This window comes from Paraburkholderia diazotrophica (assembly GCF_038900755.1).
GTDB lineage: Bacteria > Pseudomonadota > Gammaproteobacteria > Burkholderiales > Burkholderiaceae > Paraburkholderia > Paraburkholderia diazotrophica_A.
On record NZ_JBBPEN010000006.1, the window covers coordinates 345287 to 427166 of the forward strand.

The window sequence follows — 81880 nt, forward strand, 5'->3', positions numbered from 1 at the left end:
GCACGACCTGTTCCGCCGATGAGCACGCGCAGCTCGTCGAAGCGCTCGACAGCGGCGATCTGCCCGCCGCGCTCGAAGCGATGCGCATGCATCTCGCGGAACTGGAGGAACGCGTCGTGACGCGCATGCAGACGAGCGCGAGCGACGATGTGAGCGCCGTATTCGGCGCGTGAGGCGGGGATAGGTTGCGCGCGATGCGTCGCCTGTATTGCCGGCGCGTGCCGGCACATCGTCAGCGCGTTGACGGCAGATTGTGAGCGCGTGCCAGCGCATGGCCAGCGCATCGCCGGCGCACCATGCGCATGCATCGTGCGCCAAAGAGTTGTCAGCGTCCGGCCGTATCAGGCGCGACGCGCATGAAGAGGAAACGGTGAGAGGGAACGTCAGCGACGGCGCATGGGTGCGCTACGCGGTGCGCTGCTGCGCTCGTCCTTGTGACGGAAGTTGATGCGCCCTTTGGTCAGGTCGTAGACCGACAGTTCGAGCGTTACGCGATCGCCCGCGAGGATGCGGATGTGATTCTTGCGCATGCGTCCCGACGCATATGCGCCCACGACGACGCCGTTATCCAGCGTCACGCGATAGCGGCTGTCGGGCAGCACTTCGTCGACAATGCCGTCCAGTTCAATGAGGTCTTCTTTCGCCATGCAAACTCCTGGTCGATGAGGGAAGGGTGCCGCGCGTGGCGCGCAGCGTGTCTTGCGCGGCAGCCCATACGCTGTCGCGGTGATGCGTGTGAAGCAGGCGGAACGCGCCTTGGGCGGCGCGTGTGCGTCAGAGGTCGGAAACGGTTTGACCGTCGACCTGACCGTCGATCACCTGCGCCGCATGTTCCATGCAGGCCATGCGTGCCTTGCCCGCGCCTTCGAACGGCCGGAACTGCGCGATGCGGAACACGCGACCTTCGTCCGCGGCACTCGCGCCGACGCGGCAGATGCGCACCGACGCGTCGTAGCCGCCGTCGATCGAATTGCGATTGGTCACGCCGCTCGCCGTGCGGCGCGGATAGACGAGCGGATGAATTTCATAGCCTTTGTAGGTCTTGACCATATGCGTACTCCTGTCGTGCGGGTTGCCCGCGCGCGCAATGAATGAGCGATGCGCGGCGAGCGGAGCAACCGGCGGCGCGGCAATATGAGCGCGCCGCAATGGAAAAATGTTGGCGTGAGCCGTAAGCGCTGGCTCGGACGCAGCCGCGATACACGCGGAACGATGGAGAACACTACGTTGATGCCGCGAAGGCACCCGACGCATGACGAATGTCACTCTGTTTGGTATTGGCACGTAGCGCGATGCCGGAGTGACGGGGACCGCCGACGCCTGCCGCCTGCTTTTATTGCGGTGGCTGAACGGCTGTGATGTAACGCGATTAGTTCAACGATTCCTGCAACCTGGCGCAACGCGATAAAGACGTTGAACAACATTGAAGCGTTGCGATCATGCAGAGCGCCAGATCATGCCGGCGAATGACTGCAATACGTATATTATGCCCTAAAAACAGGCCTCTGTGTAGCGCAGGCTTCGTTATATCGGCATCTGCCGGGCGAAACGGATCGAGCGGCGCCCACAGCGCACGCAATGAATGGGATCATTCAGCAGTCTGCGTCGTGCGCTTTTGCAGCTCGCGCGTCGCGGCGAGGGGAATGCGCGCGTCATCCCATTTCGCCAGCCATTCGACTTCGTTCGACGTGAAGATCTGGCCGTGATTGCGCAGCGCATATTGCAGCGAGTCGATGATGTGGTTGCGGATGATCTCGGGCGTGCGTGCATCGTCGAGTACGGTACGAAACGCTTCGAGCGTAGCCATCAGGTTTGCCTCTTGTCGGTGAACGCTTGTGAAAGACCTGATCGTTATCGCACGTCAAAAAGCGCGGTGCCACGCGGTCAAAATTCGCGCGCGTGTTCATGACGCGATTCGCACGCGCGACGATGCGTGCATGAGATGTTGGGTACGACCCTTGCAAAGGCGTGGCGCTCGATCGCCGATCAAATGCCCGGAACGAAGTCAGGCACTTCAAGCTCGAAATGTGCGGTCCCAGGACTCATACTCGAGCCACATAAACCCGATGCCCCAAGCGACACGAGGCACCTCATGACATTCAGAACGATTGCGCCCCTTGCGCTATGGACGGTCGCTCAACTGTCGGTCGCGGCGACGGGCGATGCGTCCTGCGGCGTGCTGTCGGGCGCGAGCGGCGGGGCGGGCGCATCGAGCGCGTCGAGCGCTTCAAGCGTCTCGGCGGCGAACGGCTTTGCGCTGCGCGACGGCGAGCCCGTCGATTTCATCGCGGGCGGCAAGACGGTGCGCGGCACGCTGCACGTGATGTCGGATGGCGGCGTCTATCGCGCGTACTGGCAGCCACAAGGCCGCCCCGAGCGCTACGTGCTCGCAAACGCGGGCACGGATGCCGTGCGCCTGATCGCGATGCCGGTGCAAGGCACGCCCGCCACGAACGGCATGCCCGGCACGACCGTCAATGCGCAGCAGGTGTTGTCGTGCCCGGCCTTATGATCATTACGGTCCTATGAGCTTAGGGTGCCGATGAGCTTAGGGTGCCGATGCGCGATGAGCGGGCCACCACGTCCAGCCGCGCTCGCCGCGCTGCAATTCGACGATCGAAAGCGGCGCGATCTCCATCCGCGCAAACGCATCGGATGGCGCGCGCAGCACGTGCAACAGCGCCGCGCGTATCACGGGCGCGTGCGTGATCGCGAGCGTGGTGCCGTCACGTTCACGTTCGAATGCATCGAGCCAGCGGCCCACGCGCAGCATCAGCGCGTCGAACGATTCGCCGCCATGCGGTGCCGCCGACGGATTGCGCGTCCATGCCTCGAGCGCTTCGGGCTCTTCGTTCGCAAGCTCGCTCAGACGTTTGCCGCGCCAGCGTCCATAGTCGATATCGACCAGATCCGGCGCGATGGCGGCGTCGAGTCCGAGCGCCCGAGCGGTGTCGAGCGCGCACGCAGCGGGGCTGCTCAGCGTGGAATCGACGGCGTTCAGCAGAGTCTCGTTCGACGCACGAAATCGCCCCGTTTCGGCGATGCCGCGCGCGTCGAGCGGTTCGTCAGCGGGGAATGCGCCTTTGCGCTGTGCGGCCGTCGCCGGGTGGCTGATCAACAACAGGCGTGCGCGCATGACGGGCTCTTATTAGGGAACGGGAAGAAAGTAGCAAGCGTGCGCGAGTTTAGCGCGTAGAATAGACGCCACTCGAAGCGCGGAAGCCGGTGCAAGCCCGGCGCGGTCGCGCCACTGTAATCGGTAGTGAATGCGTAAGCAGTCATGCAGTACACAAGCCGGAAGCCAGACCCAAGCTTCGACTTCATCCTGAATCGACTATCGGGGCGCGCAACCCCAAGGAGATGTCCGTCATGAACGACGCCTTTCTCGACCACACCGGTCAATCCATCCAGCCCGCTCAACCCACGCCGATCCCGCTGCGCGAACTGCTGCCGTGGGTGATCTTCGGCGGGCTGCTGATGCTGCTCGCGCTGTATTTCATCGGCGCCGAACAGGGCGCGACTTCGCTGATTCCCGGCATGTACGTGCACGAGTTCGTGCACGACGGCCGCCATTTGCTCGGCTTTCCTTGCCACTGACCGCATAGGGGAGTCATCGCCATGGTTGGGAAGCTGTTGATGCGAGGGATGCTCGCAGGCATCGTCGCGGGCCTGCTCGTGTTCGCGTTCGCGCGCGTCGCGGGGGAGCCGCTGGTCGACACGGCGATCTCGTTCGAAGAAAAGATGCATGCGGCGCACGATCACGGCGACGCGCACGAAGAAGAGCTCGTCAGCCGCGGCACGCAGGCGGGCCTCGGCTTGCTGACGGGCGTCGTCGCATATGGGATGGCGTTCGGCGGGCTGTTCGCGCTGACCTTCGCGTATCTGCATGGCCGCGCCGGCGAACTCGGCGCCCGTGCGTTGTCGGCCTGGCTCGCGCTCGGCGCGTTCGTCGCCGTCGTGCTCGTTCCGACCATCAAGTATCCGGCGAATCCGCCTTCCGTCGGCGACCCGGACACGATCGGCATGCGCACCGGGCTCTTCTTTCTGATGATCGTCACGTCGATCGTCGTGATGGTGTTCGCGATGAAAGTCCGCAAGCATCTGCTGCCGCGGCTCGGGCAGTGGAACGCGTCGATCGTGGGCGGCATCGTGTTCGTCGCCATCGTCGCCGCGATCCAGATCGCGCTGCCGGCCGTCAACGAAGTGCCCGAAGCATTCCCGGCTGTCGTGCTGTGGAAGTTCCGCATGACGGCGCTCGGCATGCAGGCGCTCATGTGGGCGACCATCGGCCTGCTGTTCGGCGCGATGGTCGAGCGCAGCGAACGCATTGCGCGCGCGTCGGGCGCGGCGGCGCGCAAGTCGGCTTATCAGTAACGCGTCATCGACGCGTCCGCGCACCAACGCGCGGGCGCGTGCGGCTATCTTTTCCACTTGCTTTCCGCTCGACCGCCATCTCCAGAAACCGCGCGAGACACGGATTGCGGTTCGACGGCGACCACACGAGCAGCTGCGAAATCGTCGGCGCATCGGCGAGCGGTTTGAATACGACGCCCGGCAGTTGCGCCTTGCGCATCGACTCGGGCACGAGCGCAATGCCCACGCCTTCGTCGACGAGACTCAGCACCGTCTGCTGCAATTGGACCTCGAAGCGCACATCGGGCGTGAAGCCGCCTTGCAGGCAATGATCGACGATGGTCGCGCGCAGGCTCGGCGCAACGGCTTCCGACGCCATCACGAACGGCTCTCGCGCGAGCTGCGCGATCTTCAGATGCCGTGCCCGAGCGAGTGCATGATCGCGCGATAACGCAGCGCACAGCGGCTCGGTGAAGATCGTGCGCGTGTCGAGCCCTTTGTCGGGCGCGCCCGGAAACATGATCGCCGCGTCGATCTGCGCGTTGAGCACCTGCGACGCGAGATCGTTCGACACCACTTCGCGCAGATTCAGCGTCACGTCGGGATGCGCGCTGCCATAAGCGCGCGCATAGGCGGGCAGCACGCTATACGCCGCGCACATCGTGAAGCCGATGGTCAACTGGCCCATATCGCCGACGGACGCCGCGCGCGCATTTTTCGCGGCCTGTTCGATCGACGCGAGGATCGCTTTAGCATCGGCATAAAAGCGTTCGCCCGCGGCCGTCAGCGTGACGCTGCGCGGCGTGCGCTCGATCAGCGTCACGCCGAGCGACGCTTCCAGCGACGCCAGTTGCCGGCTCAGCGGCGGTTGCGACAGGTGGAGGCGGGCAGCCGCGCGGCCAAAGTGCAGCGTTTGCGCGAGCGTGACGAAATAGCGAAGCGGCTTGACGTCGAGCATGATGCAGAAAGGGTATCGTCGAGGGTTTGAATCAGTATTGGATTGTATCGGGGTAAACGGCTTACGCTTGCACGTCTCCGCTTTCTCGCGTTTGCGCGCCGTCACTCTTCATGCTGTCCACGCTCGAAATCCTGCTGCCCGTCTTCGCGCTGATCTTCGCGGGCTTCTTTTGCCGTCGTCGCAATCTGCTGGGCCCGGCGGCCGCGTCCGAACTGAACCGCTTCGTCGTGTGGCTTGCGCTGCCCGCGCTGCTGTTCGACACGATGGCGCATTCGACGTGGCGGCAGCTCGATCAGCCCGCGTTCATCGCGACGTTTTCGATTGCATGCGCGGGCGTGTTCGTCGTCGTGCTGATCGCGCGCCTCGCGAGCGGGCGGCATCTCGCGGATGCGAGCGTCGATGCGATTGCGGCGTCGTATCCGAATACGGGCTATATCGGCTTTCCGCTCGGCCTGCTCGCGTTCGGCAAGGCGAGCCTCACGCCGACGACGATCGCCACGATCCTCGTCGCGTGCGTGCTGTTCGCGCTCGCGATCGTGCTGATCGAAGCCGGCCTGCAGACGGAGCGCACGCCGCACAAGCTCGGCGCGAAGGTGCTGTGGCGGCTTGTGAAGAATCCGCTGATCGCGTCGCCGATCGTCGGCGTGCTCGTCGCGAGCGCGGGCGTGAGCTTGCCGCAAAGCGCCGAGACGTTCCTCAAGCTGTTGAGCGGCGCCGCGAGTCCTTGCGCGCTGGTGAGCCTCGGGCTCTTCCTCGCGGAGAAGCGTCCCAAGGCGGAGGGCTCGTCCGGGTCCGTCACGTCGCTCGTGCTGACGGCCATCAAGCTGATTGCGCAGCCCGCGCTCGCATGGTGGATCGCCGCGCGTGTCTTTTCGCTGCCGGCGCCCATCGTCGATATGGCCGTGCTGCTCGCTGCGCTGCCGACGGGCACGGGCCCCTACATGCTCGCCGAGTTCTACCGGCGCGAGGCAGACATCACGTCGCAGACCATTCTGCTGTCGACGCTGGGCTCGCTGGTTTCGTTGTCGCTGCTGCTGCTCTATCTGCGCGTGCCGGGTTGACGTGGCACGCGAAGCCTAGCCGAAGCGTTCCGCGCGATAAGGCTTCGGATCGGTAAAGGGCGTCGCGCCCGTCATCATTTCCGCGAGCAGGCGGCCCGTGACGGGCCCGAGCGTCAGCCCATGATGGTTGTGCCCGAAAGCGAACCACAGGCCGCGATGGCGCCGCGCAGGGCCGATCACGGGACGCATGTCCGGCGTGCAAGGGCGCATGCCGAGCCACGGCTTGTCGTCGACGCGCTCGCCGAGGCCGAATGTCGTGCGCGCGAGCGGCTCGATGCGTTCGAGCTGAATGCCCGTCGGCGGCGCGCCGCGCTGCGCGATCTCGACGCCCGTCGTCAGGCGCAGACGGTTGCCTTCCATCGGCGCGACCACGTAGCCGCGTTCCGTATCGACGATGGGCACCGACAGCATCTGACGCGCGGGACGATAGTGCATGTGATAGCCGCGCTTCGCGCGCAGCGGAATGCGATAGCCGAGCGGCCCGAACACGGTATCGGACCACGGCCCGAGCGCGAGCACGACTTCCTTCGCACTGATCGTGCCGTGTTGCGTGTCGACGGTCCACGCATCGCCCGATGAACGCAGGCTCGTCGCGTCGCCGGCGATGAATGCGCCGCCTTCCGTTTCGAATAGCCGTGCATACGCTTTGACGAGCGCGCCGGGATTCTTCACGCTCTTCGGGTCTTTCCAGTGCAGCGCGCCGCAAATCCCTTCGCCCACGCCCGGCTCCTGCGCGCGCAGCGCGGCCGCGTCGAGCACGCTCACGCGCAGGCCATGCTCGCGGATCGCGTCTTGCGACGCTCTCGCTTCGTTGTCGAATTCGGCGCGCGTGCGGAACGCCTCGATCCAGCCGCCGTCGTGCACCAGCTCGCCGACGCCCGCGCGCGCGATCAGCCGGTCATGTTCTTCGACGCATGCGCCGATCAGCGGCAGCATGTCGCGCGCGGCGGCCGCGAGCCGCTGCGGCGCCGATTCCCACCAGAAGCGCGCGAGCCACGTCGCGTAGGAGGGCAGCGCCTTGTAGTCCCAGTAGAGATCCGTCGACTGATTGCGCGCGTAGCGCAGCAGTGTGCCGAGCTTGCGCGGAAAGCCGTACGGCACGATTGACGAGCGCTCGATCAGCCCCGCGTTGCCGAAGCTCGTTTCTTCGCCGGGCGCGCGCCGGTCGACGAGCGCGACGCGCCGTCCGCGATCCTGCAGATGCAGCGCCGACGATACGCCGACAATTCCCGCTCCCAGCACGATGACGTCGAAATCCATAGCAATCAGAGTGGTCTTTGATGTGACGTGTGATGAAGCCCAAAGCGCAGCGAGCGCGTGTCGCCACGCGCCCGCCTGTCGAAGCCGAAGCATGCGGCTTCGGCTCGAAAGCGTATCACTTCGCGATGATGTCGCGCTTGAAGTATTTCTGCGAGAGCGCCGTCAGCGTGCCGTCCTTTTTCAGCGCATCGAGCGCGGCATCGACTTTCGCCTGCAACGCCTTGTCGTTCTTGCGCAGGCCGAAGCCCGTGCCTTCGCCGAGCGTCGACGGGTCTTTCAGCGGCTCGCCGACCATCTCGAAGCCCGCGCCCGCCGGCTTGCCCAGAAAGCCGTCCTGGGCCGTCTGCGCTTCCTGCACGGCGGCATCCAGCCGACCGGCGACGAGGTCCGCATACACCTGGTCCTGATCCTGATACGACACCACCTGCACGCCCGCATTCGCCCAGTGCGCCTTGAGGAAGTCCTCCTGCGACGAGCCTTGCAGCACGCCGACGCGCTTGCCTTGCAGGCTCTTCACGTCGGGATGCAGGCTGGAACCGTGCTTCGCGATCATCACGATGGGCACGACATAGATGGGCGGCGTGAACGCGATGCTTTCCTTGCGCTTGGCCGTGATGTTCATCGCCGAATTGATCACGTCGAACTTGCGCGCCTGCAGCGCGGGAATCAGGCCGTCGAATGCATTCTCGACCCACACGCATTTCATTTTCAGCTTCGCGCAGACGGCGTTGCCGACATCGACATCGAAGCCTTCGAGCTGGCCCGATGCCGTCTTGCTTTCGAACGGGGGGTAGGCGGCTTCAATGCCGAAGCGCAGCGTATCGGATTGCGCGTGGACGGCGCCTGCCGTCATCGCAAGGACGGCGGCGGCGAGGGAGAGCTTCAGGTTCATGACGGTTCCTGTCGTTGATGATCGGTGCGGACGCGGCAGGCGGCGCAGATGAAATATAGACGGAAAGTCCAGTATGGACTATAGGGAATACGATAGTCCAGTGATCAAAAATGCGCGTTCGAATCGCGCAGCGCCTTGCCAGAAGCGTGAAACAGCCGCACAAAGGCACGTCGAGCGGCCCGAAGGCGCTCGCGAAACCGGCGTCCCGGCGTAGATTTTTCGTCCAGACTTGGAAAGTCTCAAGTAGACTTAAAATCTACAATTGACCCATCACACTCGCCGCTAAAGGAGAAAGACCCGATGACGACCGCCTTGCCACTTGCCATCGACGAACAGGCCGTCCGCGAAGCGTTGCCCGCACTCGACGTGCGCGGCGCGCTGACCGCAATGTTCCGCGCGCTGGCCACCGCCGAGGCCGTGCAGCCGCCGCAGACGCTGACGCTGTTTCCGAACGGCGCCGGCGACTTCATCACCTATCTGGGCGCGCTCGCCGGTGCAAAGGTGTTCGGCGCGAAGCTCTCGCCGTATATCGTCACGGGCGGCAAGCCGGTCATCACCGCGTGGACGGCGCTGATGTCGATGGAAACGGGCCAGCCGTTGATGTGGTGCGACGCGGGCCTGCTGACGACGGAGCGCACGGCGGGCACGACGGCGCTCGCCGTCGACCGGCTCGCGCGCGCCGATGCGACGCGGCTGGCGGTCGTCGGCGCTGGCGCCGTCGCGCTCGCGCATCTGCGGCATGCCGCGCCGCTGCGCGCGTGGGAGTCGATTCGCGTCTGGTCGCCCGGTCTCGCGAACGAAGGCGCGAAGCGCGCCGCGCTCATGGCCGCCGACGCGCGCGCGGTCGTAAGCACGAGCATCGAAGACTGCGTGAAGGATGCGGATGTCGTGATGCTGTGCACGTCGTCGGGCACGCCTGTTCTGCCGCGCGACGCATTGACGAAGCCCGCGCTGATCACGTCGATCAGCACGAACGCCGCGAACGCGCACGAGATCGACCCGGCGTGGCTGCCCGAGATGGACGTGTATTGCGACTATCGCGCGACGACGCCCGGCAGTGCGGGCGAAATGAAACTCGCCGCGCAGCACGGCTGGTCGGCGGACAGACTGAAGGGCGATCTGCCGTCGCTCGTTGCGGGCACATGCGCCACGCCGGGCTACGAGCGGCACGTGTTCTTCCGCTCGATCGGCCTGGGCCTCGAAGACGTCGCGATCGCCAGCGAGCTCTATCGGCATCTGACGCGCGATCGGGCGCACGCACAATAGCTACAATGTCGATCAGCCGCCGCTGCGCGCCGCTGTTCCGTCAGGCGCGCGCGGCATCACGAGGAATATCGCAGAGAGACACTGCGAACACTGCCACTGCCCGCCGATGCGCAAGAAGAAAACGTCTCCCGTCAAGGATCTGCTGCTGACCCGCTATGCGCCGATTGCGGACGGCATCGCCGCGCTGTTTTTCCCGTATGCGGAAGTGGTGATCCACGATCTGCACGACCAGACGGTGCTGTATCTCGCGAACAATCTGTCGAAGCGGGAGATCGGCGACGATTCCGCGCTCGAAGAGATCGACCATTCGGCGCGCGAGCGGGTGATCGGCCCGTATGAAAAGCTCAACTGGGACGGCCGCCGCATGCGCTGCGTGAGCAATATCCTGTTCGACGACAACGGGCAGCCGGCGGGCATGATGTGCATCAACTTCAACATTGCCGTGTTCGAGGACGTGCGCTCGACGCTCGATCTGTTCATCAAGGGCGCGGGCGTCGTCGCGCAGCCGGAAGAACTGTTCCGCGACGACTGGCAGGAGCGCATCAACACGTTCCTGCACGGATGGCTGCGCGAGCGGCAGATCGGCCTGAACGGCCTCACGCGCGAGCACCGGCGCGAGCTGGTCGAAGCGCTGTATGCGGAAGGCGCGTTTCGCGGCAAGAGTTCGGCGAACTATGTCGCGAACGTGCTTGGCATGGGGCGTGCAACGGTTTATAAGCATCTGAAGCAGATGAAAGAGGGCGCGAGCTGACGGCCGTTGCGGCGCGCGGCCCGCGCTGCCTGATCCGTTCCAGACATCCTTCGAGGACACGACCGTGACCGTGCGTTATCGACACTACAAAGGCGGTATTTACGAATTCATCTGCGAGGCGACGCTCGAATCGGACCCGAGCGTTACGATGATCGTCTATCGCGCCGAAAACGGCACGATCTGGACGCGGCCGTCGTCGGTGTTCTTCGAGATGATCGAGCACGAAGGCGACAAGGTTCCGCGGTTTTCGCCGATTAATTAGGGGCGTTGGCCGGGGCGCGGCGCTTGCGCGCGATTCAGGGCCATTCGCACCTGTCACCGCGTCACACGCGTCGGCAATTCGACAGCATCGGGCGCTTCGATCACGAGATCGCTCTGCGCGACAGCCACGCACGGCAGGATATAACCCTCCGCCTTTTCTTCGATGCTCACGCCCGGCCACTCGACCGTGTAGCGCACGCGGCCCGACGTCATCTTGCACAGGCAGGTCCGGCACGTGCCGTTGCGGCACATGCGCGGCAGATAAAGATTCGCGAAGCCCGCCGCTTCGAGCACGGTCAGCGACTCGGGCGCATCGAAGGTGCGGCCGAGCGGCTCGACGCGCACTTCGAACGTCTGTTCGTGTTCTTGCCTTCCGCTGCGGGACAGTTCTTCGCTCGTCATCGTGCTCACGAAACCGACACGCCCAGGAGCCGCCCGACGCCGAACGTGAAGGCCGCCGCGATGAGCCCTATCACGATCTGACGGAATGCCGAGAACGCGGCGCTCCGCCCGTTGAACAGCGACGTGAAGACGCCGACGGCCGCGAGCCCGAACGCGCTCAGCGCAACGCACTGCAAGATGGCCGGCGTGCCGCGCGCCCACAGGAACGGCATCGCCGGAAAAATCGCGCCGAGCGAGAACAGGCAGAACGACACGCCCGCCGCCGTCCACGGATTGCCGCCCAGTTCCGCCGGATCGAGGCCCAGTTCTTCGCGCGCCAGCGTATCGAGCGCCTTGTTCCGGTCGCGCATCACCTGCTCTGCGACGCGTTTGGCCTCGCTCGCGTCGATCCCTTTCGACTGGAAGATCAGCGCCAGCTCGCGCTGTTCGGCTTCCGGCGTGTGCTCGATTTCGTCCGCTTCCTTCGCGATCTGCGTGCGCGCGAGCTCACGTGCGTTCGTCACCGACAGCCACTCGCCGAGCGCCATCGAGCACGCGCCCGCGATCAGCCCGGCGAGCCCTGTCAGCAGAATCGCCTTGTTGCCCGTTCCCGCGCCCGCGACGCCCATGATCAGGCAGAAGTTCGACACGAGGCCGTCGTTCGCGCCGAGCACGGCCGCGCGCAGGTCGTTGCCCGAGGTTACGTTCTTGTGCCACGACTCGGCGGCGGCAATCTGCTCGCCTATGGAGCGCGGCCGCTCGTTCCGCTCATTCCCTCTGACGTCCGCGACCATCTGCTGCATCACGGCCGCGTGATGCTGTTCGTCTTTCGACAGCTGTACGGCATCGGGCTGGTTCGCGTACTTGTCGCGATCCGCATATTCGGCGGCGGCGAGCGACGGCAGCACGTACTTCGGTCCGAGCGTGTGGATCAGGCCACGCATCAGATGCGTCTTGACGCTGTGCCGGTGCGGCGGCACGCGCACGCCGTTCGCACGCAGCTTGTCGGCCCACACATTCGCGTGCACGCGCTCGGCGCTCGCGAGCTGGCTGAACAGCGTGCGGCGCCGCGGATCTTTTTCGACGCGCGACAGCGTCTCGTACAGCGCGGCGCTGTCGAGTTCGTCGGCGAGGTTCGTGCGGTAGCGTTTGAGTTCGTGCCGGGAGGCCATCGATCGAGGCGCGGTCTGGGCCGGGCATTCGTGGGGTCAGGATGAAGCTTAACGCAGCGCGGGCCGTTGCGCTGTTTCAGGAGGCGAGCGGCGAGCGGCAAACGGCAAACGGCAAACGGCAAACGGCAAACGGCAAACGGCAAACGGCAAACGGCAAACGGCAAACGGCAAACGGCAAAAAGCGTCGATGCGTCCCATTGCCCATCCGCAGAGAACGGGATCGCGATGCCACCGCGCGTGTCAATGCGTCGTGCGCATCCGCATGTAGCGATAGATCGTGTTGCGTGCGAGCCCCAGTTCGCGCGCTGCCGCCGAGATGTTGCCGTCGTTGCGCGCGAGCGTCTGCTCGATCAGCGTCGCTTGCCATTCTTCCATGCGCGCGGGGCGCAGCGGATCAGGCGAATTAGCGACGGGTTCGGCATCCGCATGTGCAGGCTCGCCGCGCTCGGGCCGATCGTGTCGCGCCGGCTCGCAATCGTGCAGGAAGTCGTCGGGCAGATGCTCGAAGCCAATCTCGTCCGCGCCCTCGGCCATGATGACGGCTGTGCGCAGCACGTTCGCGAGCTGCCGCAGATTGCCCGGCCAGCGGCAGCGCGTGAAGATCGCGAGCACGTCGGCCGACACGCATGCGGGCATCCGCGCGCTGTCGGGCTCTTCGCTGCGCAGCCGCGCGAGAATCCGCTCGACGAGCACGGGCAGATCGCTGCGCGCGGCGAGCGCGGGCAACGTGACGACGAGACCGTTGATCCGGTAGTACAGGTCTTCGCGGAAGGTGCCTTCTTCGATCATCGCGCGCAGGTTGCGGTGCGTCGCGCTGACGATGCGCACGTCGACGGGGATCGCGCGCGTACCGCCCAACGGCACGACGGAGCGCTCCTGAAGCACGCGCATCAGGCGCACCTGTTGCGCGAGCGGCATGTCGCCGATTTCGTCGAGGAAGAGGGTGCCGCCGTCGGCCTGCACGATCTTGCCGACGCTGCCGCGCTTTTTCGCGCCCGTGAACGCGCCGTCCTCATAGCCGAACAACTCCGCCTCGATCAGCGTGTCGGGAAGCGATGCGCAGTTGACGGCGATGAATGGCGCATCGCGGCGCGGCGACTCCTCGTGCATCGCGCGCGCGAGCCACTCCTTGCCCGTCCCCGTCTTGCCGAGCACGAGCAGCGGAATGTCGCGGCCGCGCACCTTCGCGACGCGCTGGAGCACGGCGGCCATCTGCGCGTCGCCCGTATTCAGTGTGGCGAACGTGACGGCGGCGGCGCGCGCTCTGGCCGCCTGCGATGCAGCCGATGACTGCGCGGCCGTCCGTTGGCTTCCCACATCGGCGGAAAAGACGGGGCGCGCCGCGTATTCGGCCCGCGCCACCACGCGCACGCCGCTCGGCAGCACGAGCGTCAGGCACTCGCCCGGCGCGCGCGACGCCTGCTGGAGCGCAGCCGGAAAGGCCGTGCCGAACAGCGCCTCGAAAGGCTGCGCGAGCAGCGCATCGAGCGGCCGCCCGAACTGGAACAGCGCGCTGCGGTTCGCGGACAGCAGCGTGCCGTCGGCGCCGAACGCGGCGAGCCCTTCGAACAGCGTGCCGATGAATTCGCTGCGCGCATGAAAGCGCACGCGCACGGCTTCGGCGAACTGGTTCGCGAACAGGTGGTTTTCGATGATCTGCGCCGACATCCGCACGAGCGCGAGCGTGTGCTTGTGAAAGCCGCGCGTGTCGCCGCTCACGTCGAGCGCGCCGATCGTGCGGCCATACGGATCGGCGATGGGCGCGCACGAGCACGTCAGGATGCGGTTCGCCTGCAGAAAATGCTCGCCTCCGTGGACGACGGTCGGCTGGGCATCGGCGAGCGCCGTGCCGATTGCGTTCGTGCCGCGATCCGCTTCCGCCCACGACACGCCGGGACACAGCGCGACGCGCTTCGCCTTCTCGACGAAATCGCTGTCGCCGAGACTGTGCAGGATCACGCCGTTGCTGTCGGTGAGCAGCACCATGCTCTGCGTATCGACGATCTGCGCGTGCAGCGTTTCCATCACGGGCAGCGCGTGCGCATACAGCGAGCGGTTGCAATCGACGAGATCGCGCAGCGCGAGCCGCTCCAGCGGATGAAAGTCGGGTGCCTCGGAAGCGCGCAGGCCGAAATCGCGCGAGCGCGCGTGAGCTTGCGCGATCACGTCGGCGCGACCCGCGGCGGGCGGCGTGACGGAACGTTGGGTCACTGCTTGTCTCCGTTGTTGTGCGCGTCTTTGACGCATGTGCTTTCATGCCGACGGGCTCGGCGCTTGCGCGCGCCTGTTATGTGCGACTGACTGAGCACGCGGGCGATGTGGCGCGATGCAGCACGGCGTATGCACTATCGGCGCATCGGCTGCAGGTGATGCAACTGCGCGTGCGTGCCGATGCATGTCGACCCATCTTACAGGAGGACGCACGGCGCGTGTTTCGCTTGCCTTCCTGTGCAGAAGTGCAATTATCGTAAGTGGCATGCGTTCGCGCCGCGTGCCGCACTGGGGCCCTCAACGATCGCCCCGGCCAGCGCCAGTTCGAGGAGAACGTCATGGTGCGCATGGAGTTGAGAGTCGTCCTCGCCACGCTTGCGATCTTCATCGCGCTAGGGGGCATCGGGTTGTCGATTCATGGTTCGCTCTACTACCTGGATCGAGAGGTCTGGACGGGTGTGATCGCGATTGCGATCGGCATCGTCGGCTGCGTCACGATGCTCACGCTGTGGCCGCGCGATCTGCCGGGCAAGACGCCGCCCGATGATCCCGCCGACGACAGCGGGGCGCACGAACACCATCATCATCTGCCGAGCCAGTTCTAACGCGTCTTAACGCTGCAGTGCCGCATAGCATAGGGTTTTTGCGCAGGGACTTTCCCTCGGTTAGCCGGGCCTGTCGAGCGCAACGTCGAGCTGATCGAATGCCGGGTCGCGGTGCATGGCGGCACCATGCTGGCGTGTGGCGTAACAAAACTTGCGGGCGGCCGCAGGTCGTCTACAGTGTTGAAATCAACTGAGGCGCGCGCGATGACGGCGCGCGTTTCTGATTGACAGCCCGCGCTGCGATCCATACGGAGGCTTGAACAGGGGCACGCGCGGCCCTCGGCGGTGTCGTCCAACCAAGGTGTTCCCATGCAGATCATTTTCCCGAAAGAAGCCCCTGAGTACTCGGGGCGCGAGCTGACACTGGCGTTTCCGGCTATGGTCGATGGGCAAAGGGTGGAATGCATGATTACCGCCGAGGCGCTCGAAGATCATTTCGGCGCGGCCTCGCCGCGTATCGAAGACATGATCGGCGCGTTCTCGACGCACCGCGAGCGCATCGAAGCGGCCACGCGGCGTTTGTTGTCGGAGACGGGCGCGCAGTGCGTCGTGTTGCGGAGTGGGTATGTTCGCTTTTATGAAGCGAATTGGAGGAACTAGGTTTTTCGTCTGCGACGGCTTTTTGGTTTTTGGTTTTTGTGCCTCTGCGCTGGTATCCGCGATTGCGCCTCGCGGCGCAGGCGTTGCACCTGTGCGGGGCGGTGCTTGCTCTTGTTTGCATCGGCTTTTGTTTTTGGTTCTTGTGCCTTTGCGCGGGCATCCGCATTAGCGCCTCGCGGCGCGGGCGTTGCCCCTGTGCGGGGCGGCACTTGCTTTTGTTTGCAACGGCTTTTGTTTTTTGGTTTTTGTGGCCTTTGCGCGGGCATCCGCGATTGCGCCTCGCGGCGCAGGCGTTGCCCCTGTGCGGGGCGGCACCTACTTTTCTTTGCCGGCCGCAAAGAAAAGTAGGCAAAAGAAAGCGGGCTAACACCACCCGTTCTTGTCGTTTGCCCACGGGCTCTCAACGTCCCCCATCATTCAGGCGGCAGTGTGCTGGCATGTGTTCGTTGCCAACGTGTTGATCAAACGCCTCATCGCTTCATACACCCGCGTTGCGGCCCGCGACATCGAACGTTCCCGCGCCCCTTTGCGGCAAACTGTGTGTAGGCATTCGCGCCGCACAGGACACCCGCGCCGCGCGATATGGCTGCGAGGGAGGACGTTGCCCTGTAAGACCCAGCAACCGATATTCACTACCGACATGCGGCACCGGAACATCCGATGTCTTTAGCCATGCCACACGTGCATGAAGCGGGTGAGGCATTAGCTAGTGCGTTGGCAACCAACACAAGCCAGAACGCTGCCGTTCGAAATATGGGGACGTTGAGAGCCCGTGGGTAAACGACAAGCACGGGCGGTGTTAGCCCGCTTTCTTTTGCCTACTTTTCTTTGCGGCCGGCAAAGAAAAGTAGGTGCCGCCCCGCACAGGGGCAACGCCCGCGCCGCGAGGCGCATCGCGGATGCCAGCGCAAAGGCCACAAAAACCAAAAAACAAAAGCCGTTGCAAACAAAAGCAAGTGCCGCCCCACACAGGGGCAACGCCCGCGCCGCGAGGCGCTAACGCGGACGCCGGCGGCAGGCTAAAACAACCACAACAGAAAAGCCGTCGCAGACAAAAACCGCATACGCGGAGGCCCGCGACGAGGGCGAAAAACCAAAGCGTCGCAGACAAAACCCGCTGCAAGCCCCTACTCAGATCCGAGATAAAAAAACCGGAACAAAAACACAGCCGCGATAATCCACACGACGAGCTTCACCTGACGCGCCTGGCCCGTCAGCAGCTTGAGCCCCGCATACGAAACGAAGCCGAACGCGACGCCGTTCGCAATCGAGTACGTGAACGGCATCAGCAGCGCGGTGAGCACGGCCGGCACGACTTCCGTCGCGTCGTCCCAGGGCAGGTGGATCATTTCGCGCAGCATCAGACACGACACATAGAGCAGCGCCGGCGCCGTCGCGTAACCCGGCACGACGCCCGCGATCGGCGCGAAGAAGAGCGCCAGCAGGAACAGCACGGCGACCGTGATCGCCGTCACGCCCGTGCGCCCGCCCGCCTGCACGCCCGATGCGCTTTCGATGTAAGCCGTCGTCGACGACGTGCCGAGCATCGAGCCCGCCAGGATGGCCGCGCTGTCCGCCATCAGCGCGCGGTTCAGGCGGTGCATCTTGCCGTGCACGAGCAGCCCCGCGCGATTCGCGACGCCCATCAGCGTGCCCGTCGCATCGAACAGCTCGACGAGGAAGAACACAAGTATCACGTTGAGCACGCCCGTCGACAGCGCGGCCTTGATGTCGAGCTGGAAGAGCGTCGGCGAAATCGACGGCGGCGTCGAGACGATGCCGTGAAACTCGTTGCCGCCGAAGAAGAAGCTCAGGATCGTCACGCCGACGATGCCGATCAGAATCGCGCCGCGCACGCGCAAATGGTCGAGCGTGACGATCGCGAAGAAGCCGATGATCGCGAGCACCACGTGCGGATCGTGCAGGTTGCCGAGCGTGACGAGCGTCGCCGGATTGCCCGTCACGATGCCCGCCGTCTTCAGCGAAATGATCGCGAGAAAGAGACCGATGCCGCCCGTGATCGCGATGCGGATCGAATTCGGAATGCCCGTGACGATCACTTCGCGCACGCGAAAGAGCGTGACGATCAGGAACAGGCACCCCGAGATGAACACTGCGCCGAGCGCCGCCTGCCACGAGAAGCCCATGCCCTTCACGACCGTATACGCGAAGTACGCGTTGAGGCCCATGCCGGGCGCGCAGGCAATCGGGTAGTTCGCATAGAGGCCCATGATCAGCGACGCGAGCGCCGCGACGAGGCAGGTCGCGACGAACACGGCGTCTTTCGGCATGCCCGCGTCGCCGAGGATCGCCGGATTGACGAAGATGATGTAGGCCATTGTGAGGAACGTGGTGATGCCTGCCAGCACTTCCACCCGCAGGTTCGTGCCTGCTTCGTCAAAGCCGAAATACCGTTTTACGGAGTCCATGAGCCGAGTCTCTCGCCGTGTGAAATGTCGTTCGTAACTGCTTGTCGTACCGCTTCGATTTCCGCTTCCGATTTCCGCTTCTTTTGCCCGCTCTTTTCAGCCGACCGACGGCGTCGTGCACAGACACGATCGCGGCTCCAGACGGAGCCGGCGTATCCGGGCCGTCGGGCAGCCACGGGCGGATTTAATCACGATTGGTGCGCCATTGCCGCATTGGCGGCATGCGCGCGTTGAACGCATGCAACACTCGCGGCTTGAGCGTGCCGCGTGCCAGCCCCCGTCCGGTTCGCGGGCTGCGGCGCTCAAACGTGATTTTCTGTAGCGAAGGGGCGTGATGATACCTGACGCGGCACATCAGCCTGGATTAGGAGGGGAGTCACAACAGGGAAGGATGGGAAATGGGCGTCGACGGCATGCCGCGTCGGGCGTTGCGCATCGTGACATCGGTAAAGGCGATGTCGCTGGTGCAATGCGTGGGGTGCGCCGTCGTCACGCGCCACGCATCACATTCGCTTGTTGTGTATTAACACTGTGGCTACCGCTGTATTTACTGCTGCACGCCCTGTGCCTGCGCACGGCGTTGCGCGACGATGCGGCCCGCCGCGATCGCATTCGACGGATAGTCGATCCAGTCGAGCGGATCGTAGCCGGCATTGCGCCATTCGATCAGATCGGCTTTGACTTCGGCGCGCGTCTTGGGCTTGTTCTGGTCATAGACACGCGACGTCTGCGCAAACGCAGACGACACGCATACCGCGCCGACGAGCGCACCCAGAACCATACGAGGAATCAGCTTCATGGCAGGGACCTGAAAGTTAGGATGACCTGTTTATTTTAGGTTCTGCATCTCCGATAGGTAAGTTTCGCAAGTGAAATGAACCGTTGCATGCTTTGAGTCAATGAGATGGCTTGCCCATCCGGTCGATCACAGCCGTCAACAGATCGACGGGCAGCGGAAACACGATGGTCGAATTCTTGTCGGCGGCGATGGTCGTCAGCGTCTGCAAGTAGCGCAGCTGCATCGCTTGCGGTTGTTGCGCGAGCATCTGTGCGGCCTGTAGCAATTTCTCCGATGCCTGAAGCTCGCCTTCGGCATGGATGACCTTCGCGCGCCGCTCGCGTTCGGCTTCCGCCTGGCGCGCGATCGCGCGGATCATCGTCTCGTTGATGTCCACGTGCTTGATCTCGACGTTCGATACCTTGATGCCCCACGCATCCGTCTGCGCGTCGAGCACGCGCTGGATGTCGGTGTTCAACTGCTCGCGCTCGGACAGCAGTTCATCGAGGTCATGCTTGCCGAGCACGGCGCGCAGCGTCGTCTGCGATAGCTGGCTGGTCGCCTCGAAGTAACGCGCGACCTGAATCACCGCGCGCTCAGGATCGACGACGCGAAAGTACACGACGGCATTCACCTTGACCGACACGTTGTCGCGCGTGATCACGTCCTGCGGCGGCACGTCGAACACGACGGTGCGCAGATCCATGCGAACGACCTGCTGCACGACAGGAATGATCAGCACGAGGCCCGGACCCTTGACCTTCCAGAAGCGTCCGAGCATGAACACGACGCCGCGTTCGTACTCGCGAAAGATGCGCACGGAAGAGGCAATCAGCACGATTGCCAGCAGGATCAGGATGCTGCCGAAGCCGAAGGTGAAACCGATCATGTGCATTCTCCTTTTTGTCGTTGGGAATGGGTGCCTGCGCCGTCGGCTGGAGTCAGCGCTTTGGCACTGACCTCAGCCCTCATGCAGAGCACTCACCCGGGTCGCATGCGAGACGATTGCTGTTGAGGGATATCGCCAGCGGGGACGACCGTGAGCGTGAGGCCGCGCCGCCCGGTGACGCGCACGGCGTTGCCCGCCGCAAGCGGCGCGGTGCTGCTCACGCGCCAGCGCTCGCCATGCACGCGCGCCCAGCCGACGCGTTCGGGCTCGCCGTGCAACAGGCTGTCCTTTGACGACTCCGTTCTCGCGTCTGCTTCGCTGACGGCGACGAGGCCATCGTCGAGCACGATACCGACGCTGCCGATAATCGCCTCGGCGCCCGTCACGACGGGCCGCCGTCGCGCGCGCAGCACCATCCCCGAGACGCCGAAGATGAAGAGCACGCTGAACACGACGACGGCGGCGATCATCGGCAGCGGAATGCCGTAGCCGGGAAGGTCGGTGTCGATCAGCATCAGCGCGCCGATCACGAACGCGATGATGCCGCCGAACCCGAGCGTGCCGAAGGTCGGCAGAAACGCTTCGGCGATCAGGAACGCGAGGCCGAGGAAAATCAGGCTCAATCCGACGTAGTTGACGGGCAGCAGTTGCAGCGCGAAGAGGCCCAGCAGCAGGCTGATGGCGCCCGCGACGCCGGGCAGCACGAAGCCCGGATTCGAGAACTCGAAGAAAAGGCCATACATGCCGATCATCAGCAAGATCAACGCCACGTTCGGATCGGTGATGACGGCGAGAAAGCGGCTGCGCCAGTCCGGCTGCAGCGTAACGACGGGCGCATGGGCCGTCGACAGGCGCTTTGCGCCCGCGGACGTCTCGTAGGTGCGGCCGTCCACCTGCTTCATCAGATCGGGGATGTCGCGCGCAATGAAGTCGACCACTTTCTGGTCGAGCGCGTCGTGCGCCGAGAGGCTGACCGCTTCGCGCACCGCGCGTTCCGCCCATTCGACGTTGCGGCCGCGCAGTTGCGCGAGCCCGCGGATATACGCTTCGGCGTCGTGAAGCTGCTTGCGCAGTTCCGTCGACTGGCTGTCGAGCGCGAGCGCGCCCGACGCGCCGCTGTCGCTCGCGGCGCTCGCGCCGGAAGCGGGCTTTTCGCCCGGCATGGCGGGCGCCTGTCCCGGCTTCGGCGCTTCCTGTCCGCCGATCCCCAACTGCACCGGCGACGCCGCGCCGAGATTGGTGCCCGGCGCCATCGCCGCGATGTGGCTCGCATACGTGATGTAGGTGCCCGCGCTCGCGGCGCGCGCGCCGCCCGGCGCAATGTACGTCGCGACGGGCACGGGCGAGGCCAGAATCGCCTTGATGATCTGCCGCATCGACGTATCGAGGCCGCCTGGCGTGTCGAGTTGGAGGATCGCGAGTTGCGCGTGGTCGTCGGCGGCGCGGGAAAGGCCGCGCACGATAAAGTCCGCGGTCGCGGGGCCGATCGCGCCCGCGACGGGAATCACGAACACGCTGCCGGGCGCGACGGCCGTTTGCGCGGCGTCAGCCGGCCGGACGAGCGATGCGGCGGCGCAGAACACGAGCATGAGCAGCGCGGTCCGGCACGCCAGCGTGCTGCGCATGCGATACACAGCGCGACGGCCGATGCAATGTGCAACGTCTGTAACGCGGTGTGCAATGCGGTCTGTAATGCGGTCTGTAATGCGGCGCCGGCCAGCGGAACAGGCAGAACGCGATGCGACGCGCGGGCCGCAAGCCAACGCCGGGCATGCGCCGGCCGCCATCGAGGCGCCGCACGCCGTGCGTTGCGCGAGGCGCGCGCGGATCGGCGCGCGCCATGAACCCGCTTGCCGGGACGGGAGAAGCCGGTACGTTCTCATTGTCGGCGGCCGGCGCGCCGCGACCTATGTCGTGCGGCGCCCCAGCCTGAAAGGGCTGGCCTGTCTTAAGCTTAGTCGGATTCCGCACGTTCCGCCCGACGGGACATACCCGCGTTCGCGGCTTGCGCGAGCGCGTTCGCCGCGCGGTAATCGGCGGGCCGCATGCCCGTCCACTTGCGAAACGCGCGATGAAACGCGCTCGGCTCCGCAAAGCCGAGCGTCGCGGCGATCTCGGCGATCGGCTGCCCGCCGCGCTGCAACGCCGCAATCGCGATGTCGCGCCGCAAGTCGTCCTTGATCGACTGATACGTATAGCCTTCGTGATTCAGATGCCGCCGCATCGTCGCCTCGGCGACATTCAGGCGCTGCGCCATTTCGCCCGAGCCCGGCCACGCGGACATCGGCAGCGCGCGCAGCGTTTTGCGTACGCGCGCCGCGAGCGAGCCGGGATTGCGGTACTTGATGATGAAGTTCGCGGGCGCGTCGCGCAGGAACGGCTTGACCGACTTCGCCGTCTGCACGACGGGCAGTTCCAGGAAGTCCGGCGCGAGATCGACATACGACTCGCCCTGTCCGAACGCGAGGTCGTCGCAGAACATCAGACGGTACTCGTGCGCGGCGGGCGGCTCCGCGCAGCGAAAGCGCGCTTCGATCAGCGGGATGCGCCGCCCGACCAGCCAGCACACGAGGCCGTAGACGAGGATGAAGTACGTTGCATATGCAAACATGGCGGGCTGCGGCGCGCCGTCGCGGTGGACGAACGCGAGGCGCACGCGGTCGTCGTGCCGGCTGATCTGCGCGGACAGGTCGTCGAGCACCAGCCGCATGAAGCCGACGGCCCGCGTGAGCGCCTGGCCGCCGTTGCGGGCCGTCAGCGCGGTTTGCGTCATCGCGATGAAGCTGCCGCTTTTCATCGCGTACGTGTCCTGGCCGAAGAACTCGTCGTCCAGCGCGCGGGCAATGTTGGCCCACAGCGCGCCATACTGCGCCGGCGTCACGCGGCTTTTCGCGCTCGCGAGCATCTGCGGCGCAATGCCCGCCACCTCGACGATCGGCAGCACATCGAGTCCGCGCGCGCGAGCGAGCGCCAGCGTCTCTTCGACGAGGCTCACGGAGATCGTGCCTCTTTCTGCTTTCATCCCGTCATGGTCCTCGCGTAGTGTGGGCGGCGTGCTGTTCGTGGCCGCTGCGGTAGCACATCTGGCAAATCCGCTCACTTCGACTACACGGGGCGGCCGCCGGCACCGTCATTTTGCCGCATCAGGGGCGCAGCCGATGTCCCGATATGGCAAATGCGCTCACGCAGATTGATCGGACGCGGCATCGAATCGCGCTCGAGCCACGCCTACACTGGGTCCCGACGACTGCACCGCAAGTGCCACGCAAGTGCCATGAAGCAGGCGCAAGAAAGGACACAGAGAAGGACACGGAGACGCAAGGCGGCACACATGGACGAGTTCTACACCGACGAACAACGGATGATCCGCGACGCAGCGCGCGACTTTTCAGTTGAGCGCCTCGCGCCCAACGCGGCGCAATGGGACCGCGAAGGCCAGTTGCCCGCCGACGTCGTCGCGCAGATGGGCGAGCTCGGCTTTCTCGGCATGATCGTGCCGCCCGAATGGGGCGGCTCCTATACCGACTACATCGCCTACGCGCTCGCGCTCGAAGAGATCGCCGCCGGCTGCGCGGCCTGCGCGACGCTGATGAGCGTGCACAACTCGGTCGGCTGCGGCCCGATCCTCAACTTCGGCACCGACGCGCAGAAAGACCGCTATCTCGCCGATCTCGCGACGGGCAAGCGCATCGGCGCGTTCTGCCTGACCGAGCCGCACGCGGGCAGCGAAGCGAACAACCTCCGCACGCGCGCCGTGCTGCGTGAAGACCAAGGGATGGGCCAATGGGTGCTCAACGGCAGCAAGCAGTTCGTGACGAACGGCTCGCGCGCAGGCATCGCGATCGTGTTCGCGGTCACCGATCCCGATGCGGGCAAGCGCGGCATCTCGGCCTTCATCGTGCCAACGGATACGCCGGGCTTCAACGTCGGCCGTCCGGAGAGCAAGCTTGGCATTCGCGCGTCCGACACGTGCCCGATCTCGCTCGACGATTGCGCCGTGTCCGAAGCGAATTTGCTCGGCGTGCCGGGCGAGGGGCTGCGCATCGCGCTGTCGAATCTGGAGGGCGGGCGCATCGGCATCGCGGCGCAGGCGATCGGCATTGCGCGCGCGGCCTTCGATGCCGCGCGCGCGTATGCGAACGAGCGCGTCCAGTTCGGCAAGGCGCTGAAGGAGCATCAGACCATCGCCAACATGCTCGCCGACATGGCCACGCGCCTGAACGCCGCGCGCCTGCTCGTGCATCACGCGGCGCGGCTGCGCAGCGCGGGCCGGCCGTGTCTGTCGGAGGCGTCGCAGGCAAAGCTGTACGCATCGGAAGTGGCGGAAGAGGTTTGCTCGAAGGCGATCCAGATTCACGGCGGCTACGGCTATCTCGAAGACTACGCCGTCGAGCGGCATTATCGGGACGCCCGCATCACGCAGATCTACGAAGGCACGAGCGAAGTACAAAGAATGGTTATCGCGCGGCACGTTTGAGCGCAGAATAAACCGCCCATAGAGCGCATCCGCGCCGACAACTAGCTTTGCATGGGACCGGAGTACGCGCTAAAGCGCAAACTCCCGTCGACAGGAGACGAGCATGACGGCAGCCCAAGGCTTTTTCGACGCGCGCGACTTCTTGTTGCGCCACCGCACGGACTATCCGCGCGCGTACAACGAATTCCGATGGCCGGAACTCGAAGAGTTCAACTGGGCGCTCGATTATTTCGACGTCGTCGCCAAGGGCAACGACAATCCGGCGCTGTGGATCGTCGACGATCCGGCGCAGGAGGGCCTCAAACTTTCGTATGCGCAGATGTCGGAGCGCTCGTCGCGGATGGCGAATTTCCTGCGCGGCCTGGGCGTCACGCGCGGCGACCGTCTGCTGCTGATGTTGCCGAACCGCGCGGAGTTGTGGGACGTGATGCTCGCGTCGATGAAGCTCGGCGCGATCGTGCTGCCCGCCACCACGCAACTGTCTCCCGACGACGTGCGCGATCGCGTGCAGATCGGCGGCGCGAATTTCGTCGTGGTCGAAAGCGCGGAGACAAGCAAGTTCGATGGCCTCGACGCGAAGCTCACGCGCATCTCGGTCGGCGCGCCGCGCGAAGGCTGGACGGATATCGCCGGCGCGTACGACGCATCGCCTTCCTTCACGCCCGACGGCGTTTCGCGCGCGGCAGACCCGATGCTGCTGTACTTCACGTCGGGCACGACGTCGAAGCCGAAGCTCGTCGAGCACACGCATCAGAGCTATCCCGTCGGCCACCTGTCGACGATGTACTGGATCGGCCTGCAACCGGGCGACATCCACTGGAACATCAGTTCGCCGGGCTGGGCGAAGCATGCGTGGAGCTGCTTCTTCGCGCCGTGGAATGCGCAGGCGTGCGTGTTCGTCTACAACTTCGCGCGCTTCGTGCCGAAGGAAACGCTCGGCGTGCTCGTGCGCTGCAACGTCACGACGCTGTGCGCGCCGCCCACCGTATGGCGCATGCTCGTGCAGGAGCCGCTCGCGTCGTATCAGGTGAAGCTGCGCGAGATCGTCGGCGCGGGCGAGCCGTTGAATCCTGAGATCATCGAGCGCGTGCGCCACGCCTGGAACATCACGATCCGCGACGGCTACGGGCAGACGGAAACCACTTGCCAGATCGGCAATCCGCCAGGACAGCCTGTGGTGCCGGGATCGATGGGGCGGCCGTTGCCCGGCTATCGCGTCGAGCTCGTCGATGCCGACGATCATCCTGTGACGGAGGGCGAAATCGCGCTGCCTCTCGGTGGAAGCCAGGCCGAGCGTCCGCTCGGCCTGATGACAGGCTACGCGAACAACGCGAAGGCGACCGAGCACGCGATGCGCAACGGCTACTACCACACGTCGGACGTCGCGATGCGGCGTGACGATGGTTATCTCGTGTACGTGGGCCGCGCGGATGACGTGTTCAAGTCGTCCGATTACCGCCTGAGCCCGTTCGAGCTCGAAAGCGTGCTGATCGAACACGAGGCGATTGCCGAAGCGGCCGTCGTGCCGAGCAACGACGCATTGCGTCTTTCCGTGCCGAAGGCGTTCGTCACCGTGCGTCAGGGCTACGAGGCGGGGCCCGAGCTGGCGCGCGACGTGTTCCGTTTCTCGCGCGAAAAACTCGCGCCGTACAAGCGCATTCGCCGCCTGCAATTCAGCGATCTGCCGAAGACGATCTCCGGCAAGATTCGCCGCGTCGAACTGAGACGCCGCGAGCTGGAGCGCACGGCGGAGCCCGCGCGGCTGCCCGGCGAGTACTGGGAAGAAGATTTCCCCGAGTTGCGCAACGGTAACGGCAACTGAACCGTAACTGAGCGGCAACTGAAGCCGCGCCACCGATATTCATTTTCAGGAGACATTCAGCATGAGCGCAATTCCAACGACTGTCGCAGGCCAGAAGGTCGACACCGTGAAGCTGCTGATCGACGGCGAGTTCGTCGAATCGAACACGACCGAGTGGCGCGACATCGTGAACCCGGCGACGCAACAGGTGCTCGCGCGCGTGCCGTTCGCGAAGAAGGACGAAGTGGATGCCGCGATCCGCTCTGCGCACGCCGCGTTCGCGACGTGGAAGAACACGCCGATCGGCGCGCGGATGCGCATCATGTTGAAGTACCAGGCGCTGATCCGCGAGCACATGCCGCGCATCGCGAAGACGCTGACGGCCGAGCAGGGCAAGACGTTGCCCGATGCCGAGGGCGACATCTTCCGCGGGCTCGAAGTGGTCGAGCATGCGTGCTCGATCGGCACGCTGCAGCAGGGCGAGTTCGCGGAGAACGTCGCGGGCAGCGTTGACACGTACACGCTGCGCCAGCCGATCGGCGTATGCGCGGGCATCACGCCGTTCAACTTCCCCGCGATGATTCCGCTGTGGATGTTCCCGATGGCGATCGTCTGCGGCAACACGTTCGTGCTGAAGCCGTCCGAGCAGGACCCGCTGTCGACGATGCAGCTCGTCGAGCTTGCGATCGAAGCGGGCGTGCCGAAGGGTGTGCTCAACGTCGTGCATGGCGGCAAGGAAGTCGTCGATGCGCTGTGCACGCATGAGCTGGTGAAGGCGATTTCGTTCGTCGGGTCGACGGCCGTGGGCACGCATGTCTACAACCTCGGCAGCCAGCACGGCAAGCGCGTGCAGTCGATGATGGGCGCGAAAAACCACGCTGTCGTACTACCCGACGCGAATCGCGAGCAGACGCTGAATGCGCTCGCGGGCGCGGGCTTCGGCGCGGCGGGACAGCGTTGCATGGCGACGTCGGTGGTGGTGCTGGTGGGTTCTTCGAAGGACTGGCTGCCCGAACTCGTCGAGAAGGCGAAGACGCTGAAAGTGAATGCGGGTCACGAGCCGAAGACGGACGTCGGACCTGTCGTGTCACGCGCGGCGAAGCAGCGCATTCTCGGGTTGATCGACGCGGGCGTGAAGGAAGGCGCGAAGCTGATGCTCGACGGCCGCAACGTGAAGGTGTCCGGTTATGAGGACGGCAACTTCGTCGGCCCGACGATCTTCGGCGATGTCACGACGGAGATGGAAATCTACAAGACGGAAATCTTCGGGCCGGTGCTGTGCGTGATGACGGTGCCGACGCTCGACGATGCGATTGCGCTTGTGAACCGCAATCCAATGGGCAATGGCGTTGGCCTGTTCACGCAGAGCGGAGCGGCGGCGCGCAAGTTCCAGAGCGAGATCGACATTGGGCAGGTGGGCATCAACATTCCGATTCCGGTGCCCGTGCCGTTCTTCAGCTTCACGGGCTCGCGCGGCTCGAAGCTGGGCGATCTCGGACCATACGGCAAGCAGGTCGTACAGTTCTACACGCAGACAAAGACGGTGACAGCGCGATGGTTCGATGACGCGACCGTCAATGACGGCGTGAATACGACGATTAGCCTCCGATAGATCGGCACTGATAGTTTCGATCCGGTTTGCGACGCAGAAGCGCTTATTCGCTGAGCGATAGGACGGCGAGATATTCGAAGCCGCCTGACTTGGTGCACGAGAGTGAAGTGGGTGAGGCATTGACCGGTGCGATGGCAACGAACGCGGGTCAAGGACGTTGCCGTGTGAAGTATGGGGACGTTGAGAGCCCGTGGGTAATAAATAGCACTGGCGGTGTTAGCCCGCTTTCTTTTGCCTACTTTTCTTTGCGGCGGCAAAGAAAAGTAGGTGCCGCCCCGCACAGGGGCAACGCCTGCGCCGCGAGGCGCTAACGCGGATGCCAGCGAAAGGCAAAGCGAACCACAAACAAAGCGCGCGTCGCAGACATCAGAGACAAGGACACACTGATATGAAAATCGCCTTCATAGGCTTGGGCAACATGGGCGCGCCGATGGCGCTGAACCTGCTAAAGGCGGGCCACGCATTGACTGTGTTTGATCTGAACGCACACGCAGTGCAATCACTCACTGACGCTGGCGCGCGAGCCGCAAAAACACCGAGAGCCGCAGCAACGGATGCCGAACTCATCATCACAATGCTCCCCGCAGCAGTCCACGTCAAAACCGTGCTGACAGGCGAAGAAGGCATCCTCGCGGGCATCGCGAAGAACGTAACGATCATCGATTCGAGCACGATCGACCCGGCCAGCGTGAAAGCCTTCGCTGAACTGGCGAAAGAAAACGGCAACACGTTCGTCGATGCTCCCGTTTCGGGCGGCACAGGCGGCGCAGCAGCAGGCACGTTGACGTTCATGGTCGGCGGCAGCGCGCAAGTCTACGAGCAGGTGAAACCCGTCCTCGCATCGATGGGCAAGAACATTGTCCATTGCGGCGACACGTCGACGGGCCAGGTCGCGAAGATCTGCAACAACCTCGTGCTCGGCATCACGATGGCGGGCGTCTCCGAAGCGATGGCGCTGGGCGAAGCGCTCGGCATCGATCCGAAGGTGCTCGGCGGCATCATCAACACGTCGACGGGCCGCTGCTGGAGTTCGGACACGTACAACCCGTTCCCGGGCGTAATCGAAACGGCGCCGTCGACGCGCGGCTACACGGGCGGCTTCGGCACCGACCTGATGCTCAAGGACCTCGGCCTCGCCACCGATGCCGCGAAGCTCGCGCGCCAACCCGTGTATATGGGCGCGCTCGCGCAGCAGCTCTATCAGACGATGAGCACGAAGGGCGCGGGCAAGCTCGACTTTTCCGCAGTCATCAAGCTGTATCGCAACGAGGGAGACGCGAGATGATCGAACTCGACTACGCGCATGAAGGCAGCGTCGCGCTGCTGACGTTGAAGCGCCCGCCCGCCAACGCGTTCACGCCCGAAGGCCTGTTGCAGTTGCAGCAAACCATCGAGCGCCTGAACGGCGAAGCGCAGGTGCGCGCCGTCGTCATCACCGGCGATGGCCCGAAGTTCTTCAGCGCGGGCGCCGATCTCAACACGTTCGCCGACGGTAACAAGGCAGTCGCGCGCATCGCAGCCGCGCGTTTCGGCGCGGCGTTCGAAGCAGTGCAGAACGCGCGGCCCGTCGTGATCGCGGCGATCAACGGCTATGCGATGGGCGGCGGGCTCGAATGCGCGCTCGCGTGCGATATACGCATCGCCGAACAGCATGCGGTGATGGCGCTGCCCGAAACGGCCGTCGGGCTGCTGCCGTGCGGCTGCGGCACGCAGACGCTGCCGTGGCTCGTCGGCGAAGGCTGGGCGAAGCGCATCGTGCTGACGGGCGAGCGCGTCGATGCGGCGACGGCGTTGCGCATCGGGCTCGTCGAAGAAGTCGTCGAGAAGGGCGCGGCGCGCGAGTTCGCGTTGAAGATGGCCGCGCGCGTCGCGGGCCTGAGTCCGCAGGCCGTCACGTTCAGCAAGGAACTGATCCAGCAGGCGCGCAACGGCGTGCCCCGCGCGGCGGCGCTGGCCGTCGAGCGCGAGCGTTTCGTCGATCTGTTCGATGGCGTGGATCAGCGCGAGGGCGTCAATGCGTTCCTCGAAAAGCGCGCGCCGCAATGGCAGTCGGCGCAAGTGAAGCGAACGCAGGAGTCGCAGCGATGAGCGCCGTTCTCGAGCAAGGACCGGCCGCAGGACCGGCCGCCGAACCGGACGTGCTGTTTCGCGTCGTCAATCGCGTCGCGATCGTCACGCTGAACCGGCCCGCCGCGCTGAACGCACTGTCGCACGAGATGGTGCGCGAACTGGCGGTGCTGATCGAGCGCTGCCGCATCGATAGCGAGATCGTCGCCGTCGTGCTGCGCGGCGCGGGCGCAAAGGGTTTCTGCGCGGGCGGCGACGTGCGCGCGCTGTATGCGATGCGCGAGCGCAACGAGAGCGGCTGGCAGCAATTCTTCATTGACGAATACCGGCTCGATTACGCGCTGCATCAGTTTCCGAAGCCCGTCGTCGCGCTGCTCGACGGCATCACGATGGGCGGCGGCATGGGGCTCGGCCAGGCGGCGCGGCTGCGCGTCGTCACCGAGCGCACGAAGATGGCGATGCCGGAGACGCGTATCGGCTTTCTTCCCGACGTCGGCGCGACGTGCTTTCTGAGCGTGATGCCCGCCGAGGTCGAGCTGTACATCGGGCTGACAGGTGCGACACTGACGGGCGCGGACGCGCTGCATGTCGGTCTCGCCGATCTATGCGTGCCGTCCGACTGGCTCGATACGTTCGAGGAGCGCCTGTTGCGGATCGCGACGGCCGACGCGAGCGCCGACGAGTTGCTGCGAGCGCTGCGTACCGTATTCGAGCCGCCGTGCAACATCGTGCCGCACGCGGGGCTCGCCGCCTTTGCGCAACTGATCCTGCGCCACTTCGACCGGCGCTCGGGCGTCGAGCGCATCGTCGCGACGCTGCGGCACGATCTGGAGCGCGAGCATTCGCCGCAAATGGGCCAGCGCGAGGTGCGTCAATGGTTACAGGCGGCGTATGACGCGATGACGTCGCATTCGCCGACCATGCTGTACGTCACGCGCGACGCGCTGCTGCGCGGCCGTCAGATGACGCTCGCCGAATGCTTCAGGATGGAACTTGGCATCGTCACGCGCGCGATCGAAGAGGGCGACTTCCGCGAGGGTGTGCGCGCGCATCTCGTCGACAAGGACCGCAAGCCGCGCTGGGCGCCCGCGACGCTCGCCGAAGTGCGGCCCGAACGCGTGCGGCATTTCCTTGCGTCGCCGTGGCGCACGGAAGCACATCCGCTCGCGGACCTCGGCGCGCAACAGGCGTGAGCTTCGCGGCATATCCGCTGTCCCACGCCCAGAAGCTCGAAACCGATAGCCGACGCCGCCCAGCAGCGCATCGGTATCGCGGCTATGGCGCGTCACGACGCGGTTCCACGTGACGCGCGCCGCGCAGTGCTTCGTGAACGGGTACGACGCCGACAGCGACACGTCTTCCGTGGCATGGGCGAGTCCCTCATCGGTCTCGACTATTCTATGAAGATGCCAGATGCCAGATGCCAGATGCCAGATGCCAGATGCCAGATGCCAGATGCCAGATGCCAGATGCCAGATGCCAGATGCCAGATGCCAGATGCCAGATGCCGGATGCCGGATGCCAGATGCCAGATGCCGGATGCCGGATGCCGGATGCCGGATGCCGGATGCCGGATGCCGGATGGCAGTGGCAGTGGCAGGCGTTTGCCGCCTGTCAGGCATCGAGCTTGCTTGCTCTTTCCGGTTGACGCTCGCCCCCCGGAGCGCAGCGTTCCGCATCGGCCACCGGCGAGTTTGCGGATCGACGCCTATACTTTTCGCTTGTCCATCGGTGCTTCACGGTTCCGCGCTACCGTCGAGGATCGTGACCTGCGCCATCAGGCATTCGACAGCTTCCTTCCGCTCGCTCCTTTCCGGTTGCCACATGGAGATGCCCCGATGCCCCACACTCTCGCCCGACCCGAAGTCACTCAGCAGGAAGCCGGCCAGGACGCTGGCCAGAAAGCCGACGCGCAGCCAGGCCAGCCTGTTTCACCCGTCGCGATTCCCGTCGAACTCAACGTGAACGGCACGCAGTACGCGCTGTCGCTCGATCCGCGCACGACGCTGCTCGATGCGTTGCGCGAGCATCTGCATCTGACGGGCACGAAGAAAGGCTGCGATCACGGCCAATGCGGCGCGTGCACCGTCCACGTGAACGGCCGCCGCGTGAATGCGTGCCTGTCGCTCGCCGCGACGCACGCCGAGGATGCGATCACGACGATCGAAGGCATCGGCGAGCCCGACGCGTTGCATCCGATGCAGGCCGCGTTCGTCGAATGCGACGGCTATCAGTGCGGGTATTGCACGTCAGGCCAGATCATGTCGGCCGTTGCGCTGCTCGACGAAGCCATCGGCCCCGACGACGCCGACGTGCGCGAAGCAATGAGCGGCAACCTGTGCCGCTGCGGCGCGTATCAGAACATTGTGACGGCCATTCAGACCGTGCGCGGCAAGCGCTGAGGAGGCGGCGATGGAACTCTTTCAGCTCTCGCGCGCGAACGACGTGCGCGACGCCGTCGCGGCGGGCGCCGCTTCGCAGACGGCGCAGCAGGGCGCGCACGTGCGCTTTCTCGCGGGCGGCACGACGCTGCTCGATCTGATGAAACTCGATGTCGAGCGGCCGGCACGCGTGGTCGACATCAGCCGGCTGCCGCTCGATCGCGTCCAGACCACGGACGACGGCGGCATCAGGATCGGCGCGATGGTGCGCAACGCCGATCTCGCGATGCATCCGCTCGTTCACGAGCCTTACGCGGTGCTGTCGCAGGCGCTGCTGGCGGGCGCATCGGCGCAACTGCGCAATATGGCGACGACGGGCGGCAATCTGCTGCAACGCACGCGCTGCGTCTATTTCCGCGATACCGCGATGCCGTGCAACAAGCGCGTGCCCGGCTCCGGCTGCTCCGCGATCACCGGCTTCAACCGGACGATGGCGATATTCGGCACGAGCGACGCGTGCATCGCCACCAATCCGTCCGATATGAACGTTGCGTTGACGGCGCTCGGCGCGACGATCGAAGTCGAAGGCGCAAAAGGCGCGCGCAGCATTCCCATCGACGACTTCTATCTGCTGCCCGGCGATACGCCCGAGCGCGAGACCGTCCTCGAACCGGGCGATCTCGTGACGCATGTCACGCTGCCGCCCATTCCGGGCAGCCGCTCGCTGTATCTGAAGCTGCGTGATCGCGCGTCGTATGAGTTTGCGCTGGCGTCGGCGGCCGTTGTCGTCAACGTGACGGACGGGCGCATCACGCGCGCGCATGTCGCGCTGGGCGGCGTCGGCACGAAGCCGTGGCACGCGACCGAGGCGGAGGCAGAGCTTGCGGGCGCCGTTCCGGATGCGGCGAACTTCGCGCGCGCCGCCGATGCTGCACTCGCCGATGCGAAGCCGCAGAGCCAGAACGGCTTCAAGATCGAGCTTGCACGGCGCTGCCTGATTCATGCGCTCACGCAAGTTACGCAGTCCGTCTGATCCATCTTCGAGGACCTTTTTCCATGTCCACTGTGTCCGAATCCTTGTTGTCCGTGCTCGGGCAGCCGCAGTCGCGCATCGACGGTCCGCTGAAAGTGAGCGGACGCGCGCAGTACACCTCCGATATCGACTTGCCCGACATGCTGTACGCGGTGCCCGTATGCGCGACGATTGCGAGCGGCCGCGTGACGTCGCTCGAATTTGCCGCCGCGCAGGCGATGCCCGGCGTGCGCATGATCCTGCATCGCGGCAACATCGGCCGCTTCTACCGCATTGCGGGCAATTCGATCGACAACGGCTTCGTCGACGAAGCGCGGCCGCCGTTCGACGACGACGTGGTCCGCTATTACGGTCAATATGTGGCCGCTGTCGTCGCCGATACGTTCGAGGCAGCGAGCGCAGCGGCGGCGGCCGTGAAGGTCGGCTACGAAAAGTCGGCGTATGACGTCAGCGACGAACTGGCGGCGAGCGGCGAAATGCACGCCGACAGCGAGCGCGGCGATGCCGCCGCCGCATACGAGCGAAGCGACGTGAAGCTCGATGAAACCTATGTGACGCCCGTTGAAACGCACAATCCGATCGAGCTGCATGCGAGCATCGCGCACTGGGACGGCGACAACTACACGTTCTACGAGACCACGCAGGCCGTCGCCAATCATCAGGGCACACTGACGCAGATGCTCGGGCTGCCGAAGGAAAAAGTGCGCGTGATTTCGCGCTATCTCGGCTCGGGCTTCGGCGGCAAGCTGTGGGTGTGGCCGCATACGCTGCTCGCCGCGGCCGCGTCGCGCCATACGGGGCAGCCGGTGAAGCTCGTCGTGAGCCGCAAGATGATGTTCCAGAACGTCGGCCATCGCCCGACGACGCAACAGCGCATGCGTCTTTCCGCCGACAAGACGGGCAAGCTCACGTCGATTCGCCACGACTACCTGAACCACACCGCGATCGCCGACGACTACCAGGAAAGTTGCGGCGAGATCACGCCGTTCCTGTACAGCGTGCCGAATCTGCGCGTGAGCTCGGGGCTCGCGCGGCGCAACGTCGGTTCGCCGACGTCGATGCGCGGGCCGGGTGCCGTGCCCGGACTGTACGCGCTCGAATCGGCGATGAACGAGCTGGCGCGCAAGCTCGACATCGATCCCGTCGAGTTTCGTTTGATGAACGAGCCGAAGGTCGACGAATCGACGGGGCTGCCGTTTTCGTCGCGGCATTACGTCGAGTGTCTGAAGACGGGCGCCGAGAAATTCGGTTGGGCGAAGCGCACGCCCGCAGTCGGTTCGATGACGCGCGACGGGCTGACGCTCGGCTGGGGCGTCGGCGGATGCGGCTGGCCGGGCCTGCGCTTTTCGGCCGAGGCGACCGTCGATCTGCGCGCCGATGGCACGGCGCGCGTCGTGTGCGGCACGCAGGACATCGGCACGGGCACGTACACGATTCTTGCGCAACTGGTCGCCGGCCATACGGGCGTTCCGCTCGACAAGATCGAAGTCGGGCTCGGCGATACGATGCTGCCGCTCGGGCCGGTGTCGGGTGGTTCGGCGGCGACGGCTTCCGTGATTCCCGCGGTCTTGCAGGCCGCACGCGCGGCCACCGACATGGTGCTGGCGCGCGCCGTGGCAGTCGGCGATTCGCCGTTTCACGGCGAAAAGGCGGACGCGCTCGCGTTCAGCGCGGGGCGCGTGCATCGCAAGACGGACGCAGCGGAAAAGGGCGTGCCGTTCGCGCAAATCCTGGAAGCAGCAAGAATGCATTCGGCAACCGGGCGCGGTAGCGCGAAAGGCGGCTTCGACGATCCGCTGAAGAAGGACTACTCGATCTATTCGTACGGCGCGCATTTCGCCGAGGTGACGTGGCAGCCGGAAATCGCGCGGCTGCGCGTGAGCCGCGTCGTCACGGTGATCGACGCGGGGCGCATTTTGAACCCGCGCGCCGGGCGCAATCAGATCGAAGGGGCCGTCGTGATGGGCGTCGGCATGGCGCTTTTCGAGCACACGATGTACGACACGCAAAACGGCGCGCCCATCAACAGCAATCTCGCCGATTACATCGTTGCGTCGCATGCGGACTCGCCCGAGATGGACGTGACGTTTCTCGATCATCCCGATCCCGTGTTCAACGAACTCGGCGCGCGCGGGATCGCGGAGATCGGGCTTGCGGGCATTGCGGCCGCCATCACGGACGCCGTGCATCACGCGACGGGTGTCAGAGTGCGCAAGCTGCCCGTGATGATCGAGGATTTGCTGGGCAGCGCGGCGTAACTGTCAGAGGTGAGAGGGGCGCGGGGCTCACGCCTCGCCAGCCACCTCCGCCCCCGCGGCGGGCGCTGCGGCCTCGACGCCCGCTGCATTCTTCTCGTCCCTCGCGCTCTTCACACGTCCGATCCACGCGCATGCGAACACGGCGCCCGCTGTCGCGAGCCAGCCCACCGTGCCGTAACCGGCGATATGTCCTTGCGCGTCCGTCGACAGCAACAGGCCGCCGAACCACGCGCCGCAGCCCGTGCCCATCGCCTGCACGGCGCTGTTCGCGCTCAGGAAAGCGCCGCGCGTCTGCGGCGCGGGCACGGTCGTGAGCAGTGCCTGCATCGGCACCATCCGCGACGACATCGCGACCATGAAGAACGGGAAGAACAGCACCATCGCGTAGAACGGCACATCGGGCAGATGCGTGACGAACAGCACGGGCAGCACCGACAGCAGCGCGGCAATGCGGAACACCTGCTTTTTCCCGTAGCGATCCGCGAGTTGCCCGACGCGGCGCGACGTGAAGAACGTCGCCGCGCCGCCCGCCATGTACAGCCACGACAGATTCGCGGGCGCGACGCCGTGATTCGCGACGAGCGTCGGCGCGATGAACGGGATCACCAGCATGTGCGAGATCATCACGACGAACGTCAGCGCGAACGCATCGAGGTGACGCGCGTTCGCGAAGAGACGCCACAGATCGGGCAGCGCCTGCGCGAGCGGCGTGCGCTGCTGCTGCAAATGCGCGGTCAGCGACGGCACGATGCGCAGACCGCCGAGCCAGATCGCGCACGACAGCGCGACCAGCAGCACGAACGGCGCGGCCCACCCGAAATGCGCGCCGAGCATTACGCCGGCGGGCACGCCCGCGATTGCCGCGAGCGAGAACGCCGTCATGATCGTGCCCGTCGCGGCGCCCCGGCGCGAGACGGGAATCACATCGCCGACGATCGCCATCACGACCGAGCCCAGCACGCCGCCCGTGATGCCCGCGAACGCGCGCGCCGCGAGCAGCAGCGGATAGTTCGGCGCGAGCGCGCAGCCGAGGTTCGACAACGCGAACAGCGCATAGATCGCGAGCAGCAGACGCCGCCGGTCAAAGCGGTCGATGTACGTCGCGGCGAAGAGGCCCGAAAGCCCCGAGCACCACGAGTACGCCGACACGGCCGTCGCGAAGCGCGCGGGCGATGGTCCGGGAACCATAAATCGTTATCTCGGGAAGCAATTAAGTGCCGATACTTCCTTTCTTGAGCCAAGTTTTCAGACCGAAGACGAAGTTCAGGAAGCATATAAGTCCGTATTCTTCCTGAAAGATACATTGCGCACTTCGGGTAGCAAAATGGCACGTGTTTACTAGCCGACCGCGTCGACGAAAGAGAGGGCGTTTTACTGACTGTTTAATATTTAAGATATGTCTAAGGATATATTTGCGATAGTCAAGCATCTGCAGCGATACTGCCGGGTATCGGCGCACACTGAAGTCTGCGGGCTCGCAGAAAGCGTCTTTCAGAAACAAGAAAGTCTGCGGGAATGGGCAAGTTCGGTGTGCACCGCACAACAGATCGAGGCGCGATAGAAGCGGCTAGCTAGACTTCCAACGGTCGCTACCGGCTTCCGGCTGCCCCGTAATCGCTAAAGTCGGTACCTAAGTGGGCCGGTGGGGGACTGGTCGCTCAGCTTCAGAGTCCGCTCGGCAAAGGAGTCGGCTGCCGGACATGGCGCGAAGCCGGGCAAAGAGAGGTGCCCAATTGAAGGGAGCGCCAGTGTGCGGAACTTTTTCGAAGGTAAGTTGGGTCGGGGCAAGAAGCACACAAGGCAACGTGTGCTTCCGAACACACCAATCTTTCCACACAAAATTATTTGCGCAGAAGTGCCTGTTCAGAGGCGCAACAATGATGCCGGCGGCGCCAGCACATGGAATTTTTCGGGATCGATGGCCCATTCGACACCCGCCGGAAAACGCGAAGCGGAAACGTCCACGGCTCAGAACAACGAGGAACGCTAGTCTCGCGCGAGATCGTATTTTTCAAGCCCGCTGACCTCAGAGCGAACTATTTGCCCCAGCTCACGAACTTCCTGTGGCGTCAGGCCGACTGCGTATGCGTAGTAGAGAACACTGAGAGGATGAACGCCTATCGCTCGTGCGATTTCGTCGAGCTTGTCTAGCGTAGGCGTCTGCTTTCCAAGCTCGAGCGCGCTTAGATAGGTCCTGCTGGAGACGCCAAGACCGTCCTGAGAAACGCCGCGCATTTTGCGTGCTGCTCTCAGTCCGCGCGCGAGGCCAAGCCGAAGCGACATCAGTCGTCATATAGGTGAATTTGAAGACGTAACTGTCGTAGGATGCACACGACTACGCTACAATTGATAATGTGCAATATGTAACATCCAAGCCCGAGCAAACCATGCTTTGGCTGGCCCGGAGTGCTGTATTACGCAGCCGATCGCGCTCACGACAGTAAGGCCGGTGACTTAAGTCCGTTGATTTTCTTGAAGACATGCTGCTCACAAAATCCCAGTGGGAGACGCCGTTCCGGACCAGGCATGATCCCTTCACTCGTTGGCGCCTCGCTGGCATCAACCATAGCGCGACAACGTTCCTGATACGCGCTGCAGGGACGAGACCCGATGATCCCGACGGTTATTCGTTTATCGTCGCGGACCCGTCGATCCTCGTTTCGGTCCTCGATGGATACGGCGCAACAAAGCCTCGCTTGCTGGCGATTGACTGGGAAACGATCATTCCTGTTTCGAGCCTGTGGTCGTACCTGTGCGCCGATCGTGGTTCGAATTTTCTCGCCTATGCAGATGTGCATGGTCGTCTCCGAGCATGCGAGCCTCAGCAACCTGATCCTCGTGAAGCGTACAGCAAGGTGCTTGTTTGGGCACATGCTGACGCAGAGACGGCCTGCACCGCATGACGCGCAGCTTGCACGTAAGCCGGGCGCAGAGACGCGCTGGCGTCTCTACGCGAGGGTCTGTCTGTGAGACATTGCGATGCGTAATTTTCTGAACGGCCGTTGCAGCATTCGCACGGGTAGGCGTGCCGCTGGGGTTTCTGCATAGACACGGCGATTCGATACATCATCCAGTCCAAGACGAATTGCGAGCATGGATATGGTATCGGCAAAGCATCCGAATTTACTGCGAGCTCCGATGGAGTGACGGTTTTGAGCTGGTGGGCGGGCGTAAAAAAGCGGGCAGCCAGAAGTTGGCCAGGCACCATTCAGTGCATTGCGAGCCGTCGTGGGTAACCAATAGGGGAGCTAGACGTTGAACGCGACAGAAATAGTGCAGTTCCTGATGGACTTCGCGCCGCGGTCACAGCCACTGGGGTTACGCTACTTCGCGGAGCTTGAAATTGACACGCGGCAGGTTGGGGAACTCGTAAAACAAGGATGGTTGCGGCAACTATCTGAGGATGCCTATCTGCTACGTGGAGATCAGCCAGCAATTGATGGAACGATTGCATACTTGCAGGCCTATACTTCGAATCTCCATGTGGGAGGAAGGACAGCACTGGAGTGGCACCGGATGATACATCATCTGCGCTTTCGCGACCGGGTTGATTTGTGGGGTCGCGGATATTGCAGCATTCCTTCGTGGGCCGTGGAGAGACTTGCCTGTTCCTACTATTCCCACGCTCTTTTCGATGCCCGGATGGACGAAGGCTACGGATTGAAGCCGCTTGCATGGCGCCATCCACAAGTGCTTGTTTCGGTTCCGGAACGCGCAATTCTCGAATACGTGAGTGTCTCGCTGGACCTCGTCTTGATAGAAGACGTGCGAGCCCTCATTGGGAGCCTGAGGAACATTCGGCTGGACATCCTGCAGGAACTGGTCGATTGCTGTTCACGAAGAGACGTAGTATGGGGGCTGAAATTTCTCGCGGAAGATGAAGGCATGAACTGGGCTCAGCAGTTGCGAGTGTGAGACCGTGGTGTGATGGCCTGGTGACCGTGTCATGAGCCAGGCTTGAAGATTTCCGCGACGGGTTCGTATGCTCGTTTGAGCGTCAACGCGACTTGCGGCCTTTGCACCACTGCCGGCAGTGGCGGGAGTGGTTCGATCGAACCTTCACCATAAAGTGAGCGTGTCTGTTCATGCCCTAACGGCATCCTCTATACGTCAACTGTTAGAGGTCAGGCGATGACGTTGCGATCGTTCCAGTTAATGTAGTCGGAGTTGCACTATGAACCATCTAAGTGAACTCCTCCTGAGGAACTCGCCGCGCCGGGCGAGATGAAGCCTGCTCTTGTTTGCGGGTATCGGTCAAGGCGATTTTAACGTCGTCGCGGAAAGGGTCGGAAAGATGTGGGGCAACCTAATTTTCCACAGCCGGGATGGCGGTACGATGTATCCCGGGTTACTTGATGTGCCGCCTGTCATGATCCCGTTCAACGAGGAACCGCGCGAAGTGCATATCTACGGGGGGAACGGAACGGCTAGGGAAGGGCGGTTTGTTGGACCTACATGGTCGTCTACCATTGTCATGAGTGGGAGACTGGCGTGCGCGCGAAGATTAGCCGAGATGGTGCGGAAGCAGGGCCGATACTTCTATCATGCGCCGCCGAGGCCTCGGTCGCCTCGTTTAGATCTGGAAACCAATATCCGCCGGAGTCGCTCCATGACAGACAATCTAGAGCATAAGATAACCACGACGGTGGCCGTCGGGTTCCGTGACGAGTTGCTTGAAAAAGGGTGGCCCGACGCTAATCATATCGCCGAATTGGCGGGCATTTTGGCCGAGCAGGAGGGTACTGCATACGCGATCCATGCGCGAGCGACAGGCGCTCTGCTTGGTGTCTGGTCTGCGCCGCAGCATCGGTTCATCTATCCGGACTTCCAGTTCAATCGCTTGGGCGCCCTCCGGAAGGACGTCGCTAGACTTCTCGCCGCCCTGCCAGCGAACGACGACGATCGCGGAGGCTGGCGCCGTGCTTTCTGGCTCTATTCGCCTCATCCATTGCTGGACGGGCAGACGCCGGCAGACGCGTTTGCGAACGCCCCGGTTCGGGTTATCGAGGTCGCAAGAGCGGAATTTCTGGGCGATCCCGGAACGGCCTGGTGAATCTGCGACCGGAATGGCCTTTTTTTGTGCGCGTCCGAGCTCTACGCGCGAGTGAGCCGCTTCCTCTGGCGCGCTGCCGGTCCAAACATCGTCGCTGCAAAGGCCGGCGCTCGCGGCGCGAGGGCTTGACGTCTGCGCCGTCAACAGTGAGTCGTGAGTGAACGATCACACGCCATACAACCCTTACCGCGGGGAAAAATAAGCCGGTGCAGTCCGAGTAAAATCACAGACATCAGATGCCAGCGAAGAGACATACCGCAAGAAGTCATCGGCGCGAGCCTTTTTGTACATCATCACGTAGGGTGCTCGAGGAAGTGGCGGCGTACTCCGTAACAGTCGCAACTGCCCAGCGGAGATCAGGTTATCGAAAATCCGCTTGGGCAGGTAACTGATCCCCAGCCCACCCAAGGTGAGAGAAGCAATGGCCGTGAGGCTGCTGCTCGACAACGTGTTTTCGATCTTGACCCGGTTGTCCTGCAGCCATCGTTCGATCATATCGCCAAGACCGGAGGCGTGCAGCTGAACGATGATCGTATGTCGGCACAGGTCGCGCAGAGGCAATTCGTCAGCGCTATCGAGATACCCGGGGCTGCACATCCAGGCGTACTCGACCGAATCAAGCGCCATCAACTCGAACTGTGTGTCCCGATAGGTGTCCGGCACGACAATCATATCGAGTTCCTCCTGAGCGAGTTTCTCCATGAGATGGGCGCTTGAATCTACAGTCGGCTCAAGCGCAATCTCGGGATAGCTGCCGCGAATACGGTGCACCAGAGCTGGGAGCCAGGTCATTGCCGTTAGTTCGGTCACACCGAGTCGCAATACCCTCAGTGTGGGCGCCATCACTGCACTCATGCCCATAATGCGGTCGCGCACCTCCAGTATTTCCCTTGCCATGACGAGCAGCCGCTCGCCCTGTGGGGTGATCATCGCCTTGCGGCGAGTGCGATCGAACAGGGCCACGCCCAGCAGCGATTCCAGTTCCTGCAGGCGTTTCGAAATCGCGGACTGAGTCGTGTTGAGGCGAGCAGCCGCTTGCTCGAGCCCGCCCAATTCCGCTGCCCAATAAAAACCTTCCAGTTGCTTGAGTGTGACCACGGTCGGCGCGCCAGTTGGAAATAAATTCCGGTTTCGGTAGCTAAAAAGTCGCTTGTGGAATGATTACTCCGGACTCTACCATGCCCCTAAGGTCTGTGCGAGCGCGGCTAGTTTTGTGCTTGGACACCGGCTTTCGGCACACACATGAGGTCACGAATGGATCTTGGAATTTTTGGAAAGACCGCTCTCGTCCTAGGCGGCGCGGGTGGACTAGGTTCGGCGATCGCCTTTGCGTTGGCGCGCGAGGGGACATCGGTTGTCATCGCTGACCGCGATAGCCAAGCGCTCGATGCGGTGAGAGAGCGTCTGGTGGAATTGCAGTTGGATTGTCATTCGATCGTTTGGGACCTGGCCGATCTAGACACGGTAGATGAAAAAATCGCGTCTATCGAGTCGCGCCTGGGGACCGTCGATATCCTCGTCAACAACACCGGTGGACCGCCTCCTTCGGCGGCGCATGGGCTTGGTGCGGCAGTTTGGCGGGAGCACTTCGAGAAGATGGTTCAGGCACCCATAGCGATCACCGATCGTGTTTTGCCAGGCATGCGCGCGAAACGCTGGGGACGCATCATCACGAGCGCATCGTCGGGCGTAATTGCGCCGATCCCGAACCTGGCCGTTTCCAACGCGTTGCGCTCGACCCTGGTCGGGTGGTCGAAATCGCTGGCTAGAGAGGTTGCGGCGGACGGCGTGACGGCCAACATTATCGTTCCTGGGCGCATCGCGACGGCCCGCATCGCTTTCCTCGACGATCAGAAAGCAAAGAAAGAAGGAAAGCCGGTAGACGCAATCGCGGCAGAAAGTACCGCTTCAATTCCAGCGGGGCGTTACGGGCGCCCGGATGAGTACGCGGATATGGTCACCTTTCTTGCCAGCGAGCGCGCGTCTTATGTCACCGGCACGACCATACGCGTTGACGGTGGTCTGATCGCCAGCATCTAGCCTAACGAGCAATTTGCACCGGGATGCGTCTGTTGAACAAAGCTGCATGTTTACGATTGGGAAATTTCAATGATTGACAAAGACATTGTTGAGACGTTGTCGAAGGTGACGACTGCAACGTTAACGACGATTCTCTTCAAGAAAGGCTTGCGAAACGTCTGGCTGCGTCGAACGGCGCCGCTTTTCGATGGTCAACGCCGGATCGTGGGCGAAGCGTTCACGATGCGATTTGTGCCTGCGCGGGAGGACATTGCGACGCCAGCGGCCTGGTCGTCGCCAAAATCAACTCGTGCGGCCGTCGAAGCGATGCCGGAAGGGTGCGTAGTCGTCGCGGATACGATGGGCGTTGCTGATGCGGGAATTTTCGGGGATATCCTCTGCGCCCGCATGCATCAAAAAGGCGTAGCAGGGCTGGTGACGGATGGTGCTTTGCGCGATCGCACCGGCATCGCGGATGCAGGATTACCCGTGTGGTGCAGCGCGGTCGCTGCCCCACCGGCCGTCGCACAACTCGCCTTTGTCGACTGGCAAGAAACGATCGGATGCGGAGGCGTGGCCGTTATCCCGGGCGATGTCATCGTTGCTGATGACGACGGCGCAGTCGTCATTCCCGCCCAGTTGTTGAACGACGTGCTCGACGTCGCGCTAGCTCAGGAGCAAAGCGAATCATGGATTCTTAGGCAGGTGAAATCAGGGGCGCCGCTCAGCGGCCTTTATCCCATGAGCACGGACAATCAGGCTCGGTATGAAGCCGATGTCAGGGCAGGGTTGGTCTAAGTGCCGTTGAAGTGCCGAGGTATCGCACGATGCCCCGGCACTGCTATAGATCTTTATATCTTGGATTCTTCGCGGAATCTAATGATAAGGTATGCTGGAGATTTAGAGAAAAAGTCATCGATTGTTGGAAAATTAATCCGATAAAAAGAAATCAAGAAAGCGCATAAGTAGACGTTACTCCTCCTATCGGCGCGGCCATCAAGGCTCACTTGAATCAGTAAAAAATCGATAAGGCAAAAAAGGAGGCGTAATGAAAACCCTGCGTGTAAAAATAGCATTTATCTGCTTGCTCACAATTTCAGTTGCATTGACCGCAGTGTGCGCGATCAATTACTGGGTGAGCTCGACCTATAACGACGAGACGATCGCTCGCGATCTTCAGACCATCACGAACGGATACGCCGGCTCCATCGGTGAGTGGATCAAAGCTCGCAAGAGCATGACGTCTGCGATAGGTTCGGGTCAACTCGGCGATTCGGCGCAGGACGCGGTGACGCAGTTGATGGCCTCTGGCGGTTTCTCTTCGGCATACGTTGGATTCCCGAACAAGGACGTAGTCCGTAATCGTGGGCATGCACCCGTCAAGGCGGGATACGATCCGACCGTCAGGCCCTGGTATCGATCGGCCATACAAGCAGGCAGTGTTGTCCTGACAGAACCATATCGGGACGCAAACACAGGTGGACTCGTCGTAACATTTGCCGCCCCCGTAGTGAAGGATGGCGCTCTACTGGGCGTCGTGGGAGCCGACATTCCCCTGGATAGTGTTATCGCCATTGCGAACAGCATTCATCCGACGCCATCCAGCTTCGCGTTCCTTGTCAGTTCCGACGGGAAGGTCATCGCTCATCCCGATCCCCAACTGATCTTGAAGGAGGCGTCCGTGATGGCGCCTCAACTGGACGCGGCAGGGCTCGCAAGATTGTCGGCTGCCAATAAGCCGCAGAGCGTTTCGATTGATGGACAGTCCGCACTTTTGAAGGCTAGCAAAATACCCGGGACGGACTGGACACTGGTCACGGCGCTCAATGCAGCGGAGGCCACGGCTGGAATGCGCGCGACGGCAAAGACGTCAATTTTATTGACGCTTGCGGTTAGCATCGGCGCCTTCATGTCGACGATGTCGCTGCTGAGCGTTCCGTTTCGGCGTTTGCGTTCGGCCGTGGAGGCGATGCAGTCCATTGCATCCGCGGAAGCGGACCTTTCGCGCCGATTGCCCGAGGGCGCTGGCGACGAGGTCACGTTAATCTGCCGTGCATTCAATGCTTTCGTCTGCAAGATCGAGGAGGTTCTTGTGCGGGTACACGAGAGCAGCATGAACGTGAAAGGCGCGGCATCGGAAATCGCGTCTGCAAACCAGAGCGTGGCCTCTCGAACGGAAAGCACTGCAAGTGCACTGCAGCGGACCGCCGGCACGATGGATCAACTGAACGATGCCATTCAGCAGTCGGCGCAAGCAGTGGGTGTGGCAAATAACCTGGCGGCTCGTGCATCGAGCCTTGCGGAAGAGGGTGGGAACGTCGTGGCGCAGATGGTCGCGACCATGGCCGAAATTGCCGATGCGTCAAAGCAGGTCTCTGATATTACCAGTGTCATCGACGGCATTGCTTTTCAAACGAATATCCTCGCGCTGAATGCAGCCGTAGAAGCAGCACGGGCCGGTGAAATGGGCCGGGGTTTTGCTGTCGTAGCTGCGGAAGTACGCGCGCTGGCGCAGCGCAGCGCGACCGCCGCCCGCGAAATCAAGCGGCTGCTGGAGCAATCCGGTGATGTCGTTGAATCAGGACATGGACACGCGTCACGCGTTGGGCATGCGATGTACGAAATGTCTGCAAGCATCAAGGCGCTGAGCTCGACAATGGCGGTGCTGGACGTCACTTTCACGGAACAGACAAGCGGTGTAAGCGAAGTTAGAAGGGCAGTCATGCAGCTTGACGATTCTGCGCAACGCAATGCCGCGATTGTCGAGCAGACCTCGGCGGCTACGGATGCCCTGCGTGACGAGGCACGACGTCTGTACGAGCAGGTGGACCAGTTCAAACTTGCTACTACGCCAGATTGTTGAAAAAGTCAGTAAATCCGATCGCTCACCAGCACTGTGTCATGGATTCCGCCGGCGCAGCGACTTGTTGATGCGTCGGCGGATTCCCCTTCCGGATCGTTGCCGGAATGCCGACGGCAGTTGCGTACGCCGGGACGTCGACGAGGACGACGCTACCTGCGCCGATCCTCGCATTGCGCCCGATGGTAATCGCGCCGAGCAAAATGGCGCCTGCCCCGAGCAATACGCCGTCACCCACCTTGGGATGTCGATCTCCGGCATCCTTACCCGTGCCGCCGAGCGTAACCGCCTGCATGATCGAGACGTTGTCTCCCACGGTCGCGGTCTCTCCAATCACGATCCCCGATGCGTGGTCAAGCATGACGCCGATGCCGATGCGACACGCTGGGTGGATGTCCACTGCAAGCTTGCGAGCGACCACGGATTGCAGACCTCGGGCGAGTTCGGTTCGTCCTGCGTTCCAAAGAGAGTGAATTGCCCGGTGACACAACAAGGAAGTGAACCCCTTGTGATCGAGCACAACGGCTAACGGGGAACGAGTGGCAGGGTCGCGTCGGAGAACGGCATCGATGTCAGCGATAGCGTATCGCTCGAGTTCGGAATGCTGACTGAAAAGCGTTCGAAACAAATGGAGCAAGACGCGATAGGGCATTTCGGTTTGCTCAAGTTCAGCGGCCAGCATTCTCGACAGGATGGCTGGCAGATCTTGGGTCTCACCGATGCGTCGGCGCAGCAGATTACGGAGCAGCGGCTCGCGCGCCGCGATTTCCGCCGATTCACGGATCAATCGGCCCGCAAGCTCGCCACCACCTGTTTCCTGCCTGTTCAAGCTATCGTTCATCACGCAGCACGGATGTCGGATATAAATCTTTGCGCGCGGGGATGCCCCGGAGCATTGAAGAATTCGTCAGGACTTCCGCGCTCGAGTACCTGCCCGTCCGCCATGAACCACACGCGATCCGATACCTCGCGAGCAAATCCCATTTCGTGCGTGACACATATCATAGTCATGCCATCCGCCGCCAGGTTCTTCATGACTTGTAGCACTTCTCCGACCATTTCCGGGTCGAGCGCGCTTGTGGGTTCGTCAAACAGCATCACGGGCGGATCCATCGCCAGTGCGCGTGCAATGGCTACGCGTTGTTGCTGGCCGCCGGATAGCTGTGCGGGATAGGCGTCAGCCTTGTTGCGTAAAGCCACCCTTTCCAGTAGCTCAAGCGCGCGTTCCGCTGCGGCCTTGCGCGATGTTCCGCGGACATTGACCGGAGCGAGTGCAATGTTCTCACTCACGGGCAGATGCGGGAAAAGATTGAACTGCTGAAACACGAAACCTATACGGCTACGCAACTGGTTGATCCTGGCGGACGGATCGTGGATGTCGTTACCGTCTACCAGTACATGGCCGTCCTGGATCGACTCGAGTCGGTTGACGGTGCGGATAAGCGTTGATTTTCCGGAGCCCGATGGCCCGCAGACGACTACGACTTCGCCTTTTTCGACGCGCTCCGTGACGTCGTTGAGCGCGTGATAAGCGCCGTACCATTTGTTCACGTTCCTGAATTCGATCATGACGATGCTTTCATCAAAGGGGAGTTAGGCGATTGACTGACATTGGCTCGTGCGGTCCGCCGGCGGAGAATCTTTCGCTCGAGAAGCCCGGACAGGCGGTTGAGGGAATAGCAGATCAAAAAATAGATCGCGGCCAGGATGACATACACTTGAAACGGCTGGGTCAGTAGTTGTGCATTAATGCCGTTCGCCTCGAACGTGGCCTCGTGCGCACCAATGATGTAGGCCAGCGAGGTGTTCTTCACGATGAGGATGAACTGGTTCATCATGCTCGGAAGGCAGTTGAACAACGCCTGTGGCAGCACGACAGTGCGAAGCGTCTGCCAATATCCCAATCCGAGAGATCGCGCCGCCTCGGTTTGACCTTTGGGAAGTGCAACGAGGGCCGCCCGTATTGCTTCGCCGAGGTAGGCGCCCTCATACACGATCAGCGCGCAGACGACGGTGACGGCAGGTGATGTGTCTATACCTGTGGCTAGCGGCAGGACAAAGTATGACCAGAAGATGATGAGTAGAACAGGGATTCCGCGCACGGCGTAAACATAGACGGTCGCACAGCGTCGCACAAAACTCAGCGGGCTCGTTCTCGCGATAGCGACCGACAATGCGACCGGAAACGCAAAACAGAGCGCGGTGAAAGACATGATCAACGTAAGTGCGATGCCGCCCAGTGGGCCGTTGGGATATCCACCGATCAACAAAGACGTTCCAAACTGCGACAAAATATCTACCATGACAACCTCTATCGCGCCATAGCGGCGGGCCGCTGGAACCTGTTTCCGATCGACATAATGCTCAGCGTGCAGGCCAGGTAAGCAACAGTGGGAACAAAGTATGCCGCGAACGTTGCATATGTTTCACCGTCTACCTGCCGTGCGACGTACATGATTTCGCTGACTCCGATTGCCATGGCAAGGCTTGTTGTTTTGAGGAGGCTGAGCGCCTGATTGACAAGTGCGGGAAGCGCATTGCGAATTGCCTGGGGAACCAGCACCAACTGCATCGCTCGCAGATAATTCATCCCGAGCGCGCGGGCCGCCTCCATCTGTCCGTATGACACTGCCCGGAAGCCGCTACGCAGATCTTCGGAGATATAGGCCGCTGAGTTGAGGGCCAGCGCGATGACTGCGTAGGCGAAGCCACCTACGTGGCCGTTAGCCCAGTTTTGCCAGGAAGCCGGGAAGATTTGAGGGACACCGAAGTACCAGACAAGGAATTGCACGATGCTGGGTACGTTGCGGTGATACTCGACAAAAGCGGCCACGATGGCGGACGGCGCCCGGCCGGACATGCGCAGCACCACCAGCAGACACCCGAGCAGATAGGCCAATATTGCGGAAGCGAAAAATAGCTCGATCGTCGTCACTAGCCCGTCGAAAAACGATCGCAGGATGTCGGGATCCGCCAGAATTGAAAATGTATGCGCGTTCATTGTTACCACCCCTGAAACTGCTGCCGGAGATTTCGGCAGCACGTGTTCACTGGAATTGCGATATCGGCGTGACCTTCTTCTCGCGCTTGAGCTTGTACTCGGTCGTGGGGCCGAACCAGCGGTCCCAGATTACCTGCAGGCGCCCGGAGGCTTCGAGCTTGTTCAGCGACGCATTGATCGCGGCGAGTAGCGCGGGCTCGCCTTTCTTGACGCCTATGCAGTCCGGCTCCCAGTGCAATGGCTGATCAAGAAATACGGTCTGACCGTTAGAGCGATTGCGAAACCCTACGGCGCCTCCTAACGACATGGCCATGCCTTGCACCTTGTTTTGCTGGAGCGCGAGGTACGCCGACGCGCCATCGTCGAAGGTGACAATGTTGCTGTCCGTCAGTACCTGTCGAGCAAAGAGCTCCGGCGTCGACGCCCGAATCGCGCTGATGCTTTTTCCTTTCAGGTCCGCGAGCGTTTTGAGGCCCGAATCCGACTTGACCAGTACCGGAATTGGCATCTGGTAGTAGGCCGAGGAAAAGTCGATCTGCTTGGCACGTACAGGTGTGTAGCCCATGGCCGCTGCGACGACGTTGACTCGGCCGGTCAGAAGGGCTGGAATGCGACCCTCCACCGATAGGGTCTTCACGTCGAGCTTGACGTTCAGGTCCTGCGCGATGGCAGCGCATACGTCGACGTCAAAACCGACTACGGAACGTGTCTTCGAATCCTGATAGCCGAGCGGCACGATGTCGCCGAACACGCCACATGTCAGCGTGCCGCTCGCTTTGATATCCGCGAGCTCGTCTGCATGAGCATTGAGGCTGAGCGCGCAGCAGACTGTCAGAAGGGTTGCGAGTGGTTTCACTATGTCTCCTTGGTTTTGGGGCTAGTTATCGAAGTTGCTCGCAGGCCTGCAGGATGCGGTCACACGCCTTGGTGATGACTTCCATCGAAGTGGCGAACGAAATCCGGAACGCTGGCGAGAGTCCGTACGCGGCTCCCTGCACGGTCGCGACCTTAAATTCATCGAGCAGATACATGACGAAGTCGCTATCATCTTTGATGATCTTGCCCGTACGCGTGGTCTTCCCGATATGCGCCGCACAGGACACGTAAACGTAGAACGCCCCTTCGGGTCGCGGGCAACTCAGCCCAGCTTTCCCGTCGAGAAGGGAAACGATCAAGTCGCGCCTGGTGCGATAGGTCTTTCGCCATTCCCCGAAGAAGTCAAATGGGCCCGATAGAGCAGCAAGTGCGGCTGCCTGGCTCACTGCGGCGGGATTGCTGGTGCTCTGGGACTGCAGTTTTTCCATTGCTTTGATAAGGTGAACCGGACCCGCGGCATAGCCGATTCGAAAGCCCGTCATGGAATACGCTTTGGACACACCGTTGATCGTCAGGGTGCGATCCGCGAGATCTGGGTTGACCGCCGCAAAAGTAGCAAACTGAGCGGCGTCATAGAGCAGGTGCTCGTAGATGTCGTCGGTCATGACATAAACGTGCGAGAAATCGCGCAGCACGTCACCGAAGCTCCGTAACTCACTCGCGGTATAGGTGGCGCCGGTCGGGTTATTTGGGGAGTTCAACACGAGCCACTTCGTACGCGGAGTGATCGCGGCTCGCAACTGAGAGGCCGTTACCTTGAACTGCTGCGTCGCGTCGGCCGTGATCACTACTGGAACGCCGCCATTGAGTCTGACAATGTCCGGATACGAAACCCAGTAAGGTGCGAGTACGACAACTTCGTCGCCGCTATCGATAGTGCAAGTCAGAGCGTTGTAGATGATCTGTTTCGCGCCGTTCGCGACGGAGACCTGCTCTTGCGTTATCCGTAAGCCGTTTTCGCGTTCGAACTTGGATACGATTGCCCTCTTGAGATCGGCTGTGCCGTCAGTCGCGGTGTATTTAGTTGCGCCCGCGCGCATAGCATTTGCTGCGGCTTCGACGATGTGCGGGGGGGTGGGAAAATCTGGCTCTCCCGCGGTCATGTTGCAGATGTCGACGCCTTCAGCGGCGAGTGCTTTGGCCCGCGTCATTGCCGTGAGACTCGGGGACGGCTGAATACGCGCGAGACGCGTTGCAAGGAAGATCATGAATGGGCACCGTCAGGTTAAATGTGCCCTAACTTTGCGACGGGTCCACATAGTCGTCAAGGGAATATTTGGACACTGTCATTGTCCTTTTTGGAACGCTTCGTTATCTCTGTCGTTGGGGTGCAATCGTTCAGCTGAGCAGCGCGATGTGCAGAGTCGCGGCCGAGAGCGATCGGGATCGCACGCCCTTATTACAGGCGTGCGATGCCGCGTGCAATCTGGAAGGCAAGTTCGTTCTCCAGCCGTGTGCGCCGTGATGAAGTCAGAAGCGGGGTCGTGTCCGCTCTGTCCGGTCAGGCCTGCACCGTCTACGTGAGCCGGTCGTTGTCCGCGTCGATTCCGGGTAGACCGATCCACTGCCTCGGTGACTGTGATCCGTTGGAATGCCGAAGGGTTGGCTGGGCTTCGATTGCTCGCGCAGTGACCGGGTTCTCCTCGATCCGGCTGCGCACCTTGCTCCGGAAGTCCGGTTGCCAATCCGGCGTTGGCTTCGAGCGTGGATTGACAATGCGCGGCAGCCATCGAAGCTGCTCAACGTCAAGCGGGCAAGCGCTCGTGCGTAGCGGAGCTGGTCACGCACGCGAGGGACAGAGGTTCCGCGCGCGACGTGCACTTCCGCCAGGGCATCCTCGCGAGCAGGACGTGGAGGAGTGGCAGCAACCTGCAGGACGCAAGGTGCAGGTTCGCGCGACTCTGGAGGCTGGCTTTGCGCCGCACCTGGCGGTGAATCGTACGCCGCAACTGCGCGACTGCACCAGCCCGAGCAACACTAGATTCCAGGGTTCTCGAGCCTTGCACGGCGCTCAAATGCGTGACCCGAGTCCGACCGGCAATGACGGGAGGCGTCGGCCGCACTGCGCCGACGCCGTGCCGGAGAGTAAGTCGGTTGCAGCATCGGCCAGAAGCCCTGGAAGAGAGAATCCCGCAGTAAAAATTGTTGCAATATCTAACCGTTGCCGATCATGCATGGGACATGCAACAGCCGCTGCCGACTGCTAGAAAGATCGAATCGCCCATAATCATTGACGGCCTCGTGAGACCGCTATATCCGCAGGCCGGTACATCAAGGACGCTACCGGCCGGAGCGACACCCTTCGACCGGCGTGTCGCGCAGTGCGCCGTCCTTACCGATGCGCACGTGCGTCCGCCGGTCGATCCAGCAGTTGAAGCGCACGGCGACCGGCGTGAAGCCGCGGCTGCTGGCGTAGTCGATATGAACGGCCATCGCGATAGCGTCGCCGCCAGTGTCCGTCGGACCAAAGCCGGTCGCGTTGATTGGCGCAGGGTCAGAACTTGTGACGCAAGCCGACCCGCACCACCTTGATGCTGTCGGAAGACGACGGCGCGAGCACATTGATCGCCGCAACCGCCGGCGTATTGGTCGAATCGGTGCCCGACGCATGCTGGTAGATCACGGACAGATACACGTCGGTCGTCTTCGACAGGAAGTAGTGCGTGCTGGCCTCAGCCTGGTGGTAGATCGCGCCTTCGTTCACGTTATTCGAGCCGCTCTTCGTGTAGTCGTACGCGATGCCGGCCATCCACGTCGGCGTGATCTGATAGCTGAAGTTCGCTTCGGCGTTGTTGAAGGTCTCTTTGCCGGTGTAATGCGCGGCGTTCGGCCCGGACGTGGTGTCGCCCATGCCGCGGAAGGTGATGTTCGAGTACGTCGCGCCGAACGTCGCGTTGCCGATCGTATACGACGCGCCGACGCCGATGTCCTGATACGAATGCGCGGACAGATAGCCCCGATACACCGGCGACGACGCATTGGCCGCGGCGGCGGTCGCGGTCGTCGACGAGTTGCCGCCAAACAGGCTGGTGTTCGGGTTGCGCGCGTTCAGGTAGCCGACGCCTATCGAGAACGGACCGTGCGTGTACGCGGTGCCGAGCGACCAGATCTGATTGCGGGTTTCGTCGCCCGCCGTGCCGCCAAAGCTGTATAACCCGCCGAACGACAGGCCGTTGTAGTTGACGCTGGTGAACTTGACCGAGTTGTTGCTGCGGAAGCTGTAGTTGAAATTGTCGAGATCGCCGGGGTGCGCGGAGATATAGCCGCCCCACTGATTGCTGACGGAGTACTGGCTGACGAAGTCGATCAGCGAATCGTACTGACGGCCGAAGGTCAGCGTGCCGTAGCGGCTGGACAAGCCCACGTACGCCTGGCGGCCGAATAGCAGGCCGCCCTGGCCGAGCTTGCCGTTGGTGATGTCGAAGCCGTTTTCGAGCCGGAAAACCGCTTTCAGGTCGCCGCCGAGATCTTCGGCACCGACGAAACCGAAGCGACTGCCCTGGTTGACGCCGCTCGTCATCGCGACAAGGCGGCCGCCAGATGCATTCGACTGATAGTTCAGACCGACGTCCACGATGCCGTACAGCGTGACGCTGCTCTGCGCGTGCGCGGAAGTGCAGGCGACGGTCGCGACCGCGAGTGCGCAAAGCGAGGGTGAGCGGTTTTTCATTGGTAGTCTCCGTTATTGAATGCTTCTCGTGCGGTTGCGCGTGGCTCTAGTCACGGCGCGACGCGACACGCGCTGACCGGCAGCATGCCGGCGCGAGCGTGGTCATCGTCGTGAGGGAAGCGAAGCGGTGCGCCGGCGTTCGTGCGAGTGGAAGCAATAAGCGCCGGCATTCTCGCGGATGCGTCAGTGCCGCGCGTCGGCTGAGTCGTGTCGGCCCATCGCGATTACGGTGACTGCGCCGACCAGCATCAACGCCGCGAGGTAGTACTGGCCGGCCGCGAGCGTACGCGTAGTCTCGTTGAGCCAGCCGACGATGCCGGGGCTCACGAGGCTGCCGAGTCCGGCCAGCGTGCTGATCAACGCGATGCCGCCGGCAGCCGCCTGCTTGCTCAGATACAGACTCGGCATCGCCCAGAACGGCCCCATCGCGGCGAACGTGCCGGCGGCCGTGACGATCAGCGCGACCACGGACAGCGCCGGGCTGGTCGACACCAGCGGCATCGCGGCCCAGCCGGCCGCTGCGGCGATCCCGGCCAGCGCCGCATGCCAACGGCGCTCCTTACGTGCATCCGAATGACGCGCGACGAGATACTGGCAGACGAAGCCGGCGATATACGGTAACGCCGACAGCAGACCGAGCGTCCACAGGTCGGTCACGCCGGTGCGGCGGATGATCGTCGGGAGCCAGAAGAATACGTTGGACGTGCCGGCCAGCAGTGCCACGCCCATGCCGGTCAGCAGGTAGAAGCGCGGCGAGCGCAGCGCGGTGGCAAACGACTTGTGCTCGCTGCGGCTGGTGCTCTCGCGATCGGCGCGCAGATCACCCTCGATGATCGCGAGTTCTTCCGGATTGAGCCAGGGCGCGGTGGCGGGCGTGTCCGGCAGCATGCGTGCCACAAAGAACATCAGCACGAGCGCCGGCAGGCCTTCGATCAGGAACAGCCAGCGCCAGCTCTGCAAACCGAGCACCCCGTGCATCGTGTGCAAGATGAGGCCGGAAACCGGACTGCCGATCACGCCGGCAATCGGAATCGACGCCATGAACAACGCCGTGAAGCGGGCGCGTCGCGAGATCGGCACCCAGTAAGTCAGATACAGCAGGATGCCGGGAAAGAGCCCGGCTTCAGATGCGCCGAGCAGAAAACGCCATAGATAATAGCTATCTTGGCCGCTCATTGCCGCGAGTCCAGCCGAGCATACGGCCCACAAAAGCATGATGCGCAAGAAGGTGCGCCGTGCACCGATGCGTTCGAGCAGCAGGTTGCTCGGCACCTCGAACAGCATGTAGCCCGCATAGAAAATGCCCGCGCCGATGCCGAACACCGATTCCGACAGCCCGAGGTCGTGGAGGAATCTGAGCTTGGCGAAGCCGACGTTCGAGCGGTCGATGAACGCGACGACGTATAGCAGCATCAGCATCGGCATCAGCCGCCACAGCAGCTTGCGATAGACCAGTTGTTCCGCCTGCGCGGTGTCGGGGAGCGTGCCGGTTTTAGGCGCGGTGGTTTGGACAGCCACGGAAGTCTCCTGGTTTCTGTTCGTGTTGGGCGGCGCACTCTGCGGTGGCCTCGACAAGCCGGATTAAAAAGCCGTCGCGTGTAAAAGTCAATAACATGACCTTTAGGGTTTTCACGAGACTATAAAGGTCAAAAACATGGTTTAATGATCGAGAGGCGCGCGCCGTTAAGCGGTCATGCCCGCATTTCCCGAATTCCAGCAGACGGACATATTCAATGAGCGGACCTCTCTCCCACATTCGCGTGCTCGATCTCAGCCGCATCATGGCCGGCCCGTGGAGCGGCCAGATTCTCGCGGATCTCGGCGCCGATGTGATCAAGGTCGAACGGCCAGGCAAAGGCGACGACACCCGCAGTTGGGGCCCGCCGTTCCTCAAGGATGCGCAGGGCAAACCGTCGCAGGAGTCGGGCTACTTCCTGTCCGTCAACCGCGGCAAACGCTCCGTGACGGTCGATCTCGCGACGTCAGAAGGCCAGGACACGGTGCGCGCGCTCGCCGCGCAATCCGACGTGGTGCTCGAAAACTTCAAGGCGGGCGCGCTCAAACGCTACGGGCTGGGCTACGACGACCTAAAGGCTGCGAAACCCGACATCATCTACTGCTCGATCACCGGCTTCGGCCAGGATGGTCCGAAAGCCGACAACGCCGCCTACGACTTTATGATCCAGGCGATGGGCGGGCTGATGAGCGTGACCGGCGCGCGTGACGGCGAACCTGGCGGTGGCCCCCAGAAGGTGGGCGTACCGATCGTCGATATCATGACCGGCATGTACGCGACCATCGGCATTCTCGCGGCGCTCGCGCATCGCGCGCAAACCGGCGAGGGCGAGCATATCGATCTCGCGATGCTCGACGTGCAAGTTGCGTTCCTTGCGAATCAGGCTATGAACTATCTCGTGTCTGGCAAGCCGCCAGCACGCAACGGCAACAAGCATCCGAACATCCAGCCGCAAGACGTATTCCGCTGCCGCGACGGCTATCTGGTGCTGGCGGTCGGCAACGACGGGCAGTTCCGCAAGTTTGCGGAGGTAATCGGCCATGCCGAACTGGCCGACGAAAAGCGTTTCGCCACTAATGCGCAGCGCGTGCGTAATCTGCCGACGCTGCATGCGTTGATCTCGTCGGCGCTGCTCGAAGACGACCTCGCAGTCTGGCTGGCGAAGCTGGACGCCGCCGCCGTGCCGTGTGGTCCGATCAATACGATTCCGATGGTGTTCGACGATGCGCAGGTAAGGCATCGCGAGATGCTGCGCCATCTGCCGCATCCGGTGTCGGGCACCGTGCCGCAGGTCGTGAGCCCGCTGCGTCTGCGCAATGCGCCGCTCGTCTTTGACCGCGCGCCGCCGACGCTCGGCCAGCACACGGACGAAGTGCTGCGCGAACTTGGCATCGAGGCGCGTTAACGCGCCGCACTTTCTCTCCACGAGGACTTATCTTGGCTCGCATTCCCCTGTTTTCTCCCGACTCAATGACGCCGGACCAGGAGCGTGTCTATCGCGCGGTGATCGACGGTCCGCGCGGTACGATCGTTGGCCCGTTGCGCGCCGCGCTGCATTCGCCAGAACTCGCGGACCGCTGGCAGCGTTTTGGCGAAATCCTGCGCTACGGCACTTCGCTGCCGGCGTGGGCCACTGAACTGGCGATCGTCGTGACCGCGCGTCGCTGGAACAGCCAGCTTGAATGGCATATTCACGCGCAGGCCGCGGCGGCGGCGGGCATCGACGAGGCGTCGCTCGACGCTATCCGTCGTGGCGACGACGTGCGTTTCGAGGATCCGCAGCAAGCCGACGTCTATGAATTCGCGCGCCAGTTGCAGCAGGGCGGCAATGTCGGCGATGCGGTCTATCAGCGTGTGATGGAACGATGGGGCACGGTGGGCGTGGTGGAACTGGGTGCGGTGATCGGCTATTACACGCTGGTGTCGATGACGCTCAATCTGCACGAGATTCCGCTGCCCGACAGCGTGCGCGCGCCGCTCGAACCGCTTGCGCACGCGAGCACAACGGACTCGGCTGACGAGCCGTCGTTGCCGGTGCTGAAGCCGGCTGGCGTGCCGCAGGCGCAGCACTAGAAACCCGCAACGACGCGGCGCGATCTCTATGTCCATAAAGCTAGACGATCGGCTTTTTGCTTTACACTGGCGAGGCTCATCCGCGCGCCTCGGCCCGTCGCCCCATGTGGCGGGTCTGGAAGCGCATTCGACCTTTTCCGGAGTTGCAATGGCGACAGAGGCTGCCGTCAAATCTTCCCCTCCACGCCCGATCGATTTCAGTCTGAGCGGCGTGGCCCGTTACATCCAGCTTGCCACGCTGTTCCGGCGGCGCATCGAGGCCGGCCAATGGGCCGTCGGCCAGCAGATTCCCACGGTCGACGAACTGGCGGACGAATGCGCGGTGGCGCGTGCGACGGTGCGCCAGGCGCTTGATATTCTCGAAGCCGATAGGCTGATCGAACGCTTTCGCGCAAAGGGCACGTTCGTGACCCAGAAACCGCAGAGCCAGCTGTGGTGCGCGGTGCCCACCGATCTTTCGGGTCTGCTGCTGGCCGCCGAAGGCGCCAGCATAGAGTTGCTCAAAAGCGAGAAGGGCGTGATACCCGCGCATATCCAGCACGGCATCGGCACGCTTGCGCCGTCGTATCAGCATTGGCGTCGGCGACATTCGCGCGAGGGTCAGCCCTACTACCTCGGCGATGCATATGTTGACGAGCGTTTGGCTCGACGCATCCCGAAGTCCGCGTTCCGCAAGCACACGACCATGCGCATCCTGCGTGACATGCCTGGCCTCGAACTGAAGGAGATCGACCAGACACTGACCGTCGGCACTGCCGACGTCGAGTTGTCGCGCATGCTCGAAATTCCGCTGAATGCGCCGGTCGCGCACGTCTATCGCACCGCTATCGATAGCGAAGGCACGGTGGTGTTCGTCGGCAATGGCGTGTATCGCGGCGACGTGGTGCGGCTCGATATCAAGGTGGAACTGTAGTCAGCGGAGAGCGACTATGCGCGGCCGATGAGCGTTCCGGTCGGACGTAACACGTCGTCGGTGTCTTTGCTCATGGGTGTTCCGTTCGTATGGGCTAAAAAGCTGAATTATCAGCTTTTACGGTTGTGTCATCGGGCAGCGGGCAAAGTCCGCTGCAAAAAACTTGAGGATCACTTGATGAAACTGCATTGGTCGCCACGTTCGCCGTTTGTGCGCAAGGTGATGGTATGCGCGTACGAGCGGGGTATCGCCGATCGCTTCGAATGCGTGCGCACGCCGGTTGCGATGGATACGCCGAACCCCGCTTTGCTGCACGATAACCCGCTCAGCAAGTTGCCGACGCTGGTGCTTGACGACGGTAGCGCGCTGTTCGATTCCTCAGTGATCTGCGAGTACCTCGACACGCTGCACCACGGCGCGCGTCTGTTTCCAGCAAGCGGCACCGAGCGATTCCGCGCGTTGCAGCAGCAGGCGTTCGCCGATGGTCTGCTTGACATCTATCTGCTGCTGCGTCAGGAGCGCAACAAACCGCCAGCGCAGCAGCGTCCGCAGTGGCTCGACGCGTTCAAGGTGAAGTCCGATGCGTCGCTCGACGCGCTAGAGAAGCTCGCGCCGTCGCTGCGGCAGGACGGAATACAAATCGGCGACATCGCAATCGCCTGCACGCTGGCATGGCTCGATTTCCGTTTGCCCGATCTGGAATGGCGCAAAGGGCGGCCCGCGTTGGGCGCGTGGCACGCGTGCTTTGCCGCGCGCGATGCGATGCGACGCACGGAGCCCGGCGATGGCGAATGACACGTTGAACTTGTTTCCCGCTTCCGCCAATCCGCTGCGTCCCACTGACGTGGTGCCCGCAAAGATGCCACATGCGCCTGCCGCGCCGCTGCCGCCCGATGCGTGCGACGCGCACTCGCATGTGTTCGGTCCGTACGCGCGTTTCCCGTTCTCCACGCCGTCCAGCTATCCGCCGCCGCTCGCGCCGTTCGACGCCTATCGGACGATGCTCGACACGATCGGCGCGCGGCGCGGCGTGCTGGTGCAGCCTGCGCCGTACGGCACCGACAACAGCGCGTTCGCCGACGCATTGGTGCGCGGCGACGGGCGGATTCGCGGCGTCGCCGTGCTCGACGCCGATGCCGACGACGCCACGCTGACCTCGCTCGATCAATGCGGCGTGCGGGCGTTGCGCTTCAATGAAATGCCGAGCCCGCTGACCGGCAAGCCATATGCGGGCAGCGTCGGACTCGCCGCCGCGCTTGCGCTGGCAAGCCGCATGCGCGATCTCCGCTGGCACGCGCAGGTGTGGGCACGTTGCGCCGACATTCCATCGCTCGCCGACAGACTCGCGAGTGTCGGCCTGCCGATCGTGTTCGAGCACATGGGGTGCTTCGATCCAGCGCTCGGCACAGCGCATCGCGACTTCCAGAATCTGCTTGCGTTGCTGCGCGAAGGGCGCATCGCCGTGAAGCTTGCCGTCTGCCGCGTGTCGAAACAGGCGCCGAATTACGCCGACCTGCGGCCATTCCACAACCAGATGATTGAAGCGAATCCGCGACAGCTCGTATGGGCGTCCGACTGGCCGTATGTGCGGATGGGGGACACAGCGCCCGATGTCGGCGCGCTGCTCGATACGTTCCGCGAATGGGTTGACGACGCGGCGATCCGCCAGGCGATCCTCGTTGACAACCCGGCGCGCCTGTACGGCTTCGACGGCTAAACACCGGCGTTCGACCTTCCAACACTGTTGCACAGATAGAAGCAGGAGACAGCATGTCATTGAATCTGGAAAAGCGCGCCGATGGCGTGGCCATCGTGATGCTCGATCGTCCGCCCGTGAATGCGCTGACGCTCTCGCTGTATGGCGAGATCGCCGACCTGTTCGAATCGCTCGGCAAGGACATGGACGTGCATTGCGCGGTATTCACCGGCGCGGGCCGGCGCGCATTCTGCGCGGGCCTCGATCTCGACGAATTTCTGCGCGCGACGCCCGAGGAAGATCCGGCGCGCGCTGCGATCGTGCGCCGCACGTTTTCCGCCGTGTATCGCTGTGCGATTCCGGTGATCGCGGCGATCAACGGTCCGGCGCTCGGCGCGGGTTCCGTGGTTGCCACAGTCTGCGACGTCCGGATCGCGTCGAGTGCGGCGCGCTTCGGTACGCCTGAGATCAACATCGGTCGTTGCGGCGGCGCCGCGCATCATGGCCGGCTGATTCCGCAAGGCGCGCTGCGCCGCATGTATTTCACCGGCGAGCCGATCAGTGCGCAGGAAGCGTTCCGCCTCGGTCTAGTCGACGAAGTCGTCGAGCCGGACGACGTGATGCAGACCGCGCTCGCGCTCGCGACGAAGATCGCCTCCAAGAGTCCGCTCGGGCTGCGCTACGCGAAGCAGGCGCTGAACGATATCGAAGCGATGCCGCTTGAGGCCGCCTATCAGCACGAGCAGGGCTTCAGCACGAAGCTGATGCATACGGAAGACGCACGCGAAGCGACGCGCGCGTCGATCGAAAAACGTGCGCCGGTGTTCAAGGGCCACTAATACCTTCTCTGTCGGCCGCTTCAGATTGCGCGCAGTTCCGCCGCTCTCAACACGTCTGGCGCGGCGGCGCCGACAGCGCGCATGCGACGAACATGCATCGCGCGTCGCCGTCACGTGCGGCCCGTCATTCGCCACAACGATGGAGACGAGTATGGACATCGAAATGCAACAGGCATTCAAGGACAGCGCGCGCGATCTGATCAGCCGCGGCGATCCCGGGAAGCGGCGCGCGGCCTCATGGGCCGGCGACGGACACATCGACCGCGCCGTATGGCGGCAGATGGCTGAGGCCGGCTGGACCGCGTTGCTGGTGCCGGAGGCGCAGGGCGGTCTGGGCCTCGGTCTCGCAGAGGTGGCGGCGGTGGCCGAAGAAGCGGGCCGCGCCGCGTTGCCCGAGCCGTTCGTCGCCGGTGCGGTGCAAGTGGCTTATGCGCTGGTCCACGCAGGGAGCGCGCCGCTCGTCGGCGAGTTGGTTGACCGGCTCGTTGCGGGCGATCTCATCACGGGACTCGCGTGGCAAAGCGCAACGGGCCAACTTGAACCGCTCGACGACGGCGCACTGCACTACCGGCGCGTCGGCGATGTGCTGCATTTGCAAGGCGCGCGTGAGTTCGTGATGCCGGTCATCGGTGCGGATGGCTGGCTCGCACTCGCGTCGGGCGACGAAGGACCGGCGCTACTGTGGATACCGGCTGCGACAGTGTCGTTGCACGTCGAGGCGCAAGCGGGCGTCGGAGGCGTGCCGTCTGGCCGTCTGGTGTGCGACGACTGCGCGCTGCCGGCCGATCATCTGTTGCTGCCAGGCCAGGCTGCGCTCGATGCGGTCGCGCTTGCGAACGACGCCGCGCGCATCGCCCAGGCCGCCGAACTAGTCGGCATCGCGCGCGCCACGCTGGCGACGACTATCGACTACATGAATACTCGCGTGCAGTTCGGCAAGCCAATCGGCTCGTTCCAGGCGTTGCAACATCGTCTGGTGGATGCGTATATCCAGATCGAGCTGGGCGCGATCGTCGTGTGCGACGTGACGGCCGGGCCGGTGTCGGCGGACCGGGCGTTCGCGGCGGCGGCGAGCCGGGCGAAGGCGCGGGCGGCGCATGGCGCGTTGCTCATGACGCGGCTGTCGGTGCAATTGCATGGCGCGATCGGATATACCGAGGAAGGACCGGTGGGCGCGTATCTGCAACGCGCGTTGTCGCTGGCGGCGTGGCTCGGTAACGCGAGCGCGCATCGTCGCCGGTATCACGACATCAACCGCCAGGCAAGCCATGCGCATCCGCTTGCGTCGCAGGAAACGCGCGAAGCGCGCCGAGAGTTTCCGCGCGACGCCGACTGGGACGCAATGCCCGAAGACGTGTTTCGTGCGATGCTGCGCGCGTTCTTCGCCGTTCATTACCCGCCCGCGTTGCGTCACCCGTCGCGCCGCCTGCATTGGCACGAGGTCGAGGGCTGGTACAAGACGCTGTCCGCGCAAGGCTGGGTCGCACCCGCCTGGCCGAAGCAGTATGGCGGCATGGCGCTCGCGCCGGACAAGCTGATCGCCTATATCGAGGAACAGGAACGGTATGGCGTCGGACGGCCGCCCGATCAGGGCCTCATCATGCTCGGGCCGATCCTGTTCCGCTTCGGCACGGACGAGCAGCGTAATCGCTTCCTGCCGAAGATTCTTTCTGGCGAACATGTGTGGGCGCAGGGCTACTCCGAGCCGAACGCCGGCTCCGATCTGGCGGCGTTGCGCACGCAGGCGACACTCGATGGCGACCACTTCGTTGTTAACGGACAGAAGACCTGGTCAACGCTCGCGCAGGACGCGACGCACATGTTCATGCTGGCGCGCACCGACAACAGCGGCAAGAAGCAGCACGGCATCAGCTTTCTGCTGGTCGATCTGAAAACGCCGGGCGTGACCGTGCGGCCGATCCGCACCGTCGCCGGCGACGAAGAATTCTGCGAGGTGTTTTTCGACGATGTGCGCGTGCCGCGCGAAAACCTCGTCGGCGAGCTGCACAAGGGCTGGGACATCGCCAAAAAGTTGCTCGGCTTCGAACGTCTTTTCTCCGGCAGTCCAAAACATTCACAGCACACGCTCGGCCTCGTGAATCAGCTGGCGCAATCGCGCGGGTTCTCGACGGATCCGACATGGGCCGACCGCTACGCCGACGCGCTGCTCGACGTGGCCGACCTGAGCACCGCTTACGCGAGTTTTGCGGCCATCGTCAAACGCGGCGCGGCGCTGCCGCCGGAAGTGTCGTTCCTGAAAATCTGGGCCACCGAGACGCACGAGCGCGTCGCGATGCTGCTCAACGACATGGCCGCTGAATCCGCGATGGTGCGCGCGCCGCACGATGCCACAGGTCACGCGATGCAGGTCCATCAGCCTCTGTACAACGCGCTCGCCGCCAAGATATTCAGCGGCAGCAACGAGATCCAGCGCAACATTCTGGCCCGACAGGTGCTCGGCCTGCCGGCCTGACAACACATGAAGGGGACACGATGAATCAGCTGATGTCGCATATCCGCGTGCTCGACCTGAGCCGCGTGTTCTCCGGCCCGTGGGTCGGCCAGATGCTGGCCGACTTCGGCGCCGACGTCATCAAGGTCGAACGCCCCGTGCATGGCGACGACACGCGTCATCAGGGCTTCCGCTTGCGCAACGGCGATGACGAGGAAACCAGCGAGACGTCGTCCTTCGTCGCGATGAATCGCGGCAAACGCTCGATTACGATCGACCTGTCGCAAGCCGCCGGCCAGCAGATCATCCGTCAACTTGCAGCGCAATGCGACGTTCTGGTAGAAAACTTCAAGGCCGGTGATCTGGATCGCCACGGCCTCGGCTTCGAGGACCTGCACGCGCTGAATCCGAGGCTCGTCTATTGTTCGATCAGCGGCTTCGGGCAGAGCGGACCGTACAGAGGCCGTCCCGGTTACGATCCGATCTTTCAATCGATGAGCGGGTTGATGGCGATGACCGGCGCCCCCGACGGCGCGCCGGGCGCCGGCCCGCAGAAAGTTGGCTACGCGGTGTCTGATCTGACGGCTGGCTTCTACGCGATGTCGGCGGTGCTCGCCGCGCTTTATCATCGTGATACGTTATCGGGCGAAGGGCAGTATATCGACGTCGCGTTGCTCGATGCGCAGATCGGCGCGATCTCGCACATGGCACAAAACTATTTCGCGTCCGGACGACAGCCGCCGCGCCTCGGCACCAGTTCCGAAATCACCTGCCCGTATCAGGCGTTCGCATGCAGCGACGGCGACGTGATGGTGTCGGTGGGCAACGATGGTCAGTTTCGCAAGTTCGCGGCCGCGATCGGTTTGCCCGCGCTCGCCGACGATGCTCGCTTCGTCACCAATCCAAAGCGTGCCGCAAATCGCGCCACGCTGATTCCGCTGATCGCCGAAGCACTCTCTGCGCAACCGGTCTTGCACTGGCTCGACGTGCTGGAGCAACAGGGCATTCCCTGCGGACCGATCAACGGCTTCGAGCAGACGTTCGCCGATCCGCAGGTCGTGCATCGGCAAATGCGGCGCACGCTCGTGCATCCGACCATCGGCGCGATGCCGTTTGTCGCCAATCCCGTGCGCTTCTCCGCGACACCGGTTCAATATCGCCGTCCACCCCCGCTGCTCGGCGAACATACCAACGACATCCTCTCGGAACTGATCGGCCTCGACGCCGAACAGATCGCGCAACTGCGCGAGCAACGCGTGGTGTGAGAGCCGCGTTGCCCGAGCGCCGCGGCGTTCAGGGCAACAAACCGAGCACCGACGCCCGCATGCGTGGCAACGCATACACGGCGTCGAGCAGCGGCGCCGGACGATCGAGGCGCCGCGCGATGCCGACCAGCGTGCCGAGAATCGCAACGATTTTGCCCGATCGACCCGCTTCCACATCTTGCAGCATCGACGTCTTCACTTCGCCGAGGCGGTGCCTCAATGCGAGACGCTCGCCCGTTTCGATGGCGACGCGCACGCCGAGCGACGCGCCGAGCGCAATCGTCCGGTCCACTACGCCTACCAAGAACTGGCGGCGCACAGCGGGATCGTCGATCAGTTTGTCGGTCGAACAGCCCGCCAGCAGACTGACCGAAGCAGGCGTTGCCAAGCAGTTTCAGCCAGACGTCGTGCCGCACGTCGATAGCCGTGGCCCCGAAATCCGGGAGCAGCCATGACAAAAGCCTCTATGAGCGACAGCACGAGAAAGTGTTACATCAGAGAACCTTCCCTCCGGCTATCTGACGCTGTGGACGACCAACGGGTCGCCCACTCTTCGTTGAATCTGAGCTCGATACTTGCCGGGACTTGTTCCAGTCCACTTGCGAAAGGCGCGGTGGAATGCGCTGGGTTCGGAGAATCCAAGCTGAACGGCAATCTCAGCAACGCTCAGCTTGCTTTCCCGAAGTAGTGACTGGGCCAACGTACTGCGCACTTCCTCTTTTATCGCAGCGTAGCTTTGCCCCTCGACCTGTAGACGGCGACGAAGCGTAGCTGGGCTAAGCCCCAGTTTTGTCGCCACAGCATCAAAAGAAGGCCAATCACCGGTCGGCACCGTTTTCAGCTCCTCACGCATCCTTGTGACGATGCCGGGGTCGTGTCGATAGCGGACAAGTAGATTGGCAGGTGCCTCCCGTAGGAACGCCTTGAGCGCTCGCTCCGAACGAATTGTGGGTAGCTCGAGAAGCGCCGCGTCGAATATGAGCCGAGTCTGCGGCTTGTCGAAGTGCACAGGCACGCCGAAAAAATCGAGGTAATCTGGGCGGCGTTTAGGACACGAGCAAGCGAATTCGATCACGCGTAATGGAATGCGTCGGCCAGTGAGCCAGCATGCGAGGCCAAGCAATAACAGCCAGAACGCCCGGTAAGCGAACGCTTCATAAACAGGAGTTCGACCGAGGAGAACAATCTCGGCGTGCCCGTCCACAACGGCCAGTTCGCCGCGCGGATAGTCAAGCACGGCGCGAAGGAAGCCCAGCGCTCGGCGCAGAGCACGGCCTAGCGTGCCAGCATGCAGAACTGCGTGGCACATCAACGAAAAGCTGCCCCGCCGCATCGGTCGAGCACCGAGCCCGAAAAATTCATCGTCTGTCGCGTTTGCAATCGCGAGCCAAGTCAGGCCGTATTGCTGCGTGGTCACATAGTCACCCGTCAGTTTCGACAGACCGGCTGCTTCCAGCGCAGTCTGGGCTTGGAAGCCCTGACGACGAAAACATCGCAGAGCGTCATCCAGAAACCCTACCGAGACATTTTGCTGGTTCAACTGTAGGCCTCCAAAACTGGCAAATTCAATCAAGATTCTAGATTCCTTATGTCATTGTTTGCAACGTCCGCTGTGCCTACCATGTGGAAAACACACCGTGCGACCGCGGAAAGCGGCGACTTTGAGAAAGGAGACAACTCATGGAAGCAGGAACTTCTGGGCCGCCGGTGCGCCCCTATTCGGAAGCCGTCGCGACGTTCTCGCTCGACGACGCAATGTCGCATCTGGACGGCGACCTCGAGCAAGGGCTGAACGCTTGCATCGAGTGTTGCGACCGCCACGCAAAAGGCGAAGCAATCGCAGTCGACTGCATTGATAGCAAAGGTCAACATCGGAGCCTGACGTTCACCGAGCTCCAGACGTACGCGAGTCGCGTCGCCAACATGCTCGTGGCCTCCGGTGTGAAGCCGGGCGACGTCGTCGCGGGACTGTTGCCGCGCACGCCCGAACTGATAGCAACAATTCTCGGGGTTTGGCGAGCGGGCGCGGTTTATCAGCCGCTGTTTACTGCTTTTGGTCCCAAAGCAATCGAGCACAGGTTGAGCATGAGTTCCGCGACCCTCGTGGTTACCAACTCAGCGCAACGAGGCAAACTTGATGAGGTGCTCGATTGCCCGCCCATTGCCACCGTACTGCCGCTCGGAGAGCAGCCGCGGCCGAGCGATATCGATTTCCTCGCAGCTCTCGAATCGCAGGCGGCGTCATTTGAGCCCGTCCTTCGCAAGGGCACTGACCTGTTCATGATGATGTCTACGTCAGGAACGACCGGTCTGCCGAAAGGCGTGCCCGTGCCGCTGCGAGCCTTATTGGCTTTTGGCGCATACATGCGCGAGGCCGTTGACCTTCGCGAAAACGACCGCTTCTGGAACGTAGCGGACCCCGGTTGGGCATACGGGCTGTACTACGCGATTACCGGGCCGCTCCTTCTCGGCCACGCCACCACTTTGTACGAGGGTAGCTTCACGGTCGATAGCACTTACGATGTCATCGAACGTCTGGGTATCAACAACCTTGCAGGATCGCCCACGGCATTTCGGATTCTGATGGCAGCCGGAGCCGACGCAGCGGCACGTGTCAAAGGAAAGCTGCGCGTAGTGAGTAGCGCTGGTGAACCGCTCAATCCGGAAGTAGTTCGTTGGTTTGATTCAGTGCTGGGTGCGCGGATTTACGACCACTATGGCCAAACCGAAACAGGGATGGTGGTCAACAATCATCATGCTTTAGCCCATCCCGTACGGCCGGGGTCTGCGGGTTTTGCGATGCCCGGATACAGAGTTGCGGTTCTCGACGAAGAGGGTGCAGAACTTCCGCCGAATCAGGCTGGCCGGCTTGCCGTTGATATCTCGAAGTCCCCCTTGCTTTGGTTCACAGGCTATCTGAAACATGATCCGTCGCTGTTTGCTGGAGGTTACTACCGCACAGGCGACAACGTCGAGCTTGAACCCGACGGCAGCATAAGCTTCATCGGCCGTTCCGACGACGTCATTACCTCATCCGGGTACCGAATTGGTCCGTTCGATGTGGAGAGCGCTCTCATCGAGCATCCGGCCGTGTACGAAGCAGCAGTAATAGGCGTGCCGGACGCTGAGCGAACGGAAATCGTGAAGGCGTTTGTTGTCCTCCGTTCCGGATATCACGGCGGCCCGGAGCTGGCTGAGGAGTTGACTCAGCACGTCAAACGACGGCTTTCCGCCCATGCCTATCCGCGCGCCATCGAGTTTTTGGACGAGTTGCCGAAGACTCCGAGCGGAAAGATTCAACGCTTCATTCTGCGCAAGATGGAGGCGGACAGGGCCAACAGCACGGCAGCGAGAAAAGCATGAACATCGGCGACAAAGTCTTCGTGGTCACGGGTGCTGCGTCCGGTTTGGGGGCCGCAGTTGCGCGCATGGTTACGGCCGAGTGCGGCAAGGTAATGCTTCTGGATATCAACCGCGAGGCTGCTTCGGCCTTGGCTTGTGAGCTCGGTCCTGCTGCAGACGCGTGCGCAGTTGACGTGTCGAACGTATCCGACGGCGAGAACGCAATCCAGGCTACGCTTGAAAAGTTCGGTCGGCTCGACGCGCTCGTGAACTGCGCGGGCGTCGCGCCGGTAGGAAAGGTCGTTGGCCGCGAGGGTCCTCACCCGCTGGACGCATTCGCACGTGCAGTCACCATCAACCTCATCGGCACGTTCAATATGATTCGCCTCGCGGCTGACGCGATGGCGAAGCAGGACCCTGCCGCTACCGGCGAACGTGGCGTAATTATCAATACATCCTCAATCGCCGCCTTCGATGGACAAGTTGGTCAGGCCGCGTACGCCGCATCGAAGAGCGGCGTCGTAGGGCTGACATTACCGGTTGCCCGAGAGCTCGCACACTTCGGAATCCGGGTCGTAACCATCGCGCCGGGAATCTTTGCGACGCCGATGATGTCTGCGATGCCCCAGGAGGTCCAGGACGGTCTGGGCAGGAACGTGCCATTCCCGTCTCGTCTTGGCCGACCTGACGAATTCGCAGCATTGGTCCGACATATTGCGGAGAACACCATGTTGAATGGAGAAGTGATTCGTCTGGATGGCGCTTTGCGCATGGCCCCACGTTGAGAGGGGAGCACACGATCACTACGTCTGATGCAGTAATAATAATGGGCGCCGCCCGCATCCCAATGGGTGGTTTCCAAGGCGACTTGGCCTCTCTTTCCGTTTCAGAATGGGCGCAGTTGTCATCGAAGCCGCCGTTGAGCATGCCGACTGTAAGCGGCCAGCGAACCCGCCTTGACGAACGGTGACCTAGGCGACAGATGTAGATGGCCGCCAGTTATGTGGCAGCAATGCCGCGATGTCGCTCGCCCTGTGGGTAGGCAAGCGCGACAGGATGTCTTTCAGATAGGCGTGAGGTTCGTGACCGTTGAGTTGCGCTGAGCGGATGAGGCTCATGATTGCAGCCGCACGTTGGCCAGCCCGCAGCGACCCGGCGAATAACCAGTTGGCCCTCCCGATGGCCCATGGGCGGATCTGATTTTCTACCCAGTTGTTGTCTATGGGCACGTGCCCGTCATCGAGATAGCGCGTCAGCGCCTCCCAGCGTTTGAGGCTATAGTCCAGCGCTTTCGCAATCGCCGAACCTGCCGACACCAGCTTGCGTTGCGCCACCATCCATTCGTAAAGGGCGTCGCACACCCGTTTGGCGTGGCTCTGCCGAAGCCGGTGTCGTGCTTCGATATCAAGCGTCGCGGCATCACGTTCGATGTTATATAGCTCGGTGAAGAACGGCAGCGCCTGCTCAGCGAGTTGACTGCTGTGATTGGCATGCAACTCGAAGAACTTGCGCCTCGCGTGAGCTGCGCAGCCGATTTCGGTGATGCCTTGAAGGAATGAGGCCTTGTAACCACCGTAGTCGTCACACACCAGCTTGCCGTGCCAGTCACTCAGGAACGCACGGGCATGCTCACCGGCGCGGCCTGCGGCGAAGTCGTAGACCACCGCACGCAGGTTACTGAATTGCGCAGGCGTATACGCCCACAGATAGGCGCGATGTGTCTTGCCCTTGCCGGGGCTGAGCATTTGTACCGGGGTTTCGTCCGCGTGCAAGACACCTTGCTGCAGGATCTCTCGATGAAGCGCGTCAACTAACGGCTGCAACTGCGCACCACACGTGCCCACCCAAGCGCCTAACGTGGACCTCGGTATTGGCAGTCCCGCGCGCGCATAGATCTGCTCCTGGCGATACAGAGGCAAATGATCTGCAAATTTGCTGACCAGTACCGATGCCAGAAGTCCGGTGGTCGGAATGCCCTTGTCGATGACGTGTGCAGGCACCGGTGCCTGAGTGAGCGTCTCGCAGTTGCGACACACCCATTTACCCCGAATGTGCCGCTCCACCGTGAAGACGCCCGGCGCGTAGTCCAGCTTCTCGCTGATGTCTTCGCCGATACGCACGCGTTCGCAGCCCCACTGGCAGACTGTGCTGTCCGGTTCGTGATGGATGTCGATACGCGGTAATTGTTGCGGCAAGGGCGCGCGCTTCGGCTGCTCGTGTTGCCGCTTCCGTGTGGGCTCGAGCTGCTCGAGTTCTATCTCGATGGCGGCCAGGTCGGCGTCAATCGCCTCGTCAAGCAGACTCATCTGCTCGTTGTTGAGCTGCTCGCTGCGCCTGCCAAACTGCTGACGCCTGAGGACGGAGACCTCGTGAGTCAGTTGCTCGATCCGGCTTTGCCGGTAATGCAGCTCCCGTTCCAGTTCACCGACTTCTCGCCGTTTCGCGGTAACCTCTGCATCCTTCGCGTTGACCTCAGCGATCAGTTGCGCCGCAAGGGCACGCAACTGCTCCGGACTGAGAGCATCAAGGTCGGTCGGCGGGTTCATGCGGACCAGTCTGCCAGAACCGGGTACCCCCGGAAAGCAGAACTGTTTACGTCCCGTCGATGCATCAGATGATGCGGATGACGCCGTCCTGACCGATGCGCTGCCACGGCAATCCCAACACCAGACCTGCCAGCTGTTCGTATGTGAGCGCGTGCTGCTTCGGTTCGCTGCCAGCGTGCGGCCAGACGAACTGCCCCTGATTCAGCCGCCGCGCCGCCAGCCAGATGCCGATGCCGTCGTGGACGAGAACCTTCAGGCGGTTGGCACGGCGGTTGGTAAAGAGATAGGCATGGTGTGGATGCGCGGCGCCGAACACCTTCACGACGCGCGCCAGCGCCGTGTCGAAGCCGGCTCGCATATCCAGCGGATCGACGGCCAGCCAGATCTCATCGACGCGGATCACCGCAGCCACTCGCGCAGCCACAGCGCGCACTGCGCGGCTTCGGCGACCGGCCAGCTTACCGTTATCAACTGATCTCCACGGCGCACTTCGATATGAATCGCGCTCGAATGTGCATCCTTCGCCTCGATGGCGACGGGGACGAACGCTGGCAGCGGCGCTGATTCAACATCTGCCGGACGCCCCGGCAACCGCTTGGGAAGTCTGCCTTCTGCCTGATCGAGCCAGCGGCGCAACAGATTCGCGTTAAGCCGATGTTCCAGCGCGACCGCGGCAACTGAGACGCCGGTTACCTGGCAAGCGGCAACAACCCGCGCCTTGAATTCCTCGCTGTAGCGCCGGCGACGCCGACGTGCAGGCAGCGCCTGTTCTTCGATAGTGTTCACGTGTCCGCTTATTCGTTAAGTGGACACGATACTCCCAAGTGCTTCAACGGAACTCAAGGTGAGTTGCCTGGCCGCTTACTGCCGACTTGCGAGAAGCGACGGTCGATGAGCTGATAATGGTTGCGTCTTGCCCGCCGGAGCCGGGCAGGGCACCGGCCAAAACATCTAGATCTGCCCAGTCAGATCTGCCCGGTCGTCCATCGCTTTGCTCTCGCTCTACAGGGCGATGTGCCGGTGACAGACCTTTGCCATGAAGTGAACAGCCAAAGGCTTGACGCTCAATTGGGGGGGGCGTCGGCAACGTATTCGAGCAAATCTCCAGGCTGGCAAGAGAGGGCCTCGCAGAGTGCTTCCATGGTAGAGAAGCGGATCGCGCGAGCCTTGCCCGTCTTAAGCACAGAGAGGTTCGGCAGGCTTATCTCGACAATCTCCGAAAGCTCGGTCAAGCTCATCTTACGTCGCGCCAGCATGACATCAAGGTTGACGATTATTGCCATGTTCAAATTGTCAGGTTGGCTTCTTCGTCCAAGGCTGCGCCTCTTCTCAACACTTCTGCGCTGCCAAGTGCCAAGCCCGCAAGTACCAGTTTGTCGGGCGGTGTCACGAGAGCTAAAAACAAAAAAACCGAGACCTCGAACTGTACTCTTGGATCCAGTAGTGCCAAAGACAGGTACGCCACGGGGAAGGTCAATAGGTCCAGTGCCGAAAATATGAGCAATAAACGCCCAATCCGTCGGAGCGCACTGGCGTTCCGAAGCGACAACAACTTGTTGCTCTGCCCAGCGTTGCCGAAGACCAGTCGCAGTGCCTTATAGACCACGATGATGACAGTCAGCTTGGCCAGGCATGAGCCGATCAGAATTGCCAACGTCAACGCAGGAAAGTGGAGGTATGGGATCCCTGGGCCGGCACCTATCTTCCATGTCGATTGGACAAGGCCGAGCGCTGCCTGTACCGGTTGAAAAGTTATCGAGTAGACCGCCCATGCGCCGAACATCCACGTGATCGGTCTGAAATTTGAGTGGTGCCAGACGCCACTGTCGGCTCCCCGCTCTTTCATCTTGCTTTCCACCTGCCCGCCTCCTTCAAAGATGCAATCATCACATGGAATCCCGTCAAGTAACCATCTGTCACACAATCCAGGCTTGAAAGTTAATGATACACGATATTATATTATCGTTTATCATTAACTCTGGCGGCCACTAGTGCCGCTTAACCCAGTGGAGAACACATGAAAAAAATGCTCATCGCCATGACTGTAGCGACATTGCTGGCAGGGTGCGTGGTTGATCCTCATACAGCTCGCTCGGGTGCCCGGGGAGCGCTTATCGGCGCAGCCGGTGGAGCGGTCCTCAGTGCCGTAACGGGAGGCGACGTGGCGCAAGGGGCCGCTCTAGGCGCGGCGGCAGGCGCCACCGTAGGAGTTGCGACTTCCGGTCACGACCGACACCATTACTGATCGCCCTGGTGCGTAACGATATGAGACAGCTAGCGGCCGAAAACACCGCCGCATCGCCGGCAGAACCTGTCAAGGCGGTTGGTAATACGGCGATTGGCATGGTCCGGAAGATTGCAACCTCCGCGTACGAGATCGAGCCTGACCGCAATGCGGTGTTCAGGTGGATCACCCACGCGCCGTTGGCCGCCTTCGGGAACAAAACTGCATTGGAATTGGCAGCAATTGGTGAGGGTGACCACGTGCTGCGGTTACTGCAGACATTTCTAAGTCAAGGGGAAGCGGGCGGCCTGGAGGGGGTGACGAAATACCCCTTGCAGGGGGCGAGAGTCAGGAAATAGGGCGGATCGGCATAAAGGTCCCGATGGAATAAATTCGCGATCTCAGTGCGCATCTTCGCCGGGGCTGTCAGATTCGTCGTGTCCAGCTTGTTTTCACCTGCGCGAGCTTTGTCTGTGCAGGCGATCGCTAGATGACAATGGCGCCGCCCAGAGTTGATTGTCACGGAAAGCCTATGGAGCCGCGGCTTGCGCCGACACAGGGGCGTGTAACCCGTCCATGACCCGACGGTATTCTGCTTCGTCGTAAGCAGTCACGTTCTATGTCCGTCGAGGCGCAAGCCTGCCCTTCACCTGAATTGACGACATGGAACATCACGCGGGCAATATGCGCGTCGCACAGAACATGAACCCTATCACCGACCTGTCGCCAGGAAAACGGATGAAACTTCTTATTTGCACCGCAGCCATCGTCGCGTTCTTTACGACCGCGTCTGCCGACGCGCAGACCAACACGGCGCAAGCAAAGATCGCTGCCTCGCGCTCCCAAGTGCAGAGGACAACCTATCTTTACGCCACCAAGAACGGACAAAAACTCCAACTAGACCGTCTCGTAGATAACTCCGTCAAAATGGCGGGCAAGCGCCCAGTCATAATCTTTTCTTTTGGCGGGGGGTGGGAAGGGGGCGCGCGGAACGACGAAGGCTTTACAACTGGTCTCGAACATTTTACGTCATTGGGCTATGACGTGATCGCATTGGATTACCGCCTGGGCATCAAGATCGCCAAGGAAAGGAAGGAGATTACTCCGGCCAACGGCACCGAGATGTACCTACGCGCTATCCAATGGAGCGTGGAAGATCTGTTCGACGCCACGTCGTTCGTGCTGAGGCATGCAGACGACTGGAATATCGACAAAGATCAAATTGTCCTCATGGGCGGTAGCTCCGGTGCCACGAATTCTCTGGTTGCTGAATACAACGTTGCGAACGAAACCGAACTGGCTAGGATGCATCTCCCTGCGGGTTTCAACTATGCCGGAGTAATCTCGATGGCAGGGGCATTTTGGCTGAAGGCGAACACGCCACTCACTTTCAGAAGCAAACCCGCCCCGATTATGTTCTTTCACGGCGCGAAGGATCAACTGGTCACGTATGACGAGGTCGAAGGACCGTTCTCCGGCTACGGTCCTGTTGCCTATTTTCGCAAGTTCCCGGGTCCTGACTATCCCAAGTGGTTCGTGGATTATCCCCAAGGTGACCACATTATCGCTGCCATGCCGATGATCGACAGCCTGAATGAAATGGATGCATTTCTCGAGAAGCTTGTCAAGAAACGACAGCAGATCTCAATCCATACCGTCGAGGAAGACGGGACGCCGAAGACTTTCGCAAACGCGGCGGCCATTTTGCCCAAGCCGTGATGTTGAGAGATCAGTTGCGCGACCGCATTCTCGCAGAGGATGAGAGTCATGCCGATAAGATTATCGTCGATTGCTTTCATTGTCTGACCGGACCTTCCGACGAACCGGTGCGGCTCGTGCTGCCGGGGCCGAAGCGGGACGGTTAGCTTCGAGCTGCATCAGCCGGATTCGGTGCCGTGGTACGCCGTCACGACTTGGACGGAGTCGGATATGTCGGACTTCTACTGCGTCGAGCCGTGGCTCGGACTGCCGGACGCCATGTACAACGGCTGCGGCTGCGCCCCGGTTCGCGCCGGGCAGGACTGAGACGGCGTCGCTTCGGCTCGTGGTGACGCCCTCGCACTAAGCGGCAGCGCGCACGCCCGCCGACGGCGCCGTTCGGTCCGGATAAATCCGGGACCATCCCGCCTTCCGATCCGCCGCGCCTCGACGCGCGGCAGCGCTTTACGAGGTCAGGTTTTGCAAAAAAGAATTCGACAGGCCGTCTGCGCATCGCTCATGGTCGTGCTCGCGGCGTGCGGCTCCGGCCCGGTCGCGCCGGGATACTATCGCGTGCAGCGCGGCGACACGCTCTCAAAGATTGCGCGCGAAAACCGCACGTCGGTCAGGAACATCACGCGCTGGAACGCGCTGACAAATCACGACGCCATCGACGTCGGTCAGGTGCTGCTCGTCGAGCCGCCTGCGGGCACCGCGACGGCTCCGGATGGGACGTCGGTTGGTGCATCGAACGCCACACGGAGCGAAGCGAGCGCTGAGGCGTCGTCGCGGACAAAGCTCGGTCCGGGCGTATCGCTCGTATGGCCGGCACAGGGCGCCGTGATTCGCAGCTTCGACGGCAAAAACTCGAAGGGCATCGACATCGCCAATTCGGCGGGCACGCCGGTCGTGGCGGCCGCGGCGGGTAGCGTCGTCTATGCCGGCAACGGCTTGCGCGGCTACGGCAACATGCTGATCGTCAAACATAACGACGACTACCTGACCGCTTACGCCCACAATCGCACGCTGCTGGTGAAGGAGGGACAGACCGTGCAGCAGGGACAGCCGATCGCGGAGATGGGCGACACCGACAGCGATCGCACGATGCTGCACTTCGAGGTGCGCTACATGGGGCGCTCGACGGACCCGTCGCGCTATTTGCCGCCGCGCTAAAAGGCGCGCGGCCGTTACGAGGAAGATGGATGAGAGCGAAGAAGACGATGCCCGCGGCCGCACTCGTTGTGACGGCGGCCCTGAGCGACGCGCCGGCCGGCTGCGCGCACACCGCCAGGATGACATACCTGCCTTCGGGCGGCACGGGCTTCGCGATCAACTTCATCGGCAGCGACGCGTGCACGAGCTGGGTGGCGTGCCATAAGCAGGCCGGCGAGTGTGCGGCCCGTACGGCTACGACGTAATCTCGAAAGACGCCGACAAGGGACGCCGTCGGGCGTATGGGTGGCGGGAATCTTCCGCGCGAACATCAAGAACCGTTGGATGGTGATCCAACCCCGCTGGAACTCATTGCCGCCGGCGACGGCGACCTCATGCTCCAACACTTGCAGGCGATTGCTCCAAACCGCTCAGTTGGCACGGACGCTGCTGCGAGGCAATTGCATCTCTACGTCGAATGGGATCGGCGCACAACTCGGAGCGCACAGACGCGTCGGTGCTTGAACCGCGTGCGGTGGTGCGGATCGGCGCGCCGCCGCCGCATGCGGTGAGCCGTGCGGTGAAGGTCGAACGCGTGTCGGCTTGCGCCGACCCTATCATGCACATCCTCCTGGTTTCCGCCGACGGCCGGCCGCTGCCGCGCTGGACGCCCGGCTCGCATATCAATGTGGTGTGCGGCGATACGGGCCTCTCGCGTCAATACTCGCTGTACGGCGATCCGAAAGACCGCGATGTGTTCGAAATCGCAGTGCTGCCGTGCTAAACGTACGAGCGGATCAGACGGTGCTCAACGCGCTCGAGCTCGCGAGCATCGACGTGCAGAGCGATTGCCGCGAAGGTTTGTGCGGCTCCTGCGAAGTCCGTGTGTTGAAAGGCAAAGTCGATCATCGCGACTTGGTGCTGACGCGCGGCGAGCGGGAAGCGAACGACCGCATGATGACCTGCTGTTCGCGCGCCTGCAGCGGCGAGCGGCTCCTGCTCGAACTCTGAAGGAAGTGTGGGCGCCCAGCACGATCACGCTGGCCTGAGGCTATCCTCGCCGGCCGTCGCTCGGCGCCGCAGTTGGTTTAGGATGAACTGTTGCTGTCAGCGCCGACTTGAAAGAAGGTGTCCTGATTCGTGCTGGCCGCACCATCGGACCTCCAAGTGTAAAGAATCACGGTAAGCTATCGATGCGTTTTGTCGTATCCCTTTGCACCAGTTGAATTGGCAGGATGTCGCGCGTAGAGGCCTTCAACCCCCCGCCCTGGATCCTCTCGACCAGCCTGCGGGCGGCCATTTTTGCCATGGCTTCCACGGGCTGTCGAATCGAGGTAAGTCCGACAAGAGGCGAGCCTGCCAGTGGTATATCGTCAAATCCAATTATGGATAACTTGCCCGGCACGTCCACGCCTTGACGCTTGGCGGCTTCGAGGACACCTAGCGCAATGGTGTCGTTGCCTGCAACGATTGCAGATACCGGCTCGTCCGTGCCGAGGAGCCGCACGGCATTTGAATAGCCGGATTCCGTCGTGTATTCCCCCCAAACGACAGAAATCATTTCTCTGGGCAGGCCTGCTCTGTCGCACCAGGCGAGCGCTCCGCGTGTTCTATCCCTGCTAGTGGATGTATTTTCCGGTCCCATAATGAAACCGATTCGTCGGTGTCCGAGGCTGTGCAAATGTTCTACAGCGACTGCCCCGGCATGCTCATTGTCGACCTCAACCACATCAACGTTCAGATGATCCACCGAGCGCACGACGAGAACAGTTGGAATCCCTCGACGCTGCATTTCCGCCACGGTCGGTGAGTCGAGCGTAGCGGTGGCAAATATGAGCCCGTCGAGATATCCATCAATCAGTGGACGAAAAGCCAAAATTTGTTGGTTATCGTTCATTGAGTCGATGAGCAACATGATCTGATAGCCGTACTCGCTCAGAGCATCGTGGAGGTGCGTGAGAAGAATGGTCATGAAGCGATTGTGAAGCGCTCCGACAACGACACCAATCAGCCGCGTCGGTTTTCGTTTGGATGGCCGGCCAAGCGCAGGGATGCGGTATCCGACTTCGGTTGCCGCCTTGTAGACCGCCTCGCTAGTTTCGGCGCTGATTTTTGGATTCCCCGCAAGTGCTCGCGACGCCGTTGCGACGGATACGCCCGCACGTTCAGCGACGTCACGAAGTCGTGCCTTGGAAGGGCGGTGAAGTTGAGTTGAGTTTGCACGCATTTGCACAACCTCATTCAGATCGCGGAAAAGCCTCATTTAAGCACCATTCCGCCGAGGCTCTGGATGACTACACAGAGACCAAGTCAATCTGGATCAGTGAAGGTAGCCGACAACAATTCGGCCGTCGTTAATCGTTTGGCCCGCAAGGAGCGAATATCATGGACAATCACAAAAAATTCTATATCGACGGTCTTTGGACAGATCCGGATAGCAAGCAATTGATCGATGTGGTCAATCCCGCGACCGGGAAAGCGTTCACTCAGATTACGGCTGGTTCGACGAGCGACGTTGATCGTGCGGTTGCGGCCGCGCGTCGTGCCTTCCCTCTTTATGCTACAACGAGCCGTGACGATCGTCTCCATCTGCTTAGCAGAATCGTTGCTGTCTATCAAAAGCGAAAAGACGAGATCGCCGACGCAATCTCGCGTGAAATGGGGGCGCCGCTGAATCTGGCGCGACAGGTCCAAGCACCGAGTGCACTCGGACATTTCGTCCAAGCCATGGAAGTCCTCCGCGGATATCCCTTCGAGGAGAAAATTGGCAAAACGCGGGTTGTTCGTGAACCGATCGGGGTTTGCGGCTTCATCACACCATGGAACTGGCCGCTGAACCAGATCGCGTGCAAGGTCGCACCTGCGCTCGCGGCTGGTTGCACTGTTGTGCTCAAGCCCAGTGAGATTTCCCCTATTTCCGCTCTCTTGTTTGCAGAGGTAATCGACGAAGCCGGAGTGCCCGCTGGTGTATTTAACATGATCAACGGCGACGGTCCCAGTGTTGGGCACGCGATCGCAGCGCATCCAGGGATCGATATGGTGTCCTTTACCGGTTCGACCCGTGCAGGCATCCAGGTTGCGAAGACCGCTGCGGATACCGTCAAACGGGTAAGTCAAGAACTCGGCGGGAAGTCACCCAATATCCTTGTCGACGATGCGTCCTTTGCTGGCGCAGTGAAACACGGTGCATCAACGTGCTTTATGAACTCCGGGCAATCCTGTAACGCACCTACCCGACTGCTTGTTCCGGCTCATCGACAGGAAGAGGCCATCAAAATCGCCCGCGGGGTTGCAGAAGAGACGCTTCTCGGAGACCCGGCAAACGCGACTACCGTGATCGGGCCTGTCGCGAACCACGCTCAGTTCAACAAGATTCGCGCGCTGATTGAACAGGGCGTCGCGGAAGGAGCGCGGCTGGTTATTGGTGGAACCGAGCTGCCTGCCGAACTGGAAGATGGTTACTTTATTCGTGCAACGGTATTTGCAGATGTCACCAATCGAATGACAATCGCACGCGAGGAAATCTTTGGCCCTGTGCTTTCTATCATGCCCTACAGGTCAGAAGAGGAAGCAATCTCAATTGCCAATGATACGCCGTACGGTCTGTCGTCGTACGTTACTGCATCAGATTTCGAAAAAGCACACGGTATCGCACGCCAACTTCGAGCCGGAATGGTTCATATTAACGGCGCACCATTGGACTACGCGGCACCATTTGGTGGCTACAAGCAATCAGGCAATGGTCGCGAATGGGGGCGATTCGGTTTCGAGGACTTTCTTGAAACAAAGGCGATGTTCGGTTATGAATCAACGGATCATGTGAGCGGTTTGTCAACGTAAGAACGCTATCGTTCGGCGTCGCCCTTCATAGCTCCGTCGTTGAGTTGGCCAGAAATATTTCCGGCCAACTCGAAGCGGGTTAATTACGAGAAAAGCAATTTGCGATATTTGTGAATATAAATAAGCACTACTTAATACTGTCAACCAATTAAAATTTGAACATTTGTCGCGGAATAGTTTGTTAATAAATATATAAGAACAGATTGAGAATGGGCGATCATTAAATGAAATCGCCAAGGTGGTTTCTACAAAAAGGAGACATAGGTGAAAGTTCGGAGATTTTGTATTCGCGCAACTGTTGGATTTGCGATGTCGGTTACGACAATTGCGGCATGTGCACAGAGCGCAGGTGATAATGTTATAAGTGCGGGGTGGTCGCACGCATTTATGCAGACTGGAAGCAATCCTGTCCGTATAACAAGCATTGGCGGTAAGCCCGTTGACATGCAAATTCCGGGTTCTGGTGTGGGAGCAATCAATGGCGATACCGTCGAGCTCGTCATGGAGCATTACTTTACTGATCACATCACCGTCGCATTCACAGGGGGATGGCCGGCCCGAGTCAAACTGGGAGGGCGAGGATCACTTGACGATTTCGGAACACTTGGTGATGCTCGTGCGTGGGCGCCACAGTTGGTCCTGCGTTATAGGTTCGGAAGCTCAGAAAATTCCATCAGGCCATTCATTGGTGTCGGCGTTAATTATACCTGGTTCACTGGTGCTCGCGTTACCAATCAGTCGTTCATTACCGAAAACTACGGACCCGGCGGATCAGTAACTTCAAAGGTTTCGAGTTCTTGGAATCCGGTTATTGAAGCTGGATTCAACTACAACATCAGCAGGAACTGGTCGGTGGGTGCATCGGTGACGTACATACCGATCGACGCCCGCGTCACCAATGAAGGGCATACTGCAAACGGATTGGAAATTGTCAGCGAGACTAAATTGAGGATACGTCCTATTATTACTTTACTTAGCGCTTCATATCGATTCTGAGGTGCGCGGCTGAGATGATTTTGCTTCTATTAAATCATTTCTCGCGGATCAGTTAGTGATAATCGGGTGAGTACTGGTATGTTATTTGTTCCGTTAAAATTCGCGAAATATTTTTAATATGCTTGAATATTTGAAGTATCACCCGGTTATTTTTGTGCTCGAAACAATTGACCTGAAAATATCGCCACCGTCAATAAAAGCGTGCATGTAGAGTGGGGCGATTAAATCCTAAATGACGACGATGGCTCGAGCATGCAATAGTCGTTATCGAAGGACGTAAGTCAAGGCAGGAAGTTCGCCATTACTTTAACAGAAGCCAATCCTTACGGATGTTTTTCTTTAGTCAACCTGTCCTACTGCCGCATACTCATTTTTCAATTAGTGTTGCTTTCGCTTAACAGCGTGGACATTCAATCAGCTAACAAGAAGGATACAAGGTGAGCAGTTTCGCACGAAGCATTAAATTTAAATTTGCAATCGCCTCCGCCGTATGTATGGCCTTCACGCTGTCAATCGGCCTGTTCGGCATATTCGGGATGTCAAGGTTGAACAAAAACATGCTAAATGTCTATTCAGGCAACACTGTGCCAATCATTCATCTTTCCGATGTTCGAGCTTTGCAATTGAGTATTCGAGCGAAACTGCGGCGTTTACAGGTAACCAGAAATACTGGCGATGTGGCTGCCTCTATTCCGCAGATCAAGGCGGATATCGACAAGGTCGAAAAGACCTGGGCGGCTTATTACCCTGCCGAGATTTCGGGAGAAGAGGATCACCGGATTGCTGACAGAATCAATGCCGCGCTGCCTCAACTGAAATCATTGAACGGCGATGCCCTCGACGCATTTTCTGCTGGAAATTTCGATGCCGCGTCGGATGCGATCGAACGATCGGCAAACGTGGCGGATGCCCTCTCCCATGACCTAGGTGCCGGTATGGCAAACAAATTGGAACAGACAAAGCAGTTTGCAGACGCGAGTGAGTCCGTCTTTCGAACGATACTCTGGATTGCAATCGCACTGGTGAGCATAGGTGCCATGGTCGCAGCGGGCGTGTCGATCGGTTTGGTGCGTGCCATTTCCAGCCCGCTGGCCAAGGCTGTAGGCGTAGCCAACCAGATTGCGAACGGCAAGTTGGACAATCATATCGTCGCGAGTTCGCGAGACGAGTTCGGCCAGTTGCTAGAAGCACTACATAAAATGGATGGACAGCTCAGCGCTACCGTGCGTGCTATCAAAGCAAGCGCCGAGTCGGTCACCGTGGCATCGCGGGAAATCGCAAGCGGCAACACTGACCTGTCGGCACGCACTGAGGAACAGGCCGCTTCGCTTGAGGAAACTGCGGCGAGCATGACACAACTCACTGAAACCGTGAAGCAGAATGCCGACAATGCGCGTCACGCGAATGGACTCGCCACACGTGCAACCGACCTGGCTGATGCCGGCGACGATGCAGTGCAGGCCATGGTGGGCACGATCGATAGAATCAATGGCAGCTCGACCAGGATTTCCGAGATTACAGGCGTCATCGAGGGCATCGCATTCCAGACGAACATCCTGGCTTTGAATGCTGCGGTGGAAGCGGCACGCGCCGGCGAACAAGGACGCGGATTTGCTGTCGTGGCCAGCGAAGTGCGCAGCCTTGCCCAACGTTCGGCTGCTGCAGCCAAAGAAATCAAGGAACTGATCGGTTCGTCCGTGGCAATTATCGAGGGTGGCGCGAAACAGGCCACTGAAGTTGGTGCGACGATGGGGGCGGTGAAACAGGCCATCAAGCAGGTATCGGACGTCGTTTGTGAGATCGCCGCCGCATCCGAAGAACAGAGTCGCGGGATCGAACAGGTTAGCCGGGCTGTGAGCCAGATGGATGAAGTGACGCAGCAGAACGCCGCGCTCGTCGAACAGGCGGCGGCAGCAGCGCATTCTCTCGAAGCGCAGGCACAGTCTCTGAGAACGGCAGTAGCCCTGTTTAAACTTGCCAGCCCTGGAACGTTGCCAGAGCAAGCCACTCGCTTAAAAGTCAGTCGCTGTTAAATGTCAAAAAATAGGCCCGTTGCCCCCTGCAACACGAAAATCAGGGCATATAACAGGCTCTATGACGAAAGCCCCTCTCGATTTTAAGCCTGTCGATAGTCCAAGAGGTGACTCCAAAGACACACGGAAGACATTCGGATGAAAACACAGGCAGCGAGTAACGCTGACAATCCGCTGAAGTCAGCGACTTTCCGTAAGCGGCAGTTTCTCCTCACATAGATCCTGAACTGAAAACAGCGCAGGATGTGTCCACGGTTTTTTAATGGACACACCCTTCATGGACGAGAACTGCGCAGATTTTTTGCCCTTGCGTGCGACCA

At 61.9% G+C, this 81880-nt stretch carries 77 protein-coding genes and 3 pseudogenes (1 of these 80 only partly in view); 45 read left to right on the forward strand and 35 right to left on the reverse strand.

Annotated features, from left to right (window positions below; translation table 11 throughout):
- Positions 1 to 173 carry the final stretch of a GntR family transcriptional regulator gene (locus AABE10_RS21110; RefSeq protein WP_342935276.1) on the forward strand. It extends 535 nt beyond the left edge of the window, so 173 of the gene's 708 nt are visible here — the last part of the coding sequence; its start codon lies off the left edge, out of view; the stop codon is at positions 171 to 173.
- A gap of 210 nt (positions 174 to 383) precedes the next feature.
- Here AABE10_RS21110 and infA read toward each other — a convergent pair whose 3' ends face one another.
- From infA to AABE10_RS21125, 3 genes are all read right to left on the reverse strand, one after another.
- Positions 384 to 647, reverse strand: coding sequence for a translation initiation factor IF-1 (gene infA, locus AABE10_RS21115; RefSeq protein WP_087739287.1), 264 nt, complete (start codon positions 645 to 647; stop codon positions 384 to 386).
- A 127-nt stretch (positions 648 to 774) separates the two neighbouring features.
- Positions 775 to 1050, reverse strand: coding sequence for a hypothetical protein (locus tag AABE10_RS21120; protein ID WP_342935189.1), 276 nt, complete (start codon positions 1048 to 1050; stop codon positions 775 to 777).
- A gap of 538 nt (positions 1051 to 1588) precedes the next feature.
- A complete protein-coding gene (locus AABE10_RS21125; RefSeq protein WP_342935190.1) occupies positions 1589 to 1807 on the reverse strand; it encodes a hypothetical protein in 219 nt (72 codons plus the stop codon).
- 285 nt (positions 1808 to 2092) lie between these two features.
- On the opposite strand from AABE10_RS21125, the gene AABE10_RS21130 reads away from it, so the two are divergent.
- Positions 2093 to 2512, forward strand: a complete 420-nt coding sequence (locus tag AABE10_RS21130) for a hypothetical protein (RefSeq protein ID WP_342935191.1) — start codon at positions 2093 to 2095, stop codon at positions 2510 to 2512.
- 36 nt (positions 2513 to 2548) lie between these two features.
- Here AABE10_RS21130 and AABE10_RS21135 read toward each other — a convergent pair whose 3' ends face one another.
- Complete coding sequence (locus AABE10_RS21135; protein WP_342935192.1) at positions 2549 to 3136, reverse strand: histidine phosphatase family protein; 588 nt, start codon at positions 3134 to 3136, stop codon at positions 2549 to 2551.
- A gap of 233 nt (positions 3137 to 3369) precedes the next feature.
- Here AABE10_RS21135 and AABE10_RS21140 point away from each other — a divergent pair, with 233 nt between their 5' ends.
- Both AABE10_RS21140 and AABE10_RS21145 read left to right on the forward strand, forming a co-directional pair.
- Entirely contained in the window at positions 3370 to 3597 is a 228-nt protein-coding gene (locus AABE10_RS21140; protein ID WP_342935193.1) for a CbtB domain-containing protein, read from the forward strand.
- 21 nt (positions 3598 to 3618) lie between these two features.
- A complete protein-coding gene (locus tag AABE10_RS21145; RefSeq protein ID WP_342935194.1) occupies positions 3619 to 4374 on the forward strand; it encodes a CbtA family protein in 756 nt (251 codons plus the stop codon).
- 4 nt (positions 4375 to 4378) lie between these two features.
- On the opposite strand, the gene AABE10_RS21150 is transcribed toward AABE10_RS21145, so the two are convergent.
- Positions 4379 to 5311, reverse strand: coding sequence for a LysR family transcriptional regulator (locus AABE10_RS21150; protein WP_342935195.1), 933 nt, complete (start codon positions 5309 to 5311; stop codon positions 4379 to 4381).
- 110 nt (positions 5312 to 5421) lie between these two features.
- Here AABE10_RS21150 and AABE10_RS21155 point away from each other — a divergent pair, with 110 nt between their 5' ends.
- Complete coding sequence (locus AABE10_RS21155; RefSeq protein ID WP_342935196.1) at positions 5422 to 6372, forward strand: AEC family transporter; 951 nt, start codon at positions 5422 to 5424, stop codon at positions 6370 to 6372.
- A 15-nt stretch (positions 6373 to 6387) separates the two neighbouring features.
- Here the strand turns inward: AABE10_RS21155 and AABE10_RS21160 are convergent, their stop codons facing one another.
- A complete protein-coding gene (locus AABE10_RS21160) occupies positions 6388 to 7632 on the reverse strand; it encodes an FAD-binding oxidoreductase (protein WP_342935197.1) in 1245 nt (414 codons plus the stop codon).
- 115 nt (positions 7633 to 7747) lie between these two features.
- Positions 7748 to 8524 carry an ABC transporter substrate-binding protein gene (locus AABE10_RS21165; protein ID WP_342935198.1) on the reverse strand — a complete coding sequence of 259 codons (777 nt, stop codon included), beginning with the start codon at positions 8522 to 8524 and terminating at the stop codon, positions 7748 to 7750.
- A 300-nt stretch (positions 8525 to 8824) separates the two neighbouring features.
- Here AABE10_RS21165 and AABE10_RS21170 point away from each other — a divergent pair, with 300 nt between their 5' ends.
- The 3 genes from AABE10_RS21170 (at position 8825) to AABE10_RS21180 (ending at position 10803) form a co-directional block, all read left to right on the forward strand.
- Positions 8825 to 9790 (forward strand): ornithine cyclodeaminase family protein, encoded by a 966-nt coding sequence (locus tag AABE10_RS21170; RefSeq protein WP_342935199.1) that lies wholly within the window; start codon positions 8825 to 8827, stop codon positions 9788 to 9790.
- Between the two features lie 106 nt (positions 9791 to 9896).
- On the forward strand, positions 9897 to 10541 hold the full coding sequence (locus AABE10_RS21175; RefSeq protein WP_090865048.1) for a helix-turn-helix transcriptional regulator: 645 nt from the start codon (positions 9897 to 9899) through the stop codon (positions 10539 to 10541).
- Positions 10542 to 10605: 64 nt separating this feature from the next.
- Entirely contained in the window at positions 10606 to 10803 is a 198-nt protein-coding gene (locus AABE10_RS21180) for a DUF1653 domain-containing protein (protein ID WP_321574797.1), read from the forward strand.
- 53 nt (positions 10804 to 10856) lie between these two features.
- On the opposite strand, the gene AABE10_RS21185 is transcribed toward AABE10_RS21180, so the two are convergent.
- The 3 genes from AABE10_RS21185 to AABE10_RS21195 form a co-directional block, all read right to left on the reverse strand.
- Positions 10857 to 11204, reverse strand: coding sequence for a 2Fe-2S iron-sulfur cluster-binding protein (locus AABE10_RS21185; protein ID WP_342935277.1), 348 nt, complete (start codon positions 11202 to 11204; stop codon positions 10857 to 10859).
- 5 nt (positions 11205 to 11209) lie between these two features.
- Positions 11210 to 12355: a VIT1/CCC1 transporter family protein gene (locus tag AABE10_RS21190; protein ID WP_342935200.1), complete on the reverse strand. Its 1146-nt coding sequence runs from the start codon at positions 12353 to 12355 to the stop codon at positions 11210 to 11212.
- Between the two features lie 240 nt (positions 12356 to 12595).
- On the reverse strand, positions 12596 to 14566 hold the full coding sequence (locus AABE10_RS21195; protein ID WP_342935201.1) for a sigma-54-dependent Fis family transcriptional regulator: 1971 nt from the start codon (positions 14564 to 14566) through the stop codon (positions 12596 to 12598).
- Positions 14567 to 14904: 338 nt separating this feature from the next.
- On the opposite strand from AABE10_RS21195, the gene AABE10_RS21200 reads away from it, so the two are divergent.
- Entirely contained in the window at positions 14905 to 15171 is a 267-nt protein-coding gene (locus AABE10_RS21200; RefSeq protein ID WP_342935202.1) for a DUF2964 domain-containing protein, read from the forward strand.
- 309 nt (positions 15172 to 15480) lie between these two features.
- On the forward strand, positions 15481 to 15771 hold the full coding sequence (locus AABE10_RS21205; RefSeq protein WP_087739302.1) for a DUF1488 domain-containing protein: 291 nt from the start codon (positions 15481 to 15483) through the stop codon (positions 15769 to 15771).
- Positions 15772 to 16898: 1127 nt separating this feature from the next.
- Here the strand turns inward: AABE10_RS21205 and AABE10_RS21210 are convergent.
- From AABE10_RS21210 to AABE10_RS21230, 5 genes are all read right to left on the reverse strand, one after another.
- A complete protein-coding gene (locus tag AABE10_RS21210) occupies positions 16899 to 18200 on the reverse strand; it encodes an NCS2 family permease (RefSeq protein ID WP_342935203.1) in 1302 nt (433 codons plus the stop codon).
- Positions 18201 to 18747: 547 nt separating this feature from the next.
- Positions 18748 to 18999: a DUF4148 domain-containing protein gene (locus AABE10_RS21215; RefSeq protein ID WP_342935204.1), complete on the reverse strand. Its 252-nt coding sequence runs from the start codon at positions 18997 to 18999 to the stop codon at positions 18748 to 18750.
- 97 nt (positions 19000 to 19096) lie between these two features.
- Entirely contained in the window at positions 19097 to 19867 is a 771-nt protein-coding gene (locus AABE10_RS21220; protein ID WP_342935205.1) for a slipin family protein, read from the reverse strand.
- 92 nt (positions 19868 to 19959) lie between these two features.
- Positions 19960 to 21492, reverse strand: a complete 1533-nt coding sequence (locus tag AABE10_RS21225) for an NfeD family protein (RefSeq protein WP_428983362.1) — start codon at positions 21490 to 21492, stop codon at positions 19960 to 19962.
- A gap of 329 nt (positions 21493 to 21821) precedes the next feature.
- A complete protein-coding gene (locus AABE10_RS21230; RefSeq protein ID WP_342935206.1) occupies positions 21822 to 22889 on the reverse strand; it encodes an AraC family transcriptional regulator in 1068 nt (355 codons plus the stop codon).
- Positions 22890 to 23198: 309 nt separating this feature from the next.
- On the opposite strand from AABE10_RS21230, the gene AABE10_RS21235 reads away from it, so the two are divergent.
- The 9 genes from AABE10_RS21235 to AABE10_RS21275 all read left to right on the forward strand — a co-directional run bounded on the left by AABE10_RS21235 (position 23199) and on the right by AABE10_RS21275 (position 35496).
- Positions 23199 to 24344 (forward strand): acyl-CoA dehydrogenase family protein, encoded by a 1146-nt coding sequence (locus AABE10_RS21235; protein ID WP_342935207.1) that lies wholly within the window; start codon positions 23199 to 23201, stop codon positions 24342 to 24344.
- Between the two features lie 103 nt (positions 24345 to 24447).
- Entirely contained in the window at positions 24448 to 26166 is a 1719-nt protein-coding gene (locus AABE10_RS21240; protein WP_342935208.1) for an AMP-binding protein, read from the forward strand.
- 61 nt (positions 26167 to 26227) lie between these two features.
- Entirely contained in the window at positions 26228 to 27757 is a 1530-nt protein-coding gene (locus AABE10_RS21245; RefSeq protein ID WP_342935209.1) for a CoA-acylating methylmalonate-semialdehyde dehydrogenase, read from the forward strand.
- A gap of 388 nt (positions 27758 to 28145) precedes the next feature.
- A complete protein-coding gene (gene mmsB, locus AABE10_RS21250; protein ID WP_342935210.1) occupies positions 28146 to 29042 on the forward strand; it encodes a 3-hydroxyisobutyrate dehydrogenase in 897 nt (298 codons plus the stop codon).
- Positions 29039 to 29845, forward strand: coding sequence for an enoyl-CoA hydratase (locus AABE10_RS21255; RefSeq protein WP_342935211.1), 807 nt, complete (start codon positions 29039 to 29041; stop codon positions 29843 to 29845). Before mmsB ends, AABE10_RS21255 begins: the two co-directional genes overlap by 4 nt.
- Positions 29842 to 31017: an enoyl-CoA hydratase/isomerase family protein gene (locus AABE10_RS21260; protein WP_342935212.1), complete on the forward strand. Its 1176-nt coding sequence runs from the start codon at positions 29842 to 29844 to the stop codon at positions 31015 to 31017. Before AABE10_RS21255 ends, AABE10_RS21260 begins: the two co-directional genes overlap by 4 nt.
- A gap of 645 nt (positions 31018 to 31662) precedes the next feature.
- Positions 31663 to 32226: a (2Fe-2S)-binding protein gene (locus tag AABE10_RS21265; RefSeq protein WP_342935213.1), complete on the forward strand. Its 564-nt coding sequence runs from the start codon at positions 31663 to 31665 to the stop codon at positions 32224 to 32226.
- Between the two features lie 10 nt (positions 32227 to 32236).
- Positions 32237 to 33238 carry a xanthine dehydrogenase family protein subunit M gene (locus AABE10_RS21270; protein WP_342935214.1) on the forward strand — a complete coding sequence of 334 codons (1002 nt, stop codon included), beginning with the start codon at positions 32237 to 32239 and terminating at the stop codon, positions 33236 to 33238.
- 23 nt (positions 33239 to 33261) lie between these two features.
- A complete protein-coding gene (locus tag AABE10_RS21275) occupies positions 33262 to 35496 on the forward strand; it encodes a xanthine dehydrogenase family protein molybdopterin-binding subunit (RefSeq protein ID WP_342935215.1) in 2235 nt (744 codons plus the stop codon).
- 27 nt (positions 35497 to 35523) lie between these two features.
- Here the strand turns inward: AABE10_RS21275 and AABE10_RS21280 are convergent, their stop codons facing one another.
- The gene (locus AABE10_RS21280) at positions 35524 to 36684 is read right to left on the reverse strand and encodes an MFS transporter (protein ID WP_342935216.1); all 1161 of its coding nucleotides are present in this window, start codon (positions 36682 to 36684) and stop codon (positions 35524 to 35526) included.
- Between the two features lie 798 nt (positions 36685 to 37482).
- A complete protein-coding gene (locus AABE10_RS21285; RefSeq protein WP_342935217.1) occupies positions 37483 to 37779 on the reverse strand; it encodes a helix-turn-helix transcriptional regulator in 297 nt (98 codons plus the stop codon).
- Between the two features lie 197 nt (positions 37780 to 37976).
- On the opposite strand from AABE10_RS21285, the gene AABE10_RS21290 reads away from it, so the two are divergent.
- From AABE10_RS21290 to AABE10_RS21300, 3 genes are all read left to right on the forward strand, one after another.
- The gene (locus tag AABE10_RS21290) at positions 37977 to 38399 is read left to right on the forward strand and encodes a hypothetical protein (RefSeq protein ID WP_342935218.1); all 423 of its coding nucleotides are present in this window, start codon (positions 37977 to 37979) and stop codon (positions 38397 to 38399) included.
- Between the two features lie 352 nt (positions 38400 to 38751).
- Positions 38752 to 39411: a type IV toxin-antitoxin system AbiEi family antitoxin domain-containing protein gene (locus AABE10_RS21295; RefSeq protein WP_342935219.1), complete on the forward strand. Its 660-nt coding sequence runs from the start codon at positions 38752 to 38754 to the stop codon at positions 39409 to 39411.
- A gap of 694 nt (positions 39412 to 40105) precedes the next feature.
- Positions 40106 to 40549 carry a hypothetical protein gene (locus tag AABE10_RS21300; protein WP_342935220.1) on the forward strand — a complete coding sequence of 148 codons (444 nt, stop codon included), beginning with the start codon at positions 40106 to 40108 and terminating at the stop codon, positions 40547 to 40549.
- A gap of 183 nt (positions 40550 to 40732) precedes the next feature.
- Here AABE10_RS21300 and AABE10_RS21305 read toward each other — a convergent pair whose 3' ends face one another.
- Positions 40733 to 41647 (reverse strand): LysR family transcriptional regulator, encoded by a 915-nt coding sequence (locus tag AABE10_RS21305; protein ID WP_342935221.1) that lies wholly within the window; start codon positions 41645 to 41647, stop codon positions 40733 to 40735.
- Between the two features lie 156 nt (positions 41648 to 41803).
- On the opposite strand from AABE10_RS21305, the gene AABE10_RS21310 reads away from it, so the two are divergent.
- The 3 genes from AABE10_RS21310 (at position 41804) to AABE10_RS21320 (ending at position 45431) form a co-directional block, all read left to right on the forward strand.
- The gene (locus AABE10_RS21310) at positions 41804 to 42589 is read left to right on the forward strand and encodes an SDR family oxidoreductase (protein ID WP_342935222.1); all 786 of its coding nucleotides are present in this window, start codon (positions 41804 to 41806) and stop codon (positions 42587 to 42589) included.
- Positions 42590 to 42658: 69 nt separating this feature from the next.
- A complete protein-coding gene (locus AABE10_RS21315; RefSeq protein WP_342935223.1) occupies positions 42659 to 43366 on the forward strand; it encodes a ribonuclease activity regulator RraA in 708 nt (235 codons plus the stop codon).
- A gap of 250 nt (positions 43367 to 43616) precedes the next feature.
- The gene (locus AABE10_RS21320; RefSeq protein WP_342935224.1) at positions 43617 to 45431 is read left to right on the forward strand and encodes a methyl-accepting chemotaxis protein; all 1815 of its coding nucleotides are present in this window, start codon (positions 43617 to 43619) and stop codon (positions 45429 to 45431) included.
- Positions 45432 to 45453: 22 nt separating this feature from the next.
- On the opposite strand, the gene epsC is transcribed toward AABE10_RS21320, so the two are convergent.
- From epsC to AABE10_RS21365, 9 genes are all read right to left on the reverse strand, one after another.
- Positions 45454 to 46269, reverse strand: coding sequence for a serine O-acetyltransferase EpsC (gene epsC / locus AABE10_RS21325; RefSeq protein ID WP_342935225.1), 816 nt, complete (start codon positions 46267 to 46269; stop codon positions 45454 to 45456).
- The gene (locus tag AABE10_RS21330) at positions 46269 to 46997 is read right to left on the reverse strand and encodes an amino acid ABC transporter ATP-binding protein (protein WP_342935226.1); all 729 of its coding nucleotides are present in this window, start codon (positions 46995 to 46997) and stop codon (positions 46269 to 46271) included. The genes epsC and AABE10_RS21330 overlap by 1 nt, the downstream gene beginning before the upstream one ends.
- Positions 46994 to 47731, reverse strand: coding sequence for an amino acid ABC transporter permease (locus AABE10_RS21335; protein WP_342935227.1), 738 nt, complete (start codon positions 47729 to 47731; stop codon positions 46994 to 46996). Before AABE10_RS21335 ends, AABE10_RS21330 begins: the two co-directional genes overlap by 4 nt.
- Positions 47732 to 47739: 8 nt before the next feature.
- Complete coding sequence (locus AABE10_RS21340) at positions 47740 to 48429, reverse strand: amino acid ABC transporter permease (RefSeq protein WP_342935228.1); 690 nt, start codon at positions 48427 to 48429, stop codon at positions 47740 to 47742.
- 46 nt (positions 48430 to 48475) lie between these two features.
- Positions 48476 to 49285, reverse strand: coding sequence for a transporter substrate-binding domain-containing protein (locus tag AABE10_RS21345; protein ID WP_342935229.1), 810 nt, complete (start codon positions 49283 to 49285; stop codon positions 48476 to 48478).
- Between the two features lie 25 nt (positions 49286 to 49310).
- A complete protein-coding gene (locus AABE10_RS21350) occupies positions 49311 to 50513 on the reverse strand; it encodes a pyridoxal phosphate-dependent aminotransferase (protein WP_342935230.1) in 1203 nt (400 codons plus the stop codon).
- A 1072-nt stretch (positions 50514 to 51585) separates the two neighbouring features.
- Positions 51586 to 51915: a fumarate hydratase gene (locus tag AABE10_RS21355; RefSeq protein ID WP_342935231.1), complete on the reverse strand. Its 330-nt coding sequence runs from the start codon at positions 51913 to 51915 to the stop codon at positions 51586 to 51588.
- Entirely contained in the window at positions 51800 to 52975 is a 1176-nt protein-coding gene (locus tag AABE10_RS21360) for a porin (RefSeq protein ID WP_342935232.1), read from the reverse strand. The genes AABE10_RS21355 and AABE10_RS21360 overlap by 116 nt, the downstream gene beginning before the upstream one ends.
- 183 nt (positions 52976 to 53158) lie before the next feature.
- Positions 53159 to 54493 (reverse strand): MFS transporter, encoded by a 1335-nt coding sequence (locus AABE10_RS21365; RefSeq protein ID WP_342935233.1) that lies wholly within the window; start codon positions 54491 to 54493, stop codon positions 53159 to 53161.
- Between the two features lie 215 nt (positions 54494 to 54708).
- Here AABE10_RS21365 and AABE10_RS21370 point away from each other — a divergent pair, with 215 nt between their 5' ends.
- The 8 genes from AABE10_RS21370 (at position 54709) to AABE10_RS21405 (ending at position 63729) form a co-directional block, all read left to right on the forward strand.
- Positions 54709 to 55896 (forward strand): CaiB/BaiF CoA-transferase family protein, encoded by a 1188-nt coding sequence (locus tag AABE10_RS21370; RefSeq protein ID WP_342935234.1) that lies wholly within the window; start codon positions 54709 to 54711, stop codon positions 55894 to 55896.
- Between the two features lie 32 nt (positions 55897 to 55928).
- Positions 55929 to 56564 carry a carboxymuconolactone decarboxylase family protein gene (locus tag AABE10_RS21375; protein ID WP_342935235.1) on the forward strand — a complete coding sequence of 212 codons (636 nt, stop codon included), beginning with the start codon at positions 55929 to 55931 and terminating at the stop codon, positions 56562 to 56564.
- A 148-nt stretch (positions 56565 to 56712) separates the two neighbouring features.
- Positions 56713 to 57477 (forward strand): GntR family transcriptional regulator, encoded by a 765-nt coding sequence (locus tag AABE10_RS21380; protein ID WP_342935236.1) that lies wholly within the window; start codon positions 56713 to 56715, stop codon positions 57475 to 57477.
- A gap of 177 nt (positions 57478 to 57654) precedes the next feature.
- A complete protein-coding gene (locus AABE10_RS21385; RefSeq protein WP_342935237.1) occupies positions 57655 to 58272 on the forward strand; it encodes a glutathione S-transferase N-terminal domain-containing protein in 618 nt (205 codons plus the stop codon).
- Complete coding sequence (locus AABE10_RS21390; protein WP_342935238.1) at positions 58262 to 59194, forward strand: amidohydrolase family protein; 933 nt, start codon at positions 58262 to 58264, stop codon at positions 59192 to 59194. Before AABE10_RS21385 ends, AABE10_RS21390 begins: the two co-directional genes overlap by 11 nt.
- 53 nt (positions 59195 to 59247) lie before the next feature.
- The gene (locus tag AABE10_RS21395) at positions 59248 to 60012 is read left to right on the forward strand and encodes an enoyl-CoA hydratase-related protein (protein ID WP_342935239.1); all 765 of its coding nucleotides are present in this window, start codon (positions 59248 to 59250) and stop codon (positions 60010 to 60012) included.
- Between the two features lie 151 nt (positions 60013 to 60163).
- Entirely contained in the window at positions 60164 to 62485 is a 2322-nt protein-coding gene (locus AABE10_RS21400) for an acyl-CoA dehydrogenase (RefSeq protein ID WP_342935240.1), read from the forward strand.
- Between the two features lie 20 nt (positions 62486 to 62505).
- Positions 62506 to 63729 carry a CaiB/BaiF CoA-transferase family protein gene (locus AABE10_RS21405; RefSeq protein ID WP_342935241.1) on the forward strand — a complete coding sequence of 408 codons (1224 nt, stop codon included), beginning with the start codon at positions 62506 to 62508 and terminating at the stop codon, positions 63727 to 63729.
- Positions 63730 to 63757: 28 nt separating this feature from the next.
- Here AABE10_RS21405 and AABE10_RS21410 read toward each other — a convergent pair whose 3' ends face one another.
- Together AABE10_RS21410 and AABE10_RS21415 are read right to left on the reverse strand one after the other, a co-directional pair.
- Positions 63758 to 64117 (reverse strand): ketopantoate reductase C-terminal domain-containing protein, encoded by a 360-nt coding sequence (locus AABE10_RS21410; RefSeq protein WP_342935242.1) that lies wholly within the window; start codon positions 64115 to 64117, stop codon positions 63758 to 63760.
- 126 nt (positions 64118 to 64243) lie between these two features.
- Positions 64244 to 65269, reverse strand: a complete 1026-nt coding sequence (locus AABE10_RS21415) for an AraC family transcriptional regulator (protein WP_342935279.1) — start codon at positions 65267 to 65269, stop codon at positions 64244 to 64246.
- Between the two features lie 140 nt (positions 65270 to 65409).
- Here AABE10_RS21415 and AABE10_RS21420 point away from each other — a divergent pair, with 140 nt between their 5' ends.
- The 3 genes and pseudogenes from AABE10_RS21420 to AABE10_RS36470 all read left to right on the forward strand — a co-directional run.
- A complete protein-coding gene (locus AABE10_RS21420; RefSeq protein ID WP_342935243.1) occupies positions 65410 to 67092 on the forward strand; it encodes an acyl-CoA synthetase in 1683 nt (560 codons plus the stop codon).
- The gene (locus tag AABE10_RS21425) at positions 67089 to 67856 is read left to right on the forward strand and encodes a 3-hydroxyacyl-CoA dehydrogenase (RefSeq protein ID WP_342935244.1); all 768 of its coding nucleotides are present in this window, start codon (positions 67089 to 67091) and stop codon (positions 67854 to 67856) included. Before AABE10_RS21420 ends, AABE10_RS21425 begins: the two co-directional genes overlap by 4 nt.
- Positions 67857 to 67870: 14 nt before the next feature.
- Positions 67871 to 68001: pseudogene (locus AABE10_RS36470) on the forward strand (acetyl-CoA C-acetyltransferase); the annotation flags it as partial.
- A gap of 41 nt (positions 68002 to 68042) precedes the next feature.
- Here the strand turns inward: AABE10_RS36470 and tnpC are convergent.
- The 5 genes from tnpC to AABE10_RS21450 all read right to left on the reverse strand — a co-directional run bounded on the left by tnpC (position 68043) and on the right by AABE10_RS21450 (position 71475).
- Positions 68043 to 69617 carry an IS66 family transposase gene (gene tnpC, locus AABE10_RS21430; protein WP_342935245.1) on the reverse strand — a complete coding sequence of 525 codons (1575 nt, stop codon included), beginning with the start codon at positions 69615 to 69617 and terminating at the stop codon, positions 68043 to 68045.
- A 64-nt stretch (positions 69618 to 69681) separates the two neighbouring features.
- Positions 69682 to 70029: an IS66 family insertion sequence element accessory protein TnpB gene (tnpB, locus tag AABE10_RS21435; protein ID WP_342935246.1), complete on the reverse strand. Its 348-nt coding sequence runs from the start codon at positions 70027 to 70029 to the stop codon at positions 69682 to 69684.
- A complete protein-coding gene (gene tnpA / locus AABE10_RS21440) occupies positions 70017 to 70403 on the reverse strand; it encodes an IS66-like element accessory protein TnpA (RefSeq protein ID WP_342935247.1) in 387 nt (128 codons plus the stop codon). Before tnpA ends, tnpB begins: the two co-directional genes overlap by 13 nt.
- Before the next feature lie 278 nt (positions 70404 to 70681).
- Positions 70682 to 70900, reverse strand: a complete 219-nt coding sequence (locus AABE10_RS21445; protein WP_342935248.1) for a helix-turn-helix transcriptional regulator — start codon at positions 70898 to 70900, stop codon at positions 70682 to 70684.
- A gap of 2 nt (positions 70901 to 70902) precedes the next feature.
- Positions 70903 to 71475: a DUF2975 domain-containing protein gene (locus AABE10_RS21450; RefSeq protein WP_342935249.1), complete on the reverse strand. Its 573-nt coding sequence runs from the start codon at positions 71473 to 71475 to the stop codon at positions 70903 to 70905.
- Positions 71476 to 71882: 407 nt separating this feature from the next.
- Between AABE10_RS21450 and AABE10_RS21455 the strand changes: the two genes are divergently transcribed.
- The 6 genes and pseudogenes from AABE10_RS21455 to AABE10_RS21480 all read left to right on the forward strand — a co-directional run.
- On the forward strand, positions 71883 to 72200 hold the full coding sequence (locus tag AABE10_RS21455; protein ID WP_342935250.1) for a hypothetical protein: 318 nt from the start codon (positions 71883 to 71885) through the stop codon (positions 72198 to 72200).
- Positions 72201 to 72504: 304 nt separating this feature from the next.
- The gene (locus AABE10_RS21460; RefSeq protein ID WP_342935251.1) at positions 72505 to 73560 is read left to right on the forward strand and encodes a hypothetical protein; all 1056 of its coding nucleotides are present in this window, start codon (positions 72505 to 72507) and stop codon (positions 73558 to 73560) included.
- Positions 73561 to 73613: 53 nt separating this feature from the next.
- Positions 73614 to 73906 (forward strand): annotated as a pseudogene (locus AABE10_RS21465) (aldose epimerase); the annotation flags it as partial.
- Positions 73907 to 74058: 152 nt separating this feature from the next.
- Entirely contained in the window at positions 74059 to 74712 is a 654-nt protein-coding gene (locus AABE10_RS21470) for a peptidoglycan DD-metalloendopeptidase family protein (RefSeq protein WP_428983368.1), read from the forward strand.
- Between the two features lie 29 nt (positions 74713 to 74741).
- The gene (locus tag AABE10_RS21475) at positions 74742 to 74957 is read left to right on the forward strand and encodes a hypothetical protein (protein ID WP_428983363.1); all 216 of its coding nucleotides are present in this window, start codon (positions 74742 to 74744) and stop codon (positions 74955 to 74957) included.
- Positions 74958 to 75155: 198 nt separating this feature from the next.
- Positions 75156 to 75702, forward strand: a pseudogene (locus tag AABE10_RS21480) (flavin reductase family protein); the annotation flags it as partial.
- Between the two features lie 166 nt (positions 75703 to 75868).
- Here the strand turns inward: AABE10_RS21480 and AABE10_RS21485 are convergent.
- Entirely contained in the window at positions 75869 to 76954 is a 1086-nt protein-coding gene (locus AABE10_RS21485) for a LacI family DNA-binding transcriptional regulator (protein ID WP_342935253.1), read from the reverse strand.
- A gap of 122 nt (positions 76955 to 77076) precedes the next feature.
- Between AABE10_RS21485 and AABE10_RS21490 the strand changes: the two genes are divergently transcribed.
- From AABE10_RS21490 to AABE10_RS21500, 3 genes are all read left to right on the forward strand, one after another.
- Positions 77077 to 78531: an aldehyde dehydrogenase family protein gene (locus tag AABE10_RS21490; protein ID WP_342935254.1), complete on the forward strand. Its 1455-nt coding sequence runs from the start codon at positions 77077 to 77079 to the stop codon at positions 78529 to 78531.
- 264 nt (positions 78532 to 78795) lie between these two features.
- Complete coding sequence (locus tag AABE10_RS21495) at positions 78796 to 79527, forward strand: OmpW/AlkL family protein (protein WP_342935255.1); 732 nt, start codon at positions 78796 to 78798, stop codon at positions 79525 to 79527.
- Between the two features lie 437 nt (positions 79528 to 79964).
- Positions 79965 to 81560, forward strand: coding sequence for a methyl-accepting chemotaxis protein (locus AABE10_RS21500; protein WP_342935256.1), 1596 nt, complete (start codon positions 79965 to 79967; stop codon positions 81558 to 81560).
- Positions 81561 to 81880: the final 320 nt, after the last annotated feature.

Bases quoted from the DNA above. Each gene is read 5' to 3' on its own strand.
- infA (WP_087739287.1), bottom strand. From the start codon at position 647: ATGGCGAAAGAAGACCTCATTGAACTGGACGGCATTGTCGACGAAGTG.
- AABE10_RS21120 (WP_342935189.1), bottom strand. From the start codon at position 1,050: ATGGTCAAGACCTACAAAGGCTATGAAATTCATCCGCTCGTCTATCCG.
- AABE10_RS21125 (WP_342935190.1), bottom strand. From the start codon at position 1,807: ATGGCTACGCTCGAAGCGTTTCGTACCGTACTCGACGATGCACGCACG.
- AABE10_RS21130 (WP_342935191.1), top strand. From the start codon at position 2,093: ATGACATTCAGAACGATTGCGCCCCTTGCGCTATGGACGGTCGCTCAA.
- AABE10_RS21135 (WP_342935192.1), bottom strand. From the start codon at position 3,136: ATGCGCGCACGCCTGTTGTTGATCAGCCACCCGGCGACGGCCGCACAG.
- AABE10_RS21140 (WP_342935193.1), top strand. From the start codon at position 3,370: ATGAACGACGCCTTTCTCGACCACACCGGTCAATCCATCCAGCCCGCT.
- AABE10_RS21145 (WP_342935194.1), top strand. From the start codon at position 3,619: ATGGTTGGGAAGCTGTTGATGCGAGGGATGCTCGCAGGCATCGTCGCG.
- AABE10_RS21150 (WP_342935195.1), bottom strand. From the start codon at position 5,311: ATGCTCGACGTCAAGCCGCTTCGCTATTTCGTCACGCTCGCGCAAACG.
- AABE10_RS21155 (WP_342935196.1), top strand. From the start codon at position 5,422: ATGCTGTCCACGCTCGAAATCCTGCTGCCCGTCTTCGCGCTGATCTTC.
- AABE10_RS21160 (WP_342935197.1), bottom strand. From the start codon at position 7,632: ATGGATTTCGACGTCATCGTGCTGGGAGCGGGAATTGTCGGCGTATCG.
- AABE10_RS21165 (WP_342935198.1), bottom strand. From the start codon at position 8,524: ATGAACCTGAAGCTCTCCCTCGCCGCCGCCGTCCTTGCGATGACGGCA.
- AABE10_RS21170 (WP_342935199.1), top strand. From the start codon at position 8,825: ATGACGACCGCCTTGCCACTTGCCATCGACGAACAGGCCGTCCGCGAA.
- AABE10_RS21175 (WP_090865048.1), top strand. From the start codon at position 9,897: ATGCGCAAGAAGAAAACGTCTCCCGTCAAGGATCTGCTGCTGACCCGC.
- AABE10_RS21185 (WP_342935277.1), bottom strand. From the start codon at position 11,204: ATGACGAGCGAAGAACTGTCCCGCAGCGGAAGGCAAGAACACGAACAG.
- AABE10_RS21190 (WP_342935200.1), bottom strand. From the start codon at position 12,355: ATGGCCTCCCGGCACGAACTCAAACGCTACCGCACGAACCTCGCCGAC.
- AABE10_RS21200 (WP_342935202.1), top strand. From the start codon at position 14,905: ATGGTGCGCATGGAGTTGAGAGTCGTCCTCGCCACGCTTGCGATCTTC.
- AABE10_RS21205 (WP_087739302.1), top strand. From the start codon at position 15,481: ATGCAGATCATTTTCCCGAAAGAAGCCCCTGAGTACTCGGGGCGCGAG.
- AABE10_RS21210 (WP_342935203.1), bottom strand. From the start codon at position 18,200: ATGGACTCCGTAAAACGGTATTTCGGCTTTGACGAAGCAGGCACGAAC.
- AABE10_RS21215 (WP_342935204.1), bottom strand. From the start codon at position 18,999: ATGAAGCTGATTCCTCGTATGGTTCTGGGTGCGCTCGTCGGCGCGGTA.
- AABE10_RS21220 (WP_342935205.1), bottom strand. From the start codon at position 19,867: ATGATCGGTTTCACCTTCGGCTTCGGCAGCATCCTGATCCTGCTGGCA.
- AABE10_RS21225 (WP_428983362.1), bottom strand. From the start codon at position 21,492: ATGCGCAGCACGCTGGCGTGCCGGACCGCGCTGCTCATGCTCGTGTTC.
- AABE10_RS21230 (WP_342935206.1), bottom strand. From the start codon at position 22,889: ATGAAAGCAGAAAGAGGCACGATCTCCGTGAGCCTCGTCGAAGAGACG.
- AABE10_RS21235 (WP_342935207.1), top strand. From the start codon at position 23,199: ATGGACGAGTTCTACACCGACGAACAACGGATGATCCGCGACGCAGCG.
- AABE10_RS21240 (WP_342935208.1), top strand. From the start codon at position 24,448: ATGACGGCAGCCCAAGGCTTTTTCGACGCGCGCGACTTCTTGTTGCGC.
- AABE10_RS21245 (WP_342935209.1), top strand. From the start codon at position 26,228: ATGAGCGCAATTCCAACGACTGTCGCAGGCCAGAAGGTCGACACCGTG.
- mmsB (WP_342935210.1), top strand. From the start codon at position 28,146: ATGAAAATCGCCTTCATAGGCTTGGGCAACATGGGCGCGCCGATGGCG.
- AABE10_RS21255 (WP_342935211.1), top strand. From the start codon at position 29,039: ATGATCGAACTCGACTACGCGCATGAAGGCAGCGTCGCGCTGCTGACG.
- AABE10_RS21260 (WP_342935212.1), top strand. From the start codon at position 29,842: ATGAGCGCCGTTCTCGAGCAAGGACCGGCCGCAGGACCGGCCGCCGAA.
- AABE10_RS21265 (WP_342935213.1), top strand. From the start codon at position 31,663: ATGCCCCACACTCTCGCCCGACCCGAAGTCACTCAGCAGGAAGCCGGC.
- AABE10_RS21270 (WP_342935214.1), top strand. From the start codon at position 32,237: ATGGAACTCTTTCAGCTCTCGCGCGCGAACGACGTGCGCGACGCCGTC.
- AABE10_RS21275 (WP_342935215.1), top strand. From the start codon at position 33,262: ATGTCCACTGTGTCCGAATCCTTGTTGTCCGTGCTCGGGCAGCCGCAG.
- AABE10_RS21280 (WP_342935216.1), bottom strand. From the start codon at position 36,684: ATGGTTCCCGGACCATCGCCCGCGCGCTTCGCGACGGCCGTGTCGGCG.
- AABE10_RS21285 (WP_342935217.1), bottom strand. From the start codon at position 37,779: ATGTCGCTTCGGCTTGGCCTCGCGCGCGGACTGAGAGCAGCACGCAAA.
- AABE10_RS21290 (WP_342935218.1), top strand. From the start codon at position 37,977: ATGCTGCTCACAAAATCCCAGTGGGAGACGCCGTTCCGGACCAGGCAT.
- AABE10_RS21300 (WP_342935220.1), top strand. From the start codon at position 40,106: ATGACAGACAATCTAGAGCATAAGATAACCACGACGGTGGCCGTCGGG.
- AABE10_RS21310 (WP_342935222.1), top strand. From the start codon at position 41,804: ATGGATCTTGGAATTTTTGGAAAGACCGCTCTCGTCCTAGGCGGCGCG.
- AABE10_RS21315 (WP_342935223.1), top strand. From the start codon at position 42,659: ATGATTGACAAAGACATTGTTGAGACGTTGTCGAAGGTGACGACTGCA.
- AABE10_RS21320 (WP_342935224.1), top strand. From the start codon at position 43,617: ATGAAAACCCTGCGTGTAAAAATAGCATTTATCTGCTTGCTCACAATT.
- epsC (WP_342935225.1), bottom strand. From the start codon at position 46,269: ATGAACGATAGCTTGAACAGGCAGGAAACAGGTGGTGGCGAGCTTGCG.
- AABE10_RS21330 (WP_342935226.1), bottom strand. From the start codon at position 46,997: ATGATCGAATTCAGGAACGTGAACAAATGGTACGGCGCTTATCACGCG.
- AABE10_RS21335 (WP_342935227.1), bottom strand. From the start codon at position 47,731: ATGGTAGATATTTTGTCGCAGTTTGGAACGTCTTTGTTGATCGGTGGA.
- AABE10_RS21340 (WP_342935228.1), bottom strand. From the start codon at position 48,429: ATGAACGCGCATACATTTTCAATTCTGGCGGATCCCGACATCCTGCGA.
- AABE10_RS21350 (WP_342935230.1), bottom strand. From the start codon at position 50,513: ATGATCTTCCTTGCAACGCGTCTCGCGCGTATTCAGCCGTCCCCGAGT.
- AABE10_RS21355 (WP_342935231.1), bottom strand. From the start codon at position 51,915: ATGCGTCGGGCACCGATTCGACCAATACGCCGGCGGTTGCGGCGATCA.
- AABE10_RS21360 (WP_342935232.1), bottom strand. From the start codon at position 52,975: ATGAAAAACCGCTCACCCTCGCTTTGCGCACTCGCGGTCGCGACCGTC.
- AABE10_RS21370 (WP_342935234.1), top strand. From the start codon at position 54,709: ATGAGCGGACCTCTCTCCCACATTCGCGTGCTCGATCTCAGCCGCATC.
- AABE10_RS21380 (WP_342935236.1), top strand. From the start codon at position 56,713: ATGGCGACAGAGGCTGCCGTCAAATCTTCCCCTCCACGCCCGATCGAT.
- AABE10_RS21385 (WP_342935237.1), top strand. From the start codon at position 57,655: ATGAAACTGCATTGGTCGCCACGTTCGCCGTTTGTGCGCAAGGTGATG.
- AABE10_RS21390 (WP_342935238.1), top strand. From the start codon at position 58,262: ATGGCGAATGACACGTTGAACTTGTTTCCCGCTTCCGCCAATCCGCTG.
- AABE10_RS21395 (WP_342935239.1), top strand. From the start codon at position 59,248: ATGTCATTGAATCTGGAAAAGCGCGCCGATGGCGTGGCCATCGTGATG.
- AABE10_RS21400 (WP_342935240.1), top strand. From the start codon at position 60,164: ATGGACATCGAAATGCAACAGGCATTCAAGGACAGCGCGCGCGATCTG.
- AABE10_RS21405 (WP_342935241.1), top strand. From the start codon at position 62,506: ATGAATCAGCTGATGTCGCATATCCGCGTGCTCGACCTGAGCCGCGTG.
- AABE10_RS21420 (WP_342935243.1), top strand. From the start codon at position 65,410: ATGGAAGCAGGAACTTCTGGGCCGCCGGTGCGCCCCTATTCGGAAGCC.
- AABE10_RS21425 (WP_342935244.1), top strand. From the start codon at position 67,089: ATGAACATCGGCGACAAAGTCTTCGTGGTCACGGGTGCTGCGTCCGGT.
- tnpC (WP_342935245.1), bottom strand. From the start codon at position 69,617: ATGAACCCGCCGACCGACCTTGATGCTCTCAGTCCGGAGCAGTTGCGT.
- AABE10_RS21445 (WP_342935248.1), bottom strand. From the start codon at position 70,900: ATGGCAATAATCGTCAACCTTGATGTCATGCTGGCGCGACGTAAGATG.
- AABE10_RS21455 (WP_342935250.1), top strand. From the start codon at position 71,883: ATGAGACAGCTAGCGGCCGAAAACACCGCCGCATCGCCGGCAGAACCT.
- AABE10_RS21460 (WP_342935251.1), top strand. From the start codon at position 72,505: ATGGAACATCACGCGGGCAATATGCGCGTCGCACAGAACATGAACCCT.
- AABE10_RS21470 (WP_428983368.1), top strand. From the start codon at position 74,059: ATGGTCGTGCTCGCGGCGTGCGGCTCCGGCCCGGTCGCGCCGGGATAC.
- AABE10_RS21475 (WP_428983363.1), top strand. From the start codon at position 74,742: ATGAGAGCGAAGAAGACGATGCCCGCGGCCGCACTCGTTGTGACGGCG.
- AABE10_RS21485 (WP_342935253.1), bottom strand. From the start codon at position 76,954: ATGAGGCTTTTCCGCGATCTGAATGAGGTTGTGCAAATGCGTGCAAAC.
- AABE10_RS21490 (WP_342935254.1), top strand. From the start codon at position 77,077: ATGGACAATCACAAAAAATTCTATATCGACGGTCTTTGGACAGATCCG.